The 115,343-nt window shown below is 51.5% G+C and carries 112 protein-coding genes (2 of these 112 running past the window's edge); 73 read left to right on the plus strand and 39 right to left on the minus strand.

All coding sequences use genetic code 11. The features are described 5' to 3' along the window. Positions 1–163, minus strand: partial view of an AraC family transcriptional regulator gene (locus tag R70331_RS11585; RefSeq protein ID WP_042175539.1) — the beginning only. It extends 638 nt beyond the left edge of the window; the window shows 163 of its 801 coding nt (coding positions 1–163); the start codon lies at positions 161–163; its stop codon lies off the left edge, out of view. A 131-nt stretch (positions 164–294) separates the two neighbouring features. Continuing rightward, entirely contained in the window at positions 295–693 is a 399-nt protein-coding gene (locus R70331_RS11590; protein WP_042175541.1) for a cytidine deaminase, read from the minus strand. 210 nt (positions 694–903) lie between these two features. Between R70331_RS11590 and R70331_RS11595 the strand changes: the two genes are divergently transcribed. Next, positions 904–1,974, plus strand: coding sequence for a rhamnogalacturonan acetylesterase (locus R70331_RS11595; RefSeq protein WP_052419031.1), 1,071 nt, complete (start codon positions 904–906; stop codon positions 1,972–1,974). Positions 1,975–2,010: 36 nt separating this feature from the next. Here the strand turns inward: R70331_RS11595 and R70331_RS11600 are convergent, their stop codons facing one another. Continuing rightward, positions 2,011–2,766, minus strand: coding sequence for a DeoR/GlpR family DNA-binding transcription regulator (locus R70331_RS11600; RefSeq protein ID WP_042175545.1), 756 nt, complete (start codon positions 2,764–2,766; stop codon positions 2,011–2,013). A 225-nt stretch (positions 2,767–2,991) separates the two neighbouring features. Between R70331_RS11600 and rhaM the strand changes: the two genes are divergently transcribed. The 7 genes from rhaM to R70331_RS11635 all read left to right on the plus strand — a co-directional run bounded on the left by rhaM (position 2,992) and on the right by R70331_RS11635 (position 11,775). Then, positions 2,992–3,306: an L-rhamnose mutarotase gene (rhaM, locus tag R70331_RS11605; RefSeq protein ID WP_042175547.1), complete on the plus strand. Its 315-nt coding sequence runs from the start codon at positions 2,992–2,994 to the stop codon at positions 3,304–3,306. A 328-nt stretch (positions 3,307–3,634) separates the two neighbouring features. Then, complete coding sequence (locus tag R70331_RS11610; RefSeq protein WP_052419032.1) at positions 3,635–4,978, plus strand: ABC transporter substrate-binding protein; 1,344 nt, start codon at positions 3,635–3,637, stop codon at positions 4,976–4,978. 102 nt (positions 4,979–5,080) lie between these two features. Next, positions 5,081–5,971 (plus strand): carbohydrate ABC transporter permease, encoded by an 891-nt coding sequence (locus R70331_RS11615; RefSeq protein WP_042175550.1) that lies wholly within the window; start codon positions 5,081–5,083, stop codon positions 5,969–5,971. Between the two features lie 12 nt (positions 5,972–5,983). Then, entirely contained in the window at positions 5,984–6,808 is an 825-nt protein-coding gene (locus tag R70331_RS11620) for a carbohydrate ABC transporter permease (protein ID WP_042175552.1), read from the plus strand. A 36-nt stretch (positions 6,809–6,844) separates the two neighbouring features. Continuing rightward, positions 6,845–8,848 carry a beta-galactosidase gene (locus tag R70331_RS11625; RefSeq protein ID WP_042175554.1) on the plus strand — a complete coding sequence of 668 codons (2,004 nt, stop codon included), beginning with the start codon at positions 6,845–6,847 and terminating at the stop codon, positions 8,846–8,848. 25 nt (positions 8,849–8,873) lie between these two features. Next, positions 8,874–10,526: a glycoside hydrolase family 43 protein gene (locus R70331_RS11630; RefSeq protein ID WP_042175555.1), complete on the plus strand. Its 1,653-nt coding sequence runs from the start codon at positions 8,874–8,876 to the stop codon at positions 10,524–10,526. Positions 10,527–10,968: 442 nt separating this feature from the next. After that, positions 10,969–11,775, plus strand: coding sequence for a CPBP family intramembrane glutamic endopeptidase (locus R70331_RS11635; protein ID WP_042175557.1), 807 nt, complete (start codon positions 10,969–10,971; stop codon positions 11,773–11,775). A 56-nt stretch (positions 11,776–11,831) separates the two neighbouring features. Here the strand turns inward: R70331_RS11635 and R70331_RS11640 are convergent, their stop codons facing one another. Both R70331_RS11640 and R70331_RS11645 read right to left on the minus strand, forming a co-directional pair. Beyond that, a complete protein-coding gene (locus tag R70331_RS11640; RefSeq protein ID WP_042175558.1) occupies positions 11,832–13,439 on the minus strand; it encodes a response regulator transcription factor in 1,608 nt (535 codons plus the stop codon). Continuing rightward, positions 13,432–15,246: a sensor histidine kinase gene (locus tag R70331_RS11645; protein ID WP_042175560.1), complete on the minus strand. Its 1,815-nt coding sequence runs from the start codon at positions 15,244–15,246 to the stop codon at positions 13,432–13,434. Before R70331_RS11645 ends, R70331_RS11640 begins: the two co-directional genes overlap by 8 nt. A 223-nt stretch (positions 15,247–15,469) precedes the next feature. Between R70331_RS11645 and R70331_RS11650 the strand changes: the two genes are divergently transcribed. From R70331_RS11650 to R70331_RS11660, 3 genes are all read left to right on the plus strand, one after another. Beyond that, positions 15,470–17,362, plus strand: coding sequence for an AraC family transcriptional regulator (locus R70331_RS11650; protein ID WP_197071423.1), 1,893 nt, complete (start codon positions 15,470–15,472; stop codon positions 17,360–17,362). A 144-nt stretch (positions 17,363–17,506) separates the two neighbouring features. Continuing rightward, on the plus strand, positions 17,507–18,601 hold the full coding sequence (locus R70331_RS11655; RefSeq protein ID WP_042175564.1) for an AI-2E family transporter: 1,095 nt from the start codon (positions 17,507–17,509) through the stop codon (positions 18,599–18,601). A gap of 28 nt (positions 18,602–18,629) precedes the next feature. After that, positions 18,630–18,977 carry an Asp23/Gls24 family envelope stress response protein gene (locus tag R70331_RS11660; RefSeq protein WP_042175567.1) on the plus strand — a complete coding sequence of 116 codons (348 nt, stop codon included), beginning with the start codon at positions 18,630–18,632 and terminating at the stop codon, positions 18,975–18,977. Between the two features lie 86 nt (positions 18,978–19,063). Here R70331_RS11660 and R70331_RS11665 read toward each other — a convergent pair whose 3' ends face one another. The 3 genes from R70331_RS11665 to R70331_RS11675 all read right to left on the minus strand — a co-directional run bounded on the left by R70331_RS11665 (position 19,064) and on the right by R70331_RS11675 (position 22,117). Continuing rightward, on the minus strand, positions 19,064–20,491 hold the full coding sequence (locus tag R70331_RS11665; RefSeq protein WP_042175569.1) for a sensor histidine kinase: 1,428 nt from the start codon (positions 20,489–20,491) through the stop codon (positions 19,064–19,066). After that, on the minus strand, positions 20,472–21,182 hold the full coding sequence (locus tag R70331_RS11670) for a response regulator transcription factor (protein WP_042175571.1): 711 nt from the start codon (positions 21,180–21,182) through the stop codon (positions 20,472–20,474). The genes R70331_RS11665 and R70331_RS11670 overlap by 20 nt, the downstream gene beginning before the upstream one ends. An 83-nt stretch (positions 21,183–21,265) precedes the next feature. After that, positions 21,266–22,117, minus strand: coding sequence for a sugar phosphate isomerase/epimerase family protein (locus R70331_RS11675; RefSeq protein WP_042175573.1), 852 nt, complete (start codon positions 22,115–22,117; stop codon positions 21,266–21,268). 308 nt (positions 22,118–22,425) lie between these two features. Between R70331_RS11675 and R70331_RS11680 the strand changes: the two genes are divergently transcribed. Beyond that, positions 22,426–23,664: an RICIN domain-containing protein gene (locus R70331_RS11680; RefSeq protein ID WP_042175575.1), complete on the plus strand. Its 1,239-nt coding sequence runs from the start codon at positions 22,426–22,428 to the stop codon at positions 23,662–23,664. 305 nt (positions 23,665–23,969) lie between these two features. On the opposite strand, the gene R70331_RS11685 is transcribed toward R70331_RS11680, so the two are convergent. Next, positions 23,970–24,521, minus strand: a complete 552-nt coding sequence (locus R70331_RS11685) for a hypothetical protein (RefSeq protein WP_042175576.1) — start codon at positions 24,519–24,521, stop codon at positions 23,970–23,972. A 117-nt stretch (positions 24,522–24,638) separates the two neighbouring features. Between R70331_RS11685 and R70331_RS11690 the strand changes: the two genes are divergently transcribed. The 3 genes from R70331_RS11690 to R70331_RS11700 are packed head-to-tail and all read left to right on the plus strand — an operon-like array spanning position 24,639 to position 25,969. Next, on the plus strand, positions 24,639–25,226 hold the full coding sequence (locus R70331_RS11690) for a TetR/AcrR family transcriptional regulator (protein ID WP_042182545.1): 588 nt from the start codon (positions 24,639–24,641) through the stop codon (positions 25,224–25,226). Positions 25,227–25,230: 4 nt separating this feature from the next. Next, complete coding sequence (locus tag R70331_RS11695; RefSeq protein ID WP_156131113.1) at positions 25,231–25,467, plus strand: hypothetical protein; 237 nt, start codon at positions 25,231–25,233, stop codon at positions 25,465–25,467. Continuing rightward, positions 25,460–25,969, plus strand: coding sequence for a hypothetical protein (locus tag R70331_RS11700; protein WP_042175581.1), 510 nt, complete (start codon positions 25,460–25,462; stop codon positions 25,967–25,969). The genes R70331_RS11695 and R70331_RS11700 overlap by 8 nt, the downstream gene beginning before the upstream one ends. A gap of 113 nt (positions 25,970–26,082) precedes the next feature. Here R70331_RS11700 and R70331_RS11705 read toward each other — a convergent pair whose 3' ends face one another. Further along, on the minus strand, positions 26,083–27,822 hold the full coding sequence (locus R70331_RS11705; RefSeq protein WP_042175583.1) for an SGNH/GDSL hydrolase family protein: 1,740 nt from the start codon (positions 27,820–27,822) through the stop codon (positions 26,083–26,085). 263 nt (positions 27,823–28,085) lie between these two features. Between R70331_RS11705 and R70331_RS11710 the strand changes: the two genes are divergently transcribed. Further along, positions 28,086–30,941 (plus strand): glycosyl hydrolase 115 family protein, encoded by a 2,856-nt coding sequence (locus R70331_RS11710; RefSeq protein WP_042175584.1) that lies wholly within the window; start codon positions 28,086–28,088, stop codon positions 30,939–30,941. Here R70331_RS11710 and R70331_RS11715 read toward each other — a convergent pair. Both R70331_RS11715 and R70331_RS11720 read right to left on the minus strand, forming a co-directional pair. After that, entirely contained in the window at positions 30,907–31,686 is a 780-nt protein-coding gene (locus R70331_RS11715) for a helix-turn-helix transcriptional regulator (RefSeq protein WP_042175586.1), read from the minus strand. The two genes, R70331_RS11710 and R70331_RS11715, sit on opposite strands and share 35 nt — an antisense overlap. 36 nt (positions 31,687–31,722) lie before the next feature. Further along, positions 31,723–32,823 carry a GerAB/ArcD/ProY family transporter gene (locus R70331_RS11720; RefSeq protein ID WP_042175588.1) on the minus strand — a complete coding sequence of 367 codons (1,101 nt, stop codon included), beginning with the start codon at positions 32,821–32,823 and terminating at the stop codon, positions 31,723–31,725. Positions 32,824–32,990: 167 nt separating this feature from the next. Between R70331_RS11720 and R70331_RS11725 the strand changes: the two genes are divergently transcribed. The 3 genes from R70331_RS11725 to R70331_RS11735 are packed head-to-tail and all read left to right on the plus strand — an operon-like array spanning position 32,991 to position 35,963. Next, entirely contained in the window at positions 32,991–34,502 is a 1,512-nt protein-coding gene (locus tag R70331_RS11725) for a spore germination protein (RefSeq protein WP_042175590.1), read from the plus strand. Further along, positions 34,499–35,722, plus strand: a complete 1,224-nt coding sequence (locus R70331_RS11730) for a Ger(x)C family spore germination protein (protein WP_231576453.1) — start codon at positions 34,499–34,501, stop codon at positions 35,720–35,722. The genes R70331_RS11725 and R70331_RS11730 overlap by 4 nt, the downstream gene beginning before the upstream one ends. Before the next feature lie 7 nt (positions 35,723–35,729). Then, on the plus strand, positions 35,730–35,963 hold the full coding sequence (locus tag R70331_RS11735) for a hypothetical protein (RefSeq protein WP_231576454.1): 234 nt from the start codon (positions 35,730–35,732) through the stop codon (positions 35,961–35,963). A 100-nt stretch (positions 35,964–36,063) separates the two neighbouring features. Here the strand turns inward: R70331_RS11735 and R70331_RS11740 are convergent, their stop codons facing one another. Beyond that, positions 36,064–36,297, minus strand: a complete 234-nt coding sequence (locus R70331_RS11740; RefSeq protein WP_042175594.1) for a ferredoxin — start codon at positions 36,295–36,297, stop codon at positions 36,064–36,066. 301 nt (positions 36,298–36,598) lie between these two features. Between R70331_RS11740 and R70331_RS11745 the strand changes: the two genes are divergently transcribed. Beyond that, complete coding sequence (locus R70331_RS11745; RefSeq protein WP_042175596.1) at positions 36,599–37,510, plus strand: hypothetical protein; 912 nt, start codon at positions 36,599–36,601, stop codon at positions 37,508–37,510. A 104-nt stretch (positions 37,511–37,614) separates the two neighbouring features. Here R70331_RS11745 and thiD read toward each other — a convergent pair whose 3' ends face one another. The 3 genes from thiD to R70331_RS11760 form a co-directional block, all read right to left on the minus strand. Then, a complete protein-coding gene (gene thiD / locus R70331_RS11750; RefSeq protein ID WP_042175598.1) occupies positions 37,615–38,451 on the minus strand; it encodes a bifunctional hydroxymethylpyrimidine kinase/phosphomethylpyrimidine kinase in 837 nt (278 codons plus the stop codon). 108 nt (positions 38,452–38,559) lie between these two features. Beyond that, entirely contained in the window at positions 38,560–39,984 is a 1,425-nt protein-coding gene (locus R70331_RS11755) for a DUF4850 domain-containing protein (protein WP_042175600.1), read from the minus strand. Next, positions 39,977–40,516, minus strand: a complete 540-nt coding sequence (locus tag R70331_RS11760) for an RNA polymerase sigma factor (protein ID WP_042175602.1) — start codon at positions 40,514–40,516, stop codon at positions 39,977–39,979. Before R70331_RS11760 ends, R70331_RS11755 begins: the two co-directional genes overlap by 8 nt. Positions 40,517–40,725: 209 nt before the next feature. Here R70331_RS11760 and R70331_RS11765 point away from each other — a divergent pair, with 209 nt between their 5' ends. Beyond that, positions 40,726–41,856, plus strand: coding sequence for a glycosyltransferase family 2 protein (locus tag R70331_RS11765; RefSeq protein ID WP_042175604.1), 1,131 nt, complete (start codon positions 40,726–40,728; stop codon positions 41,854–41,856). 156 nt (positions 41,857–42,012) lie between these two features. Here R70331_RS11765 and R70331_RS11770 read toward each other — a convergent pair whose 3' ends face one another. The 3 genes from R70331_RS11770 to R70331_RS11780 form a co-directional block, all read right to left on the minus strand. Beyond that, a complete protein-coding gene (locus R70331_RS11770) occupies positions 42,013–43,059 on the minus strand; it encodes a glycosyltransferase family 4 protein (RefSeq protein ID WP_042175606.1) in 1,047 nt (348 codons plus the stop codon). Positions 43,060–43,255: 196 nt separating this feature from the next. Further along, the gene (locus tag R70331_RS11775) at positions 43,256–44,092 is read right to left on the minus strand and encodes a sugar phosphate isomerase/epimerase family protein (RefSeq protein WP_042175608.1); all 837 of its coding nucleotides are present in this window, start codon (positions 44,090–44,092) and stop codon (positions 43,256–43,258) included. 140 nt (positions 44,093–44,232) lie between these two features. Then, positions 44,233–44,631, minus strand: coding sequence for a winged helix-turn-helix transcriptional regulator (locus R70331_RS11780; RefSeq protein ID WP_042175611.1), 399 nt, complete (start codon positions 44,629–44,631; stop codon positions 44,233–44,235). A gap of 156 nt (positions 44,632–44,787) precedes the next feature. On the opposite strand from R70331_RS11780, the gene R70331_RS11785 reads away from it, so the two are divergent. From R70331_RS11785 to R70331_RS11795, 3 genes are all read left to right on the plus strand, one after another. Beyond that, a complete protein-coding gene (locus R70331_RS11785) occupies positions 44,788–45,462 on the plus strand; it encodes an NAD(P)H-dependent oxidoreductase (RefSeq protein WP_442950581.1) in 675 nt (224 codons plus the stop codon). 192 nt (positions 45,463–45,654) lie between these two features. Beyond that, complete coding sequence (locus R70331_RS11790; RefSeq protein WP_042175616.1) at positions 45,655–46,074, plus strand: CidA/LrgA family protein; 420 nt, start codon at positions 45,655–45,657, stop codon at positions 46,072–46,074. After that, positions 46,071–46,760: an LrgB family protein gene (locus R70331_RS11795; protein WP_042175617.1), complete on the plus strand. Its 690-nt coding sequence runs from the start codon at positions 46,071–46,073 to the stop codon at positions 46,758–46,760. Before R70331_RS11790 ends, R70331_RS11795 begins: the two co-directional genes overlap by 4 nt. Positions 46,761–46,772: 12 nt before the next feature. Here R70331_RS11795 and arfA read toward each other — a convergent pair whose 3' ends face one another. Further along, positions 46,773–48,284 carry an arabinosylfuranosidase ArfA gene (gene arfA / locus R70331_RS11800; RefSeq protein ID WP_042175620.1) on the minus strand — a complete coding sequence of 504 codons (1,512 nt, stop codon included), beginning with the start codon at positions 48,282–48,284 and terminating at the stop codon, positions 46,773–46,775. A gap of 146 nt (positions 48,285–48,430) precedes the next feature. Between arfA and R70331_RS11805 the strand changes: the two genes are divergently transcribed. The 7 genes from R70331_RS11805 to R70331_RS11830 all read left to right on the plus strand — a co-directional run bounded on the left by R70331_RS11805 (position 48,431) and on the right by R70331_RS11830 (position 52,678). After that, positions 48,431–49,333: an ArsR/SmtB family transcription factor gene (locus R70331_RS11805; RefSeq protein ID WP_042175622.1), complete on the plus strand. Its 903-nt coding sequence runs from the start codon at positions 48,431–48,433 to the stop codon at positions 49,331–49,333. Positions 49,334–49,441: 108 nt separating this feature from the next. After that, on the plus strand, positions 49,442–49,615 hold the full coding sequence (locus R70331_RS31845) for a hypothetical protein (protein WP_167336689.1): 174 nt from the start codon (positions 49,442–49,444) through the stop codon (positions 49,613–49,615). A 186-nt stretch (positions 49,616–49,801) separates the two neighbouring features. Further along, a complete protein-coding gene (locus tag R70331_RS11810; RefSeq protein WP_042175624.1) occupies positions 49,802–49,987 on the plus strand; it encodes a hypothetical protein in 186 nt (61 codons plus the stop codon). 170 nt (positions 49,988–50,157) lie between these two features. After that, positions 50,158–50,730, plus strand: a complete 573-nt coding sequence (locus tag R70331_RS11815) for a putative ABC transporter permease (RefSeq protein WP_231576455.1) — start codon at positions 50,158–50,160, stop codon at positions 50,728–50,730. A gap of 199 nt (positions 50,731–50,929) precedes the next feature. Beyond that, complete coding sequence (locus R70331_RS11820; RefSeq protein WP_042175626.1) at positions 50,930–51,406, plus strand: NUDIX domain-containing protein; 477 nt, start codon at positions 50,930–50,932, stop codon at positions 51,404–51,406. 32 nt (positions 51,407–51,438) lie between these two features. Next, positions 51,439–51,840, plus strand: coding sequence for a ribosomal maturation YjgA family protein (locus tag R70331_RS11825; protein WP_042175628.1), 402 nt, complete (start codon positions 51,439–51,441; stop codon positions 51,838–51,840). A 43-nt stretch (positions 51,841–51,883) separates the two neighbouring features. Next, the gene (locus tag R70331_RS11830; protein ID WP_042182551.1) at positions 51,884–52,678 is read left to right on the plus strand and encodes a lipid II flippase Amj family protein; all 795 of its coding nucleotides are present in this window, start codon (positions 51,884–51,886) and stop codon (positions 52,676–52,678) included. 9 nt (positions 52,679–52,687) lie between these two features. On the opposite strand, the gene R70331_RS11835 is transcribed toward R70331_RS11830, so the two are convergent. Next, positions 52,688–53,467 (minus strand): hypothetical protein, encoded by a 780-nt coding sequence (locus tag R70331_RS11835; protein WP_042175631.1) that lies wholly within the window; start codon positions 53,465–53,467, stop codon positions 52,688–52,690. A gap of 217 nt (positions 53,468–53,684) precedes the next feature. On the opposite strand from R70331_RS11835, the gene R70331_RS11840 reads away from it, so the two are divergent. The 5 genes from R70331_RS11840 (at position 53,685) to lepB (ending at position 57,524) form a co-directional block, all read left to right on the plus strand. Further along, complete coding sequence (locus R70331_RS11840; protein WP_042175634.1) at positions 53,685–54,551, plus strand: SDR family oxidoreductase; 867 nt, start codon at positions 53,685–53,687, stop codon at positions 54,549–54,551. A 34-nt stretch (positions 54,552–54,585) separates the two neighbouring features. After that, positions 54,586–55,263 (plus strand): response regulator transcription factor, encoded by a 678-nt coding sequence (locus R70331_RS11845; protein WP_042175636.1) that lies wholly within the window; start codon positions 54,586–54,588, stop codon positions 55,261–55,263. Next, positions 55,260–56,267, plus strand: a complete 1,008-nt coding sequence (locus R70331_RS11850) for a HAMP domain-containing sensor histidine kinase (protein ID WP_042175637.1) — start codon at positions 55,260–55,262, stop codon at positions 56,265–56,267. The genes R70331_RS11845 and R70331_RS11850 overlap by 4 nt, the downstream gene beginning before the upstream one ends. A 324-nt stretch (positions 56,268–56,591) precedes the next feature. Then, a complete protein-coding gene (locus R70331_RS11855; RefSeq protein ID WP_042175640.1) occupies positions 56,592–56,993 on the plus strand; it encodes a DUF4265 domain-containing protein in 402 nt (133 codons plus the stop codon). Between the two features lie 33 nt (positions 56,994–57,026). After that, complete coding sequence (gene lepB, locus R70331_RS11860; protein ID WP_042175643.1) at positions 57,027–57,524, plus strand: signal peptidase I; 498 nt, start codon at positions 57,027–57,029, stop codon at positions 57,522–57,524. Here lepB and R70331_RS11865 read toward each other — a convergent pair. After that, on the minus strand, positions 57,521–57,826 hold the full coding sequence (locus R70331_RS11865; RefSeq protein ID WP_042175645.1) for a Dabb family protein: 306 nt from the start codon (positions 57,824–57,826) through the stop codon (positions 57,521–57,523). The genes lepB and R70331_RS11865 overlap by 4 nt on opposite strands. A 214-nt stretch (positions 57,827–58,040) precedes the next feature. Between R70331_RS11865 and R70331_RS11870 the strand changes: the two genes are divergently transcribed. From R70331_RS11870 to R70331_RS11895, 6 genes are all read left to right on the plus strand, one after another. Then, a complete protein-coding gene (locus tag R70331_RS11870) occupies positions 58,041–59,069 on the plus strand; it encodes an HD-GYP domain-containing protein (RefSeq protein WP_042175648.1) in 1,029 nt (342 codons plus the stop codon). Between the two features lie 173 nt (positions 59,070–59,242). Next, the gene (locus tag R70331_RS11875; protein ID WP_042175649.1) at positions 59,243–59,980 is read left to right on the plus strand and encodes a GTP pyrophosphokinase; all 738 of its coding nucleotides are present in this window, start codon (positions 59,243–59,245) and stop codon (positions 59,978–59,980) included. Between the two features lie 22 nt (positions 59,981–60,002). Beyond that, positions 60,003–60,869: an HAD-IIB family hydrolase gene (locus R70331_RS11880; RefSeq protein WP_042175651.1), complete on the plus strand. Its 867-nt coding sequence runs from the start codon at positions 60,003–60,005 to the stop codon at positions 60,867–60,869. Beyond that, positions 60,862–62,502: a glycoside hydrolase family 9 protein gene (locus R70331_RS11885; protein WP_042175652.1), complete on the plus strand. Its 1,641-nt coding sequence runs from the start codon at positions 60,862–60,864 to the stop codon at positions 62,500–62,502. Before R70331_RS11880 ends, R70331_RS11885 begins: the two co-directional genes overlap by 8 nt. After that, a complete protein-coding gene (locus R70331_RS11890) occupies positions 62,499–63,173 on the plus strand; it encodes an HAD family hydrolase (RefSeq protein WP_042175653.1) in 675 nt (224 codons plus the stop codon). Before R70331_RS11885 ends, R70331_RS11890 begins: the two co-directional genes overlap by 4 nt. A gap of 26 nt (positions 63,174–63,199) precedes the next feature. Continuing rightward, a complete protein-coding gene (locus R70331_RS11895; RefSeq protein ID WP_042175654.1) occupies positions 63,200–63,748 on the plus strand; it encodes a YfiT family bacillithiol transferase in 549 nt (182 codons plus the stop codon). A gap of 80 nt (positions 63,749–63,828) precedes the next feature. Here R70331_RS11895 and R70331_RS11900 read toward each other — a convergent pair whose 3' ends face one another. Next, on the minus strand, positions 63,829–64,686 hold the full coding sequence (locus R70331_RS11900) for an alpha/beta hydrolase (RefSeq protein ID WP_052419034.1): 858 nt from the start codon (positions 64,684–64,686) through the stop codon (positions 63,829–63,831). 168 nt (positions 64,687–64,854) lie between these two features. Here R70331_RS11900 and R70331_RS11905 point away from each other — a divergent pair, with 168 nt between their 5' ends. Together R70331_RS11905 and R70331_RS11910 are read left to right on the plus strand one after the other, a co-directional pair. Beyond that, complete coding sequence (locus tag R70331_RS11905) at positions 64,855–66,447, plus strand: sensor domain-containing diguanylate cyclase (protein WP_042175655.1); 1,593 nt, start codon at positions 64,855–64,857, stop codon at positions 66,445–66,447. Positions 66,448–66,592: 145 nt separating this feature from the next. Further along, positions 66,593–67,381 carry a cupin domain-containing protein gene (locus R70331_RS11910; protein WP_081947591.1) on the plus strand — a complete coding sequence of 263 codons (789 nt, stop codon included), beginning with the start codon at positions 66,593–66,595 and terminating at the stop codon, positions 67,379–67,381. A 56-nt stretch (positions 67,382–67,437) separates the two neighbouring features. Here the strand turns inward: R70331_RS11910 and R70331_RS11915 are convergent, their stop codons facing one another. Beyond that, complete coding sequence (locus R70331_RS11915; protein WP_042175656.1) at positions 67,438–68,430, minus strand: acrylyl-CoA reductase family protein; 993 nt, start codon at positions 68,428–68,430, stop codon at positions 67,438–67,440. A gap of 125 nt (positions 68,431–68,555) precedes the next feature. Here R70331_RS11915 and R70331_RS11920 point away from each other — a divergent pair, with 125 nt between their 5' ends. The 5 genes from R70331_RS11920 to R70331_RS11940 all read left to right on the plus strand — a co-directional run bounded on the left by R70331_RS11920 (position 68,556) and on the right by R70331_RS11940 (position 71,266). After that, positions 68,556–69,152 carry a TetR/AcrR family transcriptional regulator gene (locus R70331_RS11920; RefSeq protein WP_042175657.1) on the plus strand — a complete coding sequence of 199 codons (597 nt, stop codon included), beginning with the start codon at positions 68,556–68,558 and terminating at the stop codon, positions 69,150–69,152. A gap of 79 nt (positions 69,153–69,231) precedes the next feature. Next, the gene (locus R70331_RS11925) at positions 69,232–69,777 is read left to right on the plus strand and encodes an ATP-binding protein (protein ID WP_042175658.1); all 546 of its coding nucleotides are present in this window, start codon (positions 69,232–69,234) and stop codon (positions 69,775–69,777) included. A 4-nt stretch (positions 69,778–69,781) separates the two neighbouring features. Continuing rightward, on the plus strand, positions 69,782–70,246 hold the full coding sequence (locus tag R70331_RS11930) for a hypothetical protein (RefSeq protein WP_042175659.1): 465 nt from the start codon (positions 69,782–69,784) through the stop codon (positions 70,244–70,246). Then, complete coding sequence (locus R70331_RS11935) at positions 70,243–70,788, plus strand: histidine phosphatase family protein (RefSeq protein ID WP_042175660.1); 546 nt, start codon at positions 70,243–70,245, stop codon at positions 70,786–70,788. The genes R70331_RS11930 and R70331_RS11935 overlap by 4 nt, the downstream gene beginning before the upstream one ends. A 34-nt stretch (positions 70,789–70,822) precedes the next feature. Next, positions 70,823–71,266: a GNAT family N-acetyltransferase gene (locus tag R70331_RS11940; RefSeq protein WP_042175661.1), complete on the plus strand. Its 444-nt coding sequence runs from the start codon at positions 70,823–70,825 to the stop codon at positions 71,264–71,266. Positions 71,267–71,336: 70 nt separating this feature from the next. On the opposite strand, the gene R70331_RS11945 is transcribed toward R70331_RS11940, so the two are convergent. The 3 genes from R70331_RS11945 to R70331_RS11955 all read right to left on the minus strand — a co-directional run bounded on the left by R70331_RS11945 (position 71,337) and on the right by R70331_RS11955 (position 73,849). Then, positions 71,337–72,140 (minus strand): ABC transporter permease, encoded by an 804-nt coding sequence (locus R70331_RS11945; RefSeq protein WP_156131114.1) that lies wholly within the window; start codon positions 72,138–72,140, stop codon positions 71,337–71,339. Further along, positions 72,137–72,967, minus strand: coding sequence for an ABC transporter permease (locus R70331_RS11950; protein ID WP_042175664.1), 831 nt, complete (start codon positions 72,965–72,967; stop codon positions 72,137–72,139). Before R70331_RS11950 ends, R70331_RS11945 begins: the two co-directional genes overlap by 4 nt. A gap of 66 nt (positions 72,968–73,033) precedes the next feature. Continuing rightward, the gene (locus tag R70331_RS11955) at positions 73,034–73,849 is read right to left on the minus strand and encodes an ABC transporter ATP-binding protein (RefSeq protein WP_156131115.1); all 816 of its coding nucleotides are present in this window, start codon (positions 73,847–73,849) and stop codon (positions 73,034–73,036) included. Between the two features lie 378 nt (positions 73,850–74,227). Between R70331_RS11955 and R70331_RS11960 the strand changes: the two genes are divergently transcribed. Next, entirely contained in the window at positions 74,228–74,719 is a 492-nt protein-coding gene (locus R70331_RS11960; RefSeq protein ID WP_042175666.1) for a DinB family protein, read from the plus strand. Positions 74,720–74,810: 91 nt separating this feature from the next. Beyond that, positions 74,811–76,943, plus strand: coding sequence for a CotH kinase family protein (locus R70331_RS11965; RefSeq protein WP_231576456.1), 2,133 nt, complete (start codon positions 74,811–74,813; stop codon positions 76,941–76,943). A gap of 952 nt (positions 76,944–77,895) precedes the next feature. On the opposite strand, the gene R70331_RS11970 is transcribed toward R70331_RS11965, so the two are convergent. Beyond that, positions 77,896–78,354, minus strand: a complete 459-nt coding sequence (locus R70331_RS11970) for a DIP1984 family protein (RefSeq protein WP_042175668.1) — start codon at positions 78,352–78,354, stop codon at positions 77,896–77,898. Positions 78,355–78,447: 93 nt separating this feature from the next. Next, the gene (locus R70331_RS32050) at positions 78,448–80,319 is read right to left on the minus strand and encodes an ABC transporter substrate-binding protein (RefSeq protein WP_042175672.1); all 1,872 of its coding nucleotides are present in this window, start codon (positions 80,317–80,319) and stop codon (positions 78,448–78,450) included. 114 nt (positions 80,320–80,433) lie between these two features. Between R70331_RS32050 and R70331_RS11980 the strand changes: the two genes are divergently transcribed. The 3 genes from R70331_RS11980 to R70331_RS11990 all read left to right on the plus strand — a co-directional run bounded on the left by R70331_RS11980 (position 80,434) and on the right by R70331_RS11990 (position 84,823). Next, positions 80,434–81,945 carry a DUF4153 domain-containing protein gene (locus tag R70331_RS11980; RefSeq protein WP_042175673.1) on the plus strand — a complete coding sequence of 504 codons (1,512 nt, stop codon included), beginning with the start codon at positions 80,434–80,436 and terminating at the stop codon, positions 81,943–81,945. Between the two features lie 119 nt (positions 81,946–82,064). Further along, complete coding sequence (locus tag R70331_RS11985) at positions 82,065–82,763, plus strand: Crp/Fnr family transcriptional regulator (RefSeq protein ID WP_042175676.1); 699 nt, start codon at positions 82,065–82,067, stop codon at positions 82,761–82,763. Between the two features lie 362 nt (positions 82,764–83,125). Then, positions 83,126–84,823: a methyl-accepting chemotaxis protein gene (locus R70331_RS11990; RefSeq protein WP_052419035.1), complete on the plus strand. Its 1,698-nt coding sequence runs from the start codon at positions 83,126–83,128 to the stop codon at positions 84,821–84,823. Between the two features lie 53 nt (positions 84,824–84,876). Here the strand turns inward: R70331_RS11990 and R70331_RS11995 are convergent, their stop codons facing one another. Then, positions 84,877–85,302, minus strand: coding sequence for a hypothetical protein (locus R70331_RS11995; protein WP_042175677.1), 426 nt, complete (start codon positions 85,300–85,302; stop codon positions 84,877–84,879). Positions 85,303–85,725: 423 nt separating this feature from the next. On the opposite strand from R70331_RS11995, the gene R70331_RS12000 reads away from it, so the two are divergent. The 5 genes from R70331_RS12000 to R70331_RS12020 all read left to right on the plus strand — a co-directional run bounded on the left by R70331_RS12000 (position 85,726) and on the right by R70331_RS12020 (position 93,794). Further along, positions 85,726–89,595, plus strand: coding sequence for a galactose-binding domain-containing protein (locus R70331_RS12000; protein ID WP_042182563.1), 3,870 nt, complete (start codon positions 85,726–85,728; stop codon positions 89,593–89,595). A 157-nt stretch (positions 89,596–89,752) separates the two neighbouring features. Then, the gene (locus R70331_RS12005; protein WP_042182565.1) at positions 89,753–90,670 is read left to right on the plus strand and encodes an AraC family transcriptional regulator; all 918 of its coding nucleotides are present in this window, start codon (positions 89,753–89,755) and stop codon (positions 90,668–90,670) included. Positions 90,671–90,848: 178 nt separating this feature from the next. Beyond that, positions 90,849–91,724, plus strand: a complete 876-nt coding sequence (locus R70331_RS12010) for a DMT family transporter (protein WP_042175681.1) — start codon at positions 90,849–90,851, stop codon at positions 91,722–91,724. A 117-nt stretch (positions 91,725–91,841) separates the two neighbouring features. After that, positions 91,842–92,762 carry a cysteine synthase A gene (gene cysK / locus R70331_RS12015; RefSeq protein WP_042175682.1) on the plus strand — a complete coding sequence of 307 codons (921 nt, stop codon included), beginning with the start codon at positions 91,842–91,844 and terminating at the stop codon, positions 92,760–92,762. 21 nt (positions 92,763–92,783) lie between these two features. Further along, on the plus strand, positions 92,784–93,794 hold the full coding sequence (locus R70331_RS12020; RefSeq protein WP_042175687.1) for a hypothetical protein: 1,011 nt from the start codon (positions 92,784–92,786) through the stop codon (positions 93,792–93,794). Positions 93,795–94,298: 504 nt separating this feature from the next. Here the strand turns inward: R70331_RS12020 and R70331_RS12025 are convergent. The 4 genes from R70331_RS12025 to R70331_RS12040 all read right to left on the minus strand — a co-directional run bounded on the left by R70331_RS12025 (position 94,299) and on the right by R70331_RS12040 (position 97,664). Beyond that, on the minus strand, positions 94,299–94,850 hold the full coding sequence (locus R70331_RS12025; protein ID WP_052419036.1) for a VanZ family protein: 552 nt from the start codon (positions 94,848–94,850) through the stop codon (positions 94,299–94,301). A 47-nt stretch (positions 94,851–94,897) separates the two neighbouring features. Then, complete coding sequence (locus tag R70331_RS12030; protein WP_042175691.1) at positions 94,898–95,761, minus strand: D-Ala-D-Ala carboxypeptidase VanY; 864 nt, start codon at positions 95,759–95,761, stop codon at positions 94,898–94,900. A 120-nt stretch (positions 95,762–95,881) separates the two neighbouring features. After that, positions 95,882–96,976, minus strand: a complete 1,095-nt coding sequence (locus R70331_RS12035; RefSeq protein WP_042175692.1) for a sensor histidine kinase — start codon at positions 96,974–96,976, stop codon at positions 95,882–95,884. Continuing rightward, complete coding sequence (locus tag R70331_RS12040; RefSeq protein ID WP_039872408.1) at positions 96,969–97,664, minus strand: response regulator transcription factor; 696 nt, start codon at positions 97,662–97,664, stop codon at positions 96,969–96,971. Before R70331_RS12040 ends, R70331_RS12035 begins: the two co-directional genes overlap by 8 nt. A gap of 250 nt (positions 97,665–97,914) precedes the next feature. Between R70331_RS12040 and R70331_RS12045 the strand changes: the two genes are divergently transcribed. The 8 genes from R70331_RS12045 to R70331_RS12085 all read left to right on the plus strand — a co-directional run bounded on the left by R70331_RS12045 (position 97,915) and on the right by R70331_RS12085 (position 102,651). After that, a complete protein-coding gene (locus tag R70331_RS12045; RefSeq protein ID WP_231576458.1) occupies positions 97,915–98,820 on the plus strand; it encodes a sensor histidine kinase in 906 nt (301 codons plus the stop codon). Then, the gene (locus R70331_RS12050) at positions 98,789–99,454 is read left to right on the plus strand and encodes a response regulator (protein ID WP_042175695.1); all 666 of its coding nucleotides are present in this window, start codon (positions 98,789–98,791) and stop codon (positions 99,452–99,454) included. The genes R70331_RS12045 and R70331_RS12050 overlap by 32 nt, the downstream gene beginning before the upstream one ends. A gap of 43 nt (positions 99,455–99,497) precedes the next feature. Continuing rightward, entirely contained in the window at positions 99,498–100,151 is a 654-nt protein-coding gene (locus R70331_RS12055) for a YcnI family copper-binding membrane protein (protein ID WP_331281507.1), read from the plus strand. A gap of 384 nt (positions 100,152–100,535) precedes the next feature. Further along, entirely contained in the window at positions 100,536–100,805 is a 270-nt protein-coding gene (locus R70331_RS12060) for a hypothetical protein (protein ID WP_042175698.1), read from the plus strand. Between the two features lie 436 nt (positions 100,806–101,241). Next, entirely contained in the window at positions 101,242–101,472 is a 231-nt protein-coding gene (locus R70331_RS12070; protein WP_231576459.1) for a hypothetical protein, read from the plus strand. Positions 101,473–101,590: 118 nt separating this feature from the next. Further along, a complete protein-coding gene (locus R70331_RS12075) occupies positions 101,591–101,833 on the plus strand; it encodes a hypothetical protein (RefSeq protein WP_042175702.1) in 243 nt (80 codons plus the stop codon). A gap of 31 nt (positions 101,834–101,864) precedes the next feature. After that, entirely contained in the window at positions 101,865–102,287 is a 423-nt protein-coding gene (locus R70331_RS12080) for a hypothetical protein (RefSeq protein WP_042175703.1), read from the plus strand. 37 nt (positions 102,288–102,324) lie between these two features. Continuing rightward, positions 102,325–102,651: a hypothetical protein gene (locus R70331_RS12085; protein WP_042175706.1), complete on the plus strand. Its 327-nt coding sequence runs from the start codon at positions 102,325–102,327 to the stop codon at positions 102,649–102,651. A 598-nt stretch (positions 102,652–103,249) separates the two neighbouring features. Here R70331_RS12085 and R70331_RS12090 read toward each other — a convergent pair. Beyond that, the gene (locus tag R70331_RS12090) at positions 103,250–104,353 is read right to left on the minus strand and encodes a PRK06851 family protein (protein WP_042175708.1); all 1,104 of its coding nucleotides are present in this window, start codon (positions 104,351–104,353) and stop codon (positions 103,250–103,252) included. A 334-nt stretch (positions 104,354–104,687) separates the two neighbouring features. On the opposite strand from R70331_RS12090, the gene R70331_RS12095 reads away from it, so the two are divergent. Next, on the plus strand, positions 104,688–105,095 hold the full coding sequence (locus tag R70331_RS12095) for a hypothetical protein (RefSeq protein WP_042175710.1): 408 nt from the start codon (positions 104,688–104,690) through the stop codon (positions 105,093–105,095). A 464-nt stretch (positions 105,096–105,559) separates the two neighbouring features. Here R70331_RS12095 and R70331_RS32300 read toward each other — a convergent pair whose 3' ends face one another. Genes R70331_RS32300 through R70331_RS12110 form a run of 3 tightly spaced genes read right to left on the minus strand, consistent with a single transcriptional unit; the run spans position 105,560 to position 109,097 of the window. After that, positions 105,560–107,626 (minus strand): CotH kinase family protein, encoded by a 2,067-nt coding sequence (locus tag R70331_RS32300; RefSeq protein ID WP_052419037.1) that lies wholly within the window; start codon positions 107,624–107,626, stop codon positions 105,560–105,562. 17 nt (positions 107,627–107,643) lie between these two features. Next, positions 107,644–108,381 (minus strand): DUF4956 domain-containing protein, encoded by a 738-nt coding sequence (locus R70331_RS12105; protein ID WP_042175712.1) that lies wholly within the window; start codon positions 108,379–108,381, stop codon positions 107,644–107,646. 2 nt (positions 108,382–108,383) lie between these two features. After that, positions 108,384–109,097 (minus strand): polyphosphate polymerase domain-containing protein, encoded by a 714-nt coding sequence (locus R70331_RS12110; protein WP_042175713.1) that lies wholly within the window; start codon positions 109,095–109,097, stop codon positions 108,384–108,386. A gap of 223 nt (positions 109,098–109,320) precedes the next feature. On the opposite strand from R70331_RS12110, the gene R70331_RS12115 reads away from it, so the two are divergent. Both R70331_RS12115 and R70331_RS12120 read left to right on the plus strand, forming a co-directional pair. Further along, positions 109,321–110,571, plus strand: coding sequence for a purple acid phosphatase family protein (locus R70331_RS12115; RefSeq protein WP_081947592.1), 1,251 nt, complete (start codon positions 109,321–109,323; stop codon positions 110,569–110,571). Positions 110,572–111,144: 573 nt separating this feature from the next. Continuing rightward, positions 111,145–111,768: a hypothetical protein gene (locus R70331_RS12120; protein WP_042175715.1), complete on the plus strand. Its 624-nt coding sequence runs from the start codon at positions 111,145–111,147 to the stop codon at positions 111,766–111,768. Between the two features lie 177 nt (positions 111,769–111,945). Here R70331_RS12120 and R70331_RS12125 read toward each other — a convergent pair whose 3' ends face one another. Continuing rightward, entirely contained in the window at positions 111,946–112,563 is a 618-nt protein-coding gene (locus R70331_RS12125; RefSeq protein WP_042175717.1) for a nitroreductase family protein, read from the minus strand. A gap of 322 nt (positions 112,564–112,885) precedes the next feature. On the opposite strand from R70331_RS12125, the gene R70331_RS12130 reads away from it, so the two are divergent. The 3 genes from R70331_RS12130 to R70331_RS12140 form a co-directional block, all read left to right on the plus strand. Next, entirely contained in the window at positions 112,886–113,329 is a 444-nt protein-coding gene (locus R70331_RS12130; RefSeq protein ID WP_042175719.1) for a helical membrane plugin domain-containing protein, read from the plus strand. Between the two features lie 57 nt (positions 113,330–113,386). Then, positions 113,387–114,565: an NAD(P)/FAD-dependent oxidoreductase gene (locus tag R70331_RS12135; protein ID WP_042175723.1), complete on the plus strand. Its 1,179-nt coding sequence runs from the start codon at positions 113,387–113,389 to the stop codon at positions 114,563–114,565. 167 nt (positions 114,566–114,732) lie between these two features. After that, a protein-coding gene (locus R70331_RS12140) for an SGNH/GDSL hydrolase family protein (protein ID WP_042175726.1) crosses the window boundary here: on the plus strand, positions 114,733–115,343 show its 5' portion. 19 nt of this gene lie beyond the right edge of the window; only the first 611 of its 630 coding nucleotides appear in the window; it begins with the start codon at positions 114,733–114,735; its stop codon lies beyond the right edge, outside the window.

Genomic DNA, 115,343 nt, shown 5'->3' on the forward strand with positions numbered 1-115,343 from the left:
GAAAAGTAGTCTGACCGGTTTTTAAAAAGCCCTTGCCGCTGACAATGTAGTGAAGGGCATACACATCACGGACACCAGGCCCCCATTTATGTAAGTTTGCAGGCTTATATCCGTTTCCTTTACTCATTGAGCCCTCGGTGAAGCTGTAATACATAGCATCCATAGTCAGCACCCGTATCCTGTTGAGTTTTCAGTTCACTTTCGCCTTGATTAGCCACATTTAATTCTTTTCGGGAGCATCTGTTCAAAAAGAAGCTGCGCATAGTTGCGCAGCTTCTTTTACAGCTTGGTCTATTACATATCCAGCTCAGTAAAAGCGTAAGGCAGTAATTCCCTCAGCTTCAATTCGAGGATATCCCGTTTGTTATTAGTCAAATATACAGGCATATCAGGTGAACAGAATTCCGCCATTACCTGTCTGCAGATGCTGCAAGGAGGCAAGTAATTCTCCGTATCCCCTGCAATGGCAATTGCCTGGAGATCACCTTTGGTATAGCCGTTAGTAACAGCCGTGAAAATAGCGGTCCGCTCTGCGCAATTCGTTGCCCCAAACGATACATTTTCTACGTTAACTCCGTTAATGACAGTACCGTCTTTCAGCAATAATGCGGCACCGACCGGGAATTTGGAGTAAGGCATATAAGCGGATTTTTTAACGCTGCGTGCGCTTTCCATCAGTTGCTCTTTATTCATACAAACCACCCTTTTCAATAAGAATGAACCTCTATAATCAGGTTCCCTTATCGCCGGCAGACAGCCGGCAGGACTTCTAATATTATAGATTGAAGAACTTATTGTCAATGCGTAATTAAAAAAAGAAAAGTGCAAAGGCTGCAAAAAAGTCTGATTGCCGGAATTACAACGGATGGATTAAGCTGGACGAAAAAGATGGGGGCTTTGCTTATGAAGTTCGGTTATTCGTTCACACCGGCAGCTGACAGCTGCTATGACAGGGAACAAGGCTACGGTTATGCTGCAGCAGCGGGAGGCTCGAAAAATGAAGATTTGAGGGATTCGTGGCCCGGTGATTATTTTGCAGAAGGGGTACCGACGCTCCTGATGGATGTGCCTAACGGCAATTATAGGGTGACGCTGCAGATCGGCTCGGCGGATAGGTCCGCCGTTACGACAGTAAGAGAAGGGCTTGGCCGGATAAAGCTGCTTGATATGAATACAGGGGCTGGTGAGCTTATGACCAGAACATTCGCTGTCCATGTTGATGACGGTCAGTTAAAGCTGGCCTTTGGCGGAGCAGCGCCTGCTGTACAGCATGTGAAGGTAGAGCGGGCAGCCGGTATTCCTACCCTGTATCTTGCCGGAGATTCCACAGTGACGGATCAGCCGTCCGGCCAATTCCCTTATTCAGGCTGGGGCCAGATGATCGGGCTGTATCTGAATGAAGGGATAGCGGTAGCCAATCATGCGCGTTCCGGGAAAAGCGCCAAGACCTTTATCCAAGAGAGCCGGCTGCTGCGGATTGCTAAAAAAATCGGTAAAGGCGACTTCCTGCTCCTTCAATTTGCCCACAATGATGAGAAGGAAAAGGAGGAGGGCGAAGGACCGTTCACCACCTACCAGCAATACTTGAAGGAGCATGTTGAGCTTGCCCGCACCGCCGGGGCATATCCTGTGCTTGTAGCGCCCATGCACCGCCGGTTCTTCGAACCGGACGGCTCTATCCGCAATACCCATGGCGATTATATTGAAGCGATGCGGCAGCTTGCTGTACGTGAAGCCGTGCCGTTTGCGGATCTGGCAGGCTTAAGTAAAACGTACTTTGAGGAGCTTGGCGAAGAACGGACCAAGGACATATTCCTGTGGGCAGAGCCGGGCCGATATCCAAATCTTCCGGAGGGGGCACAGGATAACACTCACTTCTCGGAGACGGGCGCTATTCAGATAGCAAGGCTGGTGGCAGAAGCGATTCTTCAGAGCGGGGAGCAGAGACTGAGCCGGTATGTTGCACCACTGTGAGTATAGAACCTCTTGCAGCCGGGGATTTGCGGTGTGTTATCCGCATTCAATGGTAACACCAGCCTGCCGGTACTGCTCAGCAAGCTCCTGTGAAAGTCCCTTGTCTGTCAGGAGTACATCCACCTGATTCAGCGAGGCGACGGTCCGCAAGGCGATCTGGCCGAATTTGTGATGATCGGCTGCGGCGAATACCTTACGGGCGGTTTGCACCAGGGCTTGCTTGTAATCCAGGGAATCGCCGGTATAGACCGTAAGGCCGTGTGTTATATGTATGGCAGTAGCGGAGAGAAAGGCTTTTTGAATGTTCAGCTGCTGCACATAAGCTACAGCCTCCGGCCCGGCCAGTACATTGCGGACCCGGTAGCCCCCGGGCACTACGAGGCGGATCTGATCCTTGTGAACCAGCTCGCTGATAATATAGACATCATTAGTGATGACCGTAAGCGGCATATTGTCCAGCCGCCGGGCAATCTCCAGTGTTGTGCTGCCTCCGTCCAGGGCGATAATATCGTCCTGGGCGATGTGGGCCAGCGCCAGCAGGGCAATTTCCCTTTTCTCTGCGGCGTGCTTATCCAGCGGCTGCCTGGAGGCCAGAATGCCGAACTGATCGGTTTGCGCCAGCACCGCTCCCCCGTGGACGCGCTGAACCAGACCCTGCTCCTCCAGCCTGCTCAGATCCTCACGGATTGTTTTTCCCGTTACCTGCAGTTTATCGCTAAGCTCATTGACCGTTACATTTTTCCGGTTCAAGAGCACTTCCATAATCATTTCATGGCGCCGAACAAGATTCATACGTCTGCCTCAACCTTCCGTGTGTGTTTACTCTATTCTATAATTCTATATTCACTATTCTATATAAGCCCGCTCTATTAATAAAGCGTAGCGTGCTGCACTTGAATCAAGTGGATAGCTGATAGATGTTTATTTTCGTTTATTATTCTTCAAAAAAGTTCATTTATGAATTATAATGTTCATTATAGTTTATTTCCAAACCTACTATGTCTGGAGTGCTGAACAGTGATTAGAAAAGCTAGTGTTATGCGAGTTTACCCGGAGCATTATGAGGAGTATAAGCGCCGCCACGATGAGCTGTGGCCGGAGATGGCTGAAGAGCTGAGAAACCACGGCTCCCACAACTATTCCATTTTCCTCGACGAAGAGACAGGCAATCTGTTTGCTTACGTGGAGATTGAGGACGAAGCCAAGTGGGATCAGATGTCCCAGACAGAGATCTGCCGGAAATGGTGGGTCTATATGGAGCCGCTGATGGAGACTAATCCGGACAACAGCCCGGTATCGAAGAGCCTGAAGGAAGTATTTTACCTGAAATAGCCGTTATTCCTGAATAGTTAAAAGAGCCTGTCCTGGTAGTCATTGATGACTGCCGGGGCAGGCTCTTTTGGTATAACGCGGAAAAGAGAATTCGAAGAGCGGCAGCTGAGCTGTCCGGCTAGATTCAGAAGGTTTGGCACATCGTTTACAGGAGACAATAGGGACTGGGGCGTTTTTGTATAAATTTGAAGGGTCTCGATAAATTTCAACCTTCCTCACTTTTTCTCTACTGCCGGCCGTGGGCTGCTCTGATAATATGAGGTCAGAAAGAACGAACCACCACTAAGCGAAACAAACTAAACATACTCATCTTTGAGGGGGATTTATCATGAACAAAGGTTTACTCTCAGGCAGAAACGCACTCTTGGCCGGTGCACTTGCAGCAACGGCTGTACTCAGCGCATGCGGCAGCAATAACAGCAGCAATACAGCATCCGAAGGAAATAATACGCCGGCAGCAGGCGGAGAGCAGGTAACGCTGCGCGTCTTCTCTAACCTTCCGGACCGTAAATCAGGCCAGGGCCTGGCGGAGCAGATGGTCATCGACAATTACACGAAAGAGAATCCGAATGTCAAAATCGAGCTGGAAACACTGGCCGAGGAGCCGTTCAAAAACAAGCTGAAGGCCTACATGGCCTCCAATGAGCCGATAGATGTCACTATGGTGCACGGCGGCGCCGAGCTCAACACACTGGTACAAGCCGGTTATGTAAAAGAGCTCGATCCTGCGGAATATGAAGGCGAAGCATTCAGCTTCCTGCCGGGTGTATACACCTCCTTCACGTTCAACGATAAGCTGTACGGCCTTCCGCGCAACAGTGACTATGAAGTGATCTACTATAACAAGCGGCTGTTCGAAGAAAATAACATTAAAGTACCAGCTACCTACGCTGAGCTGATCGAAGCAGGTAAGCAGTTCCGGGAAAAGGGCATCGAGCCGATGTCGATCAACGGTAAGGATCTGTGGAGCTTCGGCGCATTCTTCCAGGATCTTGTGATCCGGGTTGGCGGAGACCAGAACCTGATGCTGGATGCCGTAGCCAAGAAGAAGGACTTCACCACGGACGAAACCTTTAAGAAAGCGGCTGAGCTGCTGGGCGAGGCCAGAGACAGCGGACTGTTCCAGGCATCGTACATGACCTCTGACTACGGCGCATCCCAGAACCTGTTCACTCAGGAGCGGGCAGCCATGTGGTACATGGGCTCATGGGAAGCAGGGATGGCGACTAACGAAAATCTTCCGCAGACCTTCCGCGATAATGTAGCGGTGCTTAAGTTCCCGGTAGTGGAAGGCGGTAAAGGCAAAAATACGGATCTGCTGGCGTGGAACGGCGGCGGCTACTCCCTGGTGAACAGCTCCAAGCATCCGGAAGAAGCCAAAAAGTTCTTCGACTATCTGATGAGTGCTAACCAATGGGCCAAAACGGTATGGGATATCGGTGCTGCTGTTCCTGCACAGACCTATCAGCTGAACGGTAATGAAAGCAGTCTTCAGAAGGAACTGACAGAAGTGCTGACCGGTGCGACTACTACTGCGGGCTCGCTGGGTCTTGACTATGGAACACCAAAATTCAAGGATGATTCCCAGAATGCGTTCGGCAAATTCTTTGCCGGCGGCTCCACGGCGGAGCAGATGCTGAGCGATCTGCAGTCTGCGGCGGCTTCCCAGTAAGGCAACCCCTTTTACAACTATAAAGATAACGGTACGAACAAGGGCGGGGAACTTAAGTGAACTCCCTGCCCTTTGTCCGTCCGGAGGATGGAGGAAACGCCCATGCATAAAGTGCTTAACAACAAGCTTGCCATCTTTCTGTTTGTTTTTCCCGGCATTTTACTATTCGCCCTAACCTTTCTGGCTCCGATTGTTCTGAGCGGTTACTACTCATTCCGTGATACACTCGCACCTGGCACGAATTCGACGTTTGTCGGGCTTGGCAATTATACCGAGCTGCTGTTCCATGACAGCCGGTTCTGGCTTTCCTTACGCAATGCGGTTCTGCTGGGCTTGGGCTTTATTATCATCCAGCATCCGATCGCCATTTTCTTCGCCATTATGCTGGACCGGATCGGCGGCAAAGCCGAGAAGTGGTTCCGGACCATTTTCTTCATTCCCAGTGTCATCTCCGTCGTGGTTATTTCAAAAATGTGGCTCTCGCTGCTTGATCCGACCTTCGGCGTATTGAATAAACTGCTCGATTCTGTAGGACTTGGTGCACTAAAACATGCCTGGCTAGGTGACAGCAGCACTGCGCTGGTCTCCATGCTGGTCATCCTGATCTGGGCCGGCTTCGGATGGGGCCTTCTGTTCTACTATGCGGGAGTCAAGGGTATCCCGGAAGACCTGTATGAAGCAGCATCGCTTGATGGCGCCTCCGGCTTCAAACTGCATCTTCGCATCACCGTTCCGCTGCTTATGCCGGTCATTACAGTTCAGATAACACTGGCAATGATTACTGCGCTGAAGCAGATGGAGATGGTGTTCCTGACAACCAACGGCGGTCCCGGCGACTCTACCCAGTTCCTCGCTGTCTATCTGTATAACAAAGCTTTTTCGGCCAGCCAGTACGGCTATGCCAATGCCATATCCATCCTGTTCATTGCCGTGTGTCTGCTGTTCACTTACCTGAGCAACAAGCTGACCCGCAGCGATGCTACCGAATACTAAGGGGGAAGCACCATGAAGAAAAATACAAAAATCATGCTCTGGCTGTTCTTCCTGATCATCGCCGCAGTTCAGCTGTTCCCGTTCATCTGGCTGGTGAACTTCTCGTTTACAAGCAGCAGCGAGTTCTATTCCTCCAGCATATTGAAATGGCCGGATGCTCCGCAGTGGCAGAACTATATTAACGCGTGGGTGGACGGCAAGTTTGCCCGATATTTCTTCAACAGCTTTTTCGTAACGGCGGTCACGATTGTGTTGACGGTTGTTCTATCCCTAACGCTGGGTTATGCGTTCACACGGATGCAGTGGAAGCTGCGCTCCCTGTTCTTTACGGTGATCCTGCTCGGCATTATGATTCCGATTCATGCGACGCTGCTGCCTAACTTTGCTATTTTTAAATCGCTGGGCTTAACGGATTCCTATCTTGGACTGATTCTTCCTTATACTGCAGTATCTGTACCGCTCGGAACTTTTATGCTGACAGGCTTTCTGCGCTCCATTCCTAAGGCTATGGAAGAATCGGCAGTAATCGACGGCGCGAACATTTACCGGATCGTATTCGGCATTATTGCGCCGCTGACGGCTCCGGCACTGGTGACCATTGTGGTAACAACCTTCCTGAACTGCTGGAACGAATTCATTATGGCTTCCACCTTCCTGAGTAGGGATTCGCTCAAAACGCTGCCGTTCTCGGTCATGAACTTTACCGGCCAGTATTCCTCGGATTACGGTTCACAGTTTGCGGTTATGGTACTGACCTCGGTACCGGCGATCATTATTTATGCCATCTTTAACGAGCAGATTACCAAAGGGGTTACTGCAGGCGCGGTGAAGGGCTAAGGATACCTTACTTTAGGTCAAAAGGAGAATGAAGCAATGGATAAGCTGCTATACGGTGTTGCCTATTACGATGAATACATGCCTTATGAGAGGCTTGCTGAAGATATCCGCATGATGAAGGAGGCAGGCATCAACACCGTCCGGATTGCCGAATCTACCTGGAGCACGCATGAGCCGCAAAACGGGGTATTCGACTTCACATCCGTGGACCGCGTACTTGACGCCATGCACGAGGCTGGCATTCATGTCATTGTCGGAACGCCGACCTATGCCATTCCAGCCTGGATGGTCAAGGAGCACCCGGATGTGCTGGCGGTCACATCGGCGGGACGAGGTAAATACGGAGCACGGCAGATTATGGACATCACGCATCCGGTCTACCTGTTCTATGCCGAGCGGATCATCCGCAAGCTGCTGGAGCGGGTCCATAAGCATCCGGCAGTCATCGGTTACCAGACCGATAATGAAACCAAGCATTACGAGACAGCAGGGGATAATGTCCAGCTGAAGTTCGTGAAATATATGCGCAAGACCTACGGAACGCTGGAAAAAATCAACCATCAATTCGGTCTCGACTACTGGAGCAACCGGATCGACAGCTGGGAGGATTTCCCGTCTGTAGCGGGTACGATTAACGGCAGTCTGGGTGCTGAGTTTGCCCGCTTCCAGCGCGGGCTGGTGAATGATTTTCTGGCGTGGCAAGTAGCAATTGTCAACGAATACAAGCAGCCGGGACAGTTCGTAACCCAGAATTTCGACTATGAGTGGAGAGGGTATTCCTTCGGCGTTCAGCCTTCGGTGGATCATTTTGCAGCGGCTGAGCCGTTCGATATTGCCGGTGTGGATATTTATCATCCTTCGCAGTCCGAGCTGACCGGGGCCGAGATCGCTTTTGGCGGGGACATTTCACGCTCCGTGAAGCGCAGCAATTATCTAGTATTGGAGACACAGGCCCAGGCTTTTCCGCAGTGGACTCCTTACCCTGGACAGCTCCGGCTGCTGGCATTCAGTCATATCGGCTCTGGAGCGAACATGGTGGCTTACTGGCACTGGCACTCGATCCACAATTCCTTTGAAACCTATTGGAAGGGGCTGCTCAGCCATGATTTTCTGCCAAATCCGGTGTATAAGGAAGCTTGTACGATCGGGGCAGATTTCAAGCGGCTCAGCCCGCAGCTGACCGGACTCGTAAAGAAGAACAAAATCGCCTTCATGATCAGCAACGAGGCGCTGTCGGCAATGGAATGGTTCAAGCTGCCGGACGGCAAGAACTACAATGACGTGGTGCGCTGGCTGTATGATGAATTCTACCGTATGAATGCGGAATGTGACTTCATCCAGCCTTCCAGCCCGTATCTTCATGAATATGATCTGGTGGTTGTGCCGGCTCTGTACGCCGTTTCGGATGAGGCGCTGCTGGCGCTTAATGAATATGTGAAGGGCTGCGGTCATGTCCTGTATTCCTTCAAAAGCGGCTTTGCCGACGAGCAGGTCAAGGTACGGACTGTGCAGCAGCCGGGTATCCTCAGCGAAGCCTGCGGGATTGGCTACAGCATGTTCGTAACGCCGGATGCAGAGACCGGCCTTACCGGGGGATTGTTCCCGGAAGGCGGTGCCGGTACAGTTAACAGCTGGATGGAGCTGCTGGTTCCGGGAACCGCTGAAGTACTCGCCTTCTATGACCATCCGGAATGGGGCAATTACGCTGCCGCTACGCGGAATACCTTCGGCGAAGGTACAGCAACCTATGTCGGCTGTATGATGGACGCCTCCGATCTGGCAGTAATCGTACGCGATACACTGCAGACAGCCGGCTTGTGGACGGAGCAGCAAGAATATGCCTTCCCGCTAATCGTCAAATCCGCAACAACCCGTGAAGGGACTCCGGTTAGATTCTATTATAATTACTCCGGCAAGCAGCTGGCGGGAGTACGGCCGGTCAAGGGCGGAACCGAACTGCTCTCCGGCAGCGCGGTGTCTGTTGACGGTGAGCTTGAGCTTGCGCCTTGGGGTGTGCAGATTATTTTGGAGCAGGAATAGCTGATAGAGAGGAGGAGAGAGCAAATTGACTAGACTACAGATTCAAAATCCGGTACTGAGGGGCTTTAATCCCGATCCGTCGATTCTCCGTGTTGGTGACGATTATTATATGGCGACATCTACCTTTGAATGGTTCCCCGGTGTGCAGATTCATCATTCCAGGGACATGGTGAACTGGCAGACGCTCAGCTATGCGCTGGACCGGCCGGATCAGCTGGACATGAAGGGAATCGAGGCCTCCGGCGGTGTCTGGGCACCGTGTCTGACCTATGACGAGCGGGAGCAGACCTTTTACCTGATCTACACGATCATGAGAAGCACGAACGGCAATGCGTTTGATCTGGACAACTATGTAGTTACGGCCAAGAATATTCTTGGCCCTTGGTCGGAGCGCATCTATCTCAACAGCTCCGGCTTCGATCCTTCACTGTTCCATGATGATGACGGGCGCAAATGGCTGGTTAACCTGGAGTGGGAGACGCGCAAAGGGTACGAGCATCCCGGCTCAATAGTTATTCAGGAGTATGATCCGGTGCGGCAGGAGCTGACGGGTAGCACCCGGAGCATCTTCAGCGGGGCAACAAATATGGGCTGTATGGAGGCTCCGCATATCTATAAGCGGAACGGCTATTACTACATGATGACCGCTGAAGGCGGCACCGGCTTCGGACACGGTGTTACGATGGCAAGATCGCGCGAACTGTTCGGACCCTACGAGTCCGACCCGTGTAATCCGATTATTACATCCGCCAAGCTGGTTAATCTGGACCGGCGGAATGTGGATGATTACCTCAAGCCGTACCAATATAACCCGGATTCCCTGCTGCAAAAAAGCGGACACGGCTCGCTGGTGGAAACGCAGAACGGGGAGTGGTACATCGCCCATTTATGCGCCCGGCCGCTGCTGCCGGAAATCCGCAGTATGCTGGGCAGAGAAACGGCCCTGCAGGCATGTGAATGGACCGAGGACGGCTGGCTGCGCATGATTGGCGGCGGGCAAGCGGCCCTGACCGAGGCTCCGGCTCCTGTGCTCACGCCTTATCCGTTCGCACCGGAACCGGCCAGAGAGGACTTTGCCAGCGGCAAGTGGAACCTTCACCTGAACTCCCTGCGGGTTCCGATTGACGAGTCTTGGGCCTCCCTGTCGGCCCGGCCGGGCTACCTGCGGCTGCGCGGGCGGCAATCGCTATTCTCGCTGCATGAGCAGAGTCTGGTGGCACGCCGGCTGCAGTCCGTTAATGCAACGGTAGAGACCTGTGTGGAGTTTGAACCGGAGAACTATCATCAGTCAGCCGGACTTACGCTCTTCTATGACCAGAACATGTTCTACTATCTGCGGATTTACTACAGTGAGAGCCTTGGAGGGAAGTGTCTGGGTATTCTGTACGCCGACAACGGTACCAAGGTGGAGCTGACAGAATCCCGGCTGCCGGTCACGGATTGGGAGAGAGTCTATCTCCGCGCCGAGCTGCGTGAGGGGATGCTGACCTTCTCCGCCTCACCAGACGGGGAGCAGTGGCAGCAGGTCGGCCCGGAGCTGGACGGCACCAAATGCTCAGATGAATACTCCAACTCCGGCCATTTCACCGGCGCCTTCGCCGGGATCAACTGCCAGGATTCCTACCGCAGGCAGATCACAGCCGATTTCGATTACTTCGAGTACCGGGAGCATAATTAGCATACTGATGCAGAAGAAGACCAGCCGTATTATCAGGCTGGTCTTCTTTGTGCAGCAGGCCAGGCGGCAAGCATGCTATGTTCACCGCACCATTCACACTTAACTGCACTCTGTACAGCTAAAACGCCTGTTTTTGCTCCAAACAGCGTTATAACTGCAGTTCGTGCAACTAAAATGCTGCGTACAGCCGATTTCAGCTGATTTACGTAACTTTAGTTGCACAGAATGCATTTATACGGCGCTGTTGCTCTTTTCAGCTGCTTTTAATTGCACAAAGTACATCTATACCACTCCATCATGCTCACCGCAGATGGCCGGAACAACTCCCTGCCAACTAGCTAATAATCCTCCGCTGCAGTGAAATTCCCCAACACAGACGTCAAAGGTAATGATGCCCTGGAACGAAGCCGGGCAAATAACGATAACGAAAGAGGAGCCAAGTATGAACAAGCCTGTGAGCACAATTGTAAAAACAGTCCTGTTTTTCGCCGGCTGGGCGGCGGCAATTTCTTTTACACCCGATGGACCTTTTAGCAATCCTGCAATCCGTCGGCTGTGGTGGGAGTTCGCGCCTTTGGCGGCAGCTGTATTGTTTACTGTTCTTTTTGTAAGATTCGTCGAGCGGGGGAGGATAAGTGTTCCATTAGCGCCTCATTTCTTCAAGAATACGTTACTGGGGATAGCGGCAGGTACTTTATGGCTGGGGAGTACAGTGGCCGTCCTCTTGCTGACAGACACGATGGCGATACATGGCCGGAATGAGGTTGATTACATATGGATCTGGATATTGGCGTCACTGTTAAATGTGGCTATGCAGGAGCTGCTGGTGAGAGGTTATTTGTATCAGCTATGGAAACGCAGCAGCAGCAGGCTGGCGGCCGGCGCGGTAACCACACTATTGTTTGTTTTAATGCATGGCGGAGCCTTTGAAGCGGGGATTATCCCGGTTCTGAATGTAGTAACGATGAGTATATTTATGACATTACTGCTGGAATACACAGGCAGCTTAATAGCACCGGTTCTGGCTCATTTCGTCTGGAACACGGCGGGGGCGGTTATTTTAGGCGGAGTATCCTTAGCAGGAGATTATCCGAAGCTCTATAACAGCAGCTTTCAAGGTTCAGCCCTGCTGTCAGGCGGCGGCTATGCCATAGAGGGCAGCGTTGTCGTCCTTATCATCAACATAGCACTAATAACCGGTGTGCTAGTGCTGAACAGGACTGCTGCCCGTTATATAAAAGCTACATAGCTCGCACTTGAATACATAGCTTAAGGGAATAGCGGCGGAGCCCCAGATTAAGAGGGTTATAAGTTTAATCCCGTCTCATCCAGATTATTGCGATACTGGTTGGGCGTGAAGCCCGTGTATTTCTTGAACACCTGGAAAAAGTATTTCTCATCGTTGTAGCCGACCTTCATCGCGATATCGCCGATTTTGCGGCTGCGGTCCTTGAGCAGGAGGCAGGCCTGGTCGATGCGGATTTTGTGCAGATAGTCGAGGAAATTGGTCTTGATCTGCTGCTTGAACAGCAGGCTCAGATAGCCCGGGGTGATAAACACCTCATTGGCGACTGTCTCCCGGCTGATGTCCTTGTAGTAATTTTCTTCAATGTAGGCAAGGATGGACTCGAACAGCTTGTTTTTGTTCTTTTTGGCATTCAGCAGCTCGTTGACCTTGACGGCAGCGGTAAGCAGCTCACCTTTGATGCCTTCGGGGTCTTCTTTAGAGATGTTGTGGATGCTGTCCTGCAGGCTCAGGCCGAAATCGTCCATCCCGCCGGCATTTTTCTCAATATACAGCTTGTACAGGGCAAAATACAGCGAAAGCGAGCAGCTGACAATCTGTTCCTTGGAGGAGGGGAGAGCCGACATGAACGTGGCGAGACTCTCGCGGATGCTGTTCGCGTCACCATTCATTACACTCAGCAGCACGGTCTTTTCCTGCAAAATAGGGTAAGACCAGCTCCCGTGCTCAGCCGCCCGGCTATCCTGGGCATTCACAATTTTGCCCGGGCCCAGGGCGTAGTGGTCATCCAGTGCACTGATGGCTGAGCTGTAGGACAGGTTGAGACTGGGCAGCTGGGTGCCGGTGACGCCGATGCCGACGGAAACGCCGAGCTTGATATAATTTTTGGCATTAGACTGGAATTCCCCGGCCAGTGCTAACAGCTCACTGCTGTCCAGCTCAACAGGCATGTTAAGGATGGCGATGATATCATCCTGATGCTCGAAGCTGAGGCCGATATTCGGCTGGCGGACGGTTTCCTCGCTGATATTTTTGAGCCCGTACTTCAGCAGCTCCAGCTCAAACGCCGTATAGCTCTTCTGCAGCGTATGGAGATTGTCCAGCTGCATGACAAAGACGGCGAAATAGTCGTTGGGAAAATAAATCCGGTTAAGCTCCAGACTATCCCGGATCTTATCGTAGGCTACCTCCTCGGACAGCACCAGCTGGCTGAGGGTCCGCTCCTTCAGCAGCGGCAGGCTCTCGCGGAAGCCTTCAGTCAGCCGCTTCAGATGTGCGGTCTGCCGCTTCTCCTCAAGAATCTCCCCCACCACATTGACAATAGTGTCGGTAATCTCCTGGCGTCTGCTCGGCTTCAGCAGGTAGTCGGATGCGCCGAGTGCGATCGCTTTTTTGACATAATGGAAATCGTTATAGCCGCTCATAATGACCGATTTAATATGCGGGAAGTCGCGCTTTACCTGCTCAATCAGGGCCAGACCGTCCATCTCCGGCATCCTTATGTCGGCCAGCAGAATATCCACATGGTGCTTGTGCATGAGCTCAAGAGCTTCCGCTCCGTCTCCCGCCTCGGCAATAATCTCCACATCATGGCTGGCCCAGTCGATCAGCGTTCTGATCCCGGTTCTGGCCCGCTCTTCATCATCGACGATCATTAAGTTAATCATGGTTCTCCTCCAATGGTTCTGATGTGACTGGAATGATAAGCTCTACCCGGGTACCTGACCCGGGCCTGCTGGAATACCGGATATTGAACTGATCCTTATAATACAGGCGGAAGCGCTGGATCACATTGGCTACCGCATACCCCCCGGTGTTCGCACCGGTGTGAATATCATCTTCCTCTTGGACATCGGTAATCTTCGCAATCGTCGCCTCATCCATCCCGATGCCATTGTCTTCAATGACAAAACGCAGGGCCCCGCCGTCCATTTCTCCGGTTATGCTGACTGTCCCGCCTTCACGCTTGCGCTCAATGCCATGGACCAGGGCATTCTCGATAAAGGGCTGCAAACTCAGCTTAAGAATGACATAGCTGTCCAAATATTCCGGGATGTCGATTGAATAACGGAGCTTGTCGCGGAAACGCATCTGCTGCAGGGACAGGTAGAGCTGGATCAGCTCTTTTTCTTTGGCTACGCTGGTGAAGCTTTTGCCGCGGTTCAGACTGAGCCGGAACAGCCGGGACAGATTGATGACCATCTCGCTGATCTTGTCCTGGCCGGCGCTTTCCGCTTCCCAAAAAATCGTATCCAGCATGTTATAGAGAAAATGCGGGTTAATCTGCGACTGCAGCGCCTTGAGCTCCGCTTCCTGCTCCTTCAGCTTCAGGACATACACTTCATCCACCAGTGTCTTGATATTGCCGACCATCGTATTGTAGCCGCGGCTTAACAGGCCAATTTCATCCCGGTAGCGCACCTCCACCTTTTCGTCGAAATGTCCGTTCTGGAACCGCCGCATGGAATACAGCAGCTGCTTGATCGGCGCAGTCAGAAAATTGGACATAACCAGCATCAGGGGTATACTCAGCAGCAGGCTCACCAGAATGGCAATAAAGACAAACAGCTTGATGGAGTTGAGCTCCTTGGTCAGGGTGTCGAGCGGAACCGCATAGAGGATCTGCCAGCCGGCGTTGCTCTGAGTGTAGGTAAGCAGCAGCTCTTCACCATTCAGATTCATAATTTGTGAGCCGTCTTCTGTACCGTTCTTGGCCTTGGGAAGCTGAAGCGGCTCCTGTTCATTGTAAAAGGGCTTTCCGGCTGTGAGGAACGGCACCCCGTTCTGATCCAGAATCACGATTCCATGGGACTCGTCATACAGATCCTTCAGATACCGCTTGCGGATCGTTTCGGTGTTAATGCCGACGAAGATCAGCCCGATATTCCGCCCGTTCAGCGTGCTGCGGACAATCCGGCTCATGGCGATTTTCTCATTGCGGTTCACGTCGATGAATACATTATTGCTGCTGTTAAGCGGATACCAGTAGGAGGCCCCGTTAAATTCAAGCGTCTGCTTATATACTTCACTAGCTGTAATCCGGCTGTAGCTGCCCGGTCCGCTGCTGTCATCGGTGGCTACCTGATAGAGCGGCAGCTCATCCTGGCCGTAAAGGGAGAGGTAATCGAAATTGCCGGTAACCAGCATCTGGTTCATAATGGCCGACATCGTCCCCGAATAGATCTGCGATTCCAGGTCCACGTTGCCGACCGGTTCATTCTGCAGCGCATCCTGTACAACCGGGGAGAGGCTGAAGACGGTCACCCAGTCCTTAATGCTCTTTTGCATCTCTACAATATTGTTATCAATCAGCCGGATGACCGACAGATTGGTCGTGCTGACCTTGTTAACAATCTGTTTTTTGGAGGTGTGAAATGAGTACAGCCCGAGAGCCGACGTAATCAGGGTAATCATCACAATAAAGACAAGGACGATTTTTGTTTTCAGGCTTGTGTTAAAAAAAGTGTCAACCATGTCAGGCCCCCTCTATCTTCATTCCAGTATATCGTTCACCAATAGGCAGAACAATCATCCCCGGTTAACATTCGACAATCTTCAACTTTATGCACTTTTTCTCTACTGACAGGCATGAAGGTGCGCAGCAGGGAGGAGCTTCACCGGTGTTTCCATTGTATTGAGAATGATTATCAACTATAATGGAGCCTATATCTTTACCAAGCAGGTTCAGGAGGAGTATATGAATGTTCACAGTCTTATCCAGTATTGGGCCGGTTCATCCTTCCATTTATTCGATATCCGCCATGTTGTGCTGAGGCCAGGTGAGACATTGCCGGCTTATCCGCTTCCGGCGGATGCCTTTGTACTGCTGTGCCGCGGTGAGGGGACTGCGGGGATCGGCGGCCATTCGTTTACACTGCCACGGAGCTGTTTGCTGCATGGCGGTAAAGGGCTGGAGCTGCAGATTACGAGCCTTCAGCAACTGGAATTCTATCTGATTTTATATAAAAGCGAGCCCGGATCTGCATCCGCACCGCTCCATTCGCTGGCAGGTACAGCAGAGCCGTTCCGTTTCGTCCCGGAGTTCCCCGCGCTGCTGCACCAGCATGCCCGTGACATCTACGACACTTGGCTTAGGGGCGGGGAGCTGGCCCGGTTTAAAGCGAAAACGGTCTTTTACATGTTCATGCACGAGGTAATGAGCCAGCTGGACCAAGCGCCGGCTGAAGCGGCACAGGCAGACGTAGTGGATCAGGCGATCCGCTACATTGAGAAGCATCTGCAGGAGCCGGTGACCCTTGATGCTATCGCACAGGAGCTGAATTACAGCGTCCGCTATCTGTCCCGGAAGTTCAAAGCCAAGACAGGGCGCAGCCCGATTGATTACCATATCCATATCCGCATGGAGAAGGCGGCCAGGCTCCTGCAGGAAACGGACCACACGGTTCAGCATATTGCCGAAAGCGTCGGCTATCATGATTTGTTTTATTTTATCAAACGGTTCAAAAAGCATACCGGCGCCGTTCCCGGACAATTCCGCAAGCTGGCAGTGGAGCTGCAGCAGGTGCCGGATGTTCCATCTAAAAGGCTCAGATCGTCCATGTGGAGCCCGCCGTCTCTCCGTTATACTAAAACCCGAATGAGCCCTGATCGTATACGGGTGGAGAGAGGAGATTCTGCTATGTCAAAAGAAACCAAAACGCCGCTGGCGGTAGCCCTGCTGCTGTGCATGATGATTCTGCTCAGTGCCTGCGGCGCAGAGCCGTCATCGTCCGCATCGCCGCAGCGTATGCAGATTGAGCATGCTATGGGCGTTACCGAGGTAAGCGGCATTCCGGATAGAATCGCTGCGGCTGACTACCGCATTCTGGATACGTTATATGCACTGGGCGTCAAGCCTTACGCAACGACTACCTACAGCGGATCAGTGGAGCTGCCGTATATGGACAAGGAGGACCAGAATGAAGCGATTGTGCCGCTCGGGGATAAAATCAACCTTGAAGCAGCCGTGGAGACTGAGCCGGATATGATAATCGCCCGCCACATTGAGCCGGACGTGTACGAGCAGCTAAGCAAGGTCGCTCCGGTGCTCGTCTTCCGCGGAGACGGGGATTGGCGTGAGGAGCTGCAGGAGATCGGCAGTGTGGTCGGCAGGGAAGACGAAGCAGCAAAGTGGCTTGCGGACTACGACAAGCAGGCGGCTGAGGTAAAGCAGCGGATTGCCGGGTACGTTGAACCGGGTGAAACGTTCCTGTTCATCCGGCTGCAGAAGGAGATGCAGGCAGCAAGCCCCAATGTGCATCTGGCGGCTACATTGACCAAGGATTTGGGCTTGTCTTATGTATCCGGGCTGGAGAAGCAGGAGGAGAGCTATGCGGCATTATCCCTTGAGGTGCTGCCGGAGCTGAATCCAGACCATATCTTCATGACGGTCGGCAAATCCACAGTCAGCCAGGATGAGGATGCCGAGAAGCTGCTGGCTGACATGCAGCAAACGGCAGTGTGGCAGAAGGTCAGCGCCATTCAAAAGGGCAATCTGCATATTATGCCGCAATGGGTATTCGGAGATTATCCCAATATCAAAAGCAAGTCGCTTGAGCTGGTAGAAGCTGCGCTTACTCAGCCTGAATAGCCAGTCTGCCGCCTGTCCGGCTAATATTTAGCTAATCTTTAGGTTCAGCTTAGGCAGCATTAAGATTGCTGGGGTACAGTTGTAACAAAACCAGCAATCGGCGTGCTCCGGCTGCCGGGTTGTCAACGGGCCAGGGGGTGGCAGATGAAGCAGCTGAACAAATTTCTAACGATAGGTAAGGCAATACTGCTGGTTCTGCTTATTGTATATGTGGGGTCATTGGTCGATTTTATTTTTGAGCCGTTCAAGTCACTGACGGGCGTTATTCTTATTCCGGTGCTGCTGGCGGTGTTCTTCTACTATTTATTGCGGCCGCTGCTGCCGCTGATGGAGCGCTGGAAGATCAAGCGCTGGACGCTGAAGCGCATGCAGGCTATTCTGCTGATCTATCTCGTGCTTGGCGTGCTGTTAATCGGATTTTTTGGCGGGGTATGGCCTCCGCTGAAATCGCAGCTGCTGACACTGGTGCAGAATGCCCCGCAGCTGTTCGACATCGTTAACGATAAAATATCCGAGCTGGAGCAGTCAGGCTTTTTCGCCAAGCTGTTTCCCGAGGATTTCAGTTTGCTGTCCCAGTTAAATGAATATTTAAGCCAAGGCTTTACCCTGCTGACCAGCTATGTCACCGGCTTATTCTCAGCGGTGTCCAATCTGGCAATCATTCTGTTCACCTTTCCGATCCTGCTGTTCTATATGCTTAAGGAAGGGGACAAGTTCGGCAAAGCCTTTGTCCGGATGGTACCCCGGCGTTTCCGGGAGCGGGCAGGAACGATTACAGGAGAAATTGACGGCGCATTAAGCAACTACATTGTAAGCAGAGTCGTCGTGAATCTGGCACTGGGCGTGCTGATGTATCTTGGATTCCTGATGATCGGGCTGCCGTATGCCCTTGTGCTGACCCTGATTGCCTTCATTATGAACTTTATTCCGTTTTTCGGAGCGATCATTTCCTCTGTTCCGATTGTGATCATCGGCCTGACTGTTTCGCCAATGGTTGGCTTGTGGTCACTCATCATTATTTTGCTTGCCCAGCAGATTCAGGATAATATAATATCACCGCTGGTTTTTGGCAAAAGCCTCGACATTCATCCGATTACGACAACGGTGCTTGTGCTGGGAGTGGGGAATTTCTTCGGAATTATCGGTATGCTGATTATTATCCCTGTGTACATGGTAATCAAGATTGTATCCAAGCATACATACCAGCTGTTTCTCAAGGAGAAGTGGGAGGGACTGTAGGCATATGAGAGCTGAAGGAGGAAGCAGAATGAATCAACCGGAAAAGGGAATAAGTTGTGTTGGAAAGCTGACGGTGTCACAGCAGGTCATATCCAAAATTGCCGGAATGGCTGTCCAGGAGGCTGAAGCAGTTCAGGCGCTTGTGGAAGGCAGCACCAAGCGGAAGAAGCGGGAGGAGTTCTACAAGGCGATCAAGGTGAAAATCAGCGGCAGTGAGCTGTCGGTCCAGCTCTTCCCGATTATCACCCTGGGCACACCGCTTCACCAGCTGGCCCAGCTTCTGCAGCAGAGTATCAAGAGCCAGGTTGAAAAGCTGACCGGGCTGCAAGTGACCGATGTGAATGTAACAGTGGTCGGTGTTGTTGCAGCACGCTAAAGGTACTGTTCATGAAGCAGCGCAAAAAAGCGGCAGTTCAAGGGAATGAGCATTCTCCTTGGCTGCCGCTTTGCTGTGTCTTCTGTTTAATCAGGAATCGTAATGGTAAACACCGTAGCTTCCTGCCTGGTGCCGGACAGCTCAAGTGTTCCACCCATCCGTTCTGTATTCTTCCGGGCAATAGCCAGCCCCAGGCCTGTCCCGCCGGATGCGGTTCTGGCTTCATCGCCCCGTACAAAAGGATCGAAGATGGTCGGCCGCAGCTCTTTAGCGATGCCCACACCATTATCGGCGATTTCAATGACCACCGCATCCGGCCTTGGAGCCAGCCCGATCCGCAGCGTTGTTCCCGGCGGGTTGTAAGCCAGTGCATTGGTGACCAGGTTCTGGACCACCCGTGACAGCAGCTCCGGATCGAACTGGGCATAGACATCTTGATCGGGCACCTCAAGCCGCAGCGTGAACTGCTTCTGTTCAATCTCCCCGTAAGCCCCGGCGATAATCTCCCGCAGGAAATCACCGAGCTCGTGACGCCCCATTTTCAGCAGAAAATCCGGAGAGTCGGTCTTAAGCAGCTCCATCATATTCTGGATCAGCCTGGTGACCTGAAAGGACTTGTTGTAAATGTAGAGTAAATATTTCCGCTGCCTTTCCGCATCCTCCACCCGGCCTTCATATAGGGCCTGAGCGTACCCCTGAATACTGGTAATCGGCGTCTTGAGGTCATGGGACAGATCCATAATCATCCGCTGCTTGCTGTCCTCGGCCCGCTGCTTGGCGATAGTGGTACGTTCAATCATATCCGCCATATAATTGAAGGTCTCAGCCATCTGCTCAAATTCCTTCTCGGCATGAACGGTAAGACGGGTGTTGTAGTTACCCTGGATCATTTCCTTAAGTCCTTGGACTATAGTCTTCAGCGGCTTCAGGATACGCCGGGCTACAGAATAGCTGTACGTTACAACCAGCAGCAGCAGCAGCATGGCGCCAAGCATAATGTAGAAGGTAACCGACCTGTTAAAATAAGACATGAACGGATAGCTGTTAATCGTGATGTCGATACGGTCCCGGGGAATCTTCAGCAGCAGCCAGCCTGCAGCGCCGTTCTGAGGATAAGCCGCCAGGGACGTGTAGTAAGCCTGATCCGGATCATTCTCGAGCAGTTGATAGATCTGTTCTTCCGAGTAGCTGTGAGGAGCATCCCGTTTGCTTCCGACGACCTCGCGGACCGTCTTGCTGCTGTCCAGCACCTCCAGCCAGCCTTCACTGCGCAGCAGCTTCTCTGTCTCCGGTCCGCTCTGCGGATTGTCCAGATACAGACTGGCCTGCGTCTTGAGGTCAGGGTCAGCCAGCTGGTAATCCTGGAGCTTCTGTGCGACATCCAGCTGCATAAAGGCATAGGTGCCGAAGATAATAATCGTCACGGTTAACAGCACGATAAGCAGAAACCGCAGGAAATCAATGGCCAGCGATGCCTGCAGCGGCCGCTGCTGTCTATTTTTCCACAGGCGCATTGATTTTGTACCCCAGTCCGCGGATTGTTTTCAGATACTCCGGCTTTTTGGAATCCCGTTCAATCTTCTCGCGGATGTTGCTGATATGCACCATGATGCTGTTATCCTCGTACATATAGAAATCCTCCCACACGGCTTCATAGATCCGCTTACGGGTAAAGACCCGGCCCGGCTCCTCCATCATCAGCTTGAGAATTTTGTATTCGGTCGATGTCAGCATAACAGGCTCACCGGACACATACAGCACGCATTCATTCAAATCCAGGGTAAGCGCACCCAGTACAAGCTGATTCACCTCGGGCTCCGGCGGAAGGGTTGGCACATCAAAATGATGAACCCTGCGCAGCAGGGCATTCGCTCTCGCCACAACCTCCAGCGGATTAAAGGGCTTCGCTATGTAGTCGTCAGCGCCCAGCTCAAGTCCAAGAATTTTGTCATGATCCTGGCTCTTGGCCGATAAGAACAGGACGGGAAAGCGGTGTGAGCCGCGGATGCTCTTCAGCAGCTGCAGCCCGTCCATCCCCGGCATCATAATATCAAGAATAGCCAGATCAACCGTCTGCTCCCGGATCAGAAGCTGAGCCTCTAATCCGGATGAAGCGCTTAGAATATGGTAGTCTTTTTCAAGATAAAGCTGTAGCAGTTCAACAATTTCAGGCTCGTCATCAGCAATCAGTATCGTATATATAATCCATCACCCCTGGCCAGTATAGCGGTCTAATCTTTATCTATTCTAAACCAAATCTAAGGTTTGGATAAAGTTTTGGCCGGCGGCTATGCGCCAAGCACCTTTTTTCTCAGGTCCAGCAGCCACAAGGCAGACTCCTTCATGTACGCAAGCTGATCCTGAGCGCCGAAATGCTCGATGACAAAGGTGTCATCATAGCCGCTCTTGAGCAGATCCGCTACAAGCTCTTTCATCGGAATGCAGCCGTTCCCGGCAGGGACCGCATACATGGCGCGGCCGTCCACTGTCAGCTTAGGCTCCTCCTTAGGGTGAACCTCAAACGTCCGGTCCTTACAGTGGACATAGCCGATATGAGGTCTGCAGCGTTTGTAGGCATCAAGAGCATCTTCTCCGCTGTACAGAAAATTCCCGGTATCAAAGAAGCAGGACAGCTCCGGTATTTCCTCTACAAAGGACAGCAGCTGCGCTGTTGTGGCGAACGGCGCCCTACTGTCATCAAAGTCTTCCATACCGACCGTAATGCCCAGCGGCTTGGCATACGCGCACATGGCGGCAACGGCCTCCTTCATGGACTGCACACATTGCTGATACTCCACGGAAGCAGGGTCCTGCTCATGCTCCTCCAGAAAGCCCGGAATAACCAGTACACGCGAGGCACCTGCCCGGCCGGCCATGGACAGAAAGGAAATAATCTGTTCCTTCCATTCAACGCTGCCGGTAATGTGGCCGAAATCAAAAAATCCGTACATGCAGCTTACCCTTAGTCCTGTCTTCTCCAGCAGTGTCAGAATCGCGTCTTCCTCTGTTTTAAAGCGGTCTGCGTCCATTTCCAGTGCGTCAATGCCGAAGCTTCTGACAAGCGTGCAGATTTCCTCCAGGCTCCGGCCGCTCTGTCCGGCTGCCTCAAGAATATGTTCATAGAATACAGATAGTTTCATCGCTGCTTCTCCTTGTGTATATGGATTATTTCGTGCCGTGCGGATTAATCGCTTTCATGATTTGTGTCAGCGGCTCTTCGCCAATCTCCTTAAATCTATGCTCCTGCCACAGCATTGTCAACAAGCCGGGTGGACAGCCTTGCCCGGATTCCTGTCATATTGTCGCCGGAAAGGATATAGAATGCAAAGGGGTGGAAATAAAGCGGTTTCGTTAACGCTGATCCTGCTGTTCCAACGATTTCAAAGGCACGTTACGCGCGGCGTGTATTGAAATAAGCAGCTATCCGAAAAATTTTAGGAGGAATACGATGCGTAGAAGGAAATGGGCAGCGCTGTTTTTGACTCTTGCACTTCTGATTACATTATTCCCGGCAGGAAAAGCGGCCAATGCCGCAACCAGCTGGAACCTGGTGTGGAGCGACGAATTCAACGGAACCTCGCTGAATACGGCAGACTGGACTGCGGAGAATGGAACCGGCAGCAGCGGCTGGGGGAATAACGAGCTGCAGTATTATACGAACCGTTCGCAGAACCTGCAGGTAACTGGCGGCAATCTGGTCATAACAGCCCAGAAGGAATCGTATAACGGCAGCAGCTACACTTCGGCCCGGATCAAGACGCAGGGTAAAAAGAGCTTCACCTACGGTAAGATTGAAGCCCGGATGAAGCTGCCTTCGGGTCAGGGCATCTGGCCGGCCTTCTGGATGCTCGGCTCCAATATGGATACCGTCGGCTGGCCGAAAAGCGGCGAGATCGACATTATGGAGCGGGTAAATAATAACGCTTATGTAAACGGCACCGTTCATTGGGATGCCAACGGCCACGCCGAGTACGGCAAGGTATCCGGCAATCTCGATTTCTCGCAGTTTCATGTGTACAGCATCGAGTGGGATGCGAAGTACATCAGATGGTATGTGGACGGCAACCTGTTTAATGAGTTTTATATTGAGAATAACACCGGTAACACAGAAGAATTCCAGAAGCCGTTCTTTCTGCTGCTGAACCTCGCGGTGGGCGGTAACTGGCCGGGCAGCCCGAATACTTCGACTGCCTTCCCGGCGCAGATGCTGGTGGATTATGTGCGGGTCTATCAGGCTGCTTCACCGGCAAGCATTGTCAGCGGTGGTGTATACACCTTTGCCTCCAAGGCAAGCGGTAAAGTAATGGATGTGGTGGATATATCCACGGCAGCCGGCGCCAAAATCCACCAATGGACCAATTACACGGCTGCTAACCAGCAGTTCCGGGTAGATAGCACTGGTGACGGCTACTATAAGCTTACAGCTGTACACAGCGGCAAGGTGCTTGATGTTCCGAATTCCTCCACAGCTACAGGCGTTCAGCTGCAGCAGTGGAACGATAACGGGACGGATGCGCAGAGATGGCGGATTGTTGATGCCGGCGGCGGCTACTACAAGCTGATCTCCAAGGTGAGCGGTCTGGCAGTGGATGTATCCGGCTCCTCAACAGCTGATGGTGCGGCAGTGCAGCAGTGGACTGACAACGGAACCGATGCGCAGAAATGGGCTCTGACCAAGGTGAACTGAGACTCACCGGGGGGGGGAGGCTGGTGATGCATACCGCTAATACTAAATACTAATTCAGCAAAAAAATGCTGCTGTCCGAAAGTTTTCGGGGGACCGAAGCTGCAATAGGCTTGGATACGAAAAAACACACCGGAGGGTGTGTTTTTTGCTGCGGTTATAGTGGTGCTGTGGAATACGAGCTGTTTAGGATACGTATTTCTTGGATACGTGTTGCTTGAAATACGAGCTGCTCAGGATGCGTGCTGCTTGGAATACGAGCTGCTTGGGATACGTGTTGCTTGGTATGAGAGCTGCAGTTTCTGCTGCTACGCGGATGTTTTTGCTTTTTCTTTTCGCGGCCACAGGAAATATGAGCCTGCAATCAGCAGATCGATACCGACAACAATTGTCCATATGCTGAGAACACCCTGCAAGGCTTCGGTGCGGATAGGCTCATCGATCCAGCGGATCAGACCGTAGAGAATGCCGGCTCCCAGCAGAAAGGACAGCAGATGCAATAGCCAGCTCCTGAAATAATGCCGGGCATGGTCCATTCCGCTGCGCTTGAGCGGCGGGGTTCCTTGCTTCGTTACATAATAACGGAAGCGTTCGTCTGCCCAGCGGATCATGCTTTTGCCAAAAACGATGGATACCGAGATGTAAACAGCTGCGATGGCATGGGCGGTAGTAGCGGTGGCACCCCTGGACAGATCAGTCCCTGCAATGACCAGCAGGATAAGGTCCAGCACCGGAGTTAGCGCGAGAAAGAACAGCCCCAGCTTAGGGTGCTTAAATATATAACGTATAGTAAGACCTGCAATAATTACGACCCAGAACAGGATTTCAACAGTGACAATAGCCCAGGCTACAGTGTTCATCATGCACTCCTCATCAGAAAATGTATTAGTTAAGAGGGATTATAGCAGCAGGATTTAAATAATACAAGTGTATTATTTAAATTGCAGCCTAATCCGATGGTATGCTACAATACGGACATGCCAAAAATAGTCGATCACGAAGAACGGAAATCACATATTGCCGAAGCCACCTGGCGCGTCATTCTGAATCAGGGAATGAAAGGGGCTACGGTACGCAAAATAGCCCAGGAGGCCGGAGTGTCACTGGGCGCTTTGCGTCATTATTTTGCAACCCAGCAGGAGCTGCTCGGCTTTGCCATGAAGCTGGTCAGTGATCGGGCTAACGCCAGAATTAAAGACATTGCCGGACTTGGCTTACCGCCGAAGGAGCTGGTAACGAGGGTGCTGATGGAGCTGCTGCCTTTAAATGATAATAATATGGCGGAGATGGAGGTGTGGTTCGCGTTTGTGTTTCACCTTAAGTATGCAGAGGAGGACTACGGCGGTTTAAATGACGGAATTTATCCGGGGATTGTCAATCTGCTGGGCCATTTGGAGGAGAGTGGGCTGCTGCGGGAGGGGCTGGATATGAGCATCGAAGCGGAGCGGCTGTACGCACTGCTTGACGGGGTGGCGATTCATGCGCTGCTTGAACCCCAGCGGCTGGACAGAGAGCGGATCCTTCGCGTGCTGCACAGCCACATGGATTCGATTTGCAGGGAATAGGGGAGTGGAATCAAAGGGAAAAATCCCTTTGATTAGGCTGGAAACGGTCGGGGGAGTGGAATCAAAGGGAAAAATCCCTTTGATCGGGCTGGAAATGGTCGGAGGAGTGGAATCAAAGGGAAAAATCCCTTTGATCGGGCTGGAAATGGTCGGAGGAGTGGAATCAAAGGGAAAAATCCCTTTGGTGGGGCTGGCAACGGTCGCAGGAGGGGAAATTAAAGGGAAAAATCCCTTTGATTAGGCTGGAAACGGTCGGGGGAGTGGAATCAAAGGGAAAAATCCCTTTGATCGGGCTGGAAACGGTCGGAGGAGTGGAATCAAAGGGAAAAATCCCTTTAATCGGGCTGGAAACGGTCGGAAGAGTGGAATCAAAGGGAAAAATCCCTTTGGTGGGGCTGGAAACGGTCGGGCGGAAGGAATCAAAGGGAAAAATCCCTTTGATTAGGCTGGCAACGGTCGGGGGAGTGGAATCAAAGGGAAAAATCCCTTTGGTGGGGCTGGAAACGGTCGGAGGAGTGGAATCAAAGGGAAAAATCCCTTTGGTGGGGCTGGAAACGGTCGGAGGAGTGGAATCAAAGGGAAAAATCCCTTTGGTGGGGCTGGCAACGGTCGCAGGAGGGGAAATCAAAGGGAAAAATCCCTTTGATCGGGCTGGAAACGGTCGGAGGAGTGGAATCAAAGGGAAAAATCCCTTTGATCGGGCCCGAAACAGTCGTACGGAGGTGAATTTACATATTAGTTAGTTAACTAACGCCCGCCCATATAACTACGTACAAATTACACACTTATCTAGCTCCCTGCCTACGCACCCTCCAAGTCTCTCAATATCCCGCTTTTATCCGCACTCCCGACGCTGTCAGCAATATCCAAACCCCAGTATCGTAAAGCATTTGTCCTGGTCGCCGTCAGCCATGGTAATTTCCACCGTATGTTCACCGCTCGTCTCCTGATGGTACACAATGACTGCGTTGCAGTGGGTCCAGTTGTTCACATGGGGATCAGCGGTGAGCACGGGCTTGCCGTCCACACGGACATCAGCGCTGCCGAAGCCGGTGCTGCCGGAATCCTTGTATACCAGGATGAGGCTTCTGCTGGTGAGCGTTAATCTGAAGGGCTCGTCTCCAGCCTCCGCCGGGCGCATCCAGTTATACGGGAACTCGGGCGTCCCGGACGGATTATCGTCCAGCTCCACCATCTGCAGGTCCATATCAGTTCCTGTGAAGCTGCCCGGCTCAATCTGCACATTTCTTAATGAGCTTGAACGGTCCAGCAGCCGGATATTCCTGAAATCATTCCCAATTACCGGAGGCTGATGCAAATCAATATCCTCAGCGTCTGCCTGAGCTGCTGCGGCCTGCTGGAACAGATGAATCAGGCAGTCTGCCATGACCCGGTGTCCATCGTTAGCAGGATGATAGATGTCGTAGAAAAACTGTCTTTTGGAGATCACATTCCCCTCTGCCTTGGTCAGCTTGAATTGTGGGGTCACGGCGTCTTTTACACTAACCATAGGGAGATTATAGCGAATCCCGACAGGGGAGAGCCGCTCCTGAAGATTCCAGTCATTAATGAATACGCTGAACAGCAGTACGACTGCAGGCTGATTGTCAGCGGACAAAATGTTCAGGCACAGGCTCTCATAGCAGTTGCCCTTGGTTTCGTCCCCCTCGTCGTTGACGGCAAACTCCACAATCACAATATCCGGCTTAGCAGCTCCATCCCTGAGCACATCTCTTTCGTAGCGGATAATGCCTAATTCTGACGGCGTACCGCCAACTCCCGCTTTTATAAAATGAACATTCCCGCCTCCGTCCTTACCGAACAGCGCTTTGAAGCCCAGATATGACTGATAGGCATAACATTCCGTATGAATCGGCTTCGCTCCCGCACCCTGGGTGATGGAACCCCCGATATAGGCAATGGTGACGTCTTCACCCCGGGAAGCCTTAGCTATAGCAGCCTTTAGCCGCACATTGTTACCCGGATGGAGCAGGGAATGCGGGATCATCTCATGGTACGGCTCTGAACGGAAGGCAACCGGCGTTTCGGGTGACAGCTCAGGCGCAGCATACCCTTCATTCAGATAAAAAATAATACTCGCCACCGCAAGTCCGCCCGCCTGATCGAACTCAAAGGCAAATTTACCGGGAACATCATCGTCTGCAGACCCGCTTATTTGATCCAGCTGGATGAGCAGCTCCGAGCCGTCTGCCGGACAGGGAAGCCGCAGCGCTGTGCCGGAGGTATATTTGTCCGTTTTCCCCCAGTTTTGCAGCAGAAAAGTAATGTCTCCCTGATTATGCTCCGCTTTTACCGACACTCCGATGCTATGGACTAATGTACGGAAGCCCTCACAAGTCCGCAGCAGCTCCAGTATCTGCATATCCTCAACTCCGCCGATATATCTGGCCTTGTCGATCAGGTAGCTGCCCTCCAGGTAGACCTCCTGTGACGGCTTGCCTGAAGGCCGGGCGGTTGCTTCAATATGGGTTTCGAACAGCACAAAAAATCCGTTTCTGCGCTCAGCAGGATCTTTAGGAGCTCTGGGCCCGCTGCCAGCGGTGCGGCTGTCTGCTGAGCTTAATGGATCTGACATATATCAATCATCCTTATGGCTGAAATTTTGAAGGCGCTTACGAATGATAGTGAACAAAGAAAACGGATGCGCCATACAATGCCTACACTTTAGCAGAAATCCATGCTGTACGAAATGCAGTTCCGTGTGAAAAGTATGCTTTTGCGGAAATTCATATCGGTTTATTACAAGAAGTATCTGGTTTACACATGGATGTTGAAACCGCTTAACTTATATAATGTGCCTGAGCAGCGTAAACAGCCGATACGGAAGGATGGGAACAAATGATACTAGTGGAACAGGAAACGGCAGTAAAGCTCTATCTGGATCCGGCAGCAGCCGATTATGATGGCTTGCGGAGGGTCGCGGATTCTTTTGCCGCAGATATAGAGTTAGTCACCGGCACAAGGCCGGAAATCGTCACTGAACCCGGACAGCTGGGGAGTACCGCTATCGTTATTGGAACTATAGGCAGCAGCGGGCTGATCGATGAATGGGCTGCCGCAGGCAAACTGGATGTGCCGGCTATTAGCGGCAAACGGGAGTGCTACAGCATTCAGCGGATCGGGCATCCCTGTGACGGTGTTGAACAGGCGCTGGTCATTGCGGGCAGCGATAAAAGAGGAACAATCTACGGGGTATACGCGGTATCTGAGCTGATGGGAGTGAGCCCGTGGGTTTATTTTGCCGATGTAATGCCGGAGCGAAGAGCCCTGCTTGATCTGCCGGACCATAAGCTGAATGTTATCTCCAAAGAGCCGTCAGTGAAGTACCGGGGGATTTTTCTGAATGATGACTGGCCTTCACTCGGCTCATGGGTAACCGGAGCATTCGGGGATTTCAACGAAGCATTCTATGAAAAGGTCTTTGAGCTGATTCTCAGGCTGAAGGGGAATTATCTCTGGCCGGCGATGTGGAGCGCAGAGTTCAGTGTTAACGGCAAACGTCATCCGCTTGCCAATGCTGAGCTTGCCAGGGAATACGGGATCATTATAGGCACCTCGCATCACGAGCCCCTGTTCCGAGCGGGAAGTGAATGGCAGAAGGTGTATAAGGATTACGGGACAAGCAATCTGTGGGATTTTGCCCGGAACCGGGAGGCGATCACCGCTTTCTGGGAGGACGGAATTAAGCGTAATAAAGAGTATCCGAACCTGATTACGCTGGGCATGCGCGGAGAAAGTGATTCAGAGCTGGAAGGCAGCGACCACTACAATATTGAACTGCTGAAAGACATCATTCTCACGCAAAAAGAATTGCTTAAGTGTTATGGGCTAGAGCAGGCACCGCAGGTTCTGGCTGTCTACAAAGAGGTGGAGAAGTATTGGTATGGAACGGCTGAAGTGGCGGGACTGAAGGACTGGGAGGTGCTGAATGATGTGACGATTCTGCTGTCAGATGATAACTTCGGCAACCTCCGCAAAATCCCGTCCGGCCTTGAGCAGCAGCGCAGCGCGGGTTGGGGGATGTATTATCATCTGGACTATCACGGCGGCCCGCATTCCTATGAATGGGTCAATACGACGCCGCTGGAGAAGGTCTGGGAGCAGATGAGTATGGCTTATGATTACGGCATCCGGGATGTGTGGATTGTTAATGTCGGAGATTTGAAGCCGATGGAGCTGCCCATCTCTTATTTTCTGGATTTAGCTTATGATTTCGGGGCCTGGGGAACCGGTGCCCCTAACAAAACTGCAGAATACACAGAACAGTGGGTGCGTCAGCAATTCGGCCATGCAGCGGACGAAGCCGCCGTAAGCGGAATTGCCGGTGTGCTGGCGGATTATACGAGAATGAACGGGCGGCGCAAGCCGGAAATTATCAGGCCGGAGACCTTCAGTCCCGTGCATTACAATGAGGCGCAGCAGGTGCTGAAGCAGGCAGGTAAGCTTGTTGAGACCGCTGAGTATTACAGAAGCCGGATTCCGGAACAGCTCCAGGCTGCTTACTTCCAGCTCGTTTATTTTCCGGCTGCTGCTTCGGCCAATGTCCTGCAAATGCAAGTGTATACCAGGCTTAGTAAGCTCTACGCAGAACGCGGCAGCGTCCTTGCAAATACGTATGCTGAGCTTACAGCAGCAGCGATTGAACGGGATAAACAGCTGGAGCAGGCGTACAACAACGATCTTTCCGGCGGGAAATGGCGGGGGATGATGAGCTCGGCACATGTAGGCTATGTGAACTGGGACGCGGCAGGGTGGAGTTATCCGCAGGCGGCTTCCGTTATTCCGGTAAAAGGCCCGCTTATGATCGTCGATGTGCAGGGCACGGAGCAAGGGTATACCTCGGGAACGGCGGCTCTGCCGGCTTTTACAAATCTGCATAAAGAGAGCTATTCCGTTACGGTCAGCAGCGGCGGGGACACGGGCTTTGCCTATGAAGCAGCCGGGAGTGCCGACTGGATCAGACTGGAGCGGAGCGGCGGCTGGACTGACACAGGAGAGAGCATCACAGTATCGGTTGACTGGGAAAAGGTGCAGGGGTCATGCAGCGGTAATATCGTTATCAGCGGAGCTGGCGGAACGGTGACCGTCTGTGCTGAGGTAGACTGGAGCAGCCTGAGTGAGCTGCCGCCAGTGACTTTTATTGAAGCGCATAACGTTGTATCGATAGAGGCTGAGCATACCCTTAACCACTGTGCGGCGGACGGAGTAGAATGGACAACAATCAGCCATTATGGCAGGACTCTATCCTCCGTCAAAATGTACCCGGACACTGTATCCTTCAGTGAACCGGAGCAAGCGCCCTATCTGGAGTACAGGCTGCTGATTAAGCGGGACGGCGAATATAGCCTGACTGCTTATATTGCACCGACAAATCACCTTTCGCCGGTCAGCGGCTTGAAGTATGCAGCAGGCTTTGACGGAGGTGAGCCTATCGTTGCCGACGCTCTGCCTCCCGGCTATGAAGGCGGTAACCATAGTAATGAGCCCTGGTGCCGGGCGGTAATGAATAACATCCATGTTAGCTCTACCAGTCACACCTTAACAAAAGGTGTCCATACGCTGCGGTTCTATGGACTGGATGCCGGGCTGGTGCTGCAGAAGCTGGTGCTGTCCGCCGGGCCGCTGCCGTATTCCTATCTTGGGCCGGAGGAGAGCTATCTCACTTCAGCAGAGCTGACGGAGGATAGCCCTTGATCTGCTTGAACACATTGCTGAAATAGGCGGCATCCCGGTATCCGCAATGGGCGGCGACTTCAGAGACATTGAAGCCGCCGGCCGACAGCAGCATCTCGGCATTGTTGACCCGTACCCTGTTGATGTATTCCTTCAATGCTACCCCTGTGTTCTGCTTGAACAGCTTACCCATGTATTCGGGATTCAGCCCGGCAGGTAGAGCAAGCTCGCCGATCGTAATCTCTTCTGCATAATGATCCATGATATAGGCTGTTGCTTTATGTATTCTCGGATCAACATACGGTGCCTGCTGATGATGGGCAATAATGAGCAGACGGTAGATGATCTGCTGAAAGACGGCTCTGGCCTTCATTCTGTATAGAGGCTGCTTGCTCATCCATATATGCGAGAATTCCCGGATATCATCGAGAATTTCCTTGGTCCGCCAGTTGCGGGTTACCGTCTGAAAGGGAAGCCGTATTTCATTGCCCCCGCCCAGCCAGAAGAAATTAAATGCAAAGGAATGCATCGGCGCATCGCTGAAGGTATGAGCTTCACGGATGCTGCCTGCCGGGGCATACAGCATGTCTCCGGCTTCTACCGTATAGTTCACCCCGTTGATCGAATAGACGGCTCTGCCGCCGACAACAAAGGTTAGATCATGAAAGTCGATGGTGCTCCGGCCGATTCCCCAGCCTTCAAAGCACTTCCGGTCAACAAACAAAAACACATCCGGCACCAGCCGCTCGTATTGATTGATTTCCATGCTTGACTGAGCCTCCTCCGGTTCAATCATAGCTCCTCATGAACCCCGGGACAAGACTTTCCGTACCTTATTGACGCTAAGCATGATTACCGGAAGGACGAAGGCATAGGTGAAATTCCAGTCTACCCAGTAGGCTGGAATTTCTTTTACATAGAAGATAATATTTTTGGCGATCAGCTGGGAGAGCCCGTAGAGCAGAAAGGCAGTAGGAAAGATCAGCGGGCGGTAGCTTTTCAGCTTTAAGAACTGGGCAGTCCCCAGTACAAAGGCATAAAAAAACAGTACGGTTTTAAAATAGGTGCTGATAATCCAGGCTGTAGCCATAAGGGCTTCAATCCGCTGAAGGAAGTTGGCAATGTTGATTTTCCGGGCCAGAAGATAGGCGGCGTAGAAGTCATGCTCGGAGAAATATACACCCAGCACAGTGAGTGAAAGGATCAGGATAATGTTGAGGCCTAATGCTCCAACACAGATGGAGAGGAAGATGTCGCGGTTAATTTTATCCGATTTAGTGACATAAGGGTAGATCATCAAGAATACACACATCTCCCCGAACGGATAAAAGACACCGTACATTACCGAATGAACCATATCGGGAACCGGTGTATTAAACATAGGTAACAGGCGCTCAACACGCACCTGCGGAAGCAGCAGGACAATCAGGCAGATCAGGAAGAAAGCAAACAGCGGGAAAAAAATCTGTGATGCCCTCCCCAGTGTCTCTAATCCCAGCCGCAGGCCGTATACCAGTATAAATATTCCCATAACTCTGATTACTCCGCCGGGAGTCCCCTCATAGATCTGTGTACAGAGGAAATCTTCAATCTCACGGATGTAGGTAGAACCGGCCAGCAGATAAAAAATCAAATAGTAAAGCCCCACGGCTCCGCCAAGCCATTTGCCCAGAATCTGCCGGCTGAGCTCGATAATCGTTTTATTAGGATCAATATTACATAAGGTTACCAACAGAAAAATGGTCCCGATCCCCAGCGGCAGGCTGATCAGTCCGGTAATCCAGGCATCCTGATGGGCAGTAGAAGCCATAACAGCAGGGTAGACCAGCGCCATATCCCCGATATAAGCAAACAGACCGAGTATAACCATCTGTGCTGAGCTAATCCTGTCTTTTTCAAGCATCCTATTGTCTCCCTTGTCTCCGCTGCGATCGGATATTCTTGTATGTATTGGCATAGTATGGCTTGTTTAGCCCATTTTATGTTAGTGCAGGAGATTCTCAGCCAAGGAATAATTATCAAGATCTGAATCAAACTATGGGACAGAAGGGTGGAAAGGGAGGCAGCACGATGGAAAAGAGACACGATGAGGCCCTATCGGGCCGCCTGGAGGACACTCACGAACAGCTCAAGCAACTGCTTGGCTCCAGCACGGATCTGGTAAGTAAAGAGCTTCTGCTTGGAGATAACACGCATATATCCCTATTTTATATAGACGGACTGGTGGATACCGGGCTGCTGCATAATTCAATTCTGTACTCCCTGCAGGGAAGCCGGGTGCCGGATATGCTGGCAGGGCTAAGTCCTGACGCTACTGTCGAGCTGCTGAGACAGCGCATTCTGATGGCAGGCGATCTGACGGTTATTAATAAAACAAGTCAATTTGTCCATGATCTGATGTCCGGCAGCGTCATGCTTGTAGTGGACGGCACTGCAAATGCGCTGAGGATCGGCCTGCCCGGCTGGGAGGACAGGGCGGTAAGTGAGCCGAACTCGCAATCGGTGGTACGCGGTCCGATGGAAGGCTTCACTGAGAACCTGCGGACCAACACGGCACTGCTACGCCGCAAAATCAAGGACAGTCATTTATGGCTGGAAACCATTCAGATTGGCAGGGTAACCCAGACCAGCGTATCACTAATGTACTTAAGCAATATTGCCAATGACGAGCTCGTACAGGAGGTAAAGCGGCGGCTGAACACAATCGACACCGATAGCATACTCGAGAGCGGTTATATTGAGGAGTTCATCCAGGATACCGCTAAGACGCCTTTTCCGACTATATATAACAGTGACCGGCCGGATACCATTGCCGCAGGCATCCTTGAGGGTAAAGTGGCTATTCTAATTGATGGAACACCGTTTGTGCTGCTCGCTCCGACGATATTCGTCGCTTTTTTTCAATCGGCTGAGGACTATTACCAGCGGGCTGATATTTCAACACTGCTGCGGTTTATCCGGTTTCTTGCCTTCTTTCTTACGCTGCTTGCTCCGGCTTTTTACGTGGCGATTACGACCTATCACCAGGAGATGATCCCGACCAACCTGGTCATCAGCCTTGCTGCCCAGCGTGAGACGGTACCGTTTCCCGCTTTTATTGAGGCGCTGGTGATGGAGCTGACTTATGAAATCCTGCGTGAGGCCGGAGTGAGAATCCCCAAGAATATCGGCCAGGCGATCTCAATCGTAGGCACGCTGGTAATCGGCCAGGCGGCGGTTGCTGCAGGCTTCGTCTCTGCTGCAATGGTCATTATCGTATCTATAACTGCCATCTCAAGCTTCGTTATTCCAGAGGCGGGAATGTCCATTGCTGCACGGATCATCCGGTTTGCCCTGATCGGCCTTGCCGGATTTATCGGCTTATACGGAATTCTCTGCGGCGTATTCGTTATTGTGCTGCATTTAGCGAGCCTGCGATCCTTCGGCATTCCCTATATGAGTCCGCTCGGTCCGTACCGGGCAGAGGATATGAAGGATACCATCTTCCGGTTTCCATGGCCTTACCTCAGGACCCGGCCGAAAGAGAATCTTACCAAAAACTTTTACCGCCAAGGGACAGCGCGCCGCAGGGAGAAAAAATGATGATGAGACAACTTCGCAGAGCGCTATGCTCCTTGCTGCCATTAGTGCTGTTGCCCATGCTGCTGAGCGGCTGCTGGGAGAGAAAGGAGCTGAACGAGCTGGCATTTGTTCTTGCTCTGGGAATAGATAAGGCAGAGGAGGGGTTCAAGGTAACCATGCAGGTTGTGATCCCCTCAGCAATAACATCCCAGGGTGGCGGCGGGTTAAGCAGCGGAGTACCCGTGGCTTCCTATACCTTTCCTTCGCCCACCATTTATGAATCGTTACGCCTATTTAATATGACCGTCTCTCGTTCAGCCTATATGGGGCACATCCGGGTACTGGTCCTTGGAGAATCACTTGCCCGCGAAGGGCTTGGCCCGACACTGGATGTGCTGAAGCGCAGCCGTGAGCCGCGGATGGATTTCTATGTCATGGTGGCAAAGGGAGGGACTGCGGAGGAGGCGCTGAATGTGCTGACGGCTCTGGATAAGCTTCCGGCAAATAAACTGTTCAATGCTTTGGATAAGTCCTACAAGGTATCAGCCAGGACAGTCGCAGTTACATTGGACAGATTCATTGAAGATCTGCTCTATGAGGGAAAGAATCCGGTATTGACTGGGGTAGAGGTTAAGGGTAATCCTGAAGCCGGCGGTGAAAAAAGGAATACAGAGCGTACTAATCCAAAGACCAAGCTGCGTTACGAGAGTGTTGCAGTATTCAGAAAGGATAAGATGCTCGGCTGGCTGAGTGGCGATGAGGTAGCCGGTTATAACTATATTACGGATAATGTGAAAAAAAATACAGGTCATGTTGAAGGGGATGATGACGGTTTAATCGTAATTGAAGCGCTAAAGTCCAGAACAAAAAGAAAGGTCAGATTTATTGAAGGAAAACCGCATATCTATCTCGATATTGAAGCCATTTGCAATGTCGAGGAGGTCACGGGTATGAACCGGCTGGATGCGGATCAGGATATTCTTGAACTGGAAAGAAAGGCAGAGGAGCGGATCATTAAAAGGATGGAGGAATCTGTCCAACAAATTAATGACCGCTTTGACGTTGATATTTTCGGATTCGGACAATCCATTTACCAGAAAGACCCCAAAGCCTGGACGAGACTGCTGGAGCAGAGCGGCGGTGATTACCTGAAAACCCTGCCGATCCATTACAAGGCTACAGTTATCATTAACCGGATCGGGGCAATCGATAATTCATTTATAGATCAGATTAAGGAGTGAACAGGATATGCTGCTTGTTCTTTTGTGCCTGGTCATCGCCTCAGCCTGTATTGCCGCCGACCTGCCTTTACTTAAGGGCAAGCGGAAGCGCCGGGACCGGGTTGTTTATATGCTGTTCTGGGCGGCTGGAATCGCTTCGGCTGTATGTGCGCTGCTGCGTGTGAACGTTCCGAGTCCGCTTTTGCTCCTTATCATGATCTATAAGCCGTTTAATACCATCGTAGGGTCATGGTTTCAGTGAACTAGCAGCCGACTGGACCGTATGGTTAAGCAGGGCAGCTGTTCCCGGAGTGGGAGGGCTGCCCTGCTGCTTGTATAATGAACAGGATGTTCTGTACCTTTCAGGCAAAAGGAGCATCAGCAAGCTGAATGCACTGGGTCGGGCAGCTGTCAATAGCGTCCTGAAGCTCTTCTTGCAGCTCTTCGGCGATAGCCGTAATGCCGCGGTTGTTGTCCCCTGCAAAAATAACTGCCGCAATTCCTTCATCATCCAGATCAAAAATATCGGGAGCAGCAGAATTGCAGGCTCCGCAGGCGATGCATTCCTCCTGATTAACGCTGGCAAATGTGAACATTTTCTCAATCCTCCTCGTGACGTACACAAACAAATATTATTTCATGTCTGGTGTCTAGTGGGATATATATGTGTTAAAGCGCTTTATATACCTGTGATTGCAGTGAAGCACTGCTATTTACACAGTTTTTGTGACAGCCCGTTGACGGATGAAATGAAGATGCTATACAGTAGCCTCATTGTAAAATAGTGATAGCTGAGCCCAAACCGGGCGAAACTGGAGTATTGGGACTAAAATCTGCTAAAATAAGATTATCTGCATTTGTGAAGTTGGCATCATACATACCAAAGGAGAAATGAATGTGAATGAGAAGCTGAAGCAGGCCTATGAAAAATTAGGCTTATCTGAAAACGTATCCAGGGAAGAGATTAATAAACGCTTTGACCTGCTGATTAAACGGCGGAAGTCCAAGGCTTCGGAGGAGGAGCGCTCAGCGCCCGAGGAGGATTTTCAGGCATTCAAGTTTATTCTTGATACGCTGGACAAGCAGGAGATCGAGGAAGCGGAGCAGGAGCGTCTGGCTAAGTACGGGAAATTCTCCGGAGCGGCAAGCAAATGGGAACGGTTCTTCCGCCTGTACCGGACGCATGTTATTGTATCGGTCATTGCGGTCATTGTGCTCGCTGTTGCCGGAAATGCTATTTATAACAACTGGCAGCATCGTAAATATCTGGCTTCCCTGCCTCCGCTGGATGCCAAAATTATGTTCCTGGGCAATTTCGGTGTGCAGGACCCGGACGGACAGACAGCCGATTTGGATGCCGCTATTATTGCGCAGTATCCGGAGTGGAAGCGGGTAGAAAGTAACATGATATACCTGCCGAGAACCGGGCAGGGCGGGGATTCCTTCGATATGAACTATATGCAAAAAGCGGTGGTGGAGCTGGCGGCGAACCATCCTGATATTATTATTCTGGATGATGCAACACTGGAATGGATCGGCGGGCAGGACGGCTTTCAGGATCTGAGCGCTATTGTTGCAAGCGGAAGCCTGGATAAGGATGACCCGCGGCTGAAGTGGGGGACTAATCCGCAGAGCGGAAAGGAAGAGCTGTATGGCGTAGATATTACGGATTCAGCCTTTGTTGCCGCATTGCCGGTTAATAAGGCTGAGGACGAGAATATGATTATTGGGGTCCTCGGAGTGGACGAAGTCAAGGACAAGGCTATTTCTTTTATTAAGCATATTGCCGGAGGATCAGCTGCACAGTAAGCAGACGCAGGACATCATAATATTCTGATAAAAACCGTGTGCCCACGAATGGGTACACGGTTTTTTAGCAGAGCAGGAAGCTGTTGTCACAGGCCGGGCTTGTCCTATTTCTCCAGACGGTAGCCGCCGTGGAATACAGGTCCGACATACTGATTAAAGGCATATCCGCTGCGGATTGCGGCAGATACGAAGTCCTTGGCCTTGGCTACAGCTTCGTGGACGCTCAAGCCGTTTGCCAGACCGCCGGTAATAGCTGCAGCAAATGTGCAGCCAGCACCATGGTTGTAAGCCGGCTCAATCTTTGCAGTCTCCAGCACGGTAAAGTCTGTACCGTCAAAGAAGACATCAATCGCCAGATCGCCGCCCAGTGCCTTTCCGCCTTTTACGACAACATTTTTGGTGCCGAGCTTGTGGATCAGGCGTGCTGCTTCTTTCATATCTTCAAGGGTTGTAAGCTTGCCCAGGCCGGACAATACCCCTGCTTCGAACAGGTTAGGCGTAACTACTGTTGCCAGCGGCAGCAGCAGATCGCGGATTGCATTGGCGCTTTCCGGATTGAGGACTTCATCCTCGCCCTTGCAGACCATAACAGGGTCGATAACTACATTGGTCTGAAGGTTGTCTTTAATCGCTTTTTCAGCGACATGGACAATTTCGACACTGCCCAGCATGCCTGTCTTCATGGCATCTACAGGACCGCCGGCAAAGATTGTTTTGAGCTGCTCGGCTACGATAGCAGCATCCACCGGGTAAACGTTATGATGCCATCCGTTATCCGGGTCCATTGTAACAATAGTAGTTAATGCGCTGAAGCCGTAAGTGCCGTATTCCTCAAAGGTTTTGAGGTCAGCCTGGATGCCTGCGCCACCGCTGGAGTCACTACCGGCTATAGTTAGGGTTTTAACGATTTTTGACAAGGCGAACGTCTCCTTCTTGTACATAAAGTTCTTTCTAATTGCACTACGACATTATAACAAAAAACACCGCAACCGTCGCCAAAAAAAGCGCAACACCATTTTTTCAGTGCTGCGCTGCCTGTAGTTCACGGTCTATTCATTACTGCTGAAACCGGCAAGGGCGGTCTTTATTGCCTTGTCATATTTGAAGCCGCCGTCACCGCCGGGGCCCATCCAATACACCACCAGAAAGTTACCTCCCCTGAATACATGGGGATACGTCCGGGCTCCACCGTCATAGGTGGTGCGGTTAATCTCCAGCTTCAGCGCTTCAAGTCCGTCAGCACAGGCCTCCGCACTATCATAAGTATAGATGGATAAGCGGTCTGTGATTGTCAGCGGACCTTCATAGTCGATCAGCAGCTCATCCGGCCACACGCCTGCAAGCTCTTTATTGAACATATGCTCTTCTCCGGCGTTCACTGCAGCCAGTCTGAGACCCTGCTGCTCCAGCGCACCTGTCAGGGCGCTAGCGGGGAACGGGACAGCGTCTGCTGCTGTGGAATCTGCTTCCGGTTCTACGAGCCTGAGCGCCCCTTGATTAGCAGCAAAAAAGCCCATTATGCTCTCCATTGCTTCCTGCCCGGAATTACCGGAGGCATGCTTCAGCTCGAGCCGGCGGATCAGATAACCCCAGCTGCCTTCTTCGTAATAAGCCGCTCCGTCAGCAGCAAGGCTCTCCGTATCCGGTTCGAGTGTATAGCGGAGGGTGCGGGCAGCCGCATCACCGGCACTCCCCAGCTGCCGCTTCGTGAATTCCAGCGGCACATAGACCGGAAAGCCTTGATCCGCTGCCCATTCCTCCTTATCCGGGAAATAGAGCCCAATATCCCCGATGGCACAGCCCTGACAGCTCCAGTTGGTATCGGTGTAGATCAGTGTCTGTGCCGGATCAGCCGGGTTACGGTAAGTCACGCCATAGGACCCGTTTACGCCAATAACGGCAGAGGCTTCCCAGCCGGCTGGAGCGAGCAGCACGTAGCTGTCTTGCGCATCTGTGCGGTAGACCAGTGTAGCCTGCAGCTGATCTGCCACTCTGCCGGTGAGCGGAAAGGTCATCTCCGGCAGGGCGGGAATCGGATTCTTCACCGCCGGGAGCCCGTTCTCTGCGCTGGGGAGGGCAGGGATGGCACGGAGCGGCAGCTGCACCTTCTCCCCCGCGGAGTCTGCTGAAGGAAAGGACAGCATAGCCGGCAGGCTGTCTGCGGCAGCATCGTCCGGAGAATTGCCGGCTCCGTTAACAGGTGTGACTTTATCCGGACCGCCGCCGGGAGCGGCAGCCCCAGTAATCCCGGAACTGCTTGGTGTGCTGCTGAATCCGCCGGCGCTGTAGCCGATCAGCAGCACAAGTACAAGCAGCGGGAGCACCAGCGCAGCATACGTCCGGGCACGGAGCTTCCTGGGAAGCGGACCCGGCAGACGGTCATGAACCTTCTGCTGCAGCTGTTTACTGAAGCGGCTCCCTGCAAAAGGCTTCTCCTGCAGCATCTTCTCCCAGTCCTGCGGTAACTTACTCATTGCGGTCCAGCTCCTTTTCCCAGTATTCGTTAGCTTTCTGCCGTGCCCGGTGCAGCCTTGACTTAGCCGCCGGCAGGCTGATGTTCAGTGTATGTGCGAGCTCCTCCATCGACATATTATAGTGAGCATGCAGCATTAGAATTTCCCGGTACTTGCGGGGAAGGCGCAGGACAAGCTGCCAGATTTCGCTGCTGAGTGATTCATTCATATAGACAGCCTCTGCTGATTGCTCCGTGCGTGTGTTGTCCGGCGCGGCCTGCAAGGTCACCCGTTTCATAAAGCTGCTGCTGCGGTAGGTATACCAGCGGTTGCGGGTAATCCGCAGCAGCCATGTTTTGACCGAGGCCTCTCCCCGGAATGCGTGCATATATTTAAATGCCCGGATGAAGGTCTCCTGGGCAATGTCGTCAGCAGCACTGCTGCTGCTCGACAGAAAGTAGGCGTAATTCCATACATCCTCGCCATAGGTTTCCATCAGTGTTTTTAATGCGCCTGCGCTCATCGTGGCGACTTCATTCCGCTCCATTGACATGCTTTGCCTCCAGTCTCTATAACATTGACCCTTCTGCATCCGGATAAGTTGCTTTTTTTGCGGAAAAACTTTTTTACAGTGTACCTTCGGGAAGGATATTGGCGGAATGAAGCAGCCGCATGGGTAGGAACAGGGTTGCAAATCTGCAGGGCTGCATATCCATATAGAGCACAAATACGGTTTGGTGTTCAACCGGTCAGGAGGATCTAATGATAGAAATCAGCTTATGCATGATTGTCCGCAATGAGGAAGCCAGCCTGCCCCGCTGCCTGTCTACGGTTGCATCTATTGCCGATGAGATTATTATTGTGGATACAGGCTCCACAGACGGTACCAAAGCAGCAGCTTCTGCTTTCGGGGCAGTCATTTATGATTTTGCGTGGATTGATGACTTTTCCGCTGCACGTAATTTTGCGTTTAGCAAAGCCACCAAAGAATACATCCTCTGGCTGGACGCAGATGATTACCTGAAGGAGGAGGACAGGCAGCGGTTTATCCGGCTGAAGCGGGAGATGCCCGAGGGGATTGACAGTGTGAATATGCAGTACAATCTGGGTTTTGACGCGGACGGAAATGTGACAGTATCACTCCGGCGCAACCGTCTGGTCCGGCGCAGCCGCAATTTCAGATGGATCGGGCCGGTGCATGAGTATCTGGAGGTGTATGGAGCTTCACTCAGCAGTGAGGTCTGTATCACTCATGAAAAAGACAAGGCATATACTGACCGTAATCTGCGCATCTACCAGAAGCGGGCGGCAGCGGGAGAGAAGTTCTCACCGCGCGATCAGTATTACTTCGCTAATGAGCTTCGTGACCACAGGATGCATGAGGAGGCATCCAGATACTATGAGCAGTTTCTGGATGGGGGACGGGGGTGGATTGAGGATAATATTCAGGCCTGCCTGAAGCTGGCAGAATGCAGGGAGCAGCTGGGTGATCCGGGAGCCGCCTTTGCTGCGCTGTGCAGAACACTGCAATATGACCAGCCGCGCGCAGAATTCTGCTGCAGGCTGGGAGCCTGGCACCTGGACAAAGGACAGCTGCAAGCTGCAGTATACTGGTATGAGCTGGCTGTCATGCTGCCCCGGGACGGAGAATCCATGGCGTTCAGGAATGAAGCATATTCGACCTGGCTTCCGCATCTTCAGCTCGCTTTGTGTTATGACCGGCTGGGACAGCATGAGAAAGCCAATCAGTATAATGAAACAGCGCTGCTGTTCCATCCGGCCCATCCGAGCATGCTGTATAACCGCAGTTATTTTCAGAATCTGCTCGGGGACCGGTACATCCGCCTGCAATCGCCCGATAGACCCGATGCAGGTGAGGACCATCCTGAATAGCTGTAATGCCGGAAATAGAGTTGATACAATGTTCCGCTAATAATAAACGGGCAGCAGTACACCGACGGTATCCGTTGATGTACTGCTGCCCGTTTATTATGTGTATCCGTCCCGGAAGCTGTCTGCTGTGCGGAAATGGCTGCCGGTTCCCCGCAATCAGTGTGTGTGATTTCCTTGCATGAAATTCTGAATAGTCTGTTCCATAATCCGGACACTGCTCTCCCAGGTCCAGCGGTTTGATTCCACTTCTCCCTGTGACGCCAGCCTGATCCTGAGCGCATGATCCTGCACCAGCCGGATTACATCGCCAGTCAGCCTGTTTTCATACCGGAAGGAGAGCAGGCAGTTCGTTTCGTGCCTTGCATACTCCATATTTCCCCCGGAATAGACGGTAGCCAGTGCCGCACCACAGCGCATCGCTTCCAGCCCCGGCAGAGAGCCGCTGTCAAATATGCTCGAACTGACAAAAATATCTGCACAATTATAATGGTAATTCAGCTCTTCGTCGTTCAGTGGAGTGAAAAAGCGGTATTTGCCGCCGGCTTTCAGCTTCTGAAGAGATTCCGAGGTGTAAAACTCGTCCGGCGGGCTGATAAAATTGATATTCACATGCGGGAGATTTTGCTTTACGATGTCGAGCTGTGAGATGAGATACTCCTGTTCGCGGTGCCAGGAGAAGCCGTTCTCGACCTTGCGGAGAATGGCGGTAATGTTCACCGGCTCCTGCAGGTTGTGACGGATATGCCGGTTTCGGAAAACGGTGCTGATGCCGACCGGGACAATACTGCCGGTAATGCCGTGGTTAAGGGCGATGATATCACGCTGCCATTCTGATAACACGAGCAGTCTCGGTGTGGTATTATAGCTGGGAAAAGACACATGATTCTCCGGCAGAAACAGCGGTTCATAGCATAATGAAAGACGGACATGCAGCCCTTTGCCGCTCCGGCTGGCCTCTTCTGAAACAGGTACGGTGGTATAGAAATTAGAGACAATGATATCGCTAGCCGGGAAGTCAGATTCGCGGAGTACGGTATGATCTGTACGGTGCAGCGTAGAATGGATGTCATAGGAGATATCGCCGTGGACCGGCATGACAATGATCACCTGATGGCCAAGAGCTGTAAGACCATTGGTGAGTTCCACCAGCATCCGTTGCGCTCCGCCATGGCATAGGGTGAGAATGGGAAATGTGAACCTCATCGCTGATCTCTTCCCTTCCTTTATCGCGCTGAATTGGCATTATAGATCTGTATAGCATTTTATTCAGCGAAGAGGGAAAAGGAACGAATTTTGGTTAAACGTCTATGGGGATGCTGGGGGCTGTCAGAGGATTCTGGCCGGAGCGGCAGAGCATTGCTCATACCGCAACGGCCAGTGAAAGAAAAGCGTCAGAGGATTAGCTGCGCAGACTGTGCAGCAGGGCAACCGTATCATTCATAACAGGCAGTGTAATCTCTTCGAGTGACACATCAAGCATCGGCTTACGTGCCTGGAGCTTCCTGAAGAATTCAGCCGTATGGAACAGCCCGCCTCCCGGGACTCCGTGACGGTAACCCGAGCCTTCAGCGTAGATGTCCTTCAGATGGGCGAGAATGATCCGGTCGCCGAACAGGTCGAGCGAGCTGTCTACAATCTCATCCTGGCGCCCGACATCTTGTCCGATCAGATTGCAGGGATCGAACACGACACCAATGTTGCTGGAAGGTACTTCATCCAGAATCCGGCGCATGTGCTGAGGCGAGGCGAGAGTATGGCTGCTTACACCTTCGATGCCTACAAATACGCCCCATTTCTCCGCTTCCTCAGCCAGTTCTTCCAGCGTAGCTCTGAAGGTCTGCCAGCCGAGCTCTTCATAACGCTCCGGATCAGCCGACTGATAAGTGGTTAAGCCTCCGCTTTCAGTGGCTACCATCGGCGCCCCGAATTGCTTGGCAAAGCGCAAGTGCTCCTTGAAGCGGTTGATTTCTGCCCTGCGTACTGCCGGGTCCGGGTTGATCGGGTCAATATAGCAGCCGAGCACGCCGATACGGACACCCGCCTTGTCGAACTTCTCACCGATATAATTAGCCAGCGCAGGGCTGAACTTGCCTGGAGAAAGATCAATATCCTGAATAGCTTTGGTTAAGGCAAGCTGCACAAAATCAATGTCGTGTGCCTGCAGAGTGGAAACCAGTGTGTCGAGTGGCAGGCAACCTGCCGTGTGTGCTAAAGTTCCGAATCGAATGGGTAACATCTCCTTTTAATATAATAATTACGTATTCCTATTAATAATAAATACGCTTTCACCTAGATGCAACTTCTAACTGGCGACAGATGCGCCAGAAGTCCGAAGCATTTTTGGGATAACGGAGAAGAGAAATCAGGAGGGCAGCTTTAGGACTGCACCCCTGAGGCAGCTTCCGGCCGGCCGCGGCTCTCTGCAGAAAGCTGCTTGGTCTGGTAGGCCACGCCCCAATCCCTCATTAAATGGATGATCGGCACAAGAGTCATACCGAATTCGGTCAGCGAATATTCAACCTTTGGCGGAACCTGATGATACACCTCGCGGTGAACAACGCCGTCTTCCTCCAGTTCACGCAGCTGGAGCGTAAGCATACGCTGGGTTATACCCGGGCAGATTCTGCGGAACTCATTAAAGCGTTTTGTTCCGTCAATCAGATGGTACAGCAGCACGCCCTTCCATTTTCCGCCGATTACATCCAGGGTGAATTCAACGGGACAGGCCTGTGCGCCATCCGGGCATTCGCCAAAGCCCCCTTTTCTGTTACGCATGTCTGGTCACCTCACAGTATCATTTTGTATACTACATATCAAAAATGTGCGTACTTCAAAGTTCGCTGTATATATCTTAATATTAAGCATGTGAACAGGATAACGTCAAAATAATATTTTTGCAGGACAGGAAAGGGTGTAGCGGTTATGGAAACTTTGGAAAAGAAATCGGCGTTAAAGGAAGACATTCTGGAAGCCTATGCGTTCAGGCATGCCACTAAGGAATTTGACAGCAGCCGTACAATCAGCAGTGAGGATTTCAGCTTCATTCTGGAAACAGGGCGTCTGTCGCCGAGCTCCTTCGGGTTTGAGCCTTGGAAATTTGTCGTCGTTCAGAATCCGGAGCTGCGCGAAAAGCTGCGGGTAAATGCCTGGGGTGCCCAGAAGCAGCTTCCGACTGCCAGTCATTTTCTGCTGATTCTGTCCAGACAGCCGGCCGATCTGGCGGCGGATTCGGCTTATATCAGCGGGATGATGAGTGAAGTGCAGCAGCTGCCGCCGCAGGTGGCTGAAGGCAAAACCAAAATGTTTGACACCTTCCTTAACGTTGATTTCGGATTAAGGGGCAATGACCGGGCCAAGTTCGAGTGGGGAGCACGCCAGACGTATCTCGCACTCGGCAACATGATGACCGCCGCGGCAATGATCGGTATCGATTCCTGTCCGATTGAAGGCTTCAATAAGGAGCTGATTGAGCAGACGCTGGAAGCTGAAGGTATATTGGACCGCGGACACTTCGGCCTTGCCTGCATGGCTGCCTTCGGTTACCGGAAAGCCGAACCCCGGGCCAAAACAAGACAAACCGCCGAACAAGTCGTTCAGTGGGTCTGAGTCTTTGCTACACAAACAACCTCTCTGCAAAAGCGGTGCTGCATGCGCCGGTTTGCAGAGAGGTTGTTTCTTTTTGTGAAAATATTGAGAAGGTGCGAAAAACGATTGAAAATTTGCTGAAAGGCCGCTAGTCTAAGAAGGGAAGGTATCATCCGTGAAATAATCATTTTAGACTGAAGGGATTCCTGCAACATGAAAATGATCCGTGTCATAGCTGAGGTCGGAATATTGTACGTATTCTATCTGGCTGGCGATGCTCTGCAGAAGCTGCTGCATTTGCCGGTTCCCGGCAGTATTGTCGGCCTGCTGCTGCTCTTTGCGTTATTATTGCTAAAGATTGTACCCGTTAAGCTGATTGAGAACGGCTCGTCGTTTATTCTGGCATATCTGCCGATGTTCTTCATTCCGGCAACTGCAGGCATTATGAACCATCTTGATATTTTTAGCGGCCGAGGGCTGCTGCTCATAGCTATTCTGATAATCAGCAGTGTGCTGACGATGGTTGTCACTGCACATTCCAGCCAGTGGATAACCGGCTTAGGGTCCAGACAGGCCGGCGGCAGACAGAGCTTCCCGGCAGACGGCCTGGGCGAAAAGAGGAAGGGCGCATGAGAATACTGCTGGCAGCCGGATTTGTAGTGTTCAATGTTGCGATCTACCTGTTCATGGCTATGCTGTATAAGCGCTACCGTCTCCCTGTTCTTTTGCCGGCGCTGACTGCGACTTTCACCGTAGTGGTTTTGCTGCTCGGATTCAATATTTCATATGATACATATATGATCGGCGGCGAATGGATAAACCGTCTGCTTGGTCCGGCGGTCGTCTCCCTTGCTTATCCGCTGTATAAACAGCGGCACGTGCTGCGGGAGAATCTGCCGGCTGTTCTCGGGGGAACAGTCACCGGCCTGCTGGTAGGAATGCTCAGCGGGCTCTTGATGGCGGCAAGTCTCGGTTTTTCCAAAATCTACGTCCTCTCAGTTCTGCCTAAATCCATTACAACAGCGGTAGCCATTCAAATCTCGGATAATCTCGGCGGAGATTCTTCCCTGACCTCCGTGTTCGTGATGATTGCCGGGTTCACCGGAGCCATCGGCGGCCCTTACATTATTAAGCTGTTCAGAATCCGCAGTGAGGCGGGAATCGGAATCGGGCTTGGCACAGCATCACATGCGCTTGGCACAGCCAAAGCGCTGGAATACGGCGAGCAGTCCGTCTCCATGAGCTCGGTGGCGATGACAGTCTGTGCCATCGTGGGCTCTATAATCGGACCGCTCGTCGCATGGATCATGTATCATTAGCCGGAAGCGGGTTTATTCCGCTTTGACCTTCAGGCGGATCACGTTCCAGGAAGCCTTAGGCAGCAGGGCGCTCACACGTCCGCCGTCAGCAGCAGCGTTTCCGCGGTCATGCGGAAGCACATTGCCGGGATTCTGGCGGGTGTTGGCAGCATAGAGATCCTCATTCTCAAGCACCGTGTGCTGGATAACCGAGGCCTCACCGAAGCTGCGCAAGTCAACCGAGAATTCCATTCCTTCAGTCAAATGGCGGTTTACAGCGAATACTGTAACCTCACCCAGCTCCTCGTTGTAGACACTGACTGCCTCAAGATAAGGGACATCGGTGAAGTCCTTGGAATCATATTTCGGGCTGGTAATCAGCGGGTGCAGCACGGTGCCCCGGCCGAACTGTGAAGCATGCATATAAGGATAGAAAGTCGTCTGCAGCCAGAGCGGACCGCCGTTTTCGGTCATGATCGGTGCGATAACATTGATCAGCTGGGCGATACAGGCCATTTTTACCCGGTCCGCATGCTTGAGGAGGCTGATCAGGCAGCAGCCCACAACCAGGGCATCCTCCAGATTATATACATCCTCGAATTCAGGCGGTGCAACCTCCCAGAAGGTTTCAGCCCGGCTGGACCCTTGTGATTTCCATACGTTCCATTCATCAAGCGAGAGGTATATTTTCTTCTTGCTTTTCTTTTTGGCCTTGATATAGTCGCACACAGCGGCTACACTGTCGATGAACTGGTCCAGATCCAGCGAGCTGGCCAGGAAATTCGGCGAATCGCCTTCATTATTATTGTAGTAGGTATGCAGGGACAGGAAGTCTACATTATCATAGCTGAGGTCAAGCACCGTAGCTTCCCATTCGGCAAAGGTAGCCATGCTTCTGCCCGAGCTGCCGCAGGCAACGAGTTCAAGCGACGGATCGACCCAGCGCATCGCTTTGGCAGTTTCATTAGCAAGTCTGCCGTACTCTACCGCCGTTTTGGCACCGATCTGCCAAGGGCCGTCCATTTCATTGCCCAGGCACCAGGTTTTGAATTTATGCGGCTCTTTTACTCCGTGGGAGATACGCATATCACTGTAATACGAGCCGGATGGATGATTACAGTATTCGACCAGGTTACGGGCGGCATCGATTCCGCGTGTACCCAGGTTGACCGCCATCATGACTTCCGAGCCGACCAGCTTCGCCCATTTGGCGAATTCATTGGTGCCTACCTGATTGGTTTCAGTAACCCACCACGCCAATTCAAGAGAGCGCTTACGTTCGGACTGGGGTCCCACGCCGTCTTCCCAGTTATAGCCGGAGACGAAGTTTCCGCCCGGATAGCGGATAATAGGTACGTTCAGTGAACGGATAGCCTGCAGGGCATCTCCGCGGAAGCCGTCTTCATCTGCTGTAGCGTGTCCGGGTTCATAGATTCCGCCGTATACAGCCCGGCCCAGGTGTTCGATGAAAGATCCGTATACCCGCGGGTCAACCTCACCTAGTCTGAAATCCTTGTCAACGATCATTGTTGATTTTATTGTCATCTGTGCAACTCCTTTAATTAGAATTAATGAATTTGTTAATTAATTAATCATTTTATGATTACATCATACGTATTTTACGCTAAAATAGGCAATATAAATCTTTAGGATTAATATAATTACTAATCCAAACGGAGTGGAGGATAACGATGTACTTAACTACAGATTCAGAGTCACTTAAGGTGTATGAAGCGCTGGCAAGTGAAGTCAGGCTCAGAATCATTGACCTGCTGGGCACGGAAGAGATGCATATTAAGGAGCTGGCCTCGAAGCTGTACCTAAGCAGCGCGATAGTCAGCTCCCATGTAGCCAAGCTGCAGAAAGCCGGGATAGTCAGCTCGCAAATGAAAAGAATTGATGGCGGAACCTACAAATACTGCTCGCTGTCAGCAAACTTTCTGCAGATTAAATTGTCCGGAGCAAAGGGGATCGCCCGTAAGGTAGTGGAGGTGTCGGTTCCGGTTGGACATTATACCGATCTGCAGGCTTCTCCGACCTGCGGAATTGCCACGACTGAGAAGCTGATCGGGTATTATGATGATCCGCGCTATTTTCTTGATCCTGAGCGGGTGGATGCGGGAATTCTATGGTTCGCAAAAGGATATGCAGAATACAAAGTGCCGAACTATCTGTTCATGGATCAGAAGGTTCAGGAGATTGAAATCTCCATGGAGCTTGGCTCGGAGGCTCCGAATGTCAATGAGAAGTGGCCGTCTGAAATTCACTTCGCGCTGAACGGGCACGAGCTGGGCAAATGGACAAGTCCCGGTGATTTCGGGGTAATGCGCGGACGCCTTACCCCTTCATGGTGGAATTCCGATGTGAACCAGTATGGCCTGCTTAAGGTGCTGCGGGTGAACCGGGGCGGGACCTATATCGACGGCCAGCAGATCTCGGCGTTAACGCTGGATGATGTATGCTGGCAGAAGGATCAGTGGACATTCAGGCTGACGGCCGAAGACTCAACCCGAAGGCGGGGCGGACTGACGCTCTACGGGCGCGGCTTCGGCAATTATGAGCAGGATATTGTATTTAGAGTTTATTATGAATAGGACATCTTGAACCATTCTTTCAATCAGGGTTTTATGTTTGCAAAGCAGGTCATCGGGTAACTATAACTAAGTGTCCCAAAAAACTGTTAAGCTCAAGGAGGAAATCAAGTGACAGATCACATTCAGAATGAAGCGGACATCCGCAATAAAGAGAACAAGGACGGCGACTCTCTGGCAGAACGCAAAAAAATGGAGAACGGCGTAGATATTGAACCGGAGGCTGATGACTGGGTAGCCAAACCGGCGGAATCCGCTCATCCGGACCCGCTTCCCAAAAACTAAACGATGCTAACAAAGACAGGCTGTCCTATCCGGGCAGCCTGTCTTTGTATATTACGGCACACCGGCGTATTGAGTATGATAAGCGGCTGTTGTATACTCAGTTCAAGTACAGCCGCTTTTCCCGTAATAGAACAGCAGCGCAGATTTCCCGGAACTCATTCTAATGAACTTGAGGGAGGCAAGAGGATGCGTAGTCGTAACGATAACGGCCGGTACAGGCAAAAGCGCGGTGAGGCGCTGGCAGGAAATCTTGAAAAAAAGTATGGCTCGGATTTTGGTGCGCGCAGCGAGCTTACACTGGAGGCAATAAGGAAGCAATATGATAATCTGCCGGCAGCGCAGCTGATGAAGGAACAGCAGCAGAAGGAGTGAACATAAGGTGTTCAGTATGCAGACCAGCATTACAAGGTGATGTCCCGGGAGCCGTAATCAACAGGCTTTGGGACATCTTTTTTATTGTCCGCATAATTACAGCGGCGTATTGACATACTACCTCCCGGAAGAACCTTTATTAATAATTAACAATAGGGGAGGCGGGGCTGGTGAAGCTTTTTCCGCTGCTGCCGCCGGGCGGTTATACGGCAATATCCGTGGCGGGCGAATATATCTTTTACTTTGCGGTCTACTCCTTTTTGGGCTGGATGCTTGAAGGGACATACAATCTTTATAGTCAGGGAAGCTTCCGTAAGGAGGGCTTTCTAAAAGGGCCGGTTAAGCCGATGTACGGCTTTGCGCCGCTGCTGCTGCTTACACTACAAAGGCTGGAGCTGCCGCTGCCGCTCTTTCTAGCACTGGTGCTGATTATTCCTTCGCTGGTCGAATACATCAGCGGCTGGCTGCTAAAAGGCTTTTTCCATAAGCAATGGTGGGATTATTCGGACATGCCCCGCCAGCTTCACGGTCACATCTGCCTGAAATTTTCGCTGTACTGGTGGGTGCTGGCAGCAGGCTGCATTTATGTGCTGCATCCGCTGATCAGGCTGATCTATTCATCGGTCCGCCTTCTGTGGATACCGCTGCTGCCGCTGGTTACGCTGCTGTTCGTTTTGGATCTGCTCTGGACGTGGCGGGTACGCCGGCGCAGTCTGAACGTGCTGGATCCTGAAGAAGGATGACGTCTGCCTGAAGTCGAGCTTATATATAGGGCCAATTCTTTGCTAATCCGGCAAAGAATTGGCCCTTTTTTGGCATCCCAGAATGTAATGGTTTAGGGATTTATTTGGGATGGGGAATCCGGTGTCAAATATAGGTAGTGGCGTAATGCCTTCTTTGATAAACTCATATAGTAGTACAAGGAAGTGAGGAGGAGTGAAGATGCCGATTTCTGAATATTACCGCGGACTGCGCAGCAGTGTAGGAACAGGTCTTCTGATGGTTCCGTCCGTGGCTGCGGTTATCCGTAACGATGCAGGAGGAATTCTCTTCATCCGCAAAGGCGGGGAGCAGCTGTGGGGCCTGCCGGCCGGTGCTGTTGAACCGGGGGAGACACCTTCCAGAGCAATACGCCGTGAGGTGTTCGAGGAGACGGGATTAATGGTAACACCACTTGGGATCAGCGGTGTCTTCGGCGGAGAAAAGTACACATATGAGTACAGCAACGGCGACCGTGTTGAGTATACCGTAACGGTGTTTGAGTGCGCTATCGTGAAGGGGATACCGAGAAATATGGACGGGGAGTGTGAGGAGCTCAGATTCTTCGGAGAGGAAGAGCTGCCGCAGATTGCCGTTCCATATCCGGCAGAGCTGTTCCGGAGGTATTCCGGTGAAGCATCGCCAGCTATTTTTGAGTAGATTCTTCCTTAATAGAGACAGGAGCTATAAGCATGCAAAGATTCCCGGTGAACCGCCGCCGCAGGATTATCTATGGCTGTGCCATTCTCATTACTGTAGTGTCAGGACTATGTTCCAGGGCATATGCAGAACATCTGCCTTCTTTCGCAGCAGCTCATCTGGGAGATGCATTATGGGCGGCAATGGTCTATTTCGGATTCCGCCTGCTGCTTCCCGGGCGACCATTGGCTTTGGCACTCGCGTTAAGCGTGCTGTTCAGCTTCAGCATCGAGTTCAGCCAGCTGTACCAGGCAGCATGGATTAACGGATGGCGAGCCACGCTGCCCGGCAGACTGATTCTGGGCAGAGGTTTTCTCTGGATCGACCTGGTGCGCTATACCGCTGGAATCTGTACAGCCTGTGCATTGGACCGGGTCTTCCTGAACAGAGCATGAACTTGATAAATAAGTATGATGGAGATGACATTCCCTAATGACAATGACGAACAGCCTGATTGTCGTATGCCTGCTGACACTGATCATTAATACGGCAGAAACGTTATCGTATTCGGTCCGTTTTGCCGGTGTGAAGCTGAACAAGATTGCTATTGCTTTATCCCTGACCGGTATTATCGTGCTGATCTCAAGAACAGCGAATATGATTCAGGCCCCGCTGACGGCTAAATTTGTCGATTACTCCAACAATGATGATCCGGGCTTTCCGCTGGGCAATTATCTGCGGATTATTATGCTCGCTTCCACCCTGGGTACCCTGCTCGCTATTGCACTTTTCCCCACCTTTGTCGGCCTGTTCAGCAGAGTGATTTCCAAGCTGGAGGTAGAGGGCTCTATTCCCAAGCTGCTCAGCAGCGTGACAGTGCAGCAGCTCAAGAACACCCGCAAGTATTTCAAAAGACCCGGCCTGCGCCTGCCCAGCTTCCGGTATCTTGGCATCCCCAAGCGCTTTATCATTATGAACATCTTCGTCACAGGATTCTATACGGTCGGGGTGCTGTCTTCGCTGTATGCCGGACATTTGTCTCCCCAGCTGCTTGCCACTGCCTCTAACGCTTCGGGGCTAATTAACGGCTTGGCTACCATTCTGCTGACAGTCTTTATTGACCCTCAGCTTGGGATTATCACCCACAAGGCTACGGAGAGTGCAGAGTACCGTGACCAGCTCGGTAAAATCTATATTCTGTTGATGTTCTCAAGGGTTCTGGGCACACTGCTGGGCCAGCTTGTGTTCGAGCCGGCGGCTTATTTTATCAGCTGGATGGTCCAGCTGATCTGACAAGTCCACTTAAGGAAGTTTAGCCTCAGCCAGCCGCAGGGCTGCAGTTATCTTTTGCTCCAGTACATAAACCTGCTGCAGAGAGGTGCGGATTTCCGTCATCCGGGCACAGGAACGCTTCATTCCGGCCGCAGCTGCTACAGCGTCTCCGGCCTTTACTGCTGTCTTGTATTGCTTGTCCGCTTCTGAGCGGAGAGCTTGCGCTTCGCTGATCAGCTTGTTGCCGGCAGTGATCTGCTTTCTGAGGCCGGCTACCGGCGAAAGCGCATCTTTGGCAGGCTTGTTCTTGGCTGCGGCAGCTGCCTTGGCTTCCGTCAGCGCAGTGTTCTTCGCTTTGATCTCAGCGTTAGCTGCTGTAGCAGCAGCCTTCAATTTATTGCGCTTCAGATCGAAGGCAGTAGCACTCTTAAGATTGCCTGCTTTGCGGGCTGCAGCAGCCTGCTTGCCCAGCGACGAATACTGCTCCAGCAGCGGAGCATGCTTCTTCCTGGCAGTATCGGCGTCTGACTTGAGGCGGCTCAGCAGACTCTTGTCCGTTGCTTGAAGCCTGGCATTAACGGCAGCAAGACCGGCCGTGTTCTGCTTGCGAAGCTCCTGATTACGCTTGCTGTCAGTCTTAACGGATTCCTGCAGGGCGGTGTAGCTACTGTAGAGGTCATTGATCTGGTCGAGTGCCTCATCCCAGTCTGAGGCTGCAGCAGCCCGTGGTGTGTTCCCGGACAAAACTGCCAGAAGGATGAGCAGTACAGTAAACCTGCGCCATCTGCGTGTAATTACAGCATTGTTCACTTAGATCATCTCCATTTCTGCATGTTATTATTGGACGCAAAAAAGCACCCCCAAGAAAGGCATGAATGCCAATCCTGCGAGGTGCTTCGCCCGCTTAACATGTATAATTTATACTTAATATAGCTTGAATGATATGGGAAGTCAAGGAATAAAGGAACGTTAGTTCGCAATAATTCAGATTGCAGAATTGCGGTGTGCTACATAACAGGAGGTATATATGAAACAAACACAAGAAGAAGTCCGGGACCGGATCGCGCTGATTACGGGAACCTCCAGCGGTTTTGGGCTGCTGACGGCGGTAAAGCTGGCATCCCGGGGATATCAGGTGGTTGCAGCGATGCGTGATCTGCAGCGCAAGGACGAGCTGCTCCTCCAGGCGGAAGCGGCCGGTGTAACCAAGAGAATTCATCTGATGACGATGGATGTTACGCGCTCAGACTCCATTGAAGCTGCTGTATCCGCGGTTAACGAGCGTTTCGGAGCCATTGATGTACTTGTGAATAATGCGGGCTTTGCTGTTGGCGGCTTCACGGAAGAGGTGAGCATGGAGGAGTGGCGGCGGCAGATGGATACGAATTTTTTCGGTCTCGTGGAGGTTACTAAGGCAGTGCTGCCTGTTATGCGCGGACAGCGTGAAGGCTGCATTATTAATGTCAGCAGCGTGAGCGGCCTGTTCGGCTTTCCCGGCTATGCGCCGTATGCGGCATCCAAATTTGCGGTAGAGGGCTTTAGCGAAAGTCTGCGCCAGGAGCTGCTGCCTTTCGGGATTAAGGTCATTCTGGTCGAACCGGGCTCCTTCCGCACACCGATCTGGGGCAAAGGAATGGACAGCATCCGCACCAGTGACACTTCTCCTTACAAAAAGCAGCTGGAGCAGGTGCTGCGCTACTCCCGGCGCACTGCAGAAGCTGCGCCGGATCCTGCACAGGTAGCCGAACTGATTGGAAGGCTTGTACAGAAGCGCTCTCCCAAGCTGCGCTATCCGGTTGGCAAAGGCATTCACAGCCTGATTTTCGGCAAAAGCCTGCTGCCCTGGAAAACGCTTGAACGCTTCATCGCCAAATCACTGGCAGGGATGAAGTAAGCTGTGTGACTTCTTTTAGAGAGTAGGGAATTGCTTGAAAAGAAACGTTTTGTACATTGAAGATAATGAGAAAATAGGCAGCTGGGTTAAGGAAGAACTGGAGCAGCGGGGGTTTTCGGTCCAGTGGCTGCTTTCCGGTGAAGGGGCTGAGCAGGAGGTAAGCCGGCATGAAATGGTTATTCTGGATATCATGTTACCCGGTTTAGACGGATTCACTGTGGGGAGACGCTTAAAAAAGGCCGCTCCTGCTGTTCCTATTTTGCTTTTGTCTGCCCGGACATCCATAAATGATAAGGTGGACGGTTTGCAGTTTGCGGATGACTATTTAACAAAACCGTTTCATACGGATGAATTAGTGGCGAGAATGGAAGTGTTGATCCGCCGGAGCGGGGGAGCACACTCCAGGCGTATTTTATTAGGCACCCATATCGAAGTAGACCGCGAAGGACAAATGATTTTTGACAACCGAACAGGGAATGAAATTATTTTAACAGGAAAACAGCATCAAATTCTAATGTACTTCTTACGCCACCCCAATCAGGTTCTGCCCAAGGAACAGATTTATGAAGCCGTCTGGGAGGAAGCTTATATTACAGGGGACAAAACGTTAATGGTTCATATCCGCAGGCTGCGCCAAAAGCTGGAGCGTAATCCGGATTCGCCGGAGATTATTGAAACGCTGAAGGGAATCGGCTACCGGGTGAAGCTATGAAACAGGGCAAGTCGTTATTCCGCCGTTATCTGAAGGTGCATTTTATGTTTATCTTCTTTCCTCCCATGGTGCTTATTATTCTCTCTGCTTTTGTCGGGGTTTCTGTCAATGAAGTAACTCTGAATACGTTAAATCAATTTTACGCCACCCTGTTTTTGTTTGGTTTTATTATTGTTGCGTTTGTTCTGATATCCTGGCGGTTCTTCTTGAAGCTTCGCACACGGCTCACCAGCTTACAGGAAGCCATGGCATTTTCAGCTGAACATAACCCGTTCCCGCAGCCTGTATCTGTTCAAAGTAACCGGATGGATGAGATAGACCAGTTAGGCAGCTCCTTCAATTGGATGATTCAGCAGCTTGAAGACAGCCGTACGCGGGAGCACGAAGAGGAATTATTGCGGCACCGGCTAATTGCGGGCTTATCTCACGATTTACGGACACCGCTAACCATTTTACGGGGACATGTCATCAGATTAAATAAAGAATCAGTCAGTTCAGACGGACAAAGCTCATTAGCAGAGATGGACCTTACGATCACAAGAGCCGGAGAACTGATGGATGATTTGTTTTCCTATACCTTGCTTACATCAGGAAAACAGCCATTTGTACCTGCTTCAACAGATATTGGACGCCTGGTAAGAGCCTCTGTTGCAGCATGGTATCCTATATTTGAAGAACAGGACATTCAGATCGATGCTGATATACGGGCAGAGGATACTTTTTACTGGGAAGCAGATCCTAAATGGCTGGCACGGGTGCTGGATAATTTATTTCAGAATATCATCCGGCATGCGGCTGAGGGCAAATATATAAGCATTACAGTTGATGTAGAAAAAGAAAGGGTCATAGTTGGCGACAGAGGTCCGGGTATGGACAACTCATCCTATGAGCACGGGGCGGGGATCGGTTTATCTGCTGTGAGCTATATGCTGGAAAAAATGAGGCTGAAGGCTGAATTTACAACGGATGAAACCGGCACAAGTGTAACGGTTAGCAGAGCTTAACCTAAAAGTAACCCGGAATTAAACAAGCGGATACCCGGCATGTAACCTTGCTTCTTTATAATGAGAACCATAACCGAAAGGAAGTGTTATGGTTGATTACAATTAATAGTCTGGTCAAACACCGCGGGAAGCAAAGATATTTTAGGCCGTTCGCAGAATTACAGGCTGTCGGATTTTACCCGTAGACGGGATGCCTGAGCTCAGGCCTTCCCTATGCCGGCCGGTTATGTATGCATAACGTCCAATGATCACGCTCATTGCCAAACTTTGAAAGTTTGAATACAATGAAGATTCATGGATTTGCATAGAGAATCGGGGTGTACAATGCCGGAAACAGTGGGACTGCATATCTGCTTTGATGAGTCGGGACGAGAGATTGAGGTGCTCGATGTGACTCCAGTAGCGCAGGATAAATACAGAATTGAAGAGACGCCGATATTTAACCCGGGCATCGCGCTCGGAGATGTCATCCGCGTCAAAGTGAAGCAGGGGATCTCTTATTATGTCGAGACCGTGCAGAAGTCGGACTACCGGAGGTTTGCGTGGCTGCTCAGCAAGGAAGCGGCAGCTTCAAGAGAGATTTCAGCGCTGAAGCAGGCGGTCAAGGACAATGGCGGGCGTTCTGAACAAATTTTTGGAGGTTTTTTTGTCATACATATCCATGACGGGGCTGCCGTCGATGTTGAGGCTGAAATGTCACGGATATCGGCCAAGTTTGAGCTTTAATTTAATTCCTATTCGGACAAAAGAGGTGCCAGCATGAAAAAATTTCTGAAGCAATGGCTGCCCAGTATCGCACTGGGTATAGTTCTGTCCTTATTTATACGTTCTTATGTTGCCGAAGCCATGAGAGTCCCGACTGACTCCATGGTTCCCACGATCGACGTGAATGACAGGCTGTTCGTTGAAAAAATGCTCTGGATGACTAAGCTGAAACACGGTGACATCGTAGTGTTCCATCCGCCGGTGCCCGGGGAGGAGCAGAAGCGTTATGTGAAACGGCTGATCGGCCTTCCGGGGGACACAGTCGAAATTAAAGACGGGGCGCTGTACAGAAACGGTGAGCAAATAGCCGAACCGTACTTGCAGAAACCGATGGATTATACTTTCGGGCCGGTTACTGTGCCGGAGGAGCATTACTTTTTCCTTGGCGATAACCGGAATGTCAGCTATGATGCCCATTTGTGGGCAACTCCGTTTGTCGCCAAGGATCAGCTGGTCGGCAAAATGCTTGCTAATGTAAATGATATGTTTTAGCCCTGAACAGGATAGTCTACAACTACAACACTTTCAATAATCCCCTCAAGCATCGCTACAAAATGCTGATGGGCCGGATGCGGTCCGTATGCACGCAGGGCTTCCTGATCTGAAAAGGTCACGCGGAGCCCCAGTGTATAGCCGTGGATATTCCCCGTCTCCTCAGTTACATTCACTCCTGCTGTTAACCCGATAATTCCCGGAATCTGATCCCTCAGCCCCAGAAGCGTCTGGACCAGCTGCTGCTCCTGCTGCGGCTGATAGCTGCTGTTGAACTTAAATACTACCAAATGCTCGTACATACCCAACCTCCTAATCAATTGATCCGGGACTGATTATACTCTATCTTTTACTAAATCAACAATTTCAATTAAAAAAGGCGGCTAAAGTCGGGTTACATTAGAACTAGACCGGGTAGATGAATGTGACTTTTACCATATTGTTGCTAAGCTAATATTTAGCTATGATCAAGTAACATAAGAAGATTATATTTACATGTAAAAGGAGTGCTGCTACTTGAAGGTTCATGTCACTGATCTTAAACCCGGCGACCGCCTCTTGACTGATACTTTCAACAGTGTGGGCTTGCATATTCTGCCCGGCGGAACCGTTGTACAGCGTGATGAAATTTCACTGCTGATCAGGCACAGAGTAGGCCATGTCTCCATTCAGGCCGGCGGGCTGCTGCAGTATGGCGAGGAGTTAGGCCACGGGCTGGATATAGAATTTGACGAGGTCATTATGAATTATGAAGCGACCTTTCTGGAGGCCTTGTCCCAAGGGTGTTTCACTCCGGCTCTGGTGGATGCCACGCTTCAGCCGCTGCTGGAAACGCTGGACAAGCAGAAGGACGTTGTATCACTGCTGCTCCTGCTTGACCGTGAAGATATTGATACGTATCAGCACTCGCTTCAGGTGGGTCTGCTGTCTTACTATATTGCCACATGGCTGGGACATTCCAAGGAAGAATGTTACCGGATCAGCCGTGCGGGTTATCTGCATGACATCGGCAAAAGCCAGATTTCCTTGTCGATTCTGAACAATCCCGGACTGTTGAGCCCGGCGGAGGATGCTGAGCTGAGACGCCACACCGACTACGGCTATGATATCATCCGCGGGTCGATGAAGGATGAAGCCGCAGCGCTGGTTGCGCTGCAGCATCATGAATATGAGGATGGTTCCGGTTATCCGGCCGGTCTGGGCAAGTCAGAGCTTCATCCGTATACCGAAATTGTTACAGTTGCGGATATATACATGAAGCTGACCACATCCAGACTGAGCCGTCCCAAGCAAGGTCTGGTGAGCGTACTCCGTCAGGTGCATGAATGGGGCTTCGGCAGACTGAACGGCAACGTGGTTCAAGCCTTGACCGGACATCTGCTGCCGGGCTTTGTCGGAAAGACGGTGCAGCTCAGCAACGGGGAGACCGGGACGATTGTGATGAACAATGCCCTTGATATTTTTAAACCGCTGATCAAAGTGAATGAAGGATATAGGGATTTGTCGCGTGAACGTACATTGACGGTCGAAGAGGTTTTGGTCTAGACTGCCGGAGTTTCATATCTTTATCCATAAAAGCCATCCTGAAATGCTCCTTGTCTGAGCACTTGGGGTGGCTTTTGTTATTCTTTGGGCATATTTGAATTCCTCGGGCTTAGTAGCTATGATTAAAAGAGAACCTGCCGAGCCTATCGGCAGCAGAAAGAGGAGAAATGAAGATGAACGCTGGCAACCAGATTGAGAATTTTAAGCAGATTAAGTATGAGCTGACCCGGTTTATGATGATTTACAAGTTTGCCCTGGAAGAAATAGAGACCAAAATCGAAATTCTGAAGCAGGAATTCCAGATGCTCCATGACTATAGTCCAATTGAACATACCAAGTCCCGTATCAAATCCCCTGAGAGTATTATGAATAAAATGCTGCGCAAAAATAAACCGTTCTCTCTGGATGCAGTAAGATCCAGCATCAAGGATATTGCCGGTCTCCGTATAACGTGTTCCTTTATCTCGGATATTTATCAGGTCAGCGAGATGCTGCAGAAGCAGGATGACCTGAAAGTGCTGCAGGTAAAGGATTACATTAAAGACCCGAAGCCAAACGGCTATCAGAGCCTTCACCTGCTGGTGGAAGTGCCGGTGTTTCTGTCAGACTGCACGGAGCTGGTATGTGTAGAGGTGCAGATCCGCACAATCGCCATGGACTTCTGGGCTAGTCTTGAACATAAAATCTTCTATAAGTACAGCCAGTCTGTCCCTGAGCATCTGACCCGCGAGCTGAAGAATGCAGCGGTAAAAGCGAATGAGCTGGATCTGCAGATGGAGCGACTGCACCGTGAGATACAGGAAATCAAGGATGCCCAGGCAGATGATGATTCCATCGAATTCCAGCGGATCATGATTAATAACCAGCAGTTCAATCTGCCGGCAGGCTTTATGAAGCTTCTGGGCGAATAAAATACATTAAGGAGGTTCATTTATGCCGGCAGAGGCCTTTATTACGGATCTGGACGGAACACTGCTCACCTCAGAACAGAAGCTTACTGACTATACAGTGCAGGTGATTACGGAAGCGCTGGATCAGGGTGCGCTAATCAGCTATGCAACAGCCAGAGGGTATGTCAGCGCAGCCCGCGCCGTTTCACAGATAGTCTGGAAACATCCCCTGATTCTTTACAACGGGGCACTGATCTACGACGGAATCAACGGAAAGGTAATTGACGGTTATTGGCTGGACCCCGTTATTTCCGGGGAAATCATTGCTCTCGGGCGGGAGGTTGGCGGCGTAAGCCCGTTTTATTTTTCACTCGATGAAGCGGATTGTGAACGAGTGCTGCATGAACCGCTTAAAAGGAGCGGAGAGGTGCAGTTCTATAACAGCCGGCCGGGCGACAAACGGTTCCGTGAGGTAGATAGGCTGGAGTGCCCGGACCGGTACCGGACACTTATTATCAGCTACATCGGCCTATTCGAGGAGCTTCAGCCCATCCGGCAGGCGGCGCTGGAGCGGTTCGGGGATAAGCTGCAAATTCATTTCATGAAGGACATATACATAGAAGAGCATTATTTCCTGGAATTCAGCCATCCCCGGGGCAACAAGAGCGATGGGCTGAAATTGTGGGCACAGCATATGGGTGTGGAGACAGGCAATATCACTGTATTCGGTGATCATGTTAATGATATGGGCCTCTTCACGGCAGCTGGCCGGGGAATAGCGGTGCAGAATGCCCAGTCTGAGCTCAAAGCACTGGCGTATGAGGTGATTGCCTCCAATAATGAAGATGGTGTCGCAACGTATCTGAAACATACACTGAAAATGAAAAGGGAGAGTGTATCAGGTGAGTGAGCACAATGTCAGAACAATTACAGTGAATCAGATCGGTTATCCGGTTAGCAGCAGGAAGACCGCCCACTTTACGGGCCAGACGCATCAATACAGAGTGTTGGAGGCAACAACCGGCACAGCCGTGTTCAGCGGGGAGACATCAGCGGCAGTTAAAGACGGGAGCAGCGGAGCTGTAGTACATTCCGCAGACTTCTCTGCGGTTACAGCTGCAGGCCGTTACCTTATCGAAGCAGAGGATGGCGCGAGATCTGCTGTATTTGCTATTGGGGAGCGGCCCTATAATGAGCTGCAGAAGGGGTTATTGAAAGCCTTTTATTATTACCGCTGCGGGACAGAGCTGGGCGGAGAATACGCCGGTCCATGGGGGCACGCTGCCTGTCATTTGGCTGAGGGCAGTGTAATCGGACAGGCTGGTGTGAAGCTGGACAGCAGCGGAGGCTGGCATGACGCCGGAGACTACGGTAAATATTCAGGTCCGGGAGCCAAGGCGGTTGCCGATCTGCTGCTTGCCTTTGAATGGTACCCTGCTGCCTTTTTGGATGCGCTCACACTTCCGGAAAGTGACGGCAGTACACCTGATGTGCTTCTGGAATGCAGGGTCGAGCTGGACTGGCTGTTCAAAATGCAGGAAGCAGGCAGCGGCGGTGTGTATCACAAGCTGACGACTGCGGGCTTTCCGGGCCTGGAGGTGATGCCGGAGGATGACACTACGGAGCTGTTTTTCTCACCGGTATCCGCGGCAGCTACAGGCGACTTTGCCGGGGTGATGGCTATGGCAGCCAGAGTCTATGAGCCATGGGATAAGGATTATGCAGCCCGCTGTCTGGACGCAGCGGAGGCTGCCTGGCGTTGGCTGGACCAGCATCCGGATGAGCCGGGCTTTACTAACCCTCCGGGAATAACAACCGGCGAGTACGGTGACGATACGGACCGGGATGAACGCTTCTGGGCAGCGGCGGAGCTGTACCGGGCTACCGGTAAACAGGCATATCACGAAGCTGCTAATGAACTGATCCCGCTATCGTTCCCGAAATACAGCCTGGGCTGGGCGGATATGGGCGGTTACGGCACACTTGCTTATCTGCTGACCGGTAAGGAGCAGACCGATGAGGTCCTGTACCGGACACTGCAGGAAGGCCTGCTGGCTGAGGCAGCCCGGCTGGTTGCAGTCAGCCAACAAGACGGATACGGCATTTCCCTGCGGGAAGAGGATTACATCTGGGGCAGCAATATGCTCGTGATGAATAATGCGATGCTGCTGCTGGCAGCAGAGCGCTTCAGCGGGGATACCTCCTATGCGGAACATGCACTGGACCATCTGCATTATCTGCTCGGGCGGAATGTATTGGACGTCAGCTATGTAACCGGATACGGTGACCATCCGGTCCGCTATCCGCATCACCGGCCGTCAGTGGGAGACGGGGTGGCGGAGCCGGTTCCCGGGCTTGTGTCCGGCGGACCGGACAGCGGTCTGCATGATGAATATGTCAGAGAGCATCTGCAGGGCAAGCCTGCCGCGCAGTGCTTTGCAGATCATGAGGCAAGCTATTCCACCAATGAGGTTACGATTTACTGGAACTCACCGGCTGTATTTGTTGCAGCGCGGTTTAACGCAGGGGACAGCCGGGGATGAGCCGCTACAAAGTAATCAGTCTTGATATGTTTCAGACGCTGGTGAATATTGAAGGACGGAGAGAACATGTATGGAGGCCTATCCTGAAGCAGGACTACAGTGAAGAACGGGCTTTGGAGCTAGGCAGCCTGCTGCTGCGAAGCTATTATGAAACGGCGGCAGAGGTTAGGGAAACGGGAAGCTTTTGGACCAGTAAAGAGATATACTCACACGGCTTCCAGCGGGTTTTCGGACAGCATAAGGTGGATTTTGATTACATGCAGGCTGTTGATATTCTGTTCGCACAGCATCGGCTGTCTGCGTTGTATGATGACACGGAACGGTTTCTGGAACAGGTATGCCGGGAATATCAGGTCTGCATTGTCAGTGATACAGATATTCTGATGCTTCCGGAGTTCTACCTGAACTATCCTGTTACCCTGTTTACTTCTGAACAGTACAAATCCTACAAAAACGACAGCCGCAATTATATGTTTAATGAGGTCCTTACCCATTATGGAACAGCACCGAAGCAGATTATTCATATCGGAGACACACCGTCAGATATTCTGGGAGCAGCAAGGGCAGGTATGACTTCATGCTGGATTAACCGGACCGGAGCATGCTGGAAGCATACGGTGAAGCCGGATTATACAGTGGTGTCTCTGGAGGAATGCTACGGGCTCTTATAACATGCCATTTAAGAGAGGAGAACAATATGAGCGGAATTTCACCGGAGGAGCTTGAGCGGTTACGTTACCCTATCGGCAGATTTGAAGCAAGAATCTATCTGAATGCGGAGGAGCGGAAACAGGATATCCAGACAACGGGCCGGCTGGCAGACGATCTGGGCAGAGCTGTTCTGCCACTGACATTGTTACAGCTTGATACTCCCTACCGTGAAGGAGGATGGAGTGTCAGGCAGGTCGTTCACCATCTGGCTGATACCGGGATGTATGCCTATCTCCGTTTCAAAAAAGGGCTGACCGAGGAAACGCCTCAGATTCCGTCTTACCGGCAGGATCTGTGGGCTGAGCAAAGCGACTACTTGGAAGAACCGTTAGAATCCTCGCTGCAGCTTATGGACAGCCTTAACCGGCGGTTCGTGACCTTGCTGAATTCAATGGCGGAGCCGGACTTTGAAAGATGCTTCGTGAGCGCCGGCCTGGGCGAGCTGAGCCTGGATGCCGCTCTGCAAAGATATATCTGGCACAACAAGCATCATATTGCCCAGATTGCCTCACTTATTCAGCGAAACGGATGGTAAGACACATTAAAAGAGCAGGCTGCCGGCGGCTTTTGCCGGTGCCTGCTCTTTATTTATCAGCTGGACAAGATTAACAGGTACTAATCTCTGCTGGCCTGAACGATTTGGGCCGCGATCGCTTCCGGTTCTGTGTGAACGGTAGTCAAATGATCTCCTCGGCCCTCAATATATCTGAACATTCCCAAGCGGCTTGACTGCCCGGGATGCCAGCCTGAGGCACCTTGGGGCAATACGGCATCCTCGGTCAGATACAGGTAGCTTTTGGGAAGCTCCAGACTGTAGAACTTCTTCAAATCAAGCTTCTCATAAGCCGGGCCGGCGGGTTCGGGAATAGCCTGTTGGAACAATGCCTGTGCCTGTTCAAGTGTAGCGGTATTCACAAATACGTCACGGAACAGCGGGAAAGGCAGCATGATAGTGTTGTTGCCAGAGGCTTTTAGCAGATTGCCGAACAGCTGCTGTATAGGAGCCGGGAACTGGTCGACAACGCTCTGTCCATCCGGCAGCACAAAGGCATCAAAAAAGACGAGACGTTTAATCCGCTCAGGCACCTGCTCGGCAGTTTTCTGTACAACCGTTCCGCCGAAGCTGTGGCCAAGCAGAATGATGTCATGCAGGTCTTTATCCTTTATGAAATCTACTACAGACTGTGTGACCTGCTGATGCGTAACCATAGTGTTCTTGCTGTCACTGCCGTGTCCGGCATATTCCGGAGTGTACACGGTATGGCCCATTTTCCGTAGCGCTGCTGCCGTTTCATCCCAAAAGGATGCATCTACCCATGCTCCGTGGACAAGCACGAAGGTCAGGCTCTGCTCTGCTGCCGCCTTGCTCCTTTTGCCTGCAGCAGCTGTTACAGGATTAGCCGGCAGTCCTGCTATCAGGATCAGTAAGGCAGCTGCCAGAATGATTATAATCCGGTTTGTTGTCCGCTTCATTATGCTTGGCCTCCATTTTTTTCTATAATCTTTTGAATGATGCCCTGAATGCAACTGAAAGATGTATAGAGCACTATCCAACTGGAAAAGAAATCTGGATGTGGATTCTCCAATCCAATCGTTTATAATTAAAGCAAATATACCTGGCCGATCAGGGGGTTGAGAGAAATGTCCAGACCAGTTGCAGCAGAACCCAAACCCGGGAAGAAACTCAGCCTCACTTTGCTGCTCATGGCACTGGTGACCCTGGTGTTTCTGTTAACCACAACGATCCTGCTGATAGGTTCATACCAGTCCAAGAAGAAATCCCTTATAGAGACAACGCTTAATCTCAACTATGCGAATGCCGCAAGAATGAGTAAAACGGTGGATTCGTTATTCCGTTCGATGCGCAGCAGCCTGCTGTTTAGTGCGGATCAGATTGCCAATCTGAGAGACGTATCTCCTGACAGCATTGATGCCTACCTGGATTTGACACGTAACAGCAGCAATTATTTTAATTCGATTATCCTGGTTAATGCTAACGGTACCGTTCTTAATAATTCACCGGCAGAGCTAGGCATGGTAGGCAGGCAGATTACTTCCCTTCAAGTCAAGGAAGCGCTCCGCCAGAAGAATTCTTACCTGTCCTCACCGTATATTGCGTCATCAACCGGCAGAATGCTGTTTTTTATGAGCGAGCCGTTATATAACAAGGACGGGCATTATCTCGGACAATTAGGAGGTACGGTCTATCTGGAGGATTACAACATTCTGAATATGATATTCGGGAACAATGTTATTGACGAGTCAGGCTCGTATTATTACATTGTCAGTGCGGAAGGACATTTGCTGTATCATCCGGAAACCGGCAGGCTGAATGAGGATGTTAGTGCTAACGAGGTTGTCCGCAATCTAAGGGCCGGCCTTAGCGGCAGAATGGAGGCTGTAAATACAAAGGGAATATCCATGCTTGCCGGCTATTCTGCAGTTCCCTCCAACGGCTGGGGTGTGGTTGTTGTCTCACCGGCGCATAACATTCAGGAGCAGCTGATGGTACATCTGCGCAAAATTGTGGCATATACAATCATTCCGTTTGTCGTTCTGCTGTTCTGTGTATTTGTTCTTGCGCACAGGCTAGCCAAGCCTTTCGTGGTTCTTGCGGACCTGGTGCACCGGATCGGCAAAGAAAAGCTCGAACTGCCTGAGCTGAAGCCTCATTGGAACCGTGAAGTGGATCTGCTTACGACTGCAGTAGTGCTTGCCTGGAAAGACATACAGGAGCAGACTGACCAGCTTACCCAGGATGCAATGACGGATCTGCTGACCGGCTTGACCAACCGCAGATCGCTTGATATCAGCATCAGCCAGTCTATCGCCGCCCGTGTGCCGTTTTCGGTCATTGTGCTGGATGTGGATAAGTTCAAATTTGTAAATGATACTTACGGCCATCTGGCCGGTGATGAGGTGCTGCGCCAGGTGGCCGGGATTCTTGCGGAGAGCATCCGCCCCGGAGATATTTGCGCCCGATACGGCGGAGAGGAGTTTGTGCTGCTGCTTCCGCGGACTAAGCCGGAGCAAGCGTATACCGTTGCTGAACGGATCCGCAAAACACTGGAAGCGACAGAGGTTCCGCTGCCGATGAAGGTGACGTCCTCGCAGGGCATAGCACATTACCCTACGCATGGACGTACCAGGGAGGAGCTGCTGGGCCGGGCCGATGAGGCGCTGTACACAGCTAAGCAGAGCGGAAGAAACCGGACTGTCATATACAGTGAATAGACTGAAGAGCATCTTCCAGCCGGAAGATGCTTTTTTTTTTGTTGATTACAGGAAGCAGAGCAAATAAATCGTCACCCGGGCATAGGCAGATACATATTCTACCCCAGAAAGAAAAAACCGGGCTCAAAGAGAGGAAGAAGCGAAAATGACTTCATACATGGATTACAAGTCTCCGAACACACAATTTACTGCAGATATGAACTGCAATCTGCTGTTTAAGAAGGATGACTGTAACTACATTAACGTACTGGGTATCAAACAGCTGAACACGCTGGATAACATCTCGCTGCTTGATATTTTTCTCAGCAAATCCAATGTGGTTGAACCGCATTACCATCAGAATGCCGCAGAGCTTGTATACTGTATATCCGGTGCAGCCGTGGTATCCCTGATTAACCCTTTTACGAATGAGCTGCTCCATTTCCCGATTACTCCTGGCCAGGTGGCGAATGTGCCGCAGGGCTGGTGGCATTATGAGATTGCAACAACGGACTGTACGCATCTGCTGGCGATCTTTAACGCGCCTACGCCTGAGGTTATTCTGGGATCGGATATCTTAAGTAAAACACCGGCCAATGTGCTGGCACATACTTATTGCCTGAATGAGGCTATGGTAAAAGAAACACTGGCTCCGGTGAAGCCGATGACGTTCATCGGACCGCCTGCGGACTGTTGTGAACCGCAGAAGGCTGCTGCCGAAAATGTTCAGGCTGCCGCCAATATGGCCCCTAATATGGCCCCTAACATGGCTCCGGTAATGGCAACAGCAAATATGTCTTATTACATGCCTCAGCCGTCGTCTGTTCAGGGCTTTGGATTCCAGCCGATGAATACTCAAGCCTACTACCAGCCATATGTGCAGCAGCCTTACCGCCAGCTTTCGTATTCGCAGGGAACTCCGGCTTATGCTAATGCCGGAACAGATAACGAATAGCAGCTGCTTACCCAAGAAAGCCTCCCGTGCTTGCGAAGACCCGGGAGGCTTTGGTGCTAGGACAGGCGGACAAGCACCCTGCCTCTTGTATTTGATTTAAGGATATCTGCCAGGGCAGCCGGAAGCTCAGCCAATGTGATCTCCCGGTCAACCAGCGAATCCAGATTGTCCGGCTTCAGGTCACTTGCCATCCGCTGCCAGATGAGGGTCCGCTTGCCGGCAGGGCAGGAGACAGAATCAATGCCCAGCAGGCTCACCCCGCGCAGAATAAACGGCATTACCGTTGTCGGTACTGCGGTCCCTGCGGTTAATCCGCTGGCGGCTACCGCCCCGCCGTAAGCGATCTTGCTCAGCACGGCTGCAAGAGGGCTTCCGCCGACGGAGTCTACAGCAGCCTGCCAGAGCTGCTTGTCCAGCGGCTTCATGGCCGCGCCGGCTACGTCCTCGCGGGAGATCACTTCAGCTGCGCCCAGCTGCTGCAGATAACCGGCTTCTTCCGTTCTGCCGGTGCTGGCAGTCACCTGATAGCCCAGCTTGGCAAGCATGGCAACCGCGGTCCCGCCAACACCGCCGGTTGCACCGGTCACCAGCACTTTGCCTTTATCAGGAGCTGCCCCGTGATCTTCCAGCGCCTGGATGGACATCGCAGCAGTGAAGCCGGCTGTCCCGAAGATCATCGCTTCACGCAGGCTTAGCCCGTCAGGCAGGGGAATGACCCATTCAGCGGGAATGCGGGCATATTCACTGAAGCCTCCATAATGCGAGACGCCGATCCCGTAGCTCGTGGCAATTACCGGCTGGCCCGGCTGAAAGCGGCTGTCCTCTGAGGACACGACGGTTCCGGATAGGTCAATACCGGGGATGAACGGGTAATTGCGGATAATATTTCCGTTTGGAATACTGGCAAGTCCGTCCTTGTAATTAACACTGGAGTAAGCAACCTTGATCAGCACTTCTCCGGCCGGCAGTTCATTCATCGTGAGCTGCTTGACCTCAACGCTGAAGTCTTCCTTTTTATCTACAACTAAAGCTGTAAAAGTCTCAGTCATGTTATTTTCGCTCCTTATCCGCAATCAGTATACTTAATATTTATTCTGACCGGTCAACTTTTTTATGGCTATGATATAATATACATTAAATTAAGCGGACAATCACGCTACACAGCGGAGGTCGTATGGTAAAGTACAAGAAATCCGATGAAAAACGCAAACAGATTCTTTCGGCCGCTTTCCGGTCTCTGTCAGAGCACGGTTATGATTCGGTAACCCTGCAGACAATTGCAGATTACGCAGAAGTTAGCAAGGGAGTAGTCCACTATTATTTTGCGAGCAAGGAAGCCGTACTGGTGGAGCTGCTGGAATGGCTGACCGGCAAAATATCCGCGAGGGAGAGGGCAGCGGTAGCGGAGCAGCATACAGCGGAAGGCAAGCTTGCCGCATATATTGATTCAGCGTTTGCCGGTCCGGCGCAGAACCGTTCGTTTTACCGTGTCTATCTGGACTTTCTATCACGGGCAAGCCGCAGCCCGGTCTACCGGGAGATTAACCAGCGGTTCTATGACAGCTGTGCGGGTATCAGTACGGAGGTGCTGCTGCTTGGCCAGCAGGAGGGGGTTTTTAATAAAGAGCTGGCACCTGGCAGGGCCGCCCCGGTCATCCGGGCGATTATTGACGGCTGCCTGATCCAGTGGCTGATGACCGGCCGGGATGAGCTGCATGCCGATTTTAAGGATTCGTGTTATGCGGCGGTAATGAAAGTTCTTAGCGTGTAGCTAATGGTTACATTTTTGCAGAATCTGATCACTTATAGTGTGTTAAATTATGGATAGTTAAGACACTCAGGAGGTACTGATGAAGCACAGAATACATATCATGGGGGCCTCAGGAGCCGGAACGAGTACACTCGGGCAGGCACTTGCCAGCCGGCTCCCGCACAGGCATCTCGACAGCGACGACTATTTCTGGGAGCACAAGTATACGAAGCAGCGCGATACCACGGAGCGGCTAAGCAGGATAAAATATGATCTGGACCAGCCGGAGCCCTGGGTTCTGTCCGGGGCGGTGTGCGGCTGGGGAGACGGGTTGCGGCCTTATTTTGACCTGGTAATCTTCCTGTGGATACCTCCTGAGCTTAGGCTGGAGCGGCTGAGGGCCAGGGAATATGAACGTTACGGGACGGAGAGTCTGCCGGGCGGAAGCAGATATGAAGATGTGCAGACCTTTCTGGAATGGGCAAGCCTGTATGACACAGCAGGGCCGGAGGTACGGAGCCGGAAGCTGCACGAGTCGTGGATGCTGGAGCTGGACTGTCCTGTTCTACGGCTGGAGGGCGACTTGCCGGTTGTGGAACGGGTGGAGACTGTATTAGGCTACTTATCCTGTGGAAAGGAGGGCTGAGGCTATGAGACGGACTACGGCGGTACGAATCTTTTTACTGAACGGGTTTATCGCGGTGCTACTGCTCCTGACCGCATGCAACAGCGGCACACTTCATCAGACTTACACTTATTCTGGAGAAGGGGAACACTGGTCGGCCATCTATAGCGAGACAAATACGGAGAAGCCTGTTATCTCAGAAGGAAAAGCAACGTATTATCAAGCTTCCAGTGACTACAGCTTTCAACTGGCCTACAAAGGGGAAGCCAAGGATCTTAAGGAGATTAAGCAGTTCACTTACGGATTTGAGGCGCTTGGCCACAGCTCCAGGCAGTCGATGGAAGGGCCGGTAAGAATGGAATCTCTGCACATGTACGGCTCAAGCAGCGGTTCATTGAACCGGGGGCAGGCGGTCATTACGGTAAGTGTAGAGTGGGATGGACAGAAGGAGCAGTTCGTGCTGCAGACAGACGGGGATGAGCCGGAGTGAGGATTGGACTGGTCAGGCACTTTAAGGTGGTGCATCCGCCGCTGCGGGGCTGGGTGACAGGAGGTCAGTTTAACCGGTGGGCCACGGAGTATGATGAAGCCGGAATTCTCCCGGGGGATTGTAAAGGGTATGCACACAGCTGGGATTACTGCATAAGCAGTGATCTTTCCAGAGCTGTACATACTGCCCGAAGTATATTCTCCGGTGATGTTAAGTATAGTCCAGAGCTTAGGGAAATTGGCGTAGCGGCTGCTTATGGAAGCGTGTCCGGCTTCAGGCTGCCTTCCGTGTGCTGGATGGTGCTCGGCCGACTGCTGTGGCTGTCCGGTCATGCTTCACAGCCTGAGAGCAGGCGGGAAGCTTCACAGCGTGCTAAGACAGTGTTGGATAACATGGAGTCGATGCCAGAGCACACAAGTGTGCTGCTTATAACGCATGGCGCATTCATGAAGCTGCTGGAAAAAGAGCTGCGGCGCAGAGCCTATACGGGCCAACGAATGAACCATCCGCGAAATGGACAGCTTTATGTATATGAGAAATAAACATCTGCCTTCGTAAGGGAGAGTCATACCTATCATGGTAACGATCAAAGAAATTGAGACGGATTCACTAGCGGAATTAAATGAGCTGTACCGGGAGCTGACCGGTGAGCTGACAGACCCGGCCAGGCTCAAGGAGACGTTTGCATCTGTTAAGGCTGACAGCAGATACATCCTGTTAGGCGCCTATGTGGACGGGGAACTGCTGGGCTCGCTGATGGGCATCCTCTGCCAGGATCTGGTCGGGGAGTGCCGGCCGTTTATGGTTATTGAAAATGTCGTCGTCTCCGCCCGTGCCCGCCGCCAGGGCCTCGCCAGGCAGCTGATGACCGCGATTGAACAGCTCGCCCGTGAGCGTAATTGCTACTACATCATTCTCGTCTCCGGGGAGAAACGCAAGGAAGCCCACGTCTTCTATGAGAAGATGGGCTACCGGGAGGAGCAGGTGGAGGGGTACCGCAAGCATCTGAGCTCTCATTGAGCCGGCAGGCGGAGTGGTGCTCTCCCCAAATATCCATTTAATAGTGAAGCTGATCACCGCATACCGGGGGTCAGCTTCCTGTGCTTTTGTAGTGCCTTACGCCAATGCGCCAGACCAGCAGCGAGAGTCCGAGAAAAGCCGCCCCGGCGGGAAGTGACAGGTAGCCCAGCCACGCTGGATAATCCCAGCCGCATACTGCCGCAGCCGGATAAAAGCTGATGAACAGCATTGGCAGCATAAAGCTGAACACCGATTTCAGCACCCTTGGCATATAGGGCTCCGGGCAGCGGGTAATCTGGTAACTTGCATTGGTCAGCAGATAGATCCAATCCAGTCCCTTTATTGTGAAAAAAGCGAGCCCCGAGGTCAGCACGAACACTCCGCAATACATGACACAGCCGCCCGCGAGCGCCATTATGAGAATTACGGTTTTGCCGGGCGTCAGCTGCACTCCAAGCTCATGGAGCGCCCAGCCTGCTGCGCAGATTCCTGTGATTGGACGGACGAGCCGGTGCAGATGGAAGCGGGAAGCGGCAACCTGTACGAACAGGGAGCGCGGACGCAGCAGCAGCCGGTCGAAGTCACCGGATCGCAGCAGATGCCAAGGAAAGTAGTCAAAGCCCCGGCAAAAGCTCTCCGCAAGACCGAAGGAAGCCACCGCCAGCGAGTAGACAAGAATAATATGGGCAACGCTCCACTCTCCGATATTGCCAAAGCGGGAGAACAGCAGGACTGTAGCAATCGGGTCAGAGACCACGACAACCAGCACCTGGATCAGCATCAGCCACCAGCCTTTATACTCCATGCCGGACAGCAGATGCATGCGCAAATATTTGAAATAGATTTTGCTTTCGGCAATCATATTCTTACTCACCCTCCCTGAACAATAATGTTCTTCAGTTTACGGTTCATGATCAGCCGGCCTGCCGTGATAAAAACAGTACTCCAGATACACTGCAGTCCAATTGCAGGCAATGCTGCAGCCGTCGGCATACTGCCGATATACAGCTGGCCCGGAATGTCGGCGAAGCCGCCGAACGGCTGAAGGTAAAGAAAGGTCTGCATAAAGTCAGGCCACAGCCGCAGCGGAAGATACGTCCCGGACAGAATTCCGCTCAGCAGCAGAAGCATATGGCTCGGACCGTCACCCCAGGTAACATTTAGCCGGATTGCCGTCACAAGCATCGCAAAGGAGGAGCAGAGCACAAAAGCCATAACGACCGAGAGCAGGAAAAAGAGCAGTCCTGCAAAGGACTCAGGAGCACTCAGCGCATAAGCGGCGGGCATCAGAAGACCGGTTAGCACGGTAGCGACACTGCGTATCCAGGAATTGCCTAGCTTGCCGGCCGAGCTTTTGACGAACCAGTGGGTGTACAGATTCATTGGCCGGCACAGCTCGATCCCGACGTCGCCGTTGTTGATCTTGCCCATAATTTCACCGTCAATACTCATCGTCTGCAGCACGAACAGCCCCTGGGCGATCCACACATAAGAGATCGTCTGCGGCAGGCTCATCCCGTTGTTGTTCCACGAGCCATGCTCGCTATATGTATAAAAAACAGTAAACAGCACGCACTCCAGCAGCGCCCAGAACACGCCGACCACCGTTCCGGAGATCGCAGATACGCGGTACTGCAGGCCTTCGGCCATCCGGATGCGGAAGAGGGAGGCTGAGGCCCGGCAGGTATTTTTAATGTCCATTGCAATTGCACACCTCCACAATTAGTTGAAAAGCAACAGCACCCTTACGAGGTTATGCGCGCCAGGTTATGTCAGTGCCAGATCGTTGTACATGGCGGCAATCATTGCATCGGTGTTGACCTTCATCACTACCTCAGGAGCGTATTTCTCCTGCAGTCCGGCCAGTTTGCCGTCATAGAGCAGTGTACCGTGCCCGATTACCATCACCCGCTCACACAGTGCTTCAATATCATCCATATCATGGGTAGTCAGAAGCATAGTGACTCCATGCTTACGATTTTCTTCCTTCAAAAAATTGCGCAGGGCCAGCTTCGATACCGCATCAAGGCCGATTGTCGGCTCATCGAGAAACAGAATTTTCGGCCGGTGCAGCAGCGCTGCCACCAGCTCACAGCGCATCCGCTGTCCCAGTGAGAGCTGGCGGACCGGGGTTCGCAATAGCGCTTCCACACCGAGTGTTGCCGTTAGCTCGTTCAGCCTGATTGTGTAATCACCGGGGGGAATCGCATATATATCCTTCAGCACATCAAAAGAATCTGCCACCGGCACATCCCACCACAGCTGCGACCGCTGCCCGAACACGACACCGATTTTTGATACATGCTCCACACGGTTTTTCCATGGCACTTTGCCAAGGATAGTACATTCGCCGCTGTCCGGCGTCAGAATTCCGCTCATTACCTTGACCGAGGTTGATTTGCCGGCGCCGTTCGGGCCGATATATCCCACCAGTTCACCTTCAGCAATATCAAAGCCGATTCCGCCGAGCGCCTCCACCTCCGTCACATTCCGCATAAAGGCTCCCTTCAAGAGCCCCCATTTTCCTTCCGGCCGTTTGTACACCTTGAAGCTTTTCTTAATATCCCTGAGTGTAATTTGCATTCGATCCGCCTCCTTAGCGCAGATGATCATACCATTATGAAGATGGATGAGACAGCGGCGCATAACACCCTGTAGTGCCATCACTGTTAACAGCGGGGGAGTAAAGGAGCTTTTTTCTCTGTTTTCCATAAAAATGCTTGCCAGGTTGACATTTCCGTGCTATATTAATTTTATAGTTAACGCAGGAAAACTAGATGTTTTTTTGTATCGTATACATATAAATTATCGTACCGGTGACCTTGGTTGCCGGTATTTTTGCGTTGTCCGGGGATAGCGGCAGCTGCCTGGTATTCTCGTTATTGTCACCGGGCACGAACTCCGGCTGTGATAGACTGGAGTTACTGGGGAGAATCAAATTATGAATATCGGAGGGTTAAGATGCAGACATTGTTCCGCTATAACTGGATGGTCCGTGAAGAGTGGTATAAATGGTGTGAAACGCTGAGTGAGGACGCGCTGCTGCAGCCGAGAACCGGCGGGGCCGGCGGGATTCTGAAGACGCTGTTCCATATCGCGGATGTGGAGTGGAGCTGGATCATGGCGATGCAGGGCAAGCCTGATTTTGAAGAGGATTTTGCGGAATACAGCACTTTGGGTAAGGTAAAAGAGCTGGATGCCCGCCTTCGGCCGGAGGTTGAAGCGTTTGTGCTGGGCTGGCATGAGGGGCTGGAGCGGAATGTTTTTGTGGATAAGCGTTATGAAGGAGAGCGTGTTACCGATGCCTGGGGTGAGATTATGCGCCATATTATCGCTCACGAGATCCATCATACCGGGCAGCTGTCGGTCTGGGCGAGGGAGCTGGGGGATAAGCCGGTGTCGGCCAATGTGATTGGACGCGGGCTGCGGGAAACGTTGCCGGGTAAGGAATAGCGGGGAATTCAGCCTTCTTTCAGGTTCATATTTTAAGCTTTTACACAGGCTTTACAAAATATGAATCTGCATAAGAGGAGGAATACACGTTTTGAGACTGAAAAGGTTGTTCAAAAAAATGATGCTGACGACACTGTCACTTGCGGTGGTAGCATCGGTTGGAGGCGTTACCGGCAGCCCGTCTGCCGCTTTTGCCGCTGAAGCAGGGGTAAGCCAAGCCTATGAATCCCTGTTCACCCCGGATAAAGTGATTAATGTAAAGGTGACGGTTGCCGATGAGGACTGGGAGAGCATTCTGGCAAAGCCCCTGGAGAAGGAGTATAAAAGTGTAACGGTGGATGTGGACGGCACGGTGCTGGAGAATGTCGGCTTTTCAACTAAGGGTAACCTGACACTGAAATCAGTTGCAGCGATGACGGATTCCGACCGGTACAGCTTCCGGCTGAAGTTCGATAAATATGACAAGACACAGACGCTCTTGGGCCTTGATAAAATGGTGCTGAATAACAGCTATTCCGACCCGTCGTTCCTGCGCGAGTATCTGCATTATGAAGCACTGCGGGCGATCGGTGAGGATGCGCCGCTGACTGTGTTCACGAATCTGTATATCAACGGTGAATTATATGGCTTCTATATCGGTGTTGAATCTGTGGATGACAGCTATCTGGAGCGTAACTTCGGTGAAGATGCAGACAGCGGTGTTCTGTACGATACAGAAGAGAAAAGCTATCTCCAATATGAGGAGGATGGCGATTATGAAACTTTGACCTATGACACCGGGACGAAAGATGACAAGGCTTCGCTCAAAAAATTCATCAGCGTGCTGAACGCTATGCCTGACGGCCAAAAAGGCGATATCGAGAGTGTGCTGGACGTGGATTCCGCACTGAAATATATAGCCGCTAATGCTGTGCTGGGCAACTATGACAGCTATAACGGCGATAAAGGCCATAACTATCTGCTGTACGGGGATGCAGCCGGTAAATATACCGTCATTCCCTGGGATATGAATATGAGCTTTAACGGTTATTCCACCGGAGGCGGCGGGGGGAGAATGCAGGACGCGGCCGGAACTGCCGCTGCCGGAACGACAGGGACAACAGCTGGAACCGCAGCATTAAGCGGAACATCCGGCACAACGGGTACAGCTGCAGCATCATCGGCAACCAATGCGGTGAACGCTTCGATCGACACGCCAACACTCGGCATCAATGTGGATCAGGTGCCGCTGATCGGCAATCTGCTTGAGGTGCCGGAGTACAAAACCAGGTATAACGGCTATGTCTCTGAACTGGTTACGTATCTGGAAGGTATCCAGGACCGCATAACAGGACTTACCACACTGATCAGACCCTACGTTCAGGCAGATCCGACCAAGTTCTATACAATGGATCAGTTCGAGAACAATGTAGCCTATACAGCCGATGCGGGAGGCAGTGGCGGCATGATGGGCGGCGGAGGCGATATGACCCCTCCGGACGGTACGAATGGAACACCGCCGGCGCGGCCAGATGCAGCAGCCGGACAAGCCGGAACCGTTGGCGGAGCAGCAACAGCCGGACAAACTGGAGCGGCTAACGGGACAGCAACAGCCGGGACGGCGGCGGCAGGAAGTGCGGCGGGAGCGACCGCTACTGCTCCGGCAGCCGGTGGTAACACAGGCATGCCCGGCGCAGGCGGCGGACAAGGCATGGGCACCATGGCCGCAGGGTCGCTGATGACCTTTGCCCTGAACCGGCTGGCCAATCTGCAGGAGCAGCTGGGTCTGGAAGTTACACCGCTGCCGGAGGTGGTTGCAACTAAAGGCATCACGGCAGCAGCGGGTGCAGCCGGATCAACAGCAGCGTCTTCTTCCGGCAGCAAGGCGATTACTGTTACGTTGAACGGTACAGCAGTAAGCTTCCAGGATCAGCTCCCGCTGAACAAGGACGGCCGGGTGCTGGTGCCGGTCAGTGCGATTTTTAGCGCGCTTGGCGCTGAAGTGACCTGGGATCAGGCCGCGAAGAAGATCACTGCCGTTAAAGGCAGTACGACCATTATGATGACTATCGGCAGCAAAACGGCTTACGTCAACGGAACAGCTGTCACACTCGATGTCCCTGCCCAGATCATTAACAACCGGACTTTAGTACCAGTGCGCTTTATCTCCGAGGGCTTGAATATGAATGTGAAATGGGACGCTGCGGCTCAAACGGTTACATCCGCGGATAAAGCTGCTGAATAGTACGGACCAGTTAGTAGAAACGGGGCTGGAGTCGCCAAGCTAAGCTTGAAGTGGTGGAGTGCTGAATTAAGCTGGAAGTGGTGGAGTCACCGAGCTGAGCTGGAACTGGTGGATTCGCCGAACTGAGCTGAAGTGATAGAGTTGCCGCGATGAGCTGGAACTAGTGGAGTCGCCGAATTAAGCTGGAAGTGGTGGAGTTGCCGCGATGAGCTGGAGGTGGTGGATTCGCCGAACTGAGCTGGAAGTGGTAGAGTTGCTGAATTAAGCTGGAAGTGGTGGAGTCCCCGAGCTGAGCTGGAGGTAGTGCGTTAGTTCATCTGGTGCTGTTGCATCAGTCGATGAGAATTAGCTGGAAATAAGTCATCTAATTCGGGCTAGCATCCCTTGAAAATGAGATTAGTTGGAAAAACGTCAGCTAATATTGCCCTTTTCGGCTCCAATGGGGGGATTATCCATAATTAGGTGAACAAAATCCAATTAATCACTCGAAATGTTGATAAATGGCAGAAATAGGTGAACAAAATCCAACTAATTGTTGGGAGCGACGCACGGCCCCATACAAAAAGGCAAGGAGCGGCGCACCGCCTCACAAACATGCTGGGAGCGACAAACCGCCTCACACAAACGTGCTGGGAGCCGCGCAACCCGCCCCGCACAAAAGCGGCAGCCGGAAGGAACGCTTCCAGGCTGCCGCTATTTTCGTACAATTTAAAGCTAACAAGTCCCCGAACCCGCCCTCACCGGAATCATACATCAGCACATGGTAGTTAACATTAAAAAAAATTCAGCCTGGTTACATGCTACGCGCACTCTTGTTACATTATTGGGCTAAGCATTAAGTTGTGCAGATATGGCCCGGCATCTGCTTCAAGGTCCAACTTACCCAGTTGGCGGGTTGTGCTCACCTGTATGTGTCCGGCTACCAACTTGCTATACAGTCTAACATCCTTCACTATTCCAGCAGATCAGTGCTCCAGTTCTTCTCCTGAATGCGGAAATCCAGCTCACGGTACTGCTTGGACAATTCATCGACATCCTTCTGCAGGGAGGTCACCTCAATAGTTGTATAGAACTTTACTTCCTGCCGGCCGTAACGCTCCTGCTTAATCGAAGCCTCATTAAGCAGCTCGTTCAATATATTGCGGTGCTGCATGATCCTTTCCCGTTCCGCCAGCGCTTCCGACAGTGTCAGGTCTGCATTAAACGGACTCAGGGAGTTCGTCTTGTTGATCTTCTTGATCCAGACGGCCAGCTCATCCAGTGTATGCTTCAATTCCTGAAGCAGCTCAGCAGGCGGCTCTGAAGGCTGATCGCCTTCCTGAACCTTGATGACTCTTCCCAGGCGCTGCTTCAGCTGCGCCACCTTCCGCTGGCAGTCTGCCCGCAGCACAAGTGCTTCCGCTAGTCTCATTCTAAATCCCCTCCGCTATAAACATAGTAACCCTAATATACCAAACTGGAGTTATATTTACCAATTTACTATTGACGTTGACAGATTCTGAAATCACAGCTCAGGCGGAAACCACAGATGCCGCAGATCCACCCAGCCCTGGCTGTTAAAGGTAACCCCGCGGACAGAGGGGAGATAGGCGGTTTCGGCAGGCTTTTCGTACAGGATATGCAGCTGATGCTTCTGCCGCAGCCTGTTTTCAATCTCCTGAAAGCCAGCTCCCCTTGCCCGGCTGTCCGGCTCCCGGGCGATTAATCGCAGCCGTCCTTCTATATCTGCCCGCACCGGCAGCTCCAGATGCTGTACCATAGTTGCGTAGAGATCGAATAGCCGCAGCTGCTCATCCTGATCTCGCAGAAGCGAGAAGACGATCAGGTCTGCCTGCATGCGGACAGGGCCTTTGAATTCTTCCGGTGAGACGGATAATACATGGCAGGTGTAGCCGCAGCTGTTCAGCTTGGCAGCCACTGCTTCTGCATCTCCGGCATACTGCGGGATAGTCGCAATCTGCAGCATTGGTGCAGTCACGGTTGACATAGTAACAGCTGCTGGTTGAGCAGAAACCGTATTAACAGTGCCATCCATACCAACCCCCGCAGCCGCATTACCGGCATTACTCGCCTCACCGCCCGCAGCCGCATTACTCGTCTCTACCGTATAATCGGCACCCGCTGTATCATCCACAACGGCCTCATTACCCGGCTGAACTGTCTCAACCTGCGGTCTTCCCGCTACTTCGCTACCTGCGGATGTTGAGCCGCCGAGACACGACAGCACGTCTGCACGGACCAGCGGATCACTGAGCGGACCTTTTCTCTTCGTATTGCAGGTCACGAATTTGCGCACTGAATACTCAGAGTGAATCCGGCTCCAGGCAGCTGAACCGCCGGAGGACGGATTATGGATGATATGAAAGGCGGAGCTTGTCTCTGGTGCAGCCTCTGCAATATTCCACGGGACATGAAGAATTTCTACCCGGTCCAGATGCGCCCGGCCCTGAAAATAGTAAGGGAACACCTCCAGCGTACATAAATCCTCGCTCATCTCCACCAGCTTGAACGGTCCTGTACCTGCCGGCCTGCGACCGAAGCTGCCGGCAAAGACGGTCTCCAGATCACGCGGAACAATCGCTGCCCGGCTGGTGCAGAGAAAGGGAAGAAACAGCTCATTCGGCTGCTTGAGCACGAAGCGCACAGTAACCGGATTAAGCGCCTTCACTTCCCGGATGTCCTTAAAAATATTGCTGTACAGCATCCGCTGCGAGGTATTCATCATCCGCTGAAACGAATAAACGACGTCCTCGGCGGCCAGCACCTTACCGTGATGGAACAATACATCCTTACGCAGATGAAAGGTCCAGACGCTGCGCTGTCCGTCTGCGTCCCAGGCATGCGCAAGGCCGGGGTTAATCCGTTCCTGTCCTCCGGTGCGGGTGACCAGCCCGTCAAAAACATGGCTGGATACAAAGGATTCAGCCAGCAGATTCATATACAGGGGGTCCAGATTATGCAGCTGCTGCCTGACCGGAAGCCGTAAAGTATCGATCCGCTTGTCACTGCGCAGCTCCGAATGATGTCCGAAATAGGCCAGCAGCCAGCCCTGCAGCGCATCCTGCAGGGAGGAGGAGCGCGCGTGCCCGCGGATGCCTTCAATAGAGCTGCGGATATCACTGCTGCTGATAGCCTGCTTCATGGAGCTTAATGCTATTTCTTCGGCGTCCGCAAGGAATCTCAGGGAAGAACGGCGTCCGCGGCCCCGGCTCGGGGTCCAGCAGATCCAGCCCTGCTCTGTCAGCTTGTTGATGACATGCAGTGCGTTACGGTGGGTGCAGCTTAAGGTATGGGCAAGCTCATCCAGTGTAACGGAGGCTTCTTCTGCTCCTCCATGCTGTGAATGCAGCTTCAGAAATTGGCCGTGCAGCTTCATTACAGAAAGCTCCCTTCAATAAAATAGGAAATGAGTAAAATATTTTTTCTCTTTTTCTTCTTATTTTACCAGCTAGAATTAGTATAAGAAAGTGAAAAACTGGAGGGTATTCCCATGAATGAGAAAGTCCCCGTTATTCCGAGGTCTGCGCTTTCCGCGCTGGCTGCGGCATTGCTGCTGGCAATCGTGCACCAGTATTTATTTTATGGACATATGCCTGGAGTTTCGTATCCGATCTTTGTTGTGTTGTTCTATGGTTTTATGCTGTACTACGCCAAGGAACAGCTCCGTCCGCTGAAATGGTTCGATTATGTATGGCTGGCGGCCATCTTTCTGCTGGCAATGACGTTTATGCTGTTCTCGAACTGGTTTTTCTACGGACTTAATTTGCTTGCGCTTCCAGTGCTGATTCTTTTACATACGACCTATCTGCTCAGCTACCGCCGGCCTTCATGGAGCGGAATTCAGCTGATTGGCGCTGCGCTGGAGCATTTTTTTGCCCAGGGTCCGCGCCACTGGCCTACAGTGTTTACCGCAATCCGCAGAACGGGCGGAGAAGGCATGAAAAGCGAACATAAACAGATATACCTCAAAGTGCTGGCCGGGCTGCTGCTGTCCTGTCCGCTGCTGCTGATTGTCGTTTCACTGCTCTCGTCGGCGGATGGTGTATTTAATGAGCTTCTGAATACATTTCCTGATCTGCTGGAACGGATCTCATTCGGTGAAGGCTTTGGCCGGACGCTCTGGAGTGTGGTGCTGGGAATCGGCCTGTTCAGTTATTTAATGGGTTTTGTTGCTTATAAACGTACGGAGCGGCAGGTTATTGTGCTGAAGGAAGGTGAGCCGCAGCTGGAGCCCTTCGAATTGTCCGTTGACCCGGTAATTATTACTACTGTCCTGACAGCGGTGAATGCAGTCTATGTGCTGTTTGTGAGTGTGCAGTTTTCCTACCTGTTCGGAGCTTGGGAGGGGGATTTGCCGCAGGGAAGCACGTATGCCGATTATGCACGGAGCGGATTTTTTGAGCTGATTATGGTGACGTCGATTAACTTCTGCCTGCTGCTGCTGTCTCTGCTTGCCCTGCCCCGGGCCAAAGCCAGACTGCTGTCCGTCATCCGTATCCTGCTGTACATTCTGGTTATGTGCTCGGTAGTGATGCTCTATTCGGCGTATTCCCGGCTCACGTTATATGAAGAAGCTTACGGCTATACAGAGATACGCTTTCTGGTGCATGCCTTTATGATTTTTTTGGGTTTGCTGCTGATTCTCGCTGCCGTACGGATAAGCAAGACGGATTTTCCGCTGATGAAATGGGTTGTGGCACTCGGCCTGCTGTCCTATGTATTCATGAATTACATCGGGATGGACCGGATTATTGCTTTCCAGAACATTGCCCGGTATGAGGCGACAGGGGATATCGATAAGTACCATCTGACCGGACTGTCCTGGCAGGCGGTTCCGCTGCTGATCAGCTTCAGTAAAGACAATGATGATCTGCTCAAGCAGGAGCTTGGCGAGAAATGGACTAATCAGTCTGCGGAAGCGAAGCAGGAGTGGCCGTCCTTCAACCTGTCCAAACACCAGGGACAGCAGGCGCTGCGGGATTATATACATTCGTTAAAATAACCTTGAGGCAGGCGCTCTTACGATATTGTGCGGGATTGTGTTACAGTAAGGGCATCATGTTGGTGCTCCTGCGCGGAGCATGACCTTGTACAATTGCAGGTTCTCAAGGAGGAAATACAATGCAGTCCATGATTGATCCTGAAGCTGTCCAGCGGCTGGCGGATAGAAACGGCCTTGGTAAAATATTCAGCAGCACTGACATTGCCGCGATGGAGCTTCGGCGCTACGGGGACGGTGAAGTGATCTGCTCGGTCGGCGACCGGCTGGAGAGCATGTTCATTCTGATGGAGGGCAAGCTGAAGATTCACACGCTGCTGCCGAACGGAAAGTCAATGCTGGTGCGGTTCGCCCGGCCGATGTCGGTGATCGGGGATGTGGAGCTGCTGCGGCAGTATCCGGTTAAAAATGAAGTCGTGTCCGTCGGCAGCAGTCTGCTGCTTGTGGCCTCACGGAAGATGCTCCTGCGGGAGCTGGAGGAGAATACGGCGTTGCTGCGTTTTCTGATGGGGGAGCTGAGCCACAAAATGTACACTCTCGGCCAGACCTCGGCGCTGAATCTGCTCTACCCGGTGGAGAACCGGTTTGCCAGCTATCTGATGTCCCTGTTCGAGGAGACGGTCGGCGGCCAGCGGGTTGAGGAGATCCGTACCTCAAGCTTAACTGAGACGGCTGATCTGCTCGGCACAAGCTACCGGCACCTTAACCGGATCGTCCGGCGCTTCATCGACGAAGGCATTATCGAACGCAAGCGCGGCAGGCTGAGTGTGCTGGATCAGACCCGGCTGGCTCAGCTGGCTAACGGAAATCTGTATGAATAATTAAGGGTTAAGAGAAAGACCGCTGTACCGGTATTTGACCGGGGCAGCGGTCTTTTTTAGTTAAGCATTGGTATATTTGAGGCTTCCAGCAAAGGAATTGAGCCCATTTTCCATGTAAAGGCCTCACTTGGTGCAGGGATTTTGCCTACGGTACAGCTGGACGCTATACATTTTCAGTTTACGTTCAGTTTATGCTCAGGCGGATTTAAGGCTGATTTAAGGCTGACAGCGTAGGATGACAATATAGAAGGAAGCAACACCATCTGATAGACAGGAGGACATGCACTGGGGCTGAAGTGGGAGATACATATGGAACAAGAAACTACCGGTAATACAGACCACATCACAGGGAGGCAACATTTATGCTAAAAGGAATCCGGGCTAGAATCCTCATGGGGTTCGCTGCCGTCATCCTCGTCTTTATATTGGCAATCGCCGGAAATACACTCTTCCAGGGCAAAGCAACGATGCAGACAGACCAGATTAACCGGAATTACAGCAAGCTGACACGGGTTCAGGAGCTGACAGATAAGATCCGCACGGCAGACGGTTTGGCAGCCAGATACGTGATGAGCAACACTGACGACGAGCGGACCAAGTATCTGACAACGTATGAAGCCGTGATTCCGGAAATCACAGCTGCAATCACAGAGCTGAAAAACGCCGGATTGAATGAAGCAGAGCTGTCCGGAATCACCAATCTGGAGAGTGAGTGGAGCAACTATCTGACAGTGCTGGAGAGTGCCTTCGCAATGGCGAAGGAAGGGAATTTCCCGGGTGCGCAAAAGGAGTTCACCAACCTGTCTCTGGATACCATTATTGAATCGCAAATCGTATTTGAGGAGGTACTGACCAAAGAAATAACGGCTGCACAGAGCCAGGCGGCTTCACACCGCGGTTCAGCAATGGGCTTCAGCTTTGGTGTAACGGGACTATCGGTGCTGCTGGCGGTGCTGATTGCGCTCCTGCTGTCAGGGCGGATTCTGAAGCCGATCCGTGATGTAAATAAACAGCTGCAGGAAATTGCCGAAGGCAGGGCTGACCTGACCCGTAAGCTGACTGTCCGCAGCAGGGATGAGATCGGTCAGCTGGCGCATACCTTTAACCAGATGACAGGCAATCTTGGCAGCATTATCGGCCAGGTTAGCCAGTCGGCTGACAGTCTGGCTGCATCCTCCTCCAGGCTGACCGCGGACAGCGGAATGACGGCTGCAGTGACTGAGAAGATCGCCGGTATTATGGGCAGTGTAGCCTCCGGTACGGACAAGCAGATGAACGATCTGCAGACCAATATGACGACCATTGTGGAGATGTCTGCTGCAATCCAGCAGATTGCCGCAAGCGTTCAGGATATTTCCGACGCCTCAGTGCGCTCCGCCGAGTACGCCGCTTCAGGCGACGAATCGCTGCAGGCAGCAGCCCGCCAGATGGACTCTATTAATGCCTCCATCGCCTCGTTATCGCAGCAGGTTATGGGCTTTGTAAACCGCTCGCAAGAGATCGGCAGTCTGGTGGGAGTCATCAAAGGCATTGCCGCGGAGACGAACATACTGGCGCTGAATGCGGCTATCGAGGCGGCACGGGCCGGCGAGCAGGGCAGAGGGTTTGCGGTAGTCGCGGATCAGGTCCGCAGGCTTGCGGAGCAGTCAGGTGAATCCGCGAATCTGATTGCCGAGATGGCGGCAAGCATCCAGACGGAAGCTTCCGGCGCAGTAGCAACCATGAAGCTCAGCATGAGCGAAGTGGAGGATGGCACGGGTATTATCGGGGATGCCGGACATGCCTTCGGGGAGATCCGGATTTCCATTGACTCACTGGCCGGACAGGTGCAGGAGGTCTCCGGAGCAGTCGAGGAGATTACGGCTGCCACTGATGAGATTGTCGAGTCCATCCGTAAGGTCACACAGATCTCGGAGACAACCGCTTCCAGCACCCAGCATGTCTCCGCCGCTTCCCAGGAGCAGATGGCTTCCGTGGAACAGATCGCTTCCTCCGCCAGCACGCTCAGCACAATGGCCCAGGGTCTGCAAGGGCTGGTGGCCCGGTTCAATATTGCCTGAAGCAGCCCGGAGAATAAAGAACGGAAGACCCTGCCTGATAAGCAGGGTTTTTTCTATTTTTGCTCTTTTGCAGCACGCAGGAACCTTAGGTCTTTAATCAGGCCGATGGTGAAAAAGACGGCAGTCAGTAACAGAGAGACCGGTCCCGTAATAAAAATCAGCCAGAAGACCGTACCGCCGTTGAAGGCGGACAGGCATATCAAAGAGATGAAGTTAACAATGAAGATGATAACCGGGTAATTCAGCCAGCGCAGAAACTGGATTCTTTTGACCCATTTAAATATGATGATCAGGTATACAATTAATGCGGGCGTTGTCATTAAAAAATATGGCCACACTTCATTGCCCTCAGGTACGCTTGCCTCACTGAAAAAGTTATGTGAATCACCGTACGGAATAACGACGAAGATAAAATACAGGATAACTGCAGCAGACACCGGCAGCATGTAGAAATCCGTATTTTTGTGTTTAGCTGTCATAGTTTGTCCTCCAAATCTTGATTACTCTAAATATTCTGGACAGTAGAAGGAACTTCTTCCAGAGAGTTGTTTTGCACATACTCCAGATAGGATCGGTCATCGACTGCAACCCTCCCATAACATATATTATTACCATAATCAGTTAGTTGATAGTCTAATCATAAGTTCGGTCTGCTGATCCTGCGATTGCGGCTTTTGTTCTGCATGTATACGCAAAGGACGGGCCGTTCTTTTTGTTGTGTACGCGGAAGCCGGAAGGTGGACGCAGCGTACAGGGGATAACGGACTTACAGCTGACCCGGGAGGGGATAAGGTAAGGAAGATTTTGTAAGCGCATTCTTTGGTGAAGTGGATTCACACATTCTTAGGAGGTGTCTGAACGTGTCAACGGGAACCGGAGCTTCTTTTAAAAAATCATTATGGATGTACAGCCTCATTGCTCTGCTGCTTATTGGACAATTCGGGATTGTTCCGGCTGTAAGCGCCGCTGCGGGAAATCTGGCTCAGGGGAAAAGCATTACAGCAAGCTCAGTCGGTGATGTATATGCGGCTGGGAATGCCAATGACGGCAATCAGGGGACGTACTGGGAGAGCGCGGGCAATGCTTTTCCGCAATGGATTAAGGTTGATCTTGCAGCTGACAGCAGTGTTAACCAGGTTGTACTCAAGCTCCCCGCAGGCTGGGAGGCAAGAACGCAGACGTTGTCCGTCCAGGGGAGCGTTAATGATACCTCATACAGCAATCTGGCAACATCCTCAAGCTATGTATTCAATCCGGCGGCGGGCGGAAACAGCGTGACGATTAATTTCACCCCGGCTACAGCCAGATATATTAAAATCAATTTCACTGCCAATACCGGCTGGCCGGCTGCCCAGGTATCCGAGCTGGAGGTTTACGGTACAGCCGCTGCAACACCGGGAACGTATGAGGCAGAAGCGGCTGCTTTAAGCGGCGGTGCCAAGTCCAATACTGATCACAGCGGGTATACGGGCAGCGCTTTTGTAGACGGTTACCTGACACAGGGAGCAGCTACTACTTTTACGGTAACAACAGCCGGGGCAGGGAATGTTGATGCGGCACTAAGGTATGCGAACGCGACCGGAAGCGCAAAGACCATCAGCATCTACGTCAATGGTACAAAAATCAGACAGACAGTGCTCCCCAGCATGGCTAACTGGGATACCTGGGGAGTCAAAAATGAAACTTTAGCACTGAATGCCGGGTCCAATACGATTGCTTATAAATATGACCCGTCCGACACCGGGAATGTGAATCTGGACCAGCTGGTGCTTACAGCCTCAACTTCTCCTACAGCAGCTCCTACAGCCAGTCCGACAGTGGCGCCCACTATTGCTCCAACACCAGCCCCGACAGTGCCGCCAACCATTGCTCCAACGCCTTCTCCAACTGCAGTGCCTACACCGACAACAACACCGGTTTCCACACCTACAGCTACCGTTACTCCGGCACCAACGGCTACGCCGACTACAGGCCCCTCTTCAAATCTGGCGGCCGGAAAAACCGTCAGCGCATCATCGTCTGTCTTCACCTTTATCCCGGCTAATGCCACTGACGGCGATATATCTACTTACTGGGAAGGCGCAGGCGGAAGCTATCCGAATACCCTCAGCGTGAACCTTGGTGCCGATGCCAATATTACCTCTGTCGTTGTGAAGCTGAATCCGGCTTCTGCCTGGGCAACCCGCACGCAAACAATTGAGGTATTGGGCCATAATCAGAATAATGCGGCATTCTCTACCCTCGTACCTTCAGCAGCCTATACTTTTAATCCGGCCAGCGGCAATTCAGTGACCATTCCGGTTACTGCTACGGCCAGTGAGCTGCAGCTGAAGTTTACAGCCAATACCGGCTCCGGCGCCGGCCAGGTGGCCGAGTTCCAAATCTTCGGCACACCTGCTGCTAATCCGGATCTGACAATAACGGCATTGGCCTGGAATCCGTCCGCTCCGGTTGAGACTGACAATATTACACTACATGCCACAGTCAAAAACGCGGGAACTGCAGTGTCCCCGGCGACGAATGTAAACTTCTATCTGGGAACAGCGCTTGCAGGCACGGCTCAGGCGGGGACACTTGCCGCCGGTGCTTCAAGCACTGTATCGCTGAACATCGGAGCGAAGGATGCAGGCACTTATGCAGTAAGCGCCAAGGTTGACGAAGGCAACACGGTTATCGAGCTTAACGAAGCCAATAACAGCTATACAAATCCGTCTGCCCTGACAGTTATACCGGTCTCAAGCTCTGATCTGATTGCCGGGGCAGTCAGCTGGTCTCCGGGAAATCCGGCCGGCGGCAATATCGTAACCTTCACTGCAGCAATTAAAAATCAGGGAACAGCCGCATCGTCCGGAGGAGCACATAATATAACACTGACCCTGACAGATGCTGCGACGAATGCAGTCATTAAGACATTGACCGGCTCTTACAGCGGTGTTATCAGCAGCGGTGCTACCACAGCACCGGTTACCTTGGGCACATGGACTGCTGTGAACGGAAAATACAACGTAAAAACGCAAATTGCCGTAGACGGAAATGAGCTGCCGGTCAAGCAGGCCAACAACACCGAGACGCGCCCGCTGTTCATCGGCCGCGGAGCCAACATGCCGTATGATATGTATGAAGCAGAGGATGGTGTTACCGGCGGCGGAGCAGTCAAGCTGGCGGCAAACCGCAATATCGGCGACCTGGCCGGTGAAGCGTCCGGCAGAAGAGCGGTAACGCTCAATACAACCGGCAGCTATGTGGAATTTACAACCAGAGCCAGTACCAATACACTGGTAACCCGGTTCTCCATTCCCGATGCAGCCGGAGGTGACGGCATCAGCTCAACCTTGAATATTTATGTCAACGGGATTTTTACCAAAGCGATTAACCTGACCTCCAAATACGCCTGGCTGTACGGCTCCGAGACCAGTCCGGGCAACTTGCCAAGTGCAGGCTCCCCGCGTCATATTTACGATGAGGCCAACATTATGTTTAACAGTACCATTCCGGCCGGCAGTACCATCCGTCTGCAAAAGGATGCTGCCAACACCTCACAGTATGCCATCGACTTCATCAGTCTGGAGCAGGTGGCACCGGTAGCAAATCCTGATCCTGCTAAATATGCCGTGCCAGCCGGCTTCACCCACCAGGATGTACAGAATGCCCTGGACAAAGTGCGGATGGATACAACCGGCAAGCTTGAAGGGGTGTACCTGCCTGCAGGCCATTATGAGACGTCGAGCAAATTCCAGGTATACGGCAAAGCGATGAAAGTTATCGGAGCCGGTCCGTGGTACACCCGGTTTTATGCTCCAGCCAGCCAGTCCAATACGGATGTCGGCTTCCGGGCGACTGACTCCGCCAATGGATCAACGTTCTCAGGCTTTGCATATTTCGGCAACTATACCTCGCGGATCGATGGCCCGGGTAAAGTCTTCGACTTCGCTAATGTTGCGAATATGACAATCGACAATATCTGGACCGAGCACATGATCTGCATGTACTGGGGAGCGAATACCGATTATATGACCATCCGCAATTCCAGAATCCGCAACACCTTTGCCGACGGTATCAATATGACCAACGGCAGTACGAATAATCTGGTATCGAATAACGAGGCACGGGCAACCGGAGATGACAGCTTTGCACTGTTCTCGGCAATTGATTCCGGCGGTGCTGACATGAAGGACAATGTGTATGAGAATCTGACTTCAATCCTGACCTGGCGTGCGGCGGGAGTTGCGGTATACGGCGGTTATGCAAATACTTTCCGCAATATATATATTGCAGACACTCTGTGCTACTCGGGTATCACGATCAGCTCGCTTGATTTCGGATACCCGATGAACGGCTTCGGCGCTTCACCGGCGACCAACCTGCAGAACATTACGGTTGTCCGGGCGGGCGGCCACTTCTGGGGCTCGCAGACCTTCCCGGCAATCTGGGTATTCTCGGCGTCCAAGGTGTTCCAGGGCATCCGCGTCAGTGATGTGGATATCATTGATCCCACCTACCATGGCATCATGTTCCAGACCAACTATGTCGGCTCAGCACCGCAGTTTCCGGTAGCGGACACGGTCTTTACCAACATCACCATCTCAGGGGCCCTGAAAAGCGGCGATGCCTTCGATGCCAAATCCGGGGTCGGCATTTGGGTCAACGAAGCGGCAGAGGCCGGCCAGGGTCCGGCAGTCGGCTCGGTTGTATTTAACAACCTGAAGATTACCAATACGGTGACTCCGATCAAAAATAACACGTCCACGTTTACGATTACAGTCAATCCGTAAGCTGCTGTTCCAATTCAGGGCCGTTTCCCGGATCTTCCGGGGAGCGGCTTTTTGAATCCGGGTGTAAGCACACCTGAACCGGTGATTCGTTCATTGCATGAACCAGCAGCTGCTTGCTATGCTTGATAGCAGAAGACAGAAGATGAGGGGATACCGGATGAACAACGATTACAAGCAGCGTATCGGGGCAGTTCTGCAATTTATCGAAGAACATATTGGAGAGGACATCAGGCTGGACACGCTCGCAGAGGTTTCCAACTTTTCCAAATATCATTTTTCCAGAGTGTTCTCCGCCATTATACATAAGAGTCCGGTGAACTATCTGACGGAAAGAAGACTGCATCATGCAGCAGCCTATCTGACTGCAACGGACAAAACAATGCTGGATATATCCGCGCTGTGCGGATTCAATTCGCTCTCGAGCTTCAATGCCGCATTCAAAAAGGCTTATAACACCACGCCCAGCGCCATGCGTAAATCCTTACTCAATCCTAGCAACATTCCGTCAGTCACCGGCAATAAACCGGAAGAATTGTCACCCTCCAAAGATTATGATTTGAAGAGTACCAGCAATAATTTTCTAAGGAGAGTGTGGGGAATGAACATTGAGCTAAAGGAGCTTCCAGGCTATAAGGTTGCCTATGTAAGGCATGCCGGCAGCTATCTCGATACGTATAAGGTGTGGGAAACACTCGGTACTTGGGTGCGGAGCAGCGGTCTGCCGGCTACAGAAACTTATATCGGCATATCGCTGGATGATCCCGGTGTAACCGACGAGAGCTCATGCAGGTATGATGCCTGTATAACGGTTCCAGAAGGATTTACGGCGTCGGATGATGCGGGCATTGCGTTCAGATACCTGCCCGGGGGTACGTATGCACTCTATAAGTTCTATGACACCATCGACAAGCTGGCAATTGCGTATCAGAGTGTGTACGGCGGGTGGCTGCCTTCAAGCGGATATGAGCCTGATGACCGTGATGCCCTTGAGTTCTGTATGAATGATCCCTATTCTGATCCCGAGGGCATGGCCAAGGTTGACCTGTATGTCCCTATCAAACTGACCCTGTCCTAAACTATGGCTTTCGTGTAAAATGTAATGAAATTATGCTTTTGAAAGCGAGTTGAACAGTAATGATGGCTGCACCGCGGTTTGAGTATGATGTACCTGCAGTTCTTCTTCCTTAACGGCAGAAAACTGCAACTCCGTTAAGGACAAACAAGGACTTGTCTAACAAACGGAGGGTACACAAATGAAGAAGTCAAAGGTATTGGGATCACTATTTTTATCACTGGCTGCCAGCATCTGGGGCGGCATGTATGTTGTTGTAAAGCATGTGGTGGAGGTTGTGCCGCCGCTCGAAATCGTGTGGCTCCGCTATATGATTGCCATTGTTGCCCTGCTGATCATCGGCATTGTGACCAAGCAGTCGTGGCGTATTGCCAAACGGGATATGCTGCTGATTCTCATGATAGGCTTGATTGGCAACACGGTCTCCATCCTGACCCAGGAAGCGGGCACGATGCTCTCTACTGCACAGATGGGCGCTATCATTACTTCAACGACACCGGCGTTTATGGTGCTGTTTGCCCGGATCATCCTTAAAGAGCGGATTACGCTTAAAAAAGCATTGTCGATCATTTTGGCAACTACAGGCGTAGGCGTTATTGTAGGAACTGGGAGTATTGATCCTTCGCTGCGGCTTGGGGGCATTTCTCTGCTTGTTGCGGCACTTACCTGGGCACTAATGTCTGTCCTCGTAAAAAAAGTGCCGGGACAATACTCACAGATTGTTGTCACGTTATACAGTATCCTCGTAGCGTTTGCTGGGATTACTCCGTTTACGGTAAGCCGGCTGCCAAGGCTCGATCTCCAGGCGATGCTGCACCCGTCGATCTGGGGCGGTCTGCTGTATCTGGGGATTATTTCGACAGCCTGCGGCTTTCTGCTGTGGAACCGCGGTCTGCAGATGCTGAATGCATCCAGCGGCGGACTGTTTTTCTTCCTGCAGCCGGTCGTCGGTACACTGCTGGGGTGGCTGCTGCTTGGTGAACAGATTGGTTTGACTTTTTGGACAGGCACCGCATTCATTTTTATAGGTGTACTATTGGTTGTCCGGGAGAAATGAGTGACCGGGAAGTGTAACAGTTAAGCAAAAGGCGGCGGTCAGGGACTTGTTCATACAGGTCCTTGACCGCCGTTAATTGTATAATGTATATCAAGAAGGATAAGGGAGGACGAAAGTATGAAATCAAAAGTAGTGAATAATATCGCCGAATTGATCGGGGACACACCGGCTGTGCGGCTTAATAGGCTGACTGGTCCTGATGATGCGGAAGTATACGTAAAGCTGGAAATGTTCAATCCCAGCGGCAGTGTAAAAGACCGTGCGGCCTATAATCTGATCCTTCAGGCGGAGCTGGACGGACGGCTGCAGCCGGGCGGAACGATCATTGAGCCGACCAGCGGGAATACAGGCATTGGCCTTGCGATGAATGCTGCGGCAAAGGGCTATAAGGCCATTCTCGTCATGCCTGACAACATGACGAAGGAGCGGATCAACATCCTGAAGGCTTATGGCGCTGAAGTGATGCTGACTCCGGCAGCAGAGCGGATGCCTGGCGCAATTGCCAAAGCGCTGGAGCTGGGTGCAGCCACTCCGGGCAGCTTCATCCCGCAGCAGTTCGAGAATGCTGCCAACCCGGATATTCACCGCACGACGACCGCGCCGGAAATACTGGAGCAGATGGAGGGACGGCTTGACGTGTTTGTAGCCACCTCGGGAACCGGAGGAACCATCACCGGGACTGGCGAGGTGCTGCGCCGGGAGCTGCCGGGCATCCGGGTGGTCGTTGTTGAGCCGTACGGTTCACCGGTGCTGTCCGGCGGACAGCCCGGCCCGCATAAGCTGGTCGGCACAAGCCCCGGCTTCATCCCGGCAATCCTAAACACAGAGGTGTATGATGAAATCGTTCAGGTGGAGGACGAAGCTGCACTGGAGACTGTCCGTGCGCTCGCCGGTAAGGAAGGAATTCTGATCGGTCCTTCCGGTGGTGCAGCCGTCTGGACCGCACTGCAGGAAGCGCGCCGGCTTGGCCCCGGCAAGCGGGTGCTGTGTATTGCACCGGATACAGGGGAACGCTATCTGAGTATGGGAATATTCTAATTCCCGGACGGAGGGAATAAGATGCGAGGTTACCATAGCTTCAAGACACTCAGCATGCCTAAGCGATTGAAGCCGGCTGCTGTACTAGCGGCTGTTATGGCATTTACACTATGCCTTGCAGGCTGCACAGATGCTAACGGCGGGCAGAATGCCAGCCAGGGAGATAGTCCGGTTGCGTCAGCAACTGCCGCTGCCGGAGCACCGACGGCTGCTCCGGCGGCAACACAAACACCGGGTCCGGCGTACACGCCTGCTAATCAGGCTGTGCTTGATCCGGCTGAGCTGCAGCCGGTGTTCGGGTTTGCCGGGGAAGCCGGCAGGCAAATCCTTGTCACCCGGGAGGCAGATGGCGAGGAAGGGAAGATGCAGGCACTTGATACCGCTATAGGCAGCAGCGGACAGGTGCTTAAGGTACGGTTCGCGGAGTGGCAGAGAGGCAATGACCAGAACAACGGCCGGGAGCTGGCCGTTAATCTGCCGAATATATCCGGCTATGTATTTACGGCCGATGGTGATGCTGCGGTTCCAGATGAAACCTATTATCTTGTGAATTCCTCGGCCTTCAATCTGGAGGCCCTGATCCCGGTTGAACCTGAACCTGCTGAGAGTGAGCAGCTGCCTGAAGCTGATCCGGTGCGCAAGAGCATAACGGATGCCAAGCACCGGGAGATCTATTCTGCCTGGAAGCTGGCCTCTCTGCAGCCGGGCCGGGAGCTGTATCTTATCCAGTTCGTCAGACAGAACAAGGATATGCTGTTCAGCCTGGTGCTCGAAGAAGCCGGCAAGCTTAGCTTCATGGATTACCCGGCCGAGATCACCGACAACGAGTACTCGGTCTGGCGTGTCGATGACGGAGGCGAGGTCATCCCGCAGATGTTCTCACTGCTGTTTGCAGCCAGAACAGCCGATGGTCTGCTGCTTGGTGTGAATTGGCTCGGGGCAGAGGGGATCAACAGCTTTTTCCTTGAGCAGACCGGAGATGCGTTTAAGGAGCTGGATATCCAGTACGGCCGGTATACTTCGCCGCTGTGATGGAGCTGAGCTGTATCTACAGATGGAGTTGGAGTTGGATTGTAGTAGTAGTGGAGCTGGAGTGTAGTAGTAGATGAAGTTGGAGTGTAGCAGTAGATGGAGTTTGAGTGTAGTAGTAGATGGAGCTGTAGCTGTAGCGTATAGTTCTCCGCCGTCACGACTAAACTTCAAAGTTGCTATTTTAAGGGACACTTCATCATTAGTTTGATTTTCGCCAACTAATTTCCTCAAATTCGGGTTTTTTCGTTCATTAGGTGGAAAAAAGTCACTTATTTCAGCCTAAAACCCTGTTTAGCGCAGATCGAGTGAAATTAAGTGTCCTTTTTCCAGCTAATCGTCCCGTTCCAGCATTTGCTAGAGAATTAGGTGACATATTTCCACTTAATTTGTTTAGCGACAGCCTGGAATACCCGATTCCACTAAATAAAAGCCCAAAGCCCAAAAGCCTGCCGGCACTTTTGCCGGTACATAAGCGCGCCAGCCCTTACATTGCCAGCCATCACTTTACTGTGTCGGCTGGGCTTTTTGGCCTGCCCGCCACAGCCGGAGGAGGCCATAGCCGAGCAGACCGCCTATGGTGTTGAGCAGCAGATCGTCGACATCGAACGTTCCGATCGAGAACAGCCCTTGCGCACATTCAAGCACAGTGCTGAGTCCGAAGGAGCGTATCATTACGCCGAACCAGGAGAGCTGCCGGTTAGAGGACAGCAGGGCAATGAAGATGCCAAAAGGGATAAACAAGGCGATATTCCCTGCGAAGTTCACCAGCTTGGTTACGGTAACCGGATCAAACGTATTGAAGACCGTTTCGAGCGGAGTGAAGTTGCCCAGCCGCAGCTGGCGCAGAATCGTATCCGGACTGCGCTGCAGCTGGTGCCACAGAAACCGGAAATCAATCGGACTGAACTTGAACAGGATGATTTTGAACAATACATAAATATAGACGGCAAACAAGGCTTGCAGACCGGCCGAACGGAGCTTGGCTAAAGAGACAGACTGCCGGTCGCCGCTTTTCACAGGAGCAGCCTTTTTTCGCATTACTCTGGTCTGGTTCATAATGGACTCTCCTTTCTAAGGTGAAGGATGCTGCGGTGAGCACGGTATTATAGATGAGACGTGACGATTACACCGTCCATGTTGTTGCCGGATATGTCATATTGCTGCCCGGCAGGTATGGGGATGAAGGCGCTGCTGCCGTCAACAGGATGGTAAGAAATCTGGTATAGAGTTCCTTTAACCTTTACTGTAAAAGACTGCTGCTCCTTCAGGAATGTAAGATATTCCTCCAGTGTAAAGTGCTTGTCGCGCATGATGATGCTGTGCGGCAAGCCAACATAACGGAAATGCCAGGGCTCGTACTGGATGCCCGTGATGTCCGACTTGTCCTTGGGATAACGGAGGATGAACCCGTAATCCCAGGCGTTAGCCTCCAGCCATTGCCCCTCTGGCGCACGGCTCATCTCCATCTGCGAGGACCCGATATCCAGGGACAGCCCGAGGTTATGCTCGCTGTGGCCGGGCGGAAGGGCATAATCGGCTCCTTTTTCCTCATAAAGCTGCTTCTGTTTGTCCGTATCCCGGTAGCCGCTGCTGATCAGAAACTGGCTGACACCTTCTCCGGCTGCTGCTTCTACCATTCTGGAAAATTGTAAAGCCACTGTTTTGGAGAGGCGTGTGCCGTTATCTAGCAGCGCGTAGCCTGTGGTCAGCTCACCGTGCTCTGCCAGATTAATGATGTCGGACGTGACACCCTCCGGGTACACAGGATAATCCTTGTTAACCAGCAGCAGATTACCCTTGTGCACACGGTTTGCCGAAACGGCAGTCAGATCAGACTGCTTTCCCTCCCCGCTAATGATCTGCACCGTCTGCAGACCGTCAGCCGGAGCACTGGTTCCGTTCATTTGCTGCAGAGCCTCCCAGCCCAGTAATGCCGCCAAAACCGCGCAAAAAACCCGCTTCTTCATTCCGGCTTCCTCCTTGTCCTGATAACTCAAGATTAAGGGGCAGCGCTTAAAAAGAAGCGGGGTAAAAATAAATTTTTTCTTAAAATCCGGATGGAGGCGAGAAGGCAGACTGACTGCTGCTTACATACCCAGCGGCAGCTTTACTACAAAGCTTGTGCGGACCGGATCGCTGGCTACCGAAATCACGCCTTTGTGCTGCTCGACAATGTTTTTGGCGATGAACAGGCCAAGCCCGGTGCTGCCCTCCTGATGGCTCCGCACCCGGTCGCCTGTGTAAAACATATCAAACACATACGGTAAATCCGCAGGCAGGATACTGCCGCCGTAATTCGTTACCCGGACGACTGCCTGCCCCTCTTCTTCGTTGCAGGTGATATCAACATACTGGCCGTCCTTGCCGTAACGGACCGCATTGGTCAGGAGGTTCTCGAATACGCGGGCCAGCAGCTCCCCGTCGCCCTGAATCTCCATCACCGGAGCAAGCTCCAGCCGGGCGGTCAGCCCGTTGTTGTCCAGCAGCGGGTACAGCTCTTCATGCAGCTGGATGAGTAGCTCGCTCAAATCGAGCGGCCTGCTGTCAATCTTGAGCATGCCATAATTCATCCGGGTGAGCTCAAACAGCTCGTCGATCAGCCGCTCCAGACGCCTTGATTTGGTGTAGGCAATAGAGGTGTAGTGCCTTACCTGCTCGGCAGATAACGCTTCATCCTTCAGCACATAATCGAGATAACCCAGCACAGAGGTCAGCGGGGTACGCAGGTCATGTGCCAGATTGAGTACCAGTTGGTCCTTACTGTTCTCGGCAAAATCCCCGCGTTCCACCGCCTGCTGCAGCTTGCCGCTGGTCACATTAAGATCGGCGGCAATGTCCCCGAATTCATCCTTAGAGGGGATGGTGATCCTGCTGGTGAAGTTACCTTCCGCCAGCTGGCGGATCTGTTGGGAGATCTCGCGGAAATAACGTGCATAAGGTTTCGTAAACAGATAGAAGAAGACTAGGGCCAACGGTACAAAAAAGATCAGGAAAAAATTCAGGTCACCGATGTTGCTGACCATATAACGGAACCGGGCAAGCGGGTCTTCGGCCAATACAGTGGAGGTATAATACAGCTGCAGGATCTTGTACAGCGCATAGGTGATAACACCGGAGCAGAGCATGCTAAGCATGAGCAGGAAGATCATCTGGAAGCGGAAGCTGCGGAACCTTTTAGCCATTGAACGTATAACCTACTCCCCATATGGTTTTGATCAGTTTGTTCTTGTTCTGCTCTTCGCCAAGCTTCTTACGCAGGGTGCGAATGTGGACCATAACCGTATTTCCGCTTTCAAAATAAGCCTCGCCCCACACCTGCTGGAACAGGTTCTCCGCGCTGAACACCTTTTTGGGATAGCTGGCCAGCAGATATAAGATATCGAATTCCTTGGGTGTCAGCTCCACATTAGTCCCGAACAGCTCGACCGTCCGCCGGTCAGGGTCAATGACCAGTCCGCCGGATTCCAGCACCGGCCTGCGCTCTGCCTGCGGCTGGTTAAGCTGCATAAAGCGCCGCAGCTGCGCATTCACCCGGGCAACCAGCTCCATCGGGTTAAATGGCTTAGTCATATAGTCGTCAGCGCCGATAACCAGCCCGGTGATTTTGTCGAGGTCCGAGGTTTTTGCACTCAGAAAAATAATCGGCAGCTGATGCTGCTCCCGGATCTGCCGGGTCACCTCATGCCCGTCGAGGCCGGGCATCATAATATCAAGTACCGCCAGATCAATATGGCGGGATTGGACCGCTTGGACTGCAGCTTTACCGTCGGTCACCTTGACCGTGTGATAGCCCTCTTTTTCCAGATGCAGAGCTACCAGCCCGGCAATTTCGGCATCGTCGTCGGCTATAAGGATTGTTATCCGTTTCATTTCGTGTTCGCTCCTGTAACAATAAACTTGGCTACGCGCATACATAGCGCTTTGCTCCTAGTGTACCTTATCGGAAGTTGTTTCGCGAACAGGAATGTTGAATAATAGAATAGGCTGTACATAATAAGTGCGGTTTATCAGGATGTGCTGCGTTTTGCGGCAGGCATCTGACAAGATTTAAAATACTTAATTTTGTAACATTTAAAGTGGAGGCATAGCCCGAAAGAGTCATGCCTGGGGCAGGCTGGCAGTGATAAATTTAATTAAGGATTGGGAGGGGACGGCAACGTATACGACAATTAAGCTGCTGATTCTGCTGATTCCCACATTAATGGTCGGGATCTGGGAGTTCGTGCGCCACCAGTTTCTGATGCCGTACATCTCGATGGATATGGGGAATTACTTGACACCGGTGCTTGTGTTCGTGTTCAGTGTTATTTTGCTGCTGCCGCTGTTCCGGATTATGGAGCGTAATCAGCGGGAGCTGGAACAGAAGCGTGCGGCAACAACGGCTATGAAAGCACGGGAGGGGTTGGCGAAGGAGCTGCATGACGGGATGGCACAGTCGCTGTTTCTGTTATCTGTACGGATTGACCGGCTGGAGCAGAACCAGAAGAAGGGCGCAGTCAGCGCAGAAAATGTGGATCAGCTGAAAAAAACCGTGCATGAAGTGAACCGCTATGTACGCCAGGCGATCGCCAGCCTCAAGGTGCCGGTCTCGGGTGAAGATGATTTTTCCCTGGAACGGTCGGTGCAGGAGCAGCTGAAGCAAATTGCCGGTGAGGTGATGATCGGGGTCTCGCTTGATTGGCAGCTGCAGGCGGATGCCCTGACCAGTAAAGAGCAGGCCGAGCTGCTGTCGTGCATCCGTGAGGCGGTTATTAATGTGCGGAAGCATACACGTGCCGGCCGGGTAACGATTACGGGCACAGGTGACAAGCAGAGCTGGAAGGTAAGCATAGCCGATAACGGTGCCGGGTTTGTGCATGAGGACCCTTTTAAGGTAAATGGAAGCTACGGACTGCAGATCATGAGAGAGCGGACGGAAAGTATGGGCTGGCAGCTTAGCCTGAGCTCCGGTCCGGACGGAACAACTGTTGAGATAGGGAAAGGAGGAACCGCAGATGAACCGCTTCCGGGTGCTGATCGTCGATGACCATGCGCATGCGCGTGAAGCGATGACCGAGATTGTGTCGCTGGATGAACGTTTTGAAGTAATCGGGGCAGTCGGCAGCGGTGCAGAGGCGATTGTTATGACCGGGCAATGGATGCCGGACCTGATCCTGATTGACATCGAGATGCCGGGAATGGACGGGCTCGAAACAACGCGGCGCATCAAGCTTGAATACCCGTATGTCCGGATTGTTATCGTCACCGTCTCGGATGAAATCTCCTATTTGTTTGAAGCACTGAAGCAGGGGGCACAGGGGTATCTGCTAAAAAACCTTGCTCCGTCAACCTGGATTGAGTATTTACTGGCGATTGTGAGTGAGGAGGTTCCGCTGAGCCGGGAGCTGGCTTTTCAGATTCTGAAGGAATTTGCTGTAACCTCAGGCAAAGAGGAGCGGGAAGCATTAACGGCGCGCGAGAAGGAAATACTGGGCTGTGTATCCTCCGGCTCCACAAATAAGGAGATTGCGGCAACCCTCGGGATCTCAGAGCATACGGTCAAAAACCACCTTAAGAACATTTTGCAAAAGCTTCAGCTCCAGAACCGTACGCAGCTGACCCGTTATGCCCTTGAGCAGGGACTGGCAACGAAGGACCGGGATTTTCCGCGGAAAAGATAAATCGGTATAGAAGATAAAGAACATCCATTGAGGGGGAACTAACTTGAATAAACTGCTTCGTAAACTACTCACACTCGCTGCCCCGATGGCAGCTGCACTATCCTTATTCGCTGCTGTAGCCAGCGCCCATGTGACTGTATCACCGGCCGAATCGACCACAGGTGCCTGGGAGACCTATACCCTAAAAGTCCCGTCAGAAAAAGAGGCGGCTACCACACAGATTGATCTGCGTATGCCGGAAGGTGCCGAGTTCAAGCAATATGAAACGGTGCCGGGCTGGACAGTAACCGTCGAGGGCAACAAAATCAGCTGGATCTCCACCGGAGAAGGCATATTGGCCGGCCAGTTCCAACGCTTCTACTTCACAGCCAAGAACCCGGATGCCGCTGGCGATATCGCCTGGGATGCCTACCAGCATTATGCGGACGGGAGTCTGGTGCAGTGGTCCGGTGAAGAAGGCAGCGACACGCCGCATTCCATTACTGAGATTGTAGCAGCGGCGGCAGGCAGCGACAGCCATTCCCACGGGGCAACAGGTTCGGCACACTCCGGCTCGATGACGATGGATGAACACGAGGCCATTATGGAGAATGCGGAATCCGGCAGCACTTCACCGATGGTGTACATTACGCTAGGGATTTCGCTGCTGGCCTTCCTGCTGTCAGCGATCGCGTTGCTGCGGGGGAAGAAGGAGTAGAAGGGTTAGGGATGAACCAAGAGACGGTCTAACAGACTTTTGGAAAAGATAACGGAATAGCATGTAATGTTAATGACTGCGGAATGCTTTATCCTTTACTGGGATGAGGGCTCCGCAGTTTTTTTGTTGTCTAATGAGCCGCGATTGGATACATTGGTAATATGTGGACGGAGAACATCGACAAAATGATTGTGCTGATATTGGCATCTTGATATAGAAAAGAATAATGTTTGTAGCAAAAGTTGAGGTGGAGCAGTAAGGAATATCATATGGGATGACATCAATAAGCTTTACACCCCTCCGGAGGCGGTTGTCAAAAAGGGTGATCGAATCGCAATTACTCTTATTTTTGATCAGCCGATAGGAGAGATAAATGAGGGTATTATGGAACAGTTCTTTTCAGCAAGCTGGACGTATCCTTTTCAAGGCCGGTATGTAAGACCCTTTATCCAATCTGATTTTGTCTGCAAAGAACATAGCGTCTACACGAAATTTATTATGAAAAAGAAGAATACTGAAATTGATGAGATCAAATTAGTACTGCAAGATGTATTGCATTTTATCAATACTGATTACATCTCTGTTAAGGGAATTAAATTTGAGATATGTTCTGGTAAAGGAGAAGGGACTAAGTTTGAAGGAGCGTTTGAATGAATTCCATAATTTTTCGATGCAGGTATGTCGGGATTCTAATTCTGTTGATTTTATCTTTTAGATTACTCTCTGTTACGCAAACTGGGCCAGGGTGGGAAGTTCCCACTATTGTCTTTGATGAAATTAGAAAGATTCAGAACAAAATGAGCTTTCTATTTATAGTGGAGATTGTTCTAATCATTTACGATGCCTTTAATAAAAATAAACCGGGCACCTTGAGCCTTGTCCTGTACATCACGGCTGTTCTGCTATCTTTTATTATTTACTCCTATGGTTCGGAGCAGGTGATCTTTAATTTGCAAGGGAATGCCCCTCTTTTATCGGCACTAATATCTAATTCTCTATTTATTGGCGTCCCGATAGCATGTTTGTTGGTAGGTACACTTACATATCTTCGCTGGAAGCATAATTAGGAGTATAGAACGGGAGATTGAATATGAGTGAGATTAAAGTATATTTTCTAGAGGATACTGAGCTTGCGGAGTATGAGGCTGTGAACAAGGGATTCCGATTAGATGTCTATGTAAAAATAGCGGATGATATTTTTAATGTAGCAGTTTACGATATTGTGCGCCTTCAGCAGGATTTTGAATTAGAAGCTGAGAATTATGGATACCATTCCGTTGATCCTAATTTGATTTTGGTAAGAAAAGTAAAAAAAAGATGAGATAGTGCATACAATTGAAAATCTATATAAACAGAAGTATTTTGAGAAAATAAAACCTGTTTGTGATAAGGAGTTACTTGAATATTTTGACTGGTGAAAACTGAGTGGGAGGGTCAGCGTGTCCATATCCGCATGGATTGATATTCATTTAAGTGAACCAAGCAGCAACAATTTATCAGTTCCTGAACTAATTAAGCAGTTTGCAAAAGAAGGTTGGGATTACGCCGACCGTAACGGAGAAGTCACATTTCTGCCCTTAGGGGACGGAGATCATTTTAGCTGGTACTTGGAAAGAATATTGCCGGTTTTTAAAAATGCAGGATTGCAGGTTGAGCGGGTACAGTGTGAGCAAATCGTCTAACAAATCGCGATTATTTTGAAAGGGGAGTCAAATGCCAAAATATTATTTGGATAATATTTTCCAGATGCGAAGTAACGGCATGGATTTTCTGTTGGACGTTGTATACAGCTTCCTGGAAGGCGAAGATAAGTTGTATTTTGAGTACGGGTATTCGTATATAAATACATTCCCATATAGGAACGTTGAGAACTTCGAAGACGCAGTAAACCGGATCTGGTATTGTCCTAAAGACAGAGAAGAAGCAAATTCAATTATAGATAGTTTTATGATTAATTGTATCGTGCTGGAAAAAGAGGGGGTCATGGAATCATGCAAATACAGACTTCTGGTAGTGGAAGATATGGAATCAATTGAATTACTGGTTACTGAGTATGAAGAGGGTAGCTTTCAGAAGCTGCTAAATACAAAGCTCAAACCGTTTCTCGAACAGGGTGTTAAGGTTTTGATTAAATGAATGTAGGAGTGACAGGAGTTACTAAGGAGAATTGCATATGAACATTCATAACATCAATTCTCGACATATTAAAGCTGAGAGCTATAGGTCAAGCTGTTTTCAAGTCATTTTAAACTATATACATACATATCAGGTGCATCCAAGTGAAGAGGATTTAACATTATTTTTGCTGGGGACGGCAGGCAGATTATTAGCTGAATTTCTATATGAACAAGGGGTGGTTGAATATTCCCGTGAAAAGTATGGTTATGAGTTGACCTTCAACAACAGTCAGATAGCAAATGATTATTTCATAATGGAGCTGGCTGAATTGATCAGCCAATTAGGTTTTGCATGCCAAGCGTTGGCGCTTGATTACATGTAAGTACCAGGATAAAGGGGTTTGAGAATGAAGGTTCATTATCTTTTATGAATCTGATCCTCGGTATTCGAACACTATAGAAAAATTAACAGGGAGATTCCGGGATGGAGAAAATGGTACAGTGAGTAGAATTTTACTTTGATAAAAATAATTGAGTTCATGCGGTCGAATTAGGTTTAACGAGATAGAATTTATAAAGGAAAGAAGGGAATCAAATTAATAAAAGATGGAAGTATTACATACCTGTTTACCTTGTCGGGTACATAATTTCATTAAATGGGACTGGTGTTCCACACTGGTATTATCTGATTCCCTTAAAATTAGTATCTTTTTGTTTATTGCTAATTGGTGGTAACGGGATCTACTATATTGCACAAGAAAAACAACCTTTATCCCTGGCCTCGTTTAGATCGCTGAAGTACGTATTGTTTTCTGTTTTGCTTTTATTTTTATTTGCAGTTTTGCAAGAAACATTACAACAAATATTCTCATTTGAACTTTCAGCATTGATAGGAATGTAATGGGATTATCACCCAGCATCATTCAACAGCCTACGTAGCAATCGTAAAAGAATTTATGTTCGTTTATTACTTTCAACCAATCAAACTCCCCGGCTTGCTGCCCATTCCATCAGCTCAGTACGTACACGGTCCGTCAGCTCATCCACCACACTGAAATTCATGGCGGCAACATAAATTTTCTCTAATTGATCCCGGTGTACCTTTGCTTCGGCCAGAGCGGCTATCGCATCCTTCATCTGGGCTTTGTATTGGGTGCTTACTTCAGCAAGCGCTGTGGCATAACGCTCATCTGTTCCAGGTGCGACAAGGATCTCATAGGTATCAATGATCACATCCCGTTCACGATCCGGAAAATATTCATGCGGACTCGTGCTGTCAAAGATCGCAAAACCAAGCTCACGTACAATGACCATATCCAGACTATGGGGATCAAAGCCGCAATGGTAGATTTCCGTATCGAGGCCCCGCTTCTCCGCTTCAGCAGCAATTTTTTTGAGCATGGTGGATTTGCCTGTTCCTGCCCGGCCTTTGATGAAGAACCGGTTTGACAGCCCTTCTGTCAAATTAGGCACAAAGTCAACTGCCCCCGCAGGAGTCGCCGCTCCCAGAAACCGGTGTTTAACGATGGCACTTTTAGTAAGATGCGTATCACCAAAAAGCTGCTCCAGCATTCCGGCTGTTAATTGATCCGCTTTGTTAAAGTCCATATGCTCAAAGTAAATCTTTTCCCATGCATCATGAATCTTCAGAGCCTTAGCAAATCCGTTGTACGCTGCCATATATAAATCCGCAACCCGTTGATTGATCTCACCGATGATTTCCCGTTGATTGATTAGTGCTCCCGAGTCCCAGGCCGCGCCTAAATTTACATATTCCTCAACTGCTCCCGGAGCCTTGGGTTCAATTACGTGAGGTGCAGTGCCGTCAACGATGCCCACGCTTAGCGCCGGAATAATGACCGCGTCGATAGAATCCTTATCTGATGAACAATGGATCAGCTCTATATCGTACCCCCGTTCTGCCCATTCCGAGCCGATGGCTTTCATTAAAGACGATTTTCCGGTACCAGGACCGCCTTTTAAAATAAATATCCGCTGGAGCCCCTGAAGATTCGATTCAAACAAATTATAGAAGCCAAGAGCTGTATTACCGCCTGCAAAATATCTTAAAATCCGCGCAGCCATACATCCACTTCCTTTCACCTTGTCGCCGTTTAGGCTATACCCTACAGTATGCGTTAGGTATTTGTAAGGTGCCTAGAGACTAAGCGGGTATCAGGGGCGCCTTCTGGAGGTTGTCAGGCTTTAGGGTGGACCCGAACATTGTGCTACCTTGCATCAACTCTTCTTTGTTATCATTGGGGAATACAACACTTAACGTGCATCAACAACAAGGACCTCGGAACAGTTTGGTAATGTGATTATTTGTAATTGGAGTAGGAGAGCGAAAGGGATTTTTCCTGAGAGAATCATAATTGGGATCGATGCCTCTGATATAAACGGTAATTAAGGAGGTTTTATGAATACTACAAGATTAGAAGAGATTGTTAACTCACTTGACACAGTTAGCACAGAAATCGTTGTACCGCTGAGAGGGAAGGTTATTGACGAAGCAGCATTCAGTCGGCTTTTTGAATTAATGGATGAATTGCAGGATTTGCTTTGTGACGAAAAGCTTATGCCGAAAAAACTGGTTCGGATTTTATTTCACATATACACACAGCTTGATATGCAAGCTGGCTATGTCAGGAAAGACGAAACGAAAATAGTATTCACTTTGTATCTTGCTAAAATGAGAAGCAGAATGCGAGGGGTTTTTGGGGAGAATATACACCAGAACACTGGTGTGAAGGAGCTCTCAGCTAAAGATATTATGGAAAATTCGGGATTCACTGACTTGCAAGAAGTAATGGATGAATTAAAATAAATTATATGATTAGTAAAGTAGCTATGGTTCAAGCACCGAAATATAATGAGATAAACGTAAATATTCGTTATTTTGTACGGATTGTACATCATTCAAAGATATTATTGCCGGTTGATGGATGCGGTAGCGCAAATTAATTAAATGGAAAAACGCCATCTATTTTTCATTAAAGACCCTATTAATAATATTAGTTGGAAAAAGAGCGCTTAATTTCACTATTTTCGTGATTAAAGGGATTTTGGAGCTAAATAGGTGGTGATTTTCCAACTAATCGTCAAAAATATTTAGAAATGGTGGATTTAAATGGAGAATATCCAACTAATTCTTTAGAATCTGCACAGTGTAGAGCTGTTAGCTGCTATAGCCTGCTGTGCACATTTCAAAAGCGAAGGATAAACCTCGGACGGTTTGTCGTCTGAGGTTTATTTTGTACTAATTAAGTTTTATGTCCAAATCGCGCAAGCCTATAGCCGTTTCCGTTTATAAAACGTAATGAATGCCGCGGCCAGGAGGAGGACAACAATCGCTACGCCGGTAGTGATGGCTTCGCTGGCGCTGCCTTGCTGCTGGGTACTGCCTGGTGCACCGCCGAAGTCGCCGCCACCAAAGCCGCCGCCCATACCGCCGCCGAAGCCGCCACCCACGCCGCCGCCGAATTCGCGGCCGCCGGCCATGTCTCCGCCGGGGCCGTTGCCGCCCTCAGGCATGGCTGGTCCGCCCATGGCACCCGGCTCTCCGCCATACTGGCCGGCCGGCCAGCCTTGCCCTTGCTGCGCCTGGCCCAGAGCCGCGCCGCCACCGCCTTGCGCGGCCTGCCCGTCCGCAGCGCCTTGCCCTTGCAGCGCCTGGCCCAGAGCCGGGCCGCCATCGCTTTGCGCAGCCTGCCCGTCCGCAGCGCCTTGCCCTTGCTGCGCCAGGCCATGAGCCGCGGCGCCATCGCCTTGCGCAGCCTGCCCGTCCGCAGCGCCTTGCCCTTGCTGCGCCTGGCCCGGAGCCGCGCCGCCACCGCCTTGCGCGGCCAGCCCATCCGCAGCGCTCTGCCCTTGCTGCGCCTCGCCCAGAGCCGCGCCGCCACCGCCTTGCGCAGCCTGCCCGTCCGCAGCGCCTTGCCCTTGCTGCGCCTCGCCCAGAGCCGCGCCGCCATCGCCTTGCGCGGCCTGCCCGTCCGCGGCGCTCTGCCCTGGTGCGCCACCGCCCGGCGCGCCACCAAAGCCGCCGCCACCCATGCCGCCGCCGAAGCCGCCCATGCTATCGCCGCTGCCGGAGCCGTCGCCGCTCGCGGCGATGGTGCCGTCCAGCTGGCCGGAGACGCTGGCGGCCATGGTTGACATGAAGGTCTTCACAGACTGGGTGCCGCTCTCATATTGCTCAAACGTATAGAAGGCAGAAGGGTCAGCCTTCACATAGCTTGAGATCATGGTATCGAGCTCGTCCATCCGGGCCTGGAAGGTATCATCCTGCAGGTATCCGTCGATCATCTGCTGGATGATGGCGTGATATTTCGCTTTGTACTCGTCATTAGCAAGTAGCTTCGCTATCAGCGGACGCTCGGAGAGGGCGCCTTGGGTCGGCTCATCAATCATAACGTCGGAGCCGCCCATACCGCCGAAGGCCATATTGTAGTCCCACGGCAGAATTGAGAAAACACCGTCATCCTCATACAGGTAATAGTTCTGCTTGTTGCTGCCGAGATAACTGTCCATATTGCCGGTAACGGCATTAAGGGCAATATAACCGAGTGCATCATCGACGTTGATGTATTTCTCATAGTCAGTGCCGTTGTTCAGCTCATCCAGCATGTCGAGGAGAATATCATTGTTCGATTTATCGGACTTCATCTCAAGGCCGGTATAGAGGGAGGTATCGTCGCCGAGCCAGGTCAGATCGCTGCCTTGGCCGGTCATTACTCCCTTATACAGCGCGCCGTAGGCGTTGCCGAAGTTGCGTTCCAGATAAGCATCGCCGATCTGCTCTACCGCGAGATAGAAGCCTTTTAGCTCATCGTTGACATAAATGTTAACGAAGGAGTATTTTGGCGTCGGCAGGCCCATAGTCTCCGCGAGTTCATAGGTGAGAAACTCACGCATATAGGAAGCGTCACTGTAGTTGTTGTTAAGATTGATTTTGCTAATCCCGAACAGGCTCTGATTTATGTACTCGTCAAAAGAAATTTTGAAGCTGTAACGGTCCGAATCACTCATCTGCACAACGCTGCGCAGGCTTAAATTCCCTTTGGTCCGGATACCGACATTGTCCATCTTTATACCGTTGTATTCAACAGAAGCTGCTTTGTATTCCTCGGCGCTGGCATTGTCCAGCATGTCCTGATAATCATCCGGATTTATCGTGATCCGCACATCAACAACCTTATCCTTCGGGAACACGTCAGTATCCAGACTCTGCTCCTCATTCGAAGCCGCCCGGTCCTGTGTATTTCCGTTAGCATTATTATCCGGCTGACATCCGGCCAGAGCGGCAGCCAGCAGCAGGCAGCACAGCATCAGCAGAAACGGCTTACCTCTTGCTTTCATCTCGGCACCGCCCTTCCTTAAGATACGTAGTCGCCGCTGTAGCTGATCAGCAGGACATTTTTGACACCGGTAATGTCGGAGACAGTGTTAACGAAACCGCCTTCCTTGTCGTCCAGACGTAGCTCCAGCGTCAGCTCAACATTGCCCTTTGTTACGGTTTTTTGCTTCACATTATAGCGCTTCACGGATTTATTCAGATGGCTGTGGACCTCACGTTCGCTGTCATCGCCCTCGCAGTTAACAACCAGCAGATAGGGGGTTTCCACTGACGAACGTTTAATGAACAGGAACAGGATCAGGCCGATAATAACCGAGCCGACAATAGCCAGTGTGAAAAAGCCTGCCCCGGTCACAATACCCGCTACCGCTGCCCAGAACAGGAAGATCAGATCCGTCGGATCTTTAATCGGCGTTCTGAACCGGACGATAGACAGGGCGCCGACCATCCCGAGTGACAACACCAGATTGGAGTTAATTGCAATAATGACAGTAGCGGTGATCAGGGTCATGCCCATCAGAGAGACGTTGAAGCTTTTGGAATAGAGAACTCCGCTAAATACACGTTTATAGAGCAGGTAAATAAAGAAGCCGATCAGAAAAGCGACCCCGAGTGTAATCAGGATTTTGGAGATGCTGATGTCGGATACAAAGTTGTCGAGCACCGAATTTTTAATCATATCGGAAAAGGTTGTTGCTGTGTCATTGGCTTGAGCCGCAGTTGTTCCCGCAGCAGCCAGAGTAGATACAAAGCTCATTATTAATAGTCCTCCCAAGTGTTGGTCTTCAAAAATTTCCGGCAGATTACATATTTTGACGCCGATTGCCGGTTCAAGCCTTCCAGCTGCAGCGCGATCCGGATGTACTCCGGAATGTATTCGTCAAATTTGACCTCGAAAATAATAAAGTTCTCTTCCAGCGCCCGCACAGGCTGCAGCCCCTGGTCAAAAATATCAGTAGCATGCAGACCGGTCCGCAGCTCCTTGTCAAAGGTAATCCGCACATTGCCGTTATGGCAGACGTAAGGCTCGCGCACATAATCGACGATTACTTTAGGACGCAGCAGGTTATGGCGCATTTGATTGTAGAGCTCCATGAACAGCGGACTGCCGGGTACATTCAGCACCTCATAGTTGCCGGCCATAATCTGGTCGTACATCTCACGGGTTAACGGCTCTTTGACTTTGGCAATATAATCGTCCATTTTGATTTTTTTCTCAAAGTGGATGACATTATCCTGAACATTGTAGATCCGGATGCGGTATTTGGCCCGTTCCCTGAGACCCCCGAGCTTTTCAGCCAGGGCTGTATTGTGCATATCATCAAAATAAAGGCTCCGGATATGATACTCCCCGACTTCATCGGCATTCTGATCGGCATCCATCAGGCTGTGCAGGCGCTGACGCAGAATCAGATATTGATGATAGTTGATGAAAAATTTCAGCTCATGCCGGAATTGCAGCTTGTTACTCATTTCACACCTCGTTTCTCACCCTTAATAAATATCATTAACTGAACCTATCGTACGGGACAGACCTTATGATTGTCTTAAATCCAGCTGAGCGTTAGCTGAAAGTTTTTACACTGCGTTAACAAAAGTCGCGAATTGCGAGCACATTAGACGGGTTCCGGTTGACTTTGGAGCTTAATGGAGGCTATCTTTGTTAACAAAGTACACAGCATCAGGAGGGACCCGTGTGAAGGATTTGAAAATGGTGTTTATCATCGGAATTATTCTCATAGTGTTAATTGTAGCTGCCGTGGCACTGGAAAAACTGAAGGCGGAGCGGCCGGAGACTGTATTGTCACCGGGAACCCCGTATAACTTGGTTACTACGTTCAAAGAGGATACGGATACCAGCAGAGCGTTCACCTGGTATACGGAGGATGCTGCCGCAGCGGGGAGGCTGGAGGTTGTAAAGGGAGTCGAGGCCTCTTTTGACGGTGCTTCAGTAATCAGGATAAAGGCGGAAGATGCCGCAATTAAGACGGATAAAGGAAAAAGAGGCGTGCATAAAGCGGAGGTTAGCGGGCTTGAGCCGGGTACCGTGTACACTTACAGGGCGGGTTCAGGCAAGGACGGGGAGTGGGGGGCTGCTGCCAGCTTCACCACTGCGGAAGCAGACACTGACCAGGTAACCTTTATTAATGTGACCGATTCGCAAGGAATAACGCCGGCGGATTTTGCGGTGTGGGGAAGGACGCTGAACAAGGCAGCAGAGACCTTTCCGGCGGCACAATTTATTGTGCATAACGGGGACTTTACGGAGGAAGCCGAAGATTCAGCAGCGTGGAACAGCTTTTTCAGCAATGTGGACAGCCTCGTGTCCCGTATCCCGCTGATGCCGGTGACAGGAAACCACGATGAGGTGGAGGAACAAGCAGCCGAATTCACCTCTCACTTCAACGTCCCGGATAACGGGGCCAAAGGCTCAATCGCCGGAACATCGTACTCCTTCGACTATGGACCGGTGCATATTACGGTGCTGAACACGGAGGGTAACTTGAAAAAACAGGCTGAATGGCTGAAAAAGGATCTTGCCGGTACGGACAAAGCCTGGAAAATCGTTGCTTTTCACCGTCCGGCATATGGCGGTAATACCTATAAGAAGCTGGACGACTGGGCTCTGCTTTTTGACAAATATGAGGTTGATCTGGTGCTGCAGGGGCATAATCATGAGTATTCGCGGTCTTATCCGCTGCTGGACGGGGAAATTGTAGCTGAGGGTGAAGGAGCGGCTGGGGCGTCCAGAGGAACGGTCTATGTCGTTACGAACGCTTCCGGCAACAAGTTCAATGAGAAAAAAGAAGACCAGTTCTATCATGCTGTACATTTTCAGAACAACAAGGCGATGTTTGCGGGCATTTCCATTAGCGGTAGAGTACTGACTTATCAGGCTTACGATGTGGATGGCAACCTGCTGGATGAATTTACACTTACCCACTAAACACACGTAAACCTCTATCATTGATTGTCATCAACGATAGAGGCTTACGATGTTTGCACTATACCCATGTTATGCTCAGACTCCTTATCCTATCCTTTGAACTCAGCCGGGTAGAAATCGTCCGAGGCGGCAGTGAATTTGCCTATCCTGCACGATAAATCTTCTCTAATTCATCCTCTGCCACGAGTGGACTGCGATGTAACATTTGAGCTTTAAGAAGCTCCTACCATTTCGTTCGGGGATGAATTGAAAGCTTTAACGCCAGGATCAAAGATATAGTCTCAAGCTCAGGGATTACAGCTGCTCAGGATTGCTGCGGAATAGTTACTGCTGTCTGTCAGACGTTCCTGCTAGCGGTGTAAGGTTCCCTTGAGTTGATGTCTTAAGTATACCTGCAGACGGCCGGGCTGTAAAAAGCGCTAATCTTAAGAAATGGAACTATTTTTCAGCTCATCCTCTTGTAAGCGCTATTATTCTGTCTGGTTCTCAGTTTTTCGGTATTCGCGGCCTGTACCCGGGTAATGCCTGGTTAGATCAATCATGTATAATGAAGCCAACAGAGGAGGAGTATCAATGAAGCTGTTTCGGATAACAACATCACCTATGGGTGTAGAGCGGATCGGGGAGTTTCTGGAGAATAACTATATCTGTATCGGTTATCCCGGCACCGGAGATTTGGAACATGCCGGTCCGGAGGAGATGCTGGCCAGATTGCTGAAGAGCGGGGCATATAAGGGACCGGAGCTTGAAGAAGCCGTGGTTAACCTTAACCTGTTCGTGCATGAAATGCAGGACGGGGATTATGTGCTGATTGCCGACGGGCAGTGGGTGCATCTGGGCGATCTGGGTGACTATTTCTATGACGAAACCGGCGATACACCGGAGGACGGCCGCTGTCACCGGCGCGGTGTAACCTGGCTGAGAAGCATTCCGCAAAGCGCGCTGAATCCGGAAGCTGCAGAACTGCTGGCAGATGAGAGCCTGATCTCCAGGTATCGCGGGACGCTGCCGGCGGCACGGCTGGAGCTGTGGATCGAGGGGAAGAGCCTGGCTGATTCCGTAGCTGACGGTAAGCGCAATTTGGTGGATGAAATAACCGTCGCCAAAGCCGTTTCCGTCCTTAAAGAAGCTCTCCACAGCGATGATGCGGACCGGCGTGAACGGGCAGCAATAGCAATCCTGCAATACGCAAAATAGAACGGTAAATTTTTGTGTCCAATTCACTGATTACACCTCACCTCGGTTTCCAGGTAGGGTGTCCACTTTTACATAGTAATAATGGGCTGTTTGCAGCCTGAAGCAACAAAAAAGCCTTCCGCCTAATGATGACGGAGGGCCTTTTTGCGCATTCTATAGCTGTTCTTCGTGCAAGGATCAGATGAAATCCACGAATTCGTTAACCGGCTTACGGTAGCCGCGCGGTCTGATCTTATGCTTGTTGTCTTTGCCGATTGTGATCATCAGGGCAGGGACAAGATTATCCGGTGCATTGAGGGTTGCATTCACAGCCTCGGGCACAAAACCGATCATCGGGCATGTATCCCAGCCCTTGTCCTTGGCGATCAGCATGAACTGCATGGCTGAAAGGGAGGCGTTACGGATGGCTTCATCGCGCTGGAAGGCTTCATTGCCGGCATAGGCATCATTAATGGACTGGATGGTGTTATCGTATTCCTCCTGGCTCATAGCGCCAAGCAGCTTAAGGCCGCTGTAAATCTCCGGCGCCTGCAGGTAAGCATTCTTATCACCATATACGATAATGACGGCTGAAGCAGTATGAACCTTGTACTGGTTGTATGCATCCTTGCGGAGCTGCTCCTTGACTGCCGGATCGGTAATTACCTTGTAGTGGGCATGCTGCAGATTGTTGCTGGAAGGGGCGAGACGGGCAAGCGAGAACATCTCCTCCAGCTCAGCCTTGGAAATAGAAACACCTTCTACGAAATTCATGGCGGATCTGCGGGCTTGGACTAATTCTGAAAAATTGCTCATTATTATGCCTCCGTTAGTTTATGTATTGGTTAATAAAAATCAATAACTGATGTTTTATAATAAACTTACATTAAGTTACTTGCTTAAGATAGCATGGTGTTTGAGGATCGTCAATGATTTTAGGCGGTAATTCATAAATATTTTTATAAAAAAGAAGGAAATACGCGAAAATGCCATTAAATAAGTGATTAATATCACAAAATAAGGCTAAATGGGTAAAAACTTTGTGACATAATTAACAATAACGGTGGTATAATAGGCACACTGACTTTGTGAGTTAGATATGATTAAGCAGGTATGTCAACGCGAAGGAGAGGCTAATATGTCTGAAACAATTACACAATCACTGCCTGAACAGGAAGAAACAGCTGCCGCAGCAAAGGTATCCAAGGAGGACTTGCTCGAACAGCTGCTGAAGCCTGAGGTTCAGGAGTCGCTTGCATTACTGGTGGAGGAGCTGCCTAAGCTGACTAAGCTGGCCGGAGTATTAACGAAATCGTTTGATTTTGTCCAGGCGGTTGCAACGGATGATGTGCTAAAGAATGACACTGTAGGTGCGATCAAAGAAATTGCCGAGCCTGTTGTAGGGTCGGTTAAAAACATGGCTGCTACCGTAATCGAAGCTAAGGACCGCGCTGAGGCCAGTACGGACAATATCAGCCTGTTCGGCATGATGAAAATGATCAAGGATCCCCAGGTTCAGAAAATGCTCCGCTTCGTGAACGCCTATCTGGAGGTCAGCGGCGAACGCAGTCCGCAGAAGTAAGTAACCTGTACTTTATTGATTTAGAATGTATACACACGTATGGACGGAGGAAATAGAATGTCAAAACATATTGTTATCCTGGGTGCAGGTTACGGCGGCTTGCTGAGCGCGCTGACTGTGCGTAAATATATGAGCAAAGCTGAAGCAAGAGTTACGGTAGTCAACCAGTATTCGACTCACCAGATTATTACAGAGCTTCACCGTCTGGCAGCCGGAAGCATCTCGGAAAAGGCGATTGCGATGCCGCTGGCGAAGCTGTTTGCCGGTAAAGATATCGATCTGAAGATCGCCAAGGTAAAATCCTTCTCCGTGGACAGCAAGCAGATCAGCCTGTCTGACGGTTCAACCCTTTCTTATGACGCACTTGTTGTCGGACTTGGCAGTACAACGGCTTACTTTGGTATCCCGGGTCTGGAGCAGTACAGCATGGTACTGAAGTCGGCAGAGGATGCCAAAAACATTCACGCCCACATTGAAAGTAAAATCGCCGCATACGCGCAAAGCAAAAACCCTGCGGATGCAACCATTCTGATCGGCGGCGGCGGATTAACCGGCGTTGAGCTGGTTGGTGAAATTGCCGATGTTCTGCCTAACCTGACCAAGCGTTATGGCGTAGATCCGAAAGAGATCAAGCTGCTGCTCGTCGAAGCAGGGCCAAAGATTCTGCCTGTATTGCCGGATCACCTGATTCAGCGGGCAACCGCAAGCCTTGAAGCGCGCGGTGTACAGTTCCTGACCGGACTGCCTGTAACCAATGTTGAAGGCAACACCATTGATCTGAAGGATGGTCAAAAGATCGTTGCCAACACCTTTGTATGGACCGGAGGCGTGCAGGGGAATCCGCTGGTCGGGGAATCCGGACTTGAGGTTAACCGCGGCCGTGCTACAGTCAATGATTTCCTGCAGTCCGCTTCGCATAAGGATGTGTTCGTTGCCGGAGACAGCGCCGTTCACTTCGCGCCGGACGGCCGTCCAAATCCGCCGACGGCACAGATTGCCTGGCAGATGGGCGAGCTGATCGGATACAACCTCTATGCTTTGTTGAATAACAAAGCGATGGAAAGCTTCAGCCCGATTAATTCCGGAACACTTGCCAGCCTCGGCCGCAAGGACGGCGTTGCCATTATCGGCGGCAGCTCGACTCCGCTTAAGGGCCTTCCGGCAACTATGATGAAGGAAGCCAGCAATATCCGCTACCTGACTCATATTAAAGGCCTGTTCAGTCTGGCTTACTAGACGACTATCCCCTCCAATCCTGAAATGAGCCTTACAGAGGCCGGGATAATGGAGGGGATTTTTGCCTCTATTTGCCTCTATTGAAAAAATCCGCTGTACTATTCGTTGCCCTTTGCTATAATATCCTTGTTTGTATTAATCTGGTTTGTCATGGGAGGATTTATAGAATGGGATTCAAGGATAATGATGTGATCGTATTTATCGGCGACAGCATCACAGACTGCGGACGTAATTATAGTGATGCTGCATCACTGGGTTGCGGCTATGCCCTGATGGCTGCTGCCAGATTAGGACTGCTGTACCCGGAGAAAAAGCTGACCGTATTTAACCGGGGGATCAACGGCAACAGGATAACGGATTTGCAGCAACGCTGGGACAGTGACTGTCTGGAGCTGAAGCCGGACTGGGTATCCATCTATATTGGAATTAATGATACCTGGCGCTGGTATGACTCAGGCTTTGAAACTACGGCAGACGAATTTGAATCCGCTTACCGTGATCTGATTGAGCGTACACTGGCGGTAACGGATGCTAAGTTCGTTCTGGTTGAGCCTTTTGTGCTGCCCGTGCCGGAAGACCGGAAGGGCTGGCGTACAGATCTTGATCCGAAAATCCATGTCGTGCGCTCACTGGCGCGCGAATACGGTGCAGCGCTTGTTCCGTTAGACGGCTTGTTTGCAGCTGCTGCGGTGCAGGCGGAGCCTGCATACTGGGCAGGTGACGGGGTACATCCTTCACCGGCCGGGCATGCACTGATTGCTGAAGCCTGGCTTAAAGC

The organism is Paenibacillus sp. FSL R7-0331 (assembly GCF_000758645.1).
Taxonomy (GTDB): domain Bacteria; phylum Bacillota; class Bacilli; order Paenibacillales; family Paenibacillaceae; genus Paenibacillus_AQ; species Paenibacillus_AQ camerounensis.

Excerpts from the sequence above, each read along its gene's own strand:
- R70331_RS11740 (WP_042175594.1), bottom strand. The coding sequence starts at position 36,297 with ATGTTCACATTTGCCAGCGTTAATCAGGAGGAATGCATCGCCTGCGGA.
- R70331_RS11760 (WP_042175602.1), bottom strand. The coding sequence starts at position 40,516 with ATGTCAATGGAGCGGAATGAAGTCGCCACGATGAGCGCAGGCGCATTA.
- R70331_RS11880 (WP_042175651.1), top strand. The coding sequence starts at position 60,003 with ATGCCGGCAGAGGCCTTTATTACGGATCTGGACGGAACACTGCTCACC.
- R70331_RS11755 (WP_042175600.1), bottom strand. The coding sequence starts at position 39,984 with ATGAGTAAGTTACCGCAGGACTGGGAGAAGATGCTGCAGGAGAAGCCT.
- R70331_RS11920 (WP_042175657.1), top strand. The coding sequence starts at position 68,556 with ATGGTAAAGTACAAGAAATCCGATGAAAAACGCAAACAGATTCTTTCG.
- R70331_RS12085 (WP_042175706.1), top strand. The coding sequence starts at position 102,325 with ATGAACATTCATAACATCAATTCTCGACATATTAAAGCTGAGAGCTAT.
- R70331_RS12090 (WP_042175708.1), bottom strand. The coding sequence starts at position 104,353 with ATGGCTGCGCGGATTTTAAGATATTTTGCAGGCGGTAATACAGCTCTT.
- R70331_RS11690 (WP_042182545.1), top strand. The coding sequence starts at position 24,639 with ATGCCAAAAATAGTCGATCACGAAGAACGGAAATCACATATTGCCGAA.
- R70331_RS12020 (WP_042175687.1), top strand. The coding sequence starts at position 92,784 with ATGCGAGGTTACCATAGCTTCAAGACACTCAGCATGCCTAAGCGATTG.
- R70331_RS11865 (WP_042175645.1), bottom strand. The coding sequence starts at position 57,826 with ATGTACGAGCATTTGGTAGTATTTAAGTTCAACAGCAGCTATCAGCCG.
- R70331_RS11730 (WP_231576453.1), top strand. The coding sequence starts at position 34,499 with ATGATGATGAGACAACTTCGCAGAGCGCTATGCTCCTTGCTGCCATTA.
- R70331_RS11600 (WP_042175545.1), bottom strand. The coding sequence starts at position 2,766 with ATGAATCTTGTTCGGCGCCATGAAATGATTATGGAAGTGCTCTTGAAC.
- R70331_RS11915 (WP_042175656.1), bottom strand. The coding sequence starts at position 68,430 with ATGACTGAGACTTTTACAGCTTTAGTTGTAGATAAAAAGGAAGACTTC.
- R70331_RS11775 (WP_042175608.1), bottom strand. The coding sequence starts at position 44,092 with ATGTTACCCATTCGATTCGGAACTTTAGCACACACGGCAGGTTGCCTG.
- R70331_RS11665 (WP_042175569.1), bottom strand. The coding sequence starts at position 20,491 with ATGCGCCTGTGGAAAAATAGACAGCAGCGGCCGCTGCAGGCATCGCTG.
- R70331_RS11720 (WP_042175588.1), bottom strand. The coding sequence starts at position 32,823 with ATGCTTGAAAAAGACAGGATTAGCTCAGCACAGATGGTTATACTCGGT.
- R70331_RS11620 (WP_042175552.1), top strand. The coding sequence starts at position 5,984 with ATGAAGAAAAATACAAAAATCATGCTCTGGCTGTTCTTCCTGATCATC.
- R70331_RS11955 (WP_156131115.1), bottom strand. The coding sequence starts at position 73,849 with ATGCAAATTACACTCAGGGATATTAAGAAAAGCTTCAAGGTGTACAAA.
- R70331_RS12010 (WP_042175681.1), top strand. The coding sequence starts at position 90,849 with ATGAAGAAGTCAAAGGTATTGGGATCACTATTTTTATCACTGGCTGCC.
- R70331_RS12050 (WP_042175695.1), top strand. The coding sequence starts at position 98,789 with ATGAACCGCTTCCGGGTGCTGATCGTCGATGACCATGCGCATGCGCGT.
- R70331_RS11950 (WP_042175664.1), bottom strand. The coding sequence starts at position 72,967 with ATGGACATTAAAAATACCTGCCGGGCCTCAGCCTCCCTCTTCCGCATC.
- R70331_RS12130 (WP_042175719.1), top strand. The coding sequence starts at position 112,886 with ATGTCTGAAACAATTACACAATCACTGCCTGAACAGGAAGAAACAGCT.
- R70331_RS11855 (WP_042175640.1), top strand. The coding sequence starts at position 56,592 with ATGCCGGAAACAGTGGGACTGCATATCTGCTTTGATGAGTCGGGACGA.
- R70331_RS11820 (WP_042175626.1), top strand. The coding sequence starts at position 50,930 with ATGCCGATTTCTGAATATTACCGCGGACTGCGCAGCAGTGTAGGAACA.
- R70331_RS12030 (WP_042175691.1), bottom strand. The coding sequence starts at position 95,761 with ATGAAGAAGCGGGTTTTTTGCGCGGTTTTGGCGGCATTACTGGGCTGG.
- R70331_RS12040 (WP_039872408.1), bottom strand. The coding sequence starts at position 97,664 with ATGAAACGGATAACAATCCTTATAGCCGACGACGATGCCGAAATTGCC.
- R70331_RS11590 (WP_042175541.1), bottom strand. The coding sequence starts at position 693 with ATGAATAAAGAGCAACTGATGGAAAGCGCACGCAGCGTTAAAAAATCC.
- R70331_RS11615 (WP_042175550.1), top strand. The coding sequence starts at position 5,081 with ATGCATAAAGTGCTTAACAACAAGCTTGCCATCTTTCTGTTTGTTTTT.
- R70331_RS11675 (WP_042175573.1), bottom strand. The coding sequence starts at position 22,117 with ATGAAACTATCTGTATTCTATGAACATATTCTTGAGGCAGCCGGACAG.
- R70331_RS11810 (WP_042175624.1), top strand. The coding sequence starts at position 49,802 with ATGCGTAGTCGTAACGATAACGGCCGGTACAGGCAAAAGCGCGGTGAG.
- R70331_RS11990 (WP_052419035.1), top strand. The coding sequence starts at position 83,126 with ATGCTAAAAGGAATCCGGGCTAGAATCCTCATGGGGTTCGCTGCCGTC.
- arfA (WP_042175620.1), bottom strand. The coding sequence starts at position 48,284 with ATGACAATAAAATCAACAATGATCGTTGACAAGGATTTCAGACTAGGT.
- lepB (WP_042175643.1), top strand. The coding sequence starts at position 57,027 with ATGAAAAAATTTCTGAAGCAATGGCTGCCCAGTATCGCACTGGGTATA.
- R70331_RS11980 (WP_042175673.1), top strand. The coding sequence starts at position 80,434 with ATGAATGAGAAAGTCCCCGTTATTCCGAGGTCTGCGCTTTCCGCGCTG.
- R70331_RS12035 (WP_042175692.1), bottom strand. The coding sequence starts at position 96,976 with ATGGCTAAAAGGTTCCGCAGCTTCCGCTTCCAGATGATCTTCCTGCTC.
- R70331_RS12120 (WP_042175715.1), top strand. The coding sequence starts at position 111,145 with ATGAAGCTGTTTCGGATAACAACATCACCTATGGGTGTAGAGCGGATC.
- R70331_RS12095 (WP_042175710.1), top strand. The coding sequence starts at position 104,688 with ATGAATACTACAAGATTAGAAGAGATTGTTAACTCACTTGACACAGTT.
- R70331_RS11850 (WP_042175637.1), top strand. The coding sequence starts at position 55,260 with ATGAAACAGGGCAAGTCGTTATTCCGCCGTTATCTGAAGGTGCATTTT.
- R70331_RS11655 (WP_042175564.1), top strand. The coding sequence starts at position 17,507 with ATGAAGCAGCTGAACAAATTTCTAACGATAGGTAAGGCAATACTGCTG.
- R70331_RS12105 (WP_042175712.1), bottom strand. The coding sequence starts at position 108,381 with ATGAGCTTTGTATCTACTCTGGCTGCTGCGGGAACAACTGCGGCTCAA.
- R70331_RS12025 (WP_052419036.1), bottom strand. The coding sequence starts at position 94,850 with ATGAACCAGACCAGAGTAATGCGAAAAAAGGCTGCTCCTGTGAAAAGC.
- R70331_RS11610 (WP_052419032.1), top strand. The coding sequence starts at position 3,635 with ATGAACAAAGGTTTACTCTCAGGCAGAAACGCACTCTTGGCCGGTGCA.
- R70331_RS11765 (WP_042175604.1), top strand. The coding sequence starts at position 40,726 with ATGATAGAAATCAGCTTATGCATGATTGTCCGCAATGAGGAAGCCAGC.
- R70331_RS11960 (WP_042175666.1), top strand. The coding sequence starts at position 74,228 with ATGCAGACATTGTTCCGCTATAACTGGATGGTCCGTGAAGAGTGGTAT.
- R70331_RS11900 (WP_052419034.1), bottom strand. The coding sequence starts at position 64,686 with ATGAAGCGGACAACAAACCGGATTATAATCATTCTGGCAGCTGCCTTA.
- R70331_RS11805 (WP_042175622.1), top strand. The coding sequence starts at position 48,431 with ATGTACTTAACTACAGATTCAGAGTCACTTAAGGTGTATGAAGCGCTG.
- R70331_RS32050 (WP_042175672.1), bottom strand. The coding sequence starts at position 80,319 with ATGAAGCTGCACGGCCAATTTCTGAAGCTGCATTCACAGCATGGAGGA.
- R70331_RS11735 (WP_231576454.1), top strand. The coding sequence starts at position 35,730 with ATGCTGCTTGTTCTTTTGTGCCTGGTCATCGCCTCAGCCTGTATTGCC.
- R70331_RS11995 (WP_042175677.1), bottom strand. The coding sequence starts at position 85,302 with ATGACAGCTAAACACAAAAATACGGATTTCTACATGCTGCCGGTGTCT.
- R70331_RS11940 (WP_042175661.1), top strand. The coding sequence starts at position 70,823 with ATGGTAACGATCAAAGAAATTGAGACGGATTCACTAGCGGAATTAAAT.
- R70331_RS11985 (WP_042175676.1), top strand. The coding sequence starts at position 82,065 with ATGCAGTCCATGATTGATCCTGAAGCTGTCCAGCGGCTGGCGGATAGA.
- R70331_RS11925 (WP_042175658.1), top strand. The coding sequence starts at position 69,232 with ATGAAGCACAGAATACATATCATGGGGGCCTCAGGAGCCGGAACGAGT.
- R70331_RS12005 (WP_042182565.1), top strand. The coding sequence starts at position 89,753 with ATGAACAACGATTACAAGCAGCGTATCGGGGCAGTTCTGCAATTTATC.
- cysK (WP_042175682.1), top strand. The coding sequence starts at position 91,842 with ATGAAATCAAAAGTAGTGAATAATATCGCCGAATTGATCGGGGACACA.
- R70331_RS11840 (WP_042175634.1), top strand. The coding sequence starts at position 53,685 with ATGAAACAAACACAAGAAGAAGTCCGGGACCGGATCGCGCTGATTACG.
- R70331_RS11875 (WP_042175649.1), top strand. The coding sequence starts at position 59,243 with ATGAACGCTGGCAACCAGATTGAGAATTTTAAGCAGATTAAGTATGAG.
- R70331_RS11725 (WP_042175590.1), top strand. The coding sequence starts at position 32,991 with ATGGAAAAGAGACACGATGAGGCCCTATCGGGCCGCCTGGAGGACACT.
- R70331_RS11650 (WP_197071423.1), top strand. The coding sequence starts at position 15,470 with ATGAATGTTCACAGTCTTATCCAGTATTGGGCCGGTTCATCCTTCCAT.
- R70331_RS11780 (WP_042175611.1), bottom strand. The coding sequence starts at position 44,631 with ATGCGTAACAGAAAAGGGGGCTTTGGCGAATGCCCGGATGGCGCACAG.
- R70331_RS12060 (WP_042175698.1), top strand. The coding sequence starts at position 100,536 with ATGGAACAGTTCTTTTCAGCAAGCTGGACGTATCCTTTTCAAGGCCGG.
- R70331_RS12080 (WP_042175703.1), top strand. The coding sequence starts at position 101,865 with ATGCCAAAATATTATTTGGATAATATTTTCCAGATGCGAAGTAACGGC.
- R70331_RS11680 (WP_042175575.1), top strand. The coding sequence starts at position 22,426 with ATGCGTAGAAGGAAATGGGCAGCGCTGTTTTTGACTCTTGCACTTCTG.
- R70331_RS11705 (WP_042175583.1), bottom strand. The coding sequence starts at position 27,822 with ATGTCAGATCCATTAAGCTCAGCAGACAGCCGCACCGCTGGCAGCGGG.
- R70331_RS11790 (WP_042175616.1), top strand. The coding sequence starts at position 45,655 with ATGAAAATGATCCGTGTCATAGCTGAGGTCGGAATATTGTACGTATTC.
- R70331_RS12110 (WP_042175713.1), bottom strand. The coding sequence starts at position 109,097 with ATGAGTAACAAGCTGCAATTCCGGCATGAGCTGAAATTTTTCATCAAC.
- R70331_RS11660 (WP_042175567.1), top strand. The coding sequence starts at position 18,630 with ATGAATCAACCGGAAAAGGGAATAAGTTGTGTTGGAAAGCTGACGGTG.
- R70331_RS11645 (WP_042175560.1), bottom strand. The coding sequence starts at position 15,246 with ATGGTTGACACTTTTTTTAACACAAGCCTGAAAACAAAAATCGTCCTT.
- R70331_RS12000 (WP_042182563.1), top strand. The coding sequence starts at position 85,726 with ATGTACAGCCTCATTGCTCTGCTGCTTATTGGACAATTCGGGATTGTT.
- R70331_RS32300 (WP_052419037.1), bottom strand. The coding sequence starts at position 107,626 with ATGAAAGCAAGAGGTAAGCCGTTTCTGCTGATGCTGTGCTGCCTGCTG.
- R70331_RS11895 (WP_042175654.1), top strand. The coding sequence starts at position 63,200 with ATGAGCGGAATTTCACCGGAGGAGCTTGAGCGGTTACGTTACCCTATC.
- R70331_RS11930 (WP_042175659.1), top strand. The coding sequence starts at position 69,782 with ATGAGACGGACTACGGCGGTACGAATCTTTTTACTGAACGGGTTTATC.
- R70331_RS11715 (WP_042175586.1), bottom strand. The coding sequence starts at position 31,686 with ATGGAAATCAATCAATACGAGCGGCTGGTGCCGGATGTGTTTTTGTTT.
- R70331_RS12125 (WP_042175717.1), bottom strand. The coding sequence starts at position 112,563 with ATGAGCAATTTTTCAGAATTAGTCCAAGCCCGCAGATCCGCCATGAAT.
- R70331_RS11685 (WP_042175576.1), bottom strand. The coding sequence starts at position 24,521 with ATGAACACTGTAGCCTGGGCTATTGTCACTGTTGAAATCCTGTTCTGG.
- R70331_RS11770 (WP_042175606.1), bottom strand. The coding sequence starts at position 43,059 with ATGAGGTTCACATTTCCCATTCTCACCCTATGCCATGGCGGAGCGCAA.
- R70331_RS11795 (WP_042175617.1), top strand. The coding sequence starts at position 46,071 with ATGAGAATACTGCTGGCAGCCGGATTTGTAGTGTTCAATGTTGCGATC.
- R70331_RS11635 (WP_042175557.1), top strand. The coding sequence starts at position 10,969 with ATGAACAAGCCTGTGAGCACAATTGTAAAAACAGTCCTGTTTTTCGCC.
- R70331_RS11910 (WP_081947591.1), top strand. The coding sequence starts at position 66,593 with ATGACTTCATACATGGATTACAAGTCTCCGAACACACAATTTACTGCA.
- R70331_RS12070 (WP_231576459.1), top strand. The coding sequence starts at position 101,242 with ATGAGTGAGATTAAAGTATATTTTCTAGAGGATACTGAGCTTGCGGAG.
- R70331_RS11830 (WP_042182551.1), top strand. The coding sequence starts at position 51,884 with ATGACGAACAGCCTGATTGTCGTATGCCTGCTGACACTGATCATTAAT.
- R70331_RS11905 (WP_042175655.1), top strand. The coding sequence starts at position 64,855 with ATGTCCAGACCAGTTGCAGCAGAACCCAAACCCGGGAAGAAACTCAGC.
- R70331_RS11595 (WP_052419031.1), top strand. The coding sequence starts at position 904 with ATGAAGTTCGGTTATTCGTTCACACCGGCAGCTGACAGCTGCTATGAC.
- R70331_RS11890 (WP_042175653.1), top strand. The coding sequence starts at position 62,499 with ATGAGCCGCTACAAAGTAATCAGTCTTGATATGTTTCAGACGCTGGTG.
- thiD (WP_042175598.1), bottom strand. The coding sequence starts at position 38,451 with ATGTACAAGAAGGAGACGTTCGCCTTGTCAAAAATCGTTAAAACCCTA.
- R70331_RS11970 (WP_042175668.1), bottom strand. The coding sequence starts at position 78,354 with ATGAGACTAGCGGAAGCACTTGTGCTGCGGGCAGACTGCCAGCGGAAG.
- R70331_RS11710 (WP_042175584.1), top strand. The coding sequence starts at position 28,086 with ATGATACTAGTGGAACAGGAAACGGCAGTAAAGCTCTATCTGGATCCG.
- R70331_RS11825 (WP_042175628.1), top strand. The coding sequence starts at position 51,439 with ATGCAAAGATTCCCGGTGAACCGCCGCCGCAGGATTATCTATGGCTGT.
- R70331_RS11640 (WP_042175558.1), bottom strand. The coding sequence starts at position 13,439 with ATGATTAACTTAATGATCGTCGATGATGAAGAGCGGGCCAGAACCGGG.
- R70331_RS11625 (WP_042175554.1), top strand. The coding sequence starts at position 6,845 with ATGGATAAGCTGCTATACGGTGTTGCCTATTACGATGAATACATGCCT.
- R70331_RS12135 (WP_042175723.1), top strand. The coding sequence starts at position 113,387 with ATGTCAAAACATATTGTTATCCTGGGTGCAGGTTACGGCGGCTTGCTG.